Source organism: Bradyrhizobium amphicarpaeae, from assembly GCF_002266435.3.
GTDB classification, from domain to species: Bacteria; Pseudomonadota; Alphaproteobacteria; order Rhizobiales; family Xanthobacteraceae; genus Bradyrhizobium; species Bradyrhizobium amphicarpaeae.
The window spans coordinates 1807706-1922140 of the sequence record NZ_CP029426.2; the positions used below are offsets into that span (position 1 = coordinate 1807706).

Consider the following 114435-nt stretch of genomic DNA (forward strand, 5'->3'; position numbering starts at 1 on the left):
TAATTCATGTCGCACTTCTATTCGTTGTGAGCATGATCTCGCCGGCAAACCGGCTTCCACTTTTCCGGATCATGCTCATTGCCCCAGCCGTTCGATCAGCGCCGGAGCATGCACCTGGTCGGCCTTGTAATTGCCGGTCAGCGTGTACATCACGATGTTGGCGCCGGCGCGGTAGGCGAATTCGCGCTGGCGGGTGTCGCCGCCGGTCACCGGCAGCATGGCCTGGCCGTCGGGCCGCACCGCCCAGGCGCCGGCGAGGTCGTTCGAGGTGATGATGATCGGCGAGACGCCGTCGCCGCCGCGGGCCGGCCGCTGCGCGCTGTCCTCGTCGTCGTCGCGGGGCAGGGTCTCGACCCAGGTCTGGCCGGTGACGAAGCGGCCCGGGAAGTCGCGCAGCAAATAGAAGGTCTTGGTCAGCACGTGCTCGCGCGGCACCGGCTCGAGCTCGGGCACGTCGAGCGACGACAGGATCTCGCGCAGCGTCTGCATGCCCGGGGTCTGCGCGGCGCCGTTGGCGCCGGGCGGCGCTTCGATCGCGTCGCGGGTGTCGAACAGCACGGTACCGCCTTGCTTCATGTAGGCGTCGATCTTGTTGATGGCGTCCTGCGGCGGCTTGGGCGCGCCCGGCACGATCGGCCAGTAGATCAGCGGGAAGAACGCCAGCTCGTCGCGCGCGGGATCGATGCCGACGGGATCGCCGGCCTCGAGCGCGGTGCGCTGCGCCAGGAACAGCGTCAGTCCCGACAGCCCGGCCTTGACGATGGAGTCGACGTCGGCATTGCCCGTCACGACATAGGCGAGGCGGGTCTGCGACGTCGCCTTCATCGCGAAATCGTCCGTCGCGCTGTCGGCGCGTGACGGCGCGGGCGAGAGCGCGGCGAACAGCAGGCCAAGCACGATCATCGCGGGCGCCGCACGGCGCCGCAGCAGCGCGGCGATTCCGCCGCCGAGCACCGCGACGATGATGGCGTCGACCAGGAACAGCGCCAGCGCCGTCGACAGCAGCCAGCCGCGCAAATCCCGTGGCTCGGCATTGGTGTAGGTGGCATGCCGTGCGCGCAGGCTCGCGGTGTTCAGCGCGGCGATGCGGTCGGCGCTGGCAAGCGTGTTCACGGCGAGCGGTCCTTCGGCCGGGCCATAGAAGCCCGGGGGATGATCTGATGTGGCGCGGTCACGATAATCCGCGGGCAGCGGCTTTGCGGTGGCCGGCGGCGGTCCGAAGGCGCCGAAGCCGTCGAGGATGTGCAGCGGCGCCACCGTCTCGGCGGTCGCTTCGCCTGCAACGCCTGCGCCGGGCTTGGTGGTGTAGCCGGACATGTCGACCACCCGCCGCAGCATTTCGACGAAGGTGCCCGACATCGGCAGATCCGACCAGCGCATGTCAGCGCTGACGTGGAACAGGCTGACCAATCCCTTGCCGCGATGCTCGCCGGTCACCAGCGGCGTGCCGTCTTCCAGCGAGGCCCAGCTCTTGGTGGCGAGCACCGCATCGGGCTCGGCCAGCACCTGGCGGTTGATGGTGACGTCCCTGGGCACAGCAACGCCGGCGAACGGACCGTCGGCCGCGAATGAAGCGAGGTGCTGCGGCTTCTCCCAGGTCAGGCTGCCGCCGAGCGTGCGGCCGCCCTTGCGCAGCTTGACCGGCACCAGATCGTCCTCGGCCTGCGCCAGCCGGGGGCCGGCGAACCGCACCAGCACGCCGCCCTGGTCGATCCAGGCATTGAGGCGCTCGCGCAGCTCCGGCGCGACGGTGCCGACATCGGCGAGGATGATCATCGGCAGCTTCTGGTCCAGAAATTGTGTGATGCCCTGCTGCGGCGAGCCCTTGTCGGCGAGCCTGACGTCGGCGAACGGCGCCAGCGCGCGGGTGAGGTAGAAGGTCGGCGCCAGCAGCGGCTGCGCGGTCTCGCTGGTCGATCCGGAGACGATGCCGATGGCGCGGCGGCGCCAGCGCTTGTCAAGCAGCTGCACCGCGCCGGCGGAGCGCTCGCCCGATATCTCGAGACGCGTGATATCGTTGCGCAGCTCGACCGGCAAATCGAACGCGGCGTCGGTCTCCTTGTCCTGGGGACCGAACGAGAAGCGCGCCTCTCCGATCGGCGAGGCCTTCTGGTCCAGCGCGCGCACGGTGCCGACGGCGATGCCGCTGTCGGTACGCAGCACCTTGACCGTCATCTTCGCCGCGGCGTTCTCGGCCGCGACCAGCGCCAGCGGCGAGGAGGTGCCGCCTTCGAAGATGGTCAGGCTGCGATCGCCGATGGTCTTGCCGAGGCCGGCGACGAAGTCCTCGCCGCGGCCGGTGTCGACGCCGTCGGACAGCCAGGCGATCTCGCAATCGCCGGTGGCTTTCAGGAAACGGTCGACCGCGGTCAGCGTCTCGACGCGGTCGATCGAATAGGGTTTCGGCGTGAGCTGCCGCAGCGCGACACGCGCCGCGCCCGCCGGCATCAGGGTGATGTCGCGGTTCGGCTCGGACAGCGGCACCAGCGCGATGGCGCGGCGATCGGTGTCGGCATTGGCGATCAGCTCGTCGGCGGCCCTGATCCTGACGTCCCAGTGCGAGGCGGCGCTCCAGCCGTCGTCGAGCATGATCATCAGAGGCGCCTTGCTGTCGGCTGCGCCCGTTTGCGGATTCCAGATCGGGCCGGCGGCCGCGAAGATGACGAGCGCCGCAGCCAGGAGACGCAATGCGGTCAGCCACCACGGCGTCCGCGACGGCGTCTCCTCCCGCGGGGCGATGTCGAACAGCAGGCGCGTCGGCGGAAACTCGATGCGGCGCGGCCGCGGCGGCATCACGCGCAGCAGCCACCACAGCACTGGCAGGCTGACGAGGCCGATCAGGAGCAGCGGTTCGGTGAAGGCGAGCGGCAGACCCATCATGCGGCCGGCCCCGCCTTGATCGTCGTGGTGCGGGCGCCCGTCTTGCTCACCTGCATGCCGGCATGCAGGAACAGCAGCAGCTCGGCGGCGGAGCGGTCGGTGGCGTGCGTGGTGAACAGCCAGTCCAGCTTGTTGGTCTCGGCGCGGATCTGGTCGCGGTGCAGCGCCAGCCGCGCGGAGTAATCCTGCGCCCAGCTCTCGGCGCGGCCGGCGGTGATCACGCCGAAGCCTTCGGGCTCGACGAACTCGACGCGGCCGGAATAAGGGAACGATTCCTCGGCGGGATCGACGATCTGCACCAGCGTACCATGCGCACCGGAGCCGGACAGGCCTGCGAGCGTCGTCCTGATCTCGGAGATTGGCGACCAGAAATCCGACAGCACGATCGTCTCGGCAAGCGCAGCAGGGACAAAAGAGGGCGGCAGGCTGAGGCGGTCGGCATCGTCATGCAGCATCGCCTGCGCCATCTTGTCGATCACGCTGCGGCTCGCGGTCGGCGCCATCAGGCCGGGAATGCCGACGCGCTCGCCACCCGACACCAGCAGCTCGGCCAGCGCGAAGGCGACGATCAGCGTGCGCTCGAGCTTGGATTCGCGCGCGGTCTTCGAGGCGAATGCCATCGAGGGCGAACGATCCGGCCAGATCCACACCGTGTGCGAGGCTTCCCATTCGAGCTCGCGGACATAGAGATGGTCGTCGCGCGCCGAGCGGCGCCAGTCGACGTTCTGCGCCGGCTCGCCGGAGACGAAGCGGCGGTATTGCCAGAAATTCTCGCCGGAGCCGGCGCGGCGGCGGCCGTGCAGGCCGTGGATGACGTTGGCGGCGATACGGCGGGCTTCTAACACCAGGCGGGGCAAGGAAGCGGCGAGCGTGCGGCTTTCGCCATCGGCGCGTCGGATCGCGATGATCTCCTTCGCCGGGTGCCCGTTCTCCGCTGCCATCAACCGATCCGCGTCTTGAGCTGCTTGATCACGTCCGGAATCGTGCGGCCTTCGGCGCGTGCCTGGAACGTCAGCGCCATGCGGTGCTTCAGCACGGGTTCGGCGAGGTCGAGCACGTCGTCGACCGAAGGCGCCAGCCGTCCGTCGATCAGCGCACGCGCGCGCACCGCCAGCATCAGCGATTGGCTGGCGCGCGGGCCGGGGCCCCAGGCGATGAACTTGCCGGCTTCGCCGGCGTCCGGACCCGGGCGGGCCGAGCGCACCAGCGACAGGATCGCCTCCACCACGGAATCGCCGACCGGCAGGCGCCGGATCAGCCGTTGCGCGGTGATCAGCGCGTCCGCCGTCATCGATCCCTTAGCCAGCGTCTCCTCGGCGCCGGTGGTCTCGAACAGGATGCGGCGCTCGGCGTCGCGATCGGGATAGTCGACGTCGATCTCCATCAGGAAACGGTCGAGCTGCGCTTCGGGCAGCGGATAGGTTCCCTCCTGCTCCAGCGGGTTCTGCGTCGCGAGCACGTGGAAGGGCTTCGGCAGATCGTGGCGCGCACCGGCCACCGTGATGTGCTGCTCCTGCATCGCCTGCAGCAGCGCCGATTGCGTGCGCGGGCTGGCGCGGTTGATCTCGTCGGCCATCAGAAGCTGCGCGAACACCGGACCCGAAATGAAGCGGAAAGCGCGCTTGCCCGTGGTGCTCTCATCCAGCACCTCGGCGCCGAGAATGTCCGACGGCATCAGGTCGGGCGTGAACTGGATGCGCTTGGCATCCAAACCGAGCGTGACGCCGAGCGTCTCGACCAGCTTGGTCTTGGCAAGGCCGGGCACCCCGATCAGCAGCGCATGGCCGCCGGAGAGAATGGTGACAAGCGTGTTCTCGATCACGCGATCCTGGCCGAAGATGACGGACGCGATCGCTTCCTTCGCCGCGCGAATCTGGCTCGACACCTGCTCGGCCGAACGAACGATCCCGTCCTCGAGCTTCTCGACACTCTCCGCCATCCGTTCGCTCCTTCAGCCCGCCATGCGGCTTGCCTGGGCCGTCATGTCATCGCATCGCGTTTGGTCATCACGTCAGGTCATGGCGCCTATGCTAGACTTGCAGGAAGGCCATGTATTCGTTGAATTAACCTATCCCCACCTTATCGGCTTCGGGTTATGTACGGCATCACGAAGTGGCGACCTTCCACACCGGACTAATCCGGGGGTGGAACCGTGCACCCGAGTACAACGTAGACCTGCACCAATCGTGCCAAAGGACAAAGTCAGGGCAAACCATGGCGAACCAAGGGCAGAGTGCCGATCATGGTCTCGAAGGACTGACCGCCGCCGCCAAAACTGCTGCCAATGCCGAAGGCGCCAGGAAGGGGCTGCCGCCGGTGCATCTGTGGAATCCGCCGTTTTGCGGCGATCTCGACATCCGAATCGCCTCCGATGGTACTTGGTTCTACTTGGGCACGCCAATCGGGCGTCCCGCGCTGGTACGGCTGTTCTCGACCATCCTGAAGCGCGAGGGCGACAAGCATTTCCTGGTCACGCCGGTGGAGAAGGTCGGCATCCGCGTCGACGACGCGCCCTTCATGGCGGTCGAGATGCAGAAGGACGGCGAGGGTAGCCATCGCGTGCTGCGCTTCCGCACCAATGTCGATGACTGGGTCACCTGCGATGCCGCGCACCGGCTGCGATTCGAGCAGGCCGGGAACGGCGGGCTGACGCCGTATCTGCATGTCCGCGCCGATCTCTGGGCCAAGGTCACACGAGCGCTCTATTACGATCTGGTTGACATGGGTGAGGAGCGGATGGTCGATGGCCAGCCGATGTTCGGCGTCGAATCATCAGGTGAATTCTTCGCCATGGCCGATGCGGAGCAGGTGAGGGCCGCGCTTTGAACAAGCCTATCCCCAGAAGCGATCCCGCCATCATGGGCGCGGCGGATTTTTTCGCGCGTTCCAGGGCGAAGCTCGGCTTCGACGTTCCGCTCGGCCTCTACGATCCGAACATCATTCCGGCCTCGGGCGATCCCGGCACCGACAAGATGCTCGAGATCGTCGCGCGCGAGCAGCCGGTGCGCCCCGCGGCGGTCCTGATCGCGGTGGTCGATCATCCCGAGCCGACCATCCTGCTGACACAGCGCTCGGCGCATCTCAACGACCATGCCGGCCAGATCGCGTTTCCCGGCGGCAAGATCGACGCGACCGATTCCTCGCCGCTGGACGCCGCGCTGCGAGAGGCCGAGGAAGAGGTCGGGCTGTCCAGGGACTTCGTCGAGCCGATCGGCTATCTCGATCTCTACGGCACCGCCTTCGGTTTCCGCATCCTGCCGACGGTCGCCAGGGTCAGGCCCGGCTTCGAGCTCACCATCAACCGTTCCGAGGTTGCTGACGCCTTCGAGGTGCCGCTATCCTTCCTGATGAATCCGGTGAACCATCAGGTGCACAGCAAGGAATTCCGCGGCATGGAGCGGTCCTATTACGCGATGCCGTTCGCGGAACGCTACATCTGGGGCGCGACGGCGGGCATGCTGCGTGTGCTGTATGAGCGGATCTATTCATCATGATCCGGCCGGTTCTGACCGAGATCGGAATCTTTCTCGTTCCTTTTGCCGTCTATGCGCTGTTCCTCGCCGCAACCCGCTCCGGCCTGTTCGTTCAAACGTCCTGGCCGGTCACCATCGTCGCGCGCCTTGTCCTGGTCGCGCTGGTGCTGGTGATCGCGGGGCTGATCGGCTTTGCGCATTTCTCCGGCGCCGCCCCGGATTCGACCTACGTTCCCGCCCATGTCGAGAACGGCCGGTTGGTGCCGGGCGTGGAAAAATAGGGGCCGCACGATGAGCGCGGAGCCGCACCTTGCGCCAATTCTTGCCGATGCGCCCTGGCTGACGGCAGGCGGGACCGCGCGCGTCCTGCAATTGCTGGGCGTCGACGGCGAGGAGGCGCGGGTGGTCGGCGGCGCCGTGCGCAACGCGCTGCTCGGCCTGACGCCCGGCGACATCGACATCGCGACCACGGCGCGGCCGGAGGAGGTGATCCGGCGCGCCAAGGCTGCCGGCATCAAGAGCGTGCCGACCGGCATCGACCACGGCACCGTCACGCTGGTCATCGACAGCCACCCCTACGAAGTCACGACGCTGCGCGAGGACACCGAGACCTTCGGCCGCAAGGCCAAGGTCGCATTCGGCCGCGACTGGGTGAAGGATGCCGAGCGGCGCGACTTCACCATGAACGGCCTGTCGGTCGATGCGAGCGGCGTCGTCTACGACCATGTCGGCGGCATCGCGGATGCCAAAGCCCGCCGCGTGCGCTTCATCGGCGATCCCGACCAGCGCATCGCGGAGGATTATCTGCGCATCCTGCGCTTCTTCCGCATCCACGCCGCCTTCGGTGCCGGCGATCCCGACCGCGACGGCTATCTCGCCTGCATCCGGGGGCGTGCGGGTCTGGCCAGCCTCTCGGCCGAGCGGGTGCGGATGGAGATGCTGAAGCTGCTGGTGGCCGGCGGCGCGTCCGCGGCCGTGCTGGCCATGGCCGAGGGCGGATTGCTGCAAGCGCTGACCGGCGGCGTCGCCTATACCGGGCCGCTGTCGGCGATGATCGCGATCGAGCGCGAGCTCGGCCTCGCTGCAAGCAGTACGCGGCGCCTCGCCGCCCTGACCGTCGCCGTGACCGAAGATGCCAAGCGCGTCGCCGCGCGGCTGCGGCTTTCTAATGCCGAGACCAAGGCACTGGATTCGATGGGCCATCGCTGGTGGCGCTTCGCCGTCAAGGACGAGGCGAATGCGCGGCGTCTGCTCTATCGGCTCGGCCCCGAGCGCTATCACGATCGTGTGTTGCTCGGCTGGGCGCGGGCAGGCGGCGACGTCACCTCGACGCGCTGGCGCGCTCTCGCAGAACTGCCGCAGCGCTGGGCTGCGCCGAAATTTCCGCTCAAGGCCGCCGACTTCATCGCGCGCGGTCTGGCGGAGGGGCCCGCGCTCGGACATGTGTTGACGCTCGCCGAGGACGCTTGGCTTGCGGCGGATTTTCCACTAGATGATGCCGCGCTCGCTACCATCGCCGATCAAGCTGCGGCCCGCGTCAGCCGCGACGAGAAAACGTGACCATCGTCTCAGCCTTCGCCGACATCTCGATTTTTCAGCTCCTGCTGGTCGCGTTGATGGCGTTGTTTGCTTCGATCATCGGTGGTCTCGCCGGCTACGGCACCGGCGCCCTGATGCCGCTGGTGCTGGTGCCGCTGGTCGGCGCCGAGCCGGTGGTGCCGATCATCGCGATCTCCGCCATCTTCACCAATTCCAGCCGCGCCGTCGCCTATCTGCGCTATGCCGACCGCCGCCGCGCGCTGATCGTGCTGGCCTGCGCGGCGCTGACGACCGCACTCGGCGCCTACGGCTATACGCGCCTCACCAACGCCGGCGCGGCACTGGTGATCGGCTCGATGCTGATCCTCAGCGTGCCGCTGCGCCGCGTGCTCCGCCGCCGACAGGTGCGGATCGGCGACGGCGGTCTTGCCGCCGGCTCGGTCGGCTACGGCGTGCTGGTCGGCGGCACCTCCGGGTCCGGCGTGATCCTGCTGTCGCTTCTGATGGCCGCAGGCCTCGAGGGCGCCGCCGTGATCGCAACCGACGCCATGATCTCGCTCGGCACCGGCCTGATCAAGATATCGGTGTTCGGCCTTGCCGGCGCCGTCACCGCGCAGGTGCTCGCCTTCGCGCTGCTGATCGGCGCGATCGCGATCCCCGGCGCGTTCCTCGCCAAGGCTTTCGTCGAGCGGATGCCGGTGCACATCCACACCGCGATCCTGGATGTCGCGGTCATCACCGGCGGGCTGGTCATGATTACCGCGGCCGCGCGGCAGCTGGTCGCGTAGGTGGGCCGGGACTGGTCTGGCTTCGCGGCCGACCAACGTCCACGCTCGCGGATCCCCACGTCGGGATTGCGACAACTGGCGGATGGTGTTGCCGGCAGTTGCAACCCGATACCCAAAGCTACAGCCTCCTTGTCGCCTCAGGGAGCTGTTGCGCGGAGCCCGCCATACGGCTATCTTGGGTTGTTGTAAGCGACACATTATGCCGCAGATCGAAGCGCTGAGGTGCTCGATGAATGCAATTTTAGCAACGATTGAACGAAGATCCTTATCAGACCATTTTCCGTCAGCGATTGAGGGATGTGTCGCCGAGGCTGAATATACGGATGCCTTGAATCACCTCCAGGACTACGCCGACAGTTTTTGGCCGCCAGCAAAAAGAGACATCCTCCTCCTCCGAGGCAGGTTCAATCGTTGGCGCTCTGCGCAGCGACAGGGGGTGACGAACACTGAAAACATAAATGACATCGGTTCTGCAATCCTGGATGCCGCGGAAGATATCCGCGCCAACTCGCAAAATCCCCAACGGTCAGGGAGCGGTGGCCTCCCGAAACATCACGCAGCCGCGAAACTGACCCAGCCCGACGACCTCGACCGGCGTGCGGATCAACCCACAGTCGCCGAAGCGCCGAATCTCGAGAAGGCCCAGAAGCTGCACTGGCGGCTCTATAACGAGACAAAGGGTACGCCGGTTTGCAGGCTCGACCTCACAACGAAGAGCTTCGGGCAAGGGGCGTTCGAGCTTCAGCCGGTATCCCTCCAACTTCATAAGGGGCAGATAACGGCTGTCGTGGGACGCAACGCCAGCGGCAAAACGACCTTCCTGCAGCTGTGCGCCGGCAGCCTGCATCCAGACTCGGGTCGCGTGACGTTTCCCGGATTGTCGGACGAGGGGGACGGATGGCGGCAACTGAGGTCGAAGATCGCGATCGTTCCTCAGCTGCCGACGAAATGGCACGGGCCCCTTCGACAAAACCTCAACTATATCGCGTCGGTTCATTGCTCTCGCAAAAGCAGCGCACAAGAAGATGTCGATTGGTATCTGAATCGATATGATCTGCAGGACTACGAAGCTTGCACGTGGGACCAGCTGTCGGGTGGATATCGGATGCGCTTCGAGCTCGTGCGAGCGCTGCTGTCAAAACCAAAATTGGTGCTGCTCGACGAACCCCTGGCCTATTTGGACATCGTAGCTCGCCGGCGCTTTCTGCAGGACTTGTCGTCAATTGCCAGATCTTTGGAAAAGCCTCTGGCGGTGCTCATCACGTCGCAACATCTTCTCGAAGTGGAAATCATCGCCGATCAAATCGTCGTATTCGATGACGGCGCTTGCAAGTATAACGGACCCGTGGAGGGACTAAAGTCCGTGATCAAGTATCGCGTGATCCATGTCACGATCGATGCTCAGCCGAACGAAGTCAAGCAAGCGACGGTCGGTCTGCCCGCAAAGTCGATCGAGCGAACGATCGAGGGCTATATTTTCACCTTTCCGCTCGAAACGCACGGCGCGTCGATCGCGATGCAGCTGTATCGGGAATTCGGAGACCGGCTCAAGGCCGTTCGCGATCTGACAGAATCGACCGAAGCTTACATCGGTTCTGAGAGCCGCGACATTTGGCAAGCACAAAGCACTGCTCATTAGGAGCGTCGCAATGTCTTACGACAAAGTGATGTTGCATCTGTCTCTTCGCTTTCCGCGGGCGTGGCGCGCGCGCGCCGATCTTATCTTGCTCCTTTGTATTTTACTGTACGCCTCCACGGGCTTTCTCTTGAAGATGCAGCAGATCGCTGCGCCCGACTCCAAGCAGGGACGCGCCCTCGTTGGTCTGGTCGCGAGCCTTGCAAGCCTGGGTGCGGCGGGCTTCTGGCTTTATTCGATCAGCAAGAGCCTGCGGCTTCGGGAAATAATCAGAGAGAGCAATCATCCGTTGTTCGCGACGATCTTTTTGGGTTCTGCGCTTTTGCTTGGGCCGATCATTTGGGTGCTCTACCCTGTTCTCAAAGCGGCTATGTTCCAAATCGCCATCAGCCAGCAACTCGGTAGGCAGCCTCAAATGGACAGAGATGTCTCAGTGGCGATCCTGGCGATATTCTATTGGTTTATCTTCCTGGTCGTCGGCACGACCTTCGTCAAATCACTGCTTCTCTCATCGTCGAAATGGGTTTTCGGTGCCTGGCTGCTCAGTGCTTTTTGGCTGTATTCTTGGCTTATCATCGTTGCCGTGCTCGCCAATTTGGCGAGCTCCATGCCGGGCTTGGTCTACATTGGCGAAGCGATGGGCAATCTCGTCGTTGCATTGCCGTTTCTGCTTTATTCGCTGCTTGCCTTCCCCGCACTGCGCGACCTGGCCACTGGTGTCCAGACGTCGGCCGGATTGCTGAGTGCGCTTTGTCTTCCCAACGTGATCCTCACGCTAGCGATTACTTTGCTCGCTTACGAAGTCGGCGCGCATGTCGAGATCCTGAACGCGGCCGCCGTCAAGCTCTTGCCGGTCGTCAGCCTGGAGGTCATGCTGTGGGGCGCGGTGGCTATCGTTCTTTGCCTCTTTGTCGTTCTTTCTGAACTCAGTTTCTATTTCGTGCATCGGTTGGCGCTCCTGCCGCGTGCATGAGCATCGACGCTCCATCTGCCCGTCAGGTCGGTCACCTCGGGGCCACGCCGGCGGCGATCAATTCGCCAAGACGTGGCAATCCCATGATGTCCCGCATGAGAACGCCCTCGTTCGCAAAGATCCTCTCGCCGTGCCGGTTCTTGATCAAATTTCCTCCGGCTCGATGAATCGCGATGACTTGCCAGTCGTCATTGAAGACCGGCGAGCCGCTCGAGCCCGGCAACGTGTCCGTCATGTAGTGAAGCCGGCTTTCGAAGATATTAACGATCTCGTTCGCCGTGAGCCCGATTTGCTTCAGTCCGCCGTTCGGATGCTGGATGATGGTGACGTGGTCACCTAGCTCCGGCAATTTTTTGACCTCGCCTGTCAGCTGCCCCCATGAGGAGATGCCGATCGGGGTATCGCCCTGAGCGATCTTGACGATGGTGCAATCCAGTTCTGGGTCCGTCGCAAATCGGCTGGAATCCAAGCGATACGGCGTGACCGGGCAAAGCCTCCCAGTCTCATCCTCCTGAAAGTTGAACTCGACCGTCGCGGCGTCCGCTTCTTCCGCGGACCGTAGGACGTGATTGTTCGTGACAAGCATGCCACATCCCATGACGAAGCCGCTTCCCAATCCTGCCGGAGAGACCACGCGGCAAACCGATCTCGCGCGATTGAGACCCTCATGTAACCAGGAAAGGCTCTTGAGTGTAGTTCTTCCCCAGACCTTCTCCGGAGAAGCAGGTTCGGGCGCGGGCAGATCGATGGGGGCCTGCTTCACCGGCAGCTTGCCACTGCTCAGAAGCAGCCGCTCTGCGTCTTCCAGCAGATCCAAGACGGCCGAGGAAATCTGTGCCATCGCCCGGTCGTGATATTGATCGTCGGTCGTGCCGCGCCGGCGATTTCTCCCGGCCAGTTTCAAACGTCCCAATTGGAGAATTGCTTCCTTGTCGAAGCTGCGAAATTTCGTGGCTGCGCCATCATGGCGGTATTGAGCGCTCAAAACATTCCGAAACTCTTCGAGGGCCTGGCCCACTTCTCCATTCGCCACATAGTCGCGAAGAGTGTCGAACAATGCGTCCGTCGGTCTGCTCATCGGCAAAACCTTCGTTTTTCACCGGAGCGCAAACGTACCACAAAGAAACCGTGGCGCGAGCCAATCGGCAAAAGAAAGATCTGTCCCGTTCGTCGACCGGATGGTCGCGAGAGAGATCGGAAAGGGCGGGGCCGACATTAAACCCGATGTCAGGAAAACCCAATGTCAGCGCGTCCGCAGCGTGCAGGCGATGCGGCCGCTGTCGAACTGCGATTGGCAGAGACAACGGACGCCAGGCGCGCTGGAGCACTGCGTTCCTCGATGTCGCGGTGGTCACCGGCGGGCTGGCGATGATCTCGGCGGCGGCGAGGCAGCTGATCGCGTAGACGACCCGGCTCAGCGCACAGGCGCATCGGGCGTTGCGTTCAACGGCGCTCCCCCGACCGATATCGGACCGGACGGGGCCGGTGCGCGCGGTGGCCTCTTTTGCTTCGGGGCGACGCGCGCTGTCGCTGCTGGCGAAACGGGAGGCACTGAAGCCGATGGCATCGCTACATTGGGCGCGGTCAGCGGAGCCGGCGCGACCGATGCCTGCGGGGCCGGGCTCTTCAGTGCGTCAATTTTCGAATTGAGGGTGGCAAGTTGACCGACGATCGCCTTGAGCTGCTCCTGCTGGTCGGCGATGGCCCTGTCGACAGCTGCCAGGTCGTCGGCCGTTTTTTGTTGCGCGGCGAGCAATTCGGTCATGATCGCCTTGTCACCGGATCTGCTGTCGGCATCCCCATCCTCGCGTCCGGAGGACTGACTGAACAATCCCGGATTCAGCCAGACGTAACCCACCCCTGCGCCTGCGAGCGCCAGGACAACGGCCACGAAGAGCGCAAACGGCCATCGGCGACGAGGCGCGGGCACAAAGGGCGGTGGGTCCACAACTGGCCAACTCGGAGGCGATTCGATGCTCATCCGAACGTCCTAGTCAGCCTTTTCGTCCAACGCAATTGGTGCGGCAGCGATCGGCAGCCGTGAGCAATGAACGCCCGCAGCTGGCACCCGATCAAGGCTTGTCCGCAGCGGCGCCTGCGTCAGCGCGGGCATTCGGCGCCGCTATCGATCCAGGCCTGCACCAGTTCGCCCGCCGCCTGCTGGCTGCCCGGAGCCGGCTTGCGGCCCTCGCCCGGATTCCAACCCCACGCGACGAGATCATCCTTGGCGATGTGTTCCTCCAGGGCGGCGAGGTCACGACCGCCGTTGAGCTGGACGTCCTTCAACTGGCGGCAAATCTCGCCCAACGACTTGCCTTCCCACGCCATGGACAGTGGCGCGAAGCCCCATCGCGGATGACCGGGAATGCTTCGGTAGGTGGCCGCTTCATGAAGCGAGAAGTTCTTCCCGCCATGGCAACCGGAGCAATTGACCTCGAAATGCCCGGTCTCGGCACGCCATATGGGCGGCACATGCTCGTGGCTATCGTCGCCCTGCAACGGATGATCTCCGGCCGGGTGGCAATTCATGCAACGCGGATTGGTGAGCACCTTGCCGATTTCCTCGAACAGCGCGCGCGAGCGATCGGCTGGATTTGAAATCGAGGAAAACTCCGCGGCATTCCGCAGCGTTGTGGAAGCGGATGACGGGTCGGCACCGCTCGGGCGAGAGCCAGCCATCGCTACGACGAAAGCGATTATCGCTAGGCTTCCGGCCCGAACGGCGAATTGAGGCGCGCGGATCATGACATCCTAATCGACGCCTCCGGGTTTGGTTCCCGCGCCGCCAGGATGAGATCCTGACCGCGCCTATTCCTCGTCTTCGTCGTCCTCGTCGTCTTCATCCTCGTCCAACTCTTCCAGTTGTTCGAGCACGGCGAGCGGCAGCGTCTCGCGAAACAAATCGCCTTCCACGCCCATCCAGAGACAGAGGACGTCGTCGCCCTTCACTTCGGCGACGGTGAGCGGCTGGCCGCCGGATTTCAGCATGACGATATCGCCGGCTTTCAGTTCCATGGATGGTCCTTTCAGGTTGGTTGATTTGAGAAGCTAGCAAGCCGGCATGACACGCCGATCACGGGATCGGGACCCGCGAATGCCCGGCTGGCGTCAACTTTCGAAGCTTCTGTGGCAGAGGTTCGAGTGGGGGATCGCTCGATGGTCACCAGGGGATGTTCCGTCCCGGGCGCGGCGATGATTGCATCATGCGCCCGTTTTGCCCGACGGGTCAAGCCATTTCGTAAAATCAGCATCCCGTTTTTGGCGCGCCGTAAGCCGTTGTTATTGCAGCAGCCGTCTACTGTGCATGGGGTTGTTTTTCGATATTTTGCTTTTGGTCAGGGCCGGTCCGGCACCAGTTCGGTCAGCGATCGGATGATCCGGTCGGGCCTGACGGGCGAGCCTTCGGGCAGGCCGTCGCCGTGCACGTCGATCCAGATCGAGTAGATGCCGAGGCGCTGCGGCGTCACCACTTCCCATTCCAGATTGTCGCCGATCATCCAGGTGTCCGCAGGCGTGACGCCGAGCGCTTGCATCGCGTGCAGATAGGCGCGCTCCTCGGGCTTGCCGAAACCGTGTTCGCCCTCGATCTGGATGTGGTCGAAGCGGTGCGCCAGCTCGAAGCGCTCGACCTTGGCGCGCTGGGTGTCGGCGGCGCCGTTGGTCACCAGCGCGAGCTTGATGCCGAGCGCCTTCAATTGGTCGATCGCCTCATGCGCGCCGGGGAAGACGAACATCTCCTCCTCGCGATAGGTGGTGAAGCGGTCGGCGAGACGGATGGCGAGGTCGTCGGGCAGGGCGCGGTGGCCGGCCGCTGCGAGCGCGGCAAAGCCTCCCTTGACCGTCAGGTGCCGCGCCTCGGCGAGCTTCATCCGCCACGCGGCTTCCGCGTTCGCCCAGAAGTTTCGCGCGAAAGCGAGGACCGTGGTTGCGACCAACTCGGGCGGCAGCGGCGCAAGCTCGTCCGCAAATTCCCTGGCGATCGTGTTCCAGGCGATCTCGGGCCGGCCATAGGCCGACAGGATGGTGTCGTCCATGTCGATCAGCATGGCGCGGGGCAGCGGCTTCGAGATGGATTTCATGGTCATGGCCACTTCACCTCCGGCGGCATCGACGACAGGATCGAATCGACATTGCCGCCGGTCTTGAGCCCGAAGATGGTGCCGCGATCATAGAGCAGGTTGAATTCGACATAGCGGCCGCGCCGGATCAGCTGCTCCTCGCGGTCGGCAGCGGTCCAGGCGTTCGCGAAATTGCGCCTGACGATCTCGGGGTAGACCTTCAGGAACGCGCGGCCGACGTCCTGGGTGAAGGCGAGATCGGCGTCCCAGTCGCCGCTGTCGTGCCAGTCGTAGAAGATGCCGCCGATGCCGCGCGCCTCTTTGCGGTGCGGCAGGTAGAAATATTCGTCGCACCACTTCTTGTACTTGTCGTAATCGGCAACGCGGTTCGGCTGTGCGCAGGCCTGCTTCATCGCGGCGTGGAAGGCGACGGTGTCGGCATCGTCCTGCGTCCGCCTTCGGTCCAGCACCGGCGTGAGGTCGGCGCCGCCGCCGAACCAGGCTTTGGTGGTGACGACGAAGCGGGTGTTCATGTGCACGGCGGGCACGTTCGGATTGCGCATATGCGCGATCAGCGAGATGCCCGAAGCCCAGAATCTCGGATCCTCCGCGGCGCCGGGAATCTGGGCGCGAAATTCGGGCGCGAACTCGCCATGCACGGTCGAGCAGTGCACGCCGACCTTCTCGAACAGGCGGCCATGCATCATCGACATCACGCCGCCACCGCCGGGCGCGCCGGTATGGTCGGTGCGCTGCCAGGGTGTGCGCTTGAAGCGGCCGGCCTCGCCCGGGTAGAGGCTTTGCGGAGCGTCGTCCTCGAGCCGTTCGAAGCTCGCGCAGATGTCGTCGCGCAAGGCTTCGAACCAGGCGCGGGCGCGGGTCTTGCGGTCTTCGATCGTCGCCATGTCCATCTGCATTCCCTGTCGCCCATCACGCGGAGTGTGCCGTAGTGCCGTAGGGTGGGCAAAGGCGCTCCTGCGCCGTGCCCACGTCCTTTATCGTCATCCTGAATGGTGGGCGCGCTTCGCTTTGCCCATCCTACGAGATCTGTCCTATCTGATGCCGAGCGATTTGTGCGTCTGCACGCTGAGCCGCCATTGCGGATGGCGCAGGCAGTAGTCGATCGCGCGCGCGGTGTTCTCGACGACCTCGGGGCCGTCCATCGGCTGCAGCGAGAAGCGCTCGAAGGCGAGGTCCTCGAAGGTTTCAGGGGCGGCGAGGGCCTGCGGATAGACCAGCTTCAGCTCATGGCCCTGGCGCAGCACCAGCTCGCTGCCGCCCTTGGGGCTGACGCAGATCCAGTCGAGCCCCTCGGGAGCTGCCATGGTGCCGTTGGTCTCGACGCCGATCTCGAAGCCGCGTGCGTGGAGCGCCTCGATCAGCGCGGCGTCGACCTGGAGCAGCGGCTCGCCGCCGGTCAGCACCACGTAGCGGTTGGCAACGGTGGCACGCCATTGCGCGGCGATGGTGTCGGCGAGTTCCGCGGCCGAGCCGTAGCGGCCGCCGAGGGTGCCGTCAGTCCCGACGAAATCCGTGTCGCAGAACTTGCAGGTGGCCTCAAAGCGGTCCGCCTCGCGGCCGCTCCAGAGGTTGCAGCCGGCAAAACGGCAGAACACGGACGCGCGCCCGGCATGGGCGCCTTCGCCTTGCAGGGTCAGGAAGATTTCCTTGACCGCGTAACTCACTCGTCTCTCCTCAATCCGTCAGGCTTGCGGGTTCCGGACCTGCCGCAGCGCCTCGCCGGCGGCCATGGCCGCGGTCATGGCGACATTGAGCGACCGCAGCCCCGCCTTGATCGGGATCACCAGCCGCGCATCGGCGGCCTCGACCACCGCGTCGGTGACGCCGGCGCTCTCGCGCCCGAATAGCAGGATGTCCGACGTCTGGTAACGGAAATCGCGGTAGTCGGTGGCAGCTTTGGTCGTGAACAGCAGCAGGCGGTAGCCATGCGCCGCGCGCCAATCCTCGAATTTCGACCAGGAGTCATGGCGGGTCAGGCTGACATGGTCGAGGTAGTCCATTCCCGCCCGGCGGAACAGGCGGTCGGAGACGGGGAAGCCCGCCGGTTCTATGATGTGGGCGGCGATGCCCAGGCAGGCGCAAAGCCTGAGAATCGTGCCGGTGTTCTGGGCGATGTCGGGTTGGAAAAGCGCGATCTGCATGGGCTGTTCGAGGGTTGTAGCGAGTGCGATGCGGGGCCGGAAATGTCTCAATAAAACATCGCCGGCCGCGGAATTCGTGCATGGCACGCTCCCGCGCCGATAGCGGGCTTGCGCTCGCCCGGCAAGGGTGCCAATAGAACGATTCTGGACTGCTGTTTCACCCGTTTAGAGGTGAATGAGCGAAGTTCTGCCGCCGCGGGGGGCCGCGGGCGCCGGCAGACTGTTCCGGGGACCTTGGGGGCTCCTGGAGCGGTTCCACCGGCTGCACAAGAAGAAAGGGTTGGAATCGTGACGACAGCGTCTTCGGCGGACCATCCGACACGCCGTGATTTCTTATTCGTTGCAACCGGGGCAGCTGCAGCAGTAGGGGGCGCAGCTGCGCTCTGGCCCTTCATCTCTCAAATGAATCCGGACGCTTCGACCATCGCCGCCGGTGCGCCGATCGAGGTCGATCTGACCCCGGTCGCCGAGGGGCAGGATATCAAGGTGTTCTGGCGCGGCAAGCCGATCTACATCAGCCACCGCACCAAGAAGCAGATCGACGAGGCGCGCGCCGTCAACGTGGCGAGCCTGCCTGATCCGCAGTCCGACGAGGCCCGGGTCAAGTCCGGCCACGAGCAATGGCTGGTCGTGATCGGCATCTGCACCCATCTCGGCTGCATCCCGATCGCCCATGAAGGCAATTACGACGGGTTCTTCTGCCCCTGCCATGGTTCGCAGTACGATTCGTCCGGCCGCATCCGCCAGGGGCCCGCGCCCGCGAACCTGCCGGTGCCGCCGTACACTTTCGTTTCCGACACCAAAATCCAGATCGGCTGAGCCTCGGACCCGCGTCCGAAGCTTCGCGCCGTCTCGTCGTTTTATTTCCTCAGGATCGCATCATGAGCGGACCATCCGACTTCCAGCCGAGTAACCCGGCCCTGCAATGGCTCGAGCGGCGCCTGCCGATCCTCGGCCTCATGCATTCTTCCTTCGTCGTCTATCCCACCCCGCGTAACCTGAACTATTGGTGGACCTTCGGCGCCATCCTCTCCTTCATGCTGGGGATGCAGATCCTGACCGGCGTGATCCTGGCGATGCACTATACGCCGCATGCCGATCTCGCCTTCAAGTCGGTCGAACTGCTTGTCCGCGACGTCAATTACGGCTGGCTGCTCCGAAACATGCACGCCTGCGGCGCGTCGATGTTCTTCTTCGCGGTCTACATCCACATGCTGCGCGGTCTGTACTACGGTTCCTACAAGGAGCCGCGCGAAGTGCTGTGGATCCTCGGCGTCATCATCTACCTGCTGATGATGGCGACCGGCTTCATGGGCTACGTGCTGCCGTGGGGCCAGATGAGCTTCTGGGGCGCCACCGTCATCACCAATCTGTTCTCCGCCATTCCCTATGTCGGCGAGAGCATCGTGACGCTGTTGTGGGGCGGCTATTCGGTCGGCAACCCGACGCTGAACCGCTTCTTCTCGCTGCATTACCTGCTGCCGTTCCTGATCGCGGGTGTCGTCGTCCTCCACGTCTGGGCGCTCCACGTCGCCGGCCAGAACAATCCTGACGGCGTCGAGCCGAAGACGGAAAAGGACACGGTGCCTTTCACGCCGCATGCGACCATCAAGGACGGCTTCGGCGTCGCCTGCTTCCTGCTGCTCTACGCCTGGTTCATCTTCTACATGCCGAACTATCTCGGCGACGCCGACAACTACATTCCGGCGAACCCGGGCGTGACCCCACCGCACATCGTGCCGGAATGGTATTACCTGCCGTTCTACGCGATCCTGCGCTCGATCCCGAACAAGCTCGCCGGCGTCATCGGGATGTTCTCGGCGATCATCATCCTGTGCTTTCTGCCCTGGCTGGACGCCGCGAAGACGAGGTCGTCGAAGTACCGTCCGCTGGCCAAGCAGTTCTTCTGGATCTTCGTCGCGGTCTGCATCCTGCTCGGCTATCTCGGCGCGCAGCCGCCGGAAGGCATCTATGTGATCGCCGGCCGGGTTCTGACGGTCTGCTACTTCGCCTACTTCCTGATCGTGCTGCCGCTGCTCGCACGTATCGAGAGGCCGCGGCCGGTGCCGAACTCGATCTCGGAGGCGATCCTGGCCAAGGGCGGCAAGGCTGTTGCTTCTGTCGCGGTCATGCTCGTCGCCGCCGGCGCGCTGTTCCTCGGCAGCATGCAGGATGCCCGCGCCTCCGAAGGCAGCGACAAGCCGCCGGGCAACAAATGGTCGTTCTCGGGCCCGTTCGGTAAATACGACCGCGGCGCGCTGCAGCGCGGCCTGAAGGTCTACAAGGAAGTCTGTTCCAGCTGCCACGGCCTGTCCTATATCGCCTTCCGCAACCTCGCCGAGGCCGGCGGACCCGGCTATTCCGTGGCGCAGGCGGCGGCGTTCGCGTCCGAGTACAAGGTCAAGGACGGCCCGAATGACGCGGGTGACATGTTCGAGCGCCCCGGCCGTCCGGCCGACTATTTCCCCTCGCCGTTCCCGAACGAGCAGGCCGCGCGTGCGGCGAACGGTGGCGCGGCGCCCCCCGATCTGTCGCTGATCACCAAGGCGCGCTCCTACGGCCGCGGCTTTCCGATGTTCATCGTCGACTTCTTCACCCAGTACCAGGAGCAGGGTCCGGACTACGTCGACGCGATTTTGCAGGGCTTCGAGGACAAGGTGCCGGAGGGCGTCACCATTCCAGAAGGCTCGTACTACAACAAATACTTCCCGGGCCACGCGATCAAGATGCCGAAGCCGCTCAGCGACGGCCAGGTGACCTATGACGACGGCTCCCCGGCCACGGTCGCGCAGTACGCCAAGGACGTCACGACCTTCCTGATGTGGACCGCCGAGCCGCACATGGAAGCGCGCAAGCGCCTCGGTTTCCAGGTGTTCATCTTCCTGATCCTGTTCGCTGGCCTGATGTACTTCACCAAGAAGAAGGTCTGGGCCAGCTCGCACTGAGCGAACGGCGAGACGAAATGAAAGAGCCCCCGCGAGGGGGCTTTTTTGTTGGGTCGACTCTCCCGGCATCCATCATCCACCGGCTCCGTGGCGAAATGGATTCCGGGCTCGCGCTATCGCGCGCCCCGGAATGACGACAGTGTGGATTGCTTCACGCGCCCGCACCGGCCAAAATAGCAACAACCGCTCCCCAGAAACTCATCGGAGGACACCATGGGAACCGCCATCACCTTCAAGCGTCCGGACGGCAAGGACGCCTCGGGCTATCTCGCCAATGCCGCGCGCGGCAACGCGCCGGGCGTGGTCGTGATCCAGGAATGGTGGGGCCTGTCCGACCAGATCAAGGGCCTGTGCGACCGCTTCGCGCTGGCCGGTTTCGACGCGCTGGCGCCCGATCTCTACAAGGGCAAGGTGGTGCCGTATCACGACACGGACAGCGCCAACAAGGAGATGAACTCGCTCGACTTCATGGACGCCACCACGCAGACCGTGCGCGGCGCCGCGCAATATCTGTCGCGGAACGGTGCCAAGGTCGGGCTGACCGGCTTCTGTCTCGGCGGCGCCGTCACCATCATCGGCTCGGTGCATGTGCCTGAGCTTGCGGCCGGCGTCGTGTTCTACGGCATCCCGCCGGAGCAGGCGGCCAAGCCCGCCGACGTCAAGATCCCGCTCCAGGCCCATTTCGCGAACAAGGACGATTGGTGCACGCCGGAGCTGGTCAACGGCTTCGAAAAGGCCATGAAGGCCGCCGGCAAGTCGCTGGAGTTGTTCCGCTATGACGCCGAGCACGCCTTCGTCAACGAACAGCGCCAGGCCGTGCACGACCGCGAAGCCGCCGAACTCGCCTGGGGCCGGGCGACGGAGTTTTTTCACAAGCATCTGGGGTAGTGTGTCGCCCTGAGCCGCCGGAGGCATCGGTGATCGTCAACGGCCGTTTGAGCACAGTCGTCGTCGCTCGCGACGCGTTGCATGCGGCGCGGGACGCCGAAGAAGCAGGCAGTCTGGTCGAGGCCGTTCTCTGCTATGTCGAGCAGATGCAATACGTCGGCTCCTTCTCGCGGCAAGAACTGCCCGAGGTAGCGATGCAACTCTATCATGCGTCCTACTATTACGCCCAGGTCCTCAACGGCGGACATAGTCAGTTCATTGTCAACTCCGATCGGTTGCTTCAAATCACTTGCATTGACGCGCTCGCCGGACTGAAGGCGATGGGAGACGTCGATAGAAGCCAAATCCTGCAAGAGATGATGGTTTGGATGGACGAGCATCCCGACGAGGCCGCCCGGCAAGATGGCGCCTTAACCAGCGCGGACGCGCTCGACGAACTCGATGACCGCTTTTATGAGCTAGACGCGTTTCGTCCAATGTATCCGCTGGGGGCGCGATGGATCGCGAGCTGGCCTGAACTGAAGCCGGTGGCAGACAACCAATATGCCGCCGAAATCGACAGACTCGCGCAGCTTCACCCCAACTTTCCTCGGCGGCGGCTTTGGCGGAGTGTCGAGCAGTTCAGGTATCAAATTGTCAACGACCTGCAGCTTGCCGTGGCTGTCTCATGTGGAGCGGTGAGGCCTGATCCTGAATTTAAGGTGGCTATTCTGGCAAGACACAACACGGAGGTGGGGCGTGAGCCATGTCGGGCGTTTGGAGTGAAGACCGACAAGGGCGCTCGACTTTGCGCCTTGCTGAAATCGGAGGCCAGGCTGTATGAGGCCGCGAGCGATTTTTCCCCCGGCGCGTTACTTTCGAGTGTCTCCGCCGATACAATCAGGAGCGTCGAAATCTTGGCTAAACAGCATCTGGCTGCTGAAGCGATCGACTTGATGCTGCGCAATTTGGGCCTGGACACCGCGGCGGCTCTTACGGTCCTCAGGTTGGGTGAGGACAGCGTGACATGGTGCGCCTTGATCGGGACCAAACTCGTTGAAATTGAAACTCGCAGCGATCGTGCCAGTGCCTTCGAAGCTGGAGGTAAGAGCAGGCTGACGATCCTGCGCCCTGAGATCGAACGGCATGTTGCGGACGTCGCGCTTGGCCGGCCAGCCATCTAGAGCCGTAACCTTGACGCTTCCGCTCGCGAAACCCCTGCCTCCCTTGACGCCGCCTTCCGGTCATGGTGATTATCCCGTCATGAACACCGTTGTCCGCCCGTTCCGTCGTTGGTGGCGCGCCTCCTAAAGAGGTGGCCGGTGCGATTTTTCCCATCCCAATCGTCCGAGGTCGCCCCACAGCGCGGCGGCCTTTTCGTTTGTCCTGTGGCGTTCCCTCCTCAAGTTTCGTAAGAGGACCACATGAACAGGACAGTCTTTGCCCTCCCGGCCAGTAGCGACTATGTGACCCGCGCAGGGCTCGCGGTCACGCGCGTCGCGGAGCAGTTTACCGGTGGGGCCTCGCGGCTCGACGATCTCGTCAGCCTGCTCGACCGCCGCCGTGGCGTGGTGCTGTCGTCGGGCACGACCGTGCCCGGGCGCTACGAGAGCTTTGACCTCGGCTTCTCCGATCCGCCGCTCAAGCTCGAGACCACGGGCGTCGATTTCAAGCTGGAAGCGCTGAACGCGCGCGGCGAGGTGCTGATCGCTTTCCTGGCAGACGTGCTGCGCGAGCCCTGCGTCGTCATCTCCGAGAAGACCGCGACGCGCCTTGCCGGCCATATCATCCGCGGCGATGCGCCGGTCGAGGAAGACCAGCGCACGCGGCGTGCCAGCGTGATGTCGCTGGTGCGCGACATCATCGCAGCCTTCTCCGCCAATGACGACGGGCTGCTCGGCCTGTTCGGCGCCTTCGCCTACGACCTCGTGTTCCAGATCGAGGACCTCGTGCAAAAGCGCGCACGAGAGAGCGACCAGCGCGACATCGTGCTCTATGTGCCCGACCGCCTGCTGGCCTATGACCGCGCCACCGGCCGCGGCGTGGTGCTCTCGTACGACTTTGCGTGGAAGGGCAAATCCACCGACGGCCTGCCGCGGGAGACCGCCGAGAGTCCGTATATGAAGACGCCGCGGCAGGGTTTTGCCGATCATGCGCCCGGCGAATATCAGGCCACGGTCGAGACCGCGCGCGCGGCCTTCGCCCGCGGCGATTTGTTCGAGGCGGTACCAGGACAGCTGTTTGCCGAGCCCTGCGACCGCTCGCCGGCCGAAGTCTTCCAGCGCCTCTGCGTCATCAACCCGTCGCCCTACGGCGCGCTGATGAATCTCGGTGAGGGCGAGTTTCTCGTCTCCGCCTCGCCGGAAATGTTCGTGCGCTCTGACGGACGCCGTGTCGAGACCTGCCCGATCTCGGGCACCATCGCGCGCGGCAGCGATGCGATCGGCGATGCCGAGCAGATCCGCCAGCTCCTGAACTCGGAGAAGGACGAGTTCGAGCTCAACATGTGCACCGACGTCGACCGCAACGACAAGGCGCGCGTCTGCGTCCCCGGCACGATCAAGGTGCTGGCGCGCCGGCAGATCGAGACCTACTCGAAGCTGTTCCACACCGTCGATCATGTCGAGGGCATGCTGCGCCCCGGCTTCGACGCGCTCGATGCCTTCCTCACCCATGCCTGGGCCGTCACCGTGACAGGCGCGCCGAAGCTGTGGGCGATGCAGTTCGTCGAGGATCACGAACGCTCGCCGCGACGCTGGTATGCCGGCGCGATCGGCGCGGTGAACTTCGACGGCAGCATCAACACCGGCCTGACCATCCGTACCATCCGCATGAAGGATGGTCTGGCCGAGGTTCGCGTCGGTGCCACCTGCCTGTTCGATTCAGATCCGGCCGCCGAAGACCGCGAGTGCCAGGTCAAGGCCGCCGCGTTGTTCCAGGCCCTGCGCGGCGATCCGCCGAAGCCGCTGTCGACCTTTGCGCCCGATGCGACCGGCTCGGGCAAGCGGGTGCTGCTGATCGACCACGACGACAGCTTCGTGCACATGCTCGCCGATTATTTCCGTCAGGTCGGCGCCGACGTCACCGTGGTCCGCCATGTCCACGCGCTCGACATGCTCAAGCAGAAGAGCTGGGACTTGCTGGTGCTGTCGCCCGGACCCGGCAGGCCTGAGGATTTCGGGATCAAGAAGACCATCGATGCGGCGCTGGAGAAGAAGCTGCCGGTGTTCGGCGTCTGCCTCGGCGTACAGGCGATCGGCGAATATTTCGGCGGCGAGCTCGGCCAGCTCACCCATCCGGCCCATGGCCGGCCCTCGCGGGTGCAGGTGCGCGGCGGGCGGCTGATGCACAATCTGCCGAACGAGATCGTCATCGGCCGCTATCACTCGCTGTTCGTCGAGCGCGACAGCATGCCGGAGGTTCTGTCCGTCACCGCCAGCACCGAGGACGGCGTCGCCATGGCGCTGGAGCACAAGACGCTGCCGGTCGCCGGCGTGCAATTCCACCCGGAATCGCTGATGTCGCTCAGCAACGAGGTGGGGCTACGTATTGTCGAGAATGCGTTCCGGCTTGATGCGCCGGTCAATTGAGAGGCACGAATGACCTTTGATCTGAAGGCGAGCGTCCGCACCATCGCCGACTACCCCAAGCCGGGGATCATGTTCCGCGACATCACGACCCTGCTTGCGGACGCGCGCGCCTTCCGCCGCGCGGTCGACGAGCTCGTCAATCCCTGGGCCGGCAACAAGATCGACAAGGTCGCCGGCATGGAGGCTAGGGGCTTCATCATCGGCGGCGCGGTGGCGCACCAGCTCTCGGCCGGTTTCGTGCCGATCCGCAAGAAAGGCAAGCTGCCGCACACCACCGTGCGGATCGCCTATTCGCTCGAATACGGCATCGACGAGATGGAGATGCATGTCGACGCCATCTCGCCCGGCGAGCGCGTCATCCTGGTCGACGACCTCATCGCCACCGGCGGCACCGCGGAAGGCGCGGTCAAGCTGCTGCGCCAGATCGGCGCCAACGTCGTTGCCGCCTGCTTCATCATCGACCTGCCCGATCTTGGTGGCGCCGCCAAGCTGCGCGCCATGGACGTGCCGGTGCGCACGCTGATGACGTTCGACGGGCACTGATAGGCCGCCGCGATCCTCAGATGGCTTCGGCCTTCAGCTTGTCCCGCCAATGCAACAGGCGCTCCTTCAGCAGCGCGTTCCTGACATAGGCGGTTTCCTCGTCCTCCAGACGCTCGCATTTGCCAAAGCTCAGGCCGGCCTCGCCATGCGCATTCCAGGCGGCCTGGAGGCTGCGGCAGCTGTGGCTGACCTGGCGCAGCGCGAACCAGATGCGGTTCTGGATCGTCTCCAGGTTCGGGGCCTGTCCGACCCAGGCCTCGCCTGAGGCCGCGCAGCGGACCACGTAGATGCCCGCGATGGTCTTCCGCTCCTTGTAGGCGGCGATCGCTGCTTTCCGGTCGATGCTCACGGTGACGGTCCTTGTTGCGGGGGATATCGATGCCCGCCTCAATAAGCCCGCTCCAACCCGCAGTCAATATTATCCGGGTAAAATTATCTAGGATCGCTGCAGGATCAGGCTGAGCTCGAGCTCGCGGAAGGCAAAGTAATTCCGCCGGATCCATTGGTGCAGCTCGGTCGAGGCGTCCTTCTCCTGGCGCAGATAGCCGGTGAAGGAGAAGTTCAGCCGGTCGACATAGGTCTTGAGGAAGCCGGGCAACGCGGGCAGACGGAACAGGCGGCCGCCGGCCATCGCTGCCGGCAGCTCGCCCCGAATGACGTATTCGTTGTCCACCGTGATCAGGTTCATCCGCGGGATCCGCTCGCGCAGCATCTCGTGAGCGCGGGCCGAGGCGCGGTCGGTGTCGGCGACAAACAGGATCTGTGGTGCGACATGGCGGCGGGCGGCCTCCTTCAAGAGGCCGATCTCGTCGGCCATCTTGAAGAACTCGTCGAATGCGTGATAGCCGAGATCGATGACCTTGGCGACGCCGTCATCGACGATGACGCGGTCCATCAGCTGCATCTTGCCGTAGGTGTCGATCACGTCCGCAGTTTCCGTGACCTTCGGCAGGTAGTCGAGCAGCGACGGCTCCTTCAGATTGACGTCGAAGGCCGCGACATTGCCGTTCTTGAGCAGCAGAAATTCGGCGAGCAACCGCGCCAGCAGGGTCTTGCCGACCTGCGGGCGGGGCGAGCAGATGATGTAGACGGGCGTTGCGGGCATTGCAGCTATTATTTGAGCGAACTCACCGCCCCAATCCAGCCGTATCAGCCCGGACCGCGCAACTATTTTTCGCTGTTGCGGGTAGCGGGCTTCGAGCCGACGATATCGGTCAGGCGGATCCGGTCGAACTCGCTCCAGACGTTCGCCAGCCAGTGCCGGACATAGCCGCGCAGCACGAACGAATAATTCGCGGCCTCGTCGTTGATGCCCTTGTTGGCAACGAACTTCAGGAACGGGACGGAGGAGACTTCGACCTGTTCATACGCCATTTCATTGAGCTTTGGGATGGTCAGCTCGGTCGCGTCCTTGATGCGGTTGAAATACGATTGGTAAGTCGCCTGGTCCCATTGGAAGAACTGGGTGTCGTTGATGAAGTTCTTCACCAGGAAATATTTCGCGCCGCCCATGAAGCCCGCAGTCTCGGCGATCTCGTCCAGCGAGGCGATCGAGGGGCCGAGGATGTGGAACACCGCGAAGGTGATCTGGCCGGCCTTGGCGGCGTCCAGGAAGCCGATGTCGCGGAGCGAGGCCAGCGCCGGCGAGAGCAGGCCGGCGCGGACGTCGATCACGGTGACCGACGGGCTTGTCGCGTTGAGCGTGTCGAAGATCTTCATCTGGTCGGCCGTCGTCGTCATGTCGACGATCTCGGTGATATCGGGGTGGAAGCGCTTCAGCGTTCCGCGTGGCGACTCGGTGTCGAACGCGCGCGTCGGCACGTTGTTGGCGGAAAAATAATCGAGCAGGGTGCGCGAAACCGTGGTCTTGCCGACCCCGCCCTTGTCCGCGCCCACCACAACCACTGCCGGCTTTGCCATTGCTGTCCCCTAACGCGCCCTCCGATCGCGAGGTCGCAATCGGCCGGGCCCCAAATCGATGTCCCGAGTCTGCTGTTGGGCGCGAACATGGCAGAAACAAGGGAGAATTCAATTCCTCGGCATGCCGATAAGGCAATTCCCGAAATTTTTCCCAGCCCTCGCAAAACCCGGCGCGTGCGGAGGTAAATCACGCACTCAATGGCGGCCCCAGGGACCCTTCGGATTGATTGGGCTTGCCACTGCGGTTCCGGCGGGGCCGGGTGCGGGCACGGGTGGCGGACCGGCCGAGCTACCAGCGTCGTCCCACGGTCCCTTCGACATCGGCGGCGGCGCGTCGGGCTGGTCGGTTTGCGCCTCCGGCTCGTCAGTCTCGTCCTTGGGCGGCGGCAGCGGGCCCGGATCGTGGCCGCCGGCAAACTTGACCAGCGCGTCGACCCGGGACTGCACGGACGGGTGGGTCGCGAACAGGTCGGCAAAGCCCTCGCGAGGATTGTCGACGCAGAGCTCCATCACGGCCGAGGTCGCGCCCGGCAGTTCGCCGCGGTTCTCGATCTTGCGCAGCGCTGAGATCATGGCATCGGGATCTTTGGTCAGCTCGACGGAGCCGGCGTCGGCGAGATATTCGCGCGACCGCGACAGCGCGAGCTTGACCACCTGGGACAGCAGCCAGGCCACCACGATCAGCACGATCGCGATGATGATCACGATCACCGCGCCGCCGCCGGAGTTCTTGTTGTCACTCGACGACGAGGACGACCGCGACGATGAGGAGCCAGAGGACCACGATCCGCCGCTCCAGCTGAAATTGGTGAACAGGCGGAAGAACAACTCGCCGAAGAAGCCGACCACGCCGGCGATGATGACGGCGACCACCATCAGCTGCACGTCGCCGTTCTTGATGTGGGTCAGCTCGTGGCCAAGCACCGCTTCGATCTCCTTGTCATCAAGCGCGCTGAGGAGACCCGTGGTAACCGTGATGGAATATTGCCTGGGATTGAGACCGGTCGCGAACGCGTTCAGCGCCGGGCTCTCCATGATCTTCAGCTTCGGCATGGTGATGCCGCGCGAGATGCAGAGGTTTTCCAGCAGATTGTAGAGCCGCGGCTCCTCCTGCCTCGTGACGTCGTGGCCGCCGGTCACCGCGTCGATCATCGACTGGTGGAAGAAATAGGCGATCACGACCCATGCCGCCGCCACGATCGTCGCAACCGGCGCGGCCACGATCAGATCGTGGAGGGCGCGCCTCAGATAATAGACGACGGTCTCATTGCCGTTGATGACGACTTCGGCGACCAGCGCGCCGGCATAGACCAGTACATAGACCAGCGCGAACAGGCCGGCGAGCAGCAGCATCGAACGAAACTTGTTCGAGGCGATGTGCGTGTAGAGACCATACGCGGCCATGACGCGGTTGCCCTGCGGCCTAGCGGCTTGAGATCAGAACTTTACCTGCGGCGCCGCCTCGACCTCGGTGCGGCTCGCCCCGAGATCGAAGAAGTCCTTTTTGGTGAAGCCGAACATGCCGGCGAACAAGGCGGCCGGCATCTGTTGGATGCCGGTGTTGTATTCCTGGACCGCGTTGTTGAAGAAGCGGCGGCTCGCCGCGATCTTGTTCTCGAGGTCGGACAGCTCGGATGCGAGCTGCTGGAAGTTGGCGTTGGCCTTGAGGTCCGGATAGGCCTCCGACAGCGCGATCAGCCGGCCGAGCGCGCCGGAGAGCTGGTTCTCGGCCGCGGACACCTGCGCCGGACCCTGCGCCGACATCGCCGAATTGCGCGCCTTGATGACGTCGTCGAGCGTGCCGCGCTCATGCGAGGCATAGCCCTTCACCGTCTCGACGAGGTTCGGGATCAGATCGTGGCGCTGCTTGAGCTGTACGTCGATATCGGCAAAGGCCTGGCTGACGCGCTGGCTCAGCGCCACCAGGCGGTTGTAGGCGGTGAACGCCAGGAACACGAGAACGACGATGACGCCGAGAACGATCCAGCCGGTCGACATGGAGAACTCCTGAAGGGGGAAGAAGACGGGTGCTAGCCTAGACCAAATTGGCGCGAAGCGAGAGCCCGGCGCAGAGGGGAGGTAAGACTTGGTCGAATGAGGAACCATCCGAGTTCAAGACGAACGCAGCGGGCGAGGTTAACTTTCGGACAGAACAGCGTCACCCCAGCGCCAGCGGCGCGCCCCAGCATAGGCAGCCTTGTCACGGCGAGGCACCCTCGTGATGGCGACGCCGCCCTCGGTACAGAGCTTCGCCGCGATCTCGGCCTTGCCGACATCCGGCGGCGCCAGCACGCGGCCGGCCCGGCTCGCGGGCGGCGTGCGGGTCAGGGCGACGTAGATGAAGCGTTCGTCCTCGAATGGCACGTCGGCGCCCTTGATCTGGCGATGGGCCTGCAAGCGCGGCAGGCGCTGGGAGAAGTGGCACCAGTCGGGTGCGGTGAGGGGGCAAGGCTTTTCGTATGGGCATGGGGCGGCGACGAAGGCACCCAGCGCAATCAGTTGCTGGCGCAGCGCGAGGATGCGCGCGTAGCCCGCGGGCGTGCCGGGCTCGATCACGACCAGCGCGTGACGCGCTTTCGTCCACATCGCTTCTGCTAGCTTGCGCTGATCTCCTTCGGTGAGCTCGCCGATGACGTAGCTGGCGACGACGAGATCGGCTTGCGACACTTCCGCGAGGTTCGCACCGGCATCGCCAGGCAGATAGCGGCATTCCGCGAGACGTGTGCTGTCGCGCGCCAGTTCGAGCGCGAGCCGGCTCAGTGTGGCGTTGGCATCGAGCAGGGTGAAATCCTGCAGCGAGGGGAAGGCCTCCGCGGCGGCCCAGCTCGCGGTGCCCGGGCCTGCGCCGACGTCGAGCAGCGTTTCCGGAGTGAAGTCAGGTGCGATCCCGGTGAGTGCATTCAGGCTCGCGGCCACCGCCGCGTAGGTGGCCGGCATGCGCGCGAGCGCGTAGGCGAGCGCATCGGCGTCCGACTTGATCGTGCCGGAGCCGCCGCCGGCGCGATATGTCGTCGAGATCTTTTGCGAGCGCTGCGCGGCGTCGGTGCGCGAAAAGCCCTGGAGCTTGCCGTCGAGGGCGGCTTTTAGTTCGGCGGGGAGAGTGGGCGATATCGTCATCGTCATGCCCCGCGCAGGCGGGGCATCCAGTATTCCGAGACGGTACCGTCAAACCGAGAGGCCGCGGCGTACTGGATCATCCGCCTTCGCGGATGATGACGTCGGTGGGTGTGGCGCGAGCGTGGCCTCACGCCACGTTCTGGTCGAGAATGTCCACCGCCTCGGACAGGCTCACCGACACCAGCTGCGAGACGCCGCGCTCGGCCATGGTGACGCCGAACAGCCGGTTCATCCGCGCCATGGTGATCGGGTTGTGCGTGATGATGATGAAGCGGGTGTCGGTCGAGCCGGTCATCTCGTGCAGCAGGTTGCAGTACCGTTCGACGTTGTGGTCGTCGAGCGGCGCGTCGACTTCGTCCAGCACACAGATCGGCGAGGGGTTGGTGAGGAATACCGCGAAGATCAGCGCCATCGCGGTCAGCGCCTGCTCGCCACCCGAAAGCAGCGACAGCGTCTGCGGCTTCTTGCCCGGTGGCTTTGCGATGATCTCAAGGCCGGCTTCCAGCGGGTCGTCGCTCTCGATCAGGTGCAGCGCGGCCTCGCCGCCGCCGAACAGCTCGACGAACAGGCGCTTGAAGTGGTTGTTGACGACCTCGAACGAGGTCAGGAGCCGCTCGCGCGCCTCCTTGTTGAGGCTCTGGATGCCCTGGCGCAGACGCTTGATGGCTTCGACCAGATCGTCGCGCTCGGTGACCAGACTGTTGTGCTGGGTCTCGACCTCGCGCAGCTCTTCCTCGGCGCGCAGATTGACTGCGCCGAGGCGCTCGCGGTCGCGGCGCATCTTTTCGAGGTCTTCCTCGATATCGTGCAGCGGCGGCAGCTCCGCGCCGGGCTCGATCTCGGCCAGACCTGCAACGGCCTGCGGCTCGACTTCCAGCATGTCGCGGATCTCGCGCTCGATGTCCTCGAGCCGGCGCCGCGCGCCTTCCATGCGCTCCTCCGCGCGGGCTGTCGCCTCGCGGGAACTGGAGAGCGCCTCGAGCGTCAGCTTCGCGGCACGGTCCGTTTCAGCCATCAGCGTTTCCGCGGTGGCAAGCGCGTCGGCGGCCATGCGGCGGTCGTTCTCGGCGTATTCGATCTCGGTGATCAGTGCGCTGCGCTTCTCGGCGAACACTTGCGGCGCGTTTTCGAGATCGCTGCGCTCGATCGTGAGCTCGGCGATGCGGGCCTGGATGGTGTCGATGTGGGAGGCCGCGCTCTCCTTGCGGTTCTGCCACTCGGTGCGTTCGGCCAGGATCGCCTGGACGCGGCGGTCGGCGAGCTCGGCTTCGCGCGCCAGCGCCTGCGCCTCGGCGCGGACCTGAGCCGCCATGCGGCGATGGCCTTCGATGTCGCTGCGGACCGCCGCGAGGCGGGTCTCGGTGTCCTCGCTCGACGGCAGCTCGGAGATGCCGGCTTCGGCATATTCGTAGGCGGCCTCGGCCTCGGCGCGGTCGGCGGCGAGACGGCTGTGCGCTTCCGACAGCGTTGCCTTGCGCGCTGCGTGGCGGCTGATCTCGCGCTCGGCGGTGGCGTGACGCTCGCGCGCGACATTGAGCTCGCGCTGCGCGGCGCGCCAGGCTTCGCGGCTGGCACCTTCGGTGCTGGCCGCCATCTGCAATTCGGACTCGGCGTTCTCCAGCGCCTGACGCTTGATCTGTGCGTCGATGCGGGCCTGCTCCAGCTCGTTCTCGATGTCGACGAGGCGGGCGCGCTCGGCCAGGCGCCGCGCGGCACCGGTCGGGGCATGGGCTGCGGCGACAAAGCCGTCCCAGCGCCAGACGTCGCCTTCGGGCGAGACCAGCCGCTGGCCGGTCTTGAGTTGCGACACCAGCTCGGCGCCGCGCTCGCGTGGCACCACGCCGATCTGGGCCAGACGGCGCGTCAGCTCGGCCGGCGCCTGCACATGATTGGCGAGCGGCACGGCGCCCGCGGGCAGCTCCGGATCGCCGTCGGTGTGGCCGACATTGGTCCAGCGCATCGGCGCCGACGGGTCGATCGGCGCATCGAGATCGTCGCCGAGCGCGGCGCCGATCGCCTTCTCAAAACCCTTGTCGACGGTGATGCCGTCGATGATCGGCGGCCACAGATTCTTGGTCTCGCCGTTGAGGATCTTGGAGATCGTGCGCGCCTCGGTTTCGAGCCGCTGCGCGCGCTTGTCGGCCTCGACCAGCGGCGAGCGCGACGATTCCAGCGTCTGGCGCGCCGCGACGTGCGCGGCTTCGCTGGCCTGCGCTGCGGCTTCGGAAGCCGCGAGCGTCTCTTCCGCGGTTTCGACCAGAGCGGTCAGCTCGTCGAGATCGCCGAAGCCGCCGGTCTCGGCGGCAAGCTTCTGCTCTTCGGCCGCGACGTTCGCGATCTCCTGGTCGAGCCGGGCCAGCTTGTCGCGATGGGTGCGGACGTTGGCTTCGAGCTGGTTGCGCTTGGCGGTGAGGTCGGCGAGCGCGGTGGTGAGCTCGGCGAATTGCTGCTCGGTTTCGGTCAGCACCGCCTCGGCTTCGCCGACGCGCTCGTCGACGCCGGAGCGCTTCTCGACGCGCGACTTGATCTCTTCCTTCAGCTCGGAATCTTCGGTGTCGAGCCGCTGCAGCGCGACGTCGGCGTCCATGGTCTGCTGCTGGGCGCGGGAGATGTCGCCTTCGAACTGGGCGAGGCGGCGCTCGAGCTCGGCGACGCGCTCTTTGGCGCGCTCCTCCTCGCGGTCGAGCAACTCCCGGGCATTGGTGAGACGCTGCAAGCCAGCAGCGGCGCGCGCTTCGGCATCGCGCAGCGCCGGCATCTCCGCGGCGCGGATCGCCTGGATGCGGGCGGCCTCGGCCTGGTGCTGGGTGCGCTCGGCCATCTCGCGCACCGCGAGATCATGGGTCTGGCCGGATTCGTTGACGTCGGCGTGGGCGCCGATCCAGCGCAGATGAAACAGGGTGGCTTCCGCCTTGCGGACCTTGGCCGCGACCTCGCGATAGCGCACGGCCTGGCGGGCCTGCTTCTTCAGGCCTTCCATTTGCCCTGCGAGCTGGCCGATCACGTCTTCGACACGGGTGAGGTTGGTTTCTGCCGCCTTCAGCCGCAGCTCGGCCTCGTGGCGGCGGGCGTGCAGACCGGCGACGCCTGCGGCGTCTTCCAGCACGCGGCGGCGCTGCTCGGGCTTGGCCTGGATGATCTCGCCGATCTTGCCCTGGTGGACGAGGGCGGGCGAGCGTGCGCCGGTAGCGGCGTCAGCGAACAGGATCTGCACGTCGCGCGCGCGCACGTCGCGGCCGTTAATACGATAGACCGAGCCGGCTTCGCGCTCGATGCGGCGGGAGATTTCGAGCAACTGGCTGTCGTTCATCGCCGCCGGCGCGGTGCGATCGGCATTGTCGATCGTCATCGTCACTTCGGCGTGGTTGCGTGCGGGACGGTTCCCGGAGCCCGCGAAGATCACCGCATCCATGTCGGCGGCGCGCAGCGACTTGTAGGAGGTTTCACCCATCGCCCAGCGCAGCGCTTCGACGAGATTCGACTTGCCGCAGCCGTTGGGACCGACCACGCCGGTCAGGCCGGGCTCGATGACGAAGTCCGTGGGCTCGACGAAGGACTTGAAACCGTGAAGGCGCAGGCGGGTGATTTTCATAAGCACGCATCTCTGTTGGCAGGCGCGAATCCCCCTGCCGGGACACTACCATGGAAGGCAATGTCGCTATCCGGGCGAGTCGCGCGAGGCGCCTCATGCGGCTGGACAATGGCCGCGGTGCGCCGCGAGGGCAACCGGCCAAAGCCGCTTTTCCCAAGGGATTTATGCCGGGAAAGATACGGCTTTCGAGATGCGAATCAGGGTCTTGACGAGCGAATCAGCTCTTCAGCAGCGGATTGATCTTCTTGGCGAACTCCTCGAACGAGGCCTCGCCCTTGATCTTCTCGCCGTTGATGAAGAAGGTCGGCGTCGAATCCACCTTCAGAACGTCGCTGGCATATTTCTGGTCGGCGGCGATCTTGTCGAGCAACGCCTGGTCCTTCAGGCAGGCCTCGACCTGCTGCTGGGTGAGGCCGGCCTGCTTGCCGATCCGCGTCAGGGTCTCGGTGGTGTTCTTCACCACCCAGTCGTTCTGCTGGCGGAACAGCATGTCGGTGACCGCGAAATATTTCGGCGCGTCGTCCTTGGCGATGCAGCGCGACAGCATCGAGCCGGCGGCGGCTTTGATGTCGAGCGGGAACTCGCGGAAGATGTAACGCACCTTGCCGGTGTCGATGTATTCCTTCTTGATCTTCGGGAACACCTGCTCGTTGAAGGCGGCGCAGTGCGGGCAGGTCATCGAGGCGTATTCGGTGATGGTGACGGCGGCGTCGTTGGGGCCGAGCGCCATGTCGGGCAGCGACACCGGCTTGGCGACGTCGGCGGCCGATTGAGCGAATGCCTCGGAGATGAACCGGAGCGGCGAGAGCCCGGCGACCGCGGCAAGCCCGGTCAGCGACAGCATCGTATTGAAGGCGCGGCGGGTGATGATCACGGTCGACTCCCGAATTGGCAAAATGGCGCCCCAGGGGTCTATCAAGGTCCGCCCGGGCGGCCTGTCGCTAGCTTGAAACGTGGTTTGAGGCAATGGCGAGCGGCAGGGACGGGTCCAAATTGGCCGCGAAATAAGGCTCAATTTCGCTTGATGGCGGCCCCGAGCTTCGCCAGCGCCGTCTTCAGTTGTTCATCTTCGATGTCGCCCAGGCTCTCCGCCACCTTGGCCACCGCTTTGGCGTCGGGCGGGGCAGGCCGCTTCCGGGCCTGGGGCCGCGACAGCGGAGCCTGGCGGAAGGCGAGCTTGCCGACCGCGCTCCAGCCGAAGAAGCGGTTGACGCGCTCCAGGATGATATCGGCGGAATGCTGGATTTCCAGCGCCATCGGCCCCTCGACCCGCAGCACCAGGGTCGCCGGCTCCTGCGGCTGGCCCTCCACCGGGCGCGGCCATTGCATCTTCAGCGGCTCGGCATGGGCCGCGATCTCCGGACCTGCAATCTGCGCCCACCGCGTCACCAACTCGCGCGCCGCGAAGCCCTGCTTGGCATAGGCCTCGGCAAAGACGTCGTTGAGCAGGATCCCGAGCGGCTTGGCGCTGATGGGGCCGGGTTTGTAGATGGGACCGGATTTGGACATGGGGCCTTATAGCATTTCGGCGCGCGGGCCACATGTGCTTCGCCGTCATGGCCGGGCCTGTCCCGGCCATCCATGTTCTCCCTGCGAAGAAAGACGTGGATGTCCGCGACGAGCGCGGGCATGACGTGGAGAGGCCGGCGTATTGCCGTTACAGTGTTGGGATGAGCTCGACAACCGCCCGCAAGCCGAGGCCGGAACCTTCCGTGTCCACGTCATCGGCTCGTCCCACCTTGCTGCTTGCCTGGTACGACCGCCACCGCCGCCGTCTGCCCTGGCGCGCCGCGCCCGGCGAGGCGTCGGACCCGTACCGCGTCTGGCTGTCGGAGATCATGCTCCAGCAGACAACGGTGAAGGCGGTCGGCCCCTATTTCGAAAAATTCGTCGCGCGCTGGCCTGATGTCGCGGCACTCGGCAACGCCTCGCAGGACGACGTGCTGCGAATGTGGGCCGGGCTCGGCTACTATTCGCGTGCGCGCAATCTCTACGCCTGCGCGGTCGCGGTGACGCGCGAGCATGGCGGCAGCTTTCCGGATACGGAGGAGGGGCTTCGCGCATTGCCGGGGATCGGCCCGTACACCGCGGCGGCGATCGCGGCGATCGCGTTCGATCGTCACACCATGCCGGTCGACGGCAATATCGAGCGCGTGGTGTCGCGCCTGTTTGCGGTCGAGCAGGAACTGCCGCAAGCCAAACCGCTGATCCAGCAACTTGCATCGACGCTGCTTGCCAACTCCCGCGCCGGCGACAGCGCGCAGGCGCTGATGGATCTGGGCGCCTCGATCTGCACGCCGAAAAAGCCGGCTTGCTCGTTGTGTCCGCTGAACGAGGATTGCACGGCGCGCCTGCAGGGCACGCAGGAGACCTTTCCACGCAAGGCGCCCAAGAAAAGTGGGACCTTGCGGCGTGGCGCCGCCTTCGTGGTCACGCGCGGCGACGAGTTGCTTGTCCGCTCGCGGCCGGAAAAGGGCCTGCTCGGCGGCATGACGGAAGTGCCGGGCTCGGACTGGCTCGCCGGACAAGAGGATGCCGCCGCCAAAAAGCAGGCGCCGGAGCTGAAGGGATTGTCGCGCTGGCAGCGCAAAGTGGGCGTCGTCACCCACGTCTTCACGCATTTTCCACTTGAGCTTGTGGTCTACACCGCCAAGGCCGAAATCCGCACGCGCGCGCCTGCCGGCATGCGCTGGGTGCCGGTCGCCACGCTTGCGGACGAGGCGCTGCCCAATGTCATGCGCAAGGTGATTGCGCACGCGCTGGGCTGATCATCGTCAGGCCGCGCGTGCGGCCCGCTGGTCCTCCGCGGGCATCAGGAAGGTGCGGTTGCGGCCGGTCTTCTTGGCGACATAGAGGCCCTGGTCAGCGCGCTCGATCACGTCCTGCACGTCGCGGTCGCTCTCGTCGAACAGTGCGAGCCCGACCGAGACGGTGAGCGTGATGACGACGTTGTCGTGGCTGACCCTTGCGCTCTCGATCGATGTCCGGATGCGATCGGCGAGCAGCACCGCCGTCTCCTGATCGATCTCTCGCAAGAGCACCACGAACTCCTCACCGCCGAAGCGGGCGGCCTTGTCGGTGGTCCGGATCGACTGGTTGACGACCTCGGCGACGCGCTTGATGGCGTCGTCGCCGGCGGCGTGGCCATGGGTGTCGTTGATCTTCTTGAAATGGTCTATGTCGATCATCAGCGTCGCCATGTTGCGCTTGTAGCGGCGGCAGAACGCCATCGCATCGTCGGCGACGGCGAGGAAGGAGCGGCGGTTCATCAGGCCGGTCATGAAATCGGTGTCGGCGAGCTGGCGCAACTTCAGCATGTCCTCCTGAAGCTGCATCGCGTTTTCGGTCGCGCGCAGCTCGGCCTCCTTGGTGCGCTCCTCGGCGATGCCGATGCGGCGGAGCAGCGAGCGCAGTGCGCGAGAGAGCTGGACGACCTCGGCGGAGCCGCTCTGCCGCGCCAGCATGGTCGGCCCATGGGCGCGTCCGATGCGGTCGGCCTCCCGCGTCAGGGCGACGATCGGGGCTGCGATCCTTCGCGAGACCACAACGGCCAGCGAAAGCGCGATCAGCGCTGTCGCTGCGCCGATCGCCAAAATCATCTGCGCCGACCAGATCGCGGCCTTGAGCGCCACGCTCGCCGGCTGAGTCGCGGTGACGATCCAGTTCAGGCCCTGATAGTCGCGATGTCCCTTGCCGACGTGGAAGGCCGTCAGCATTTGCTCGCCGTTGTCGGTTTCCCTGAATGTGCCGGCGCCGGTCTTCACGATGCGCGCGAGCTCGTCGCCGCCGTAGCGGATCGTCTCTTTCTGCGGCCCCAGCAAGACCATGCCGCCCTTGCTGAGGATCGACAGGGTCGCGTCGGCGTTGCCATCATTGGCTTCGACGTCTTTGATCAAGTTGCTCGCCCAGTCCCAATTCAGGTGACCGCCGAGGACGCCGAGCAGATCGCCATTGGTGTCACGTACGGGGACGGCGATGTCGACAAAGCGGTAGGGCTCGTTATTGGCGCGCTGCGTCAGCAGCGAGGCCAGCAGGATGGCCTCATGCACATCGCCGACAGCTACCCTTTCGAGCCCCTGCTTGAACCAGGGGCGCTCGGCCACGGATTTGCCCTGGAGGAGGCCGCCGGTGGCGGCGACGACGTCGCCATTTACGTCGGCATAGCCAATCCAGGCGAATTCAGAGAACGAGCGCTGGAGGTTCTCCAGCGAACTGCGCAAAGCGACCGGATCCCCCTGCCACTGCGTTTGCATCGGTTGCATCTCGGCGAACAGCTTCATCTCCTGCTGGCGCGTCGCCATAAACCGATCGAGCCGGCCAGAAGCCGTGGAAGCAGTCGCTGTCAGGCTGCTCTCGATGAGAGCGGCTGTGTTTCTGTAGCTGATGAGTGCGGCGCCGGCTGCGAGCGTGCCTACGAGCACGACGGACATGACAGCCACGGCCGCGGCTATCTGGGTCCTTACGGTTAAGTGGTCTTCAATCACGTGCAGGCGGTCTCGAACCTGCTGCAAGAGGGCTCGCATGGATAGGCTCCGGTTTCCCCGTCGCGTATGCCATGTGGTACCTGCCAACCGCTTACCGGCGGATTTCCCAATTGGATCGTGTTGAATCGGTCGTGAATCGGTTTGGTTGAAGCGAATTGAATTTCCGGGTTCCATGAGTTCCATCCCTCCGGGACCCGCTTGATGTGGCCTTCCGCTGCTGACAGAGGGTTGTCAGCAGCCTGCGCTATTCTTGACGGCAGTGGAGGTGGCGCATGGTCAAAACCGCGCTCGACAATTTTCCAAGGCCCCCCTGTGCCGAATTGCTGGGATGGCGCCTGCTCGATGCCCGCCCCGAGGAGGGCTGGATCAAGCTCGGCTTCGAGGGCAAGCCGGAGTTCTGCAATCCGGCCGGCTTCATCCAGGGCGGCATGCTCTCGGCCATGCTCGACGACACCATGGGCCCGGCGGTGCTGGTGATGAGCGAGGGCCGGCTCTTCACCACGACGATCAGCATGACCGTGAATTTCCTCAGCCCCGCGAAGCCTGGGCCGATCATTGGTGAAGCCAGAGTGACGCAGCTGGGCAAGACCATTGCCTTCGTCGAAGCCAGGCTGATGACCGAAGACGGCACCGTGCTGGCGACGGCGAGTGCCAGCGAGCGGCTGCTGGAGGCGGCGAGGGTGGTGCGCTGAGGCGGGCACCAGTCTCTCGCTCCCTCGCCCCGTTCATACGGGGGAGAGGAGAAAAGACCGTGCGGCCTGCTGAGGCGCCAGAGCTTAACCGGCCGCCCGCCTCGCATCCTTGCTCACGATCGGCGGTTTGGCGTTCAGCGCTTCGACCTGAAATCCCGCGACGCGCTTGTAGTTCGCTGCGATGTCTTCCAGCTCCTTTTGCGACAGCACATCGGTGACGATCTTGTAGCCGTCGGGCGCGCGCTCTTCGACCAGCTGCATCACCTGCTCGGGGCCGTTCTTGCGGTTGAGCAGCACGAGGTCGGTGGTCGCAGGCCGGCGCTCGGCCTCATAGGCGAGCAGCGCCGCGGTCGTCGGTCCATGCGCGAGAATCTCGCGGGTGATGGTGCGGGCATCTAGGATGGCCTGCGAGGCGCCGTTCGAGCCGATCGGGTACATCGGATGAGCGGCATCGCCCATCAGCGTGACCTTGCCGAAAGTCCATCGTGAAATCGGATCGCGGTCGACCAGCGGATATTCATAGGCGTGCGGGCAGTTCCTGATCAGGCTGGGCACGTCGAGCCAGTCGAATTGCCAGTTCTCGAACCAAGGCAGGAACTCTTCCAGCCGTGCGGTGCGGTTATAGTCCTCGCGCCGCCACTGATAGGTCGGCGGCATATGCCGTTCGGCAACCCAGTTGATCAGATGGTTGCCCGCCGCGTCCGGCGCCTTGCTGATCGGATAGCAGACGAATTTCAGGATCTCATGGCCGGCCATGATCATGGTGCGGCCGGTCAGGAAGGCCTTGGAAGGCGTGACGCCGCGCCAGAGGATGCGGCCGTTCCAGATCGGCGGACCTTCGCCCGGATAGAGCTTTTCGCGCACGGCGGAATGGATGCCGTCAGCGGCGATCAGGATCGCGCCGTCGTAGGTCCCGGCGGCGTTGCCCGTCGCCTTGTCGATGAAATCGGCGCGCACGCCGTCCGCGGTTTCGGTCCAACCTGTCAGATGATGGCTGGTCAGGATGTTGCCTCGCCCGAGCCGCTCGACCGCGGTGTCCAGCAGGATCTGCTGCAGCGTGCCGCGATGGATCGAGAATTGCGGCCATTTGTAGCCGGCCTCCAGTCCGCGCGGCTCGCTCCAGATCGGCTTGCCGTGCTTGGAGAAATAGGCGAGCTCGTGCGTCCGCACCCCGCTGGCATCGAGCTTGTCCAGCAGCCCGAGCTCGATCAGCTCTCGCACCGCATGCGGCAGCACGTTGATGCCGACGCCGAGCGGCTTCAGTTCGGCGACGCTCTCGAACACTTTCACGGGAACGCCGATTCCGTGCAGGCTGAGCGCAAGCGTCAAGCCGCCGATGCCGCCACCGGCGATGAGTACCGTCATGACATAATCCCCCCTCGATTGAAGGCGTCTTCGCACAGCCGGGCGGCGGTGGGCAACTGCGAAGAGGTGCCCTATGGACGGCGCGGCGGAGGGCCGTTAACCTCGGATTTTCCCCATGAGGTCCGACATGCTCAAGCTCTACTACGCCACCGGCACCTGCGCGCTCGCCACCTACATCGCCCTGGAGGAGGCCGGCGCTGACTACACGGCCGAACGGCTGAGCTTCAAGGACAACCAGCAGAACAGCCCGGATTATCTCAAGATCAACCCGAAGGGCCGCGTGCCGGCGCTGGTAACCGATCGGGGCGTCCTCACCGAGACGCCGGCGATGCTGGCTTACGTCGCCCAGACCTTCCCGAAGGCGAAGCTCGCGCCGCTCGACGATCCCTTCGACTTCGCTCAGGTGCAGTCCCTCAACTCGTATCTGTGCTCGACCGTGCACATCAACCATGCCCACAAGATGCGCGGTGCGCGCTGGGCGGCGCAGGAGAGCTCGTTCGCGGACATGAAGGCGATGGTGCCGAAGACCATGGCGGCCTGCTTTGCCCTGATGGAGCAGAAGATGTTCAGGGGACCCTGGGCGATGGGCGAGCAGTACACGATCTGCGATCCCTATCTCTACACGCTCTCCACCTGGCTCGAAGGTGACAGCGTCGACATCAACGCCACGCCGAAGATTGCCGAGCATTTCAAGCGCATGTCGGACCGGCCCGCGGTGGCGAAAGTGATGGCCGCGCAGAAGGCGTGAGGCTGTTGCAGGGTGGGTTAGCCTTGCGGACTGCGCGAAGCGCAGACCGCTTGGCGTAACCCACCATGCTTCCGCGATCGCAAGACGAAGTTGGTGGATTACGCCTTCGGCTAATCTTACTGCGTCACGGTCGTTCGTCGGGTTCTAGGTGGGGCGATGGCTCCGCAGCAGGGACACCGTGACAAGGTTTTGATGAGATCGTAAATCAGCCGCACGCGCACGGTTGCGATCGAGTTTGGGACGTGGCGTTCAGGCCGCGCGGGCAGAGCCTCTGGGTCGATAATCGTCGGGTAAGGCAGGGACCTGGAGCGGCGTGACGGAACGAGGTCCTGAGGGGGGAATCATCGCCTGCTCGGCGATCAAGAACCCATAAGCCGCGATGCACAGGGTCGCGTGGTGATGGAAGCCGCGCCAGCCGCGTCCCTCGTAGTGACCGAGTCCGACCTCCTGCTTCAGCTCCTGATAGTCGCGCTCGATGCGCCAACGCAGCTTGGCCATGTCGACGAGCTGCTGGATGTCGATAGTCTCGGGCAAGGTCGAGAGCCAGTATCTGGTGGGCTCTGCTTCGCCCTCCGGCCATTCGATCAACAGCCATTCGGGCGATGATGTCTCGGGGATCAGCTTGTTGTACCCGACGCGGACGCGCACATGCGCGAAGCGCGAGGACAACTTCTCAGCCGAGCCTTCGCGCCACGTCACCGTGCGCCAGGCCTGCTTCGGCAAACCGAGCGCCACCTTCTTGGCCGAGATCAGATCGGGCTCGTCGCGACGGCCCGTGTTGTTCATCGGCTTGTCCATCCGCCGTGGGCCGCTGCCTGGGGCCCACATCAATATGGTCGGCACGATGCTGACCACGTAAGGCACCCCCAACTCCGTCATGCCCGCGCGCAGTTGCGAGTCCCTGCCATAGGCCGCGTCCATCAGTCCAACGCCGCGCGGCAGGCCGGCCTTGCAGGCCCATCTGATCTGCTCCAGTGCAATTTGCGACTTTGTCTTGAACTTGACCTCCTTCGGAACGCCTGCCTTGTTCCGTCGGACACGGTCCTTGGCCCACTCCTGTGAAAGATAGAGCCGATAGGCGACCGGCAAGCTGGCAGAGCGGTTGGCGATCGACAGCGACACTGCCACCTGGCAATTGGCCTGCTTGCCGAGTTGCCCGCAATATTGGTGATGTACGCCGACCGAATGCTTGCCTTGCTTGGGGAACGAGGTGTCGTCGATGATCCACGCCTCGATCGGTCCGCTCCTCTCGATCGCAGGCAGCACAAGCTCTCGCACCTTGGCGAGCACATCCTCGTCCGACCAGGTCGCGTCGGCGACAAAATGCAACAGAGATTGGTGCTGGGCGGACGCTCGAGCCGGTGCCGTCCGCGCTGCCATCGGCTCCACGCTCTTGCGCTCACCCGGCAGTATCAGGCCGGTGCAGTAGTCACGCAGCTGCCTCGTCCGATCCGCGTGACCGATCACGCTCCCAAGACCCGCTACGTACTTCCCAAACCGCGCTTCGCAATCTCCGCCCTGATCGAGATCCATCTGGCCCTCCAAGTGCCAAATAACGAATCTCCCCAAATACTTGATTCTCAGTCTCAATAGACCGCGACAGGCTGACTCAGTAGTACTAATCCACCCTACGAAACCTTCTTCTCTAACTCCCGTCCCGTCTCTAGCATCAGCCGCCTGAGCCAGATCGAGCCCGGGTCCATCTGCGCGCGCGTCGGATGGAACATGAACTGCTCGTCGATGCCGGGATCGAGCGGCGGCGGCACCGCGACGAGGCCGAGCTGCTTCGACAGCGCCGCGATCAGCCGGCGCGGCACGAAGGCGACGAGGTCGGTGCGCGCGGCGACGTGCAGTGCCTCGAGATAGCCTGAAACCACCAGCGAGATGTGCCGCTCGATGCCTTTGGCGCGCAGCCAGGTGTCGATCAGATCCTCGGGCTGGCCGCGGATGATCACGCCGACATGGCGGGCCGCCAGGAACGTCTCGCGCCGCTTTAGTTTCGAAGCCATCGGGTGGCCGCGCCGCACCGCCAGCGCATCGCTGTCGGTGTAGAGCAATTGGCGGTGGAAGCCCTTGAAGGCATTGCCGATCGAGATCACGAGATCGATGGTGCGAGCGAATTCGGCGTGGAAGATCGCAGGTCCCCGCCACGGAACGACGTCGACGCGGACGTTGGGCGCGGCACGCGTCACCTTCGCCATCAACGGCGGCATGAGCAGCTCGACCGCAAGGTCCGGCATCATCAGCCGGAAGTGCCGCTCGCTGCGCGCGGCGTCGAACTCTTCGGGCACGAACAGCCCGCGCACCTGATCGAGCGCCTGCGCCAGCGGCGTGCGCAGGGCCTGCGCCCGCGGCGTCAGTTCCATCCGCGCGCCGGTGCGCACCAGCAGCGGATCGCCGAAGATGTCGCGCAGGCGCTGCAGCGCGTGACTCGTGGCCGGCTGCGACAGGCCGATGCGCATGGCGGCGCGGCTGACATTGGCCTCACGTAGCAGCGCGTCGAGCGCAGTCAGCAGGTTGAGATCAAGAGAATTCAAATTCATCGGGCGAATAAATATCATATTCTCTATCGATTTGAAGAATGTTGGCGCCGCGGCGATGATCTCCACGTTCTCACCAGACGGAGATGCCGCCATGAATGCGACCGCCAACAAGAAGCTGATGCAGGATATTTTTGCTTCCGCCGCCAATCCCGATCCGGCCGCACGCGATCGCGCCCTGTTTGCCGCAAGCCTGGCCGAGGATGCCAAATGGGTCGTGACCGGCCAGTATTCCTGGTCGCGCACGTTCTCGGGCAAAGATTCGATCCTGAACGATCTGCACGGCTATGTGCGCACGCGCCTGCGCGACCGCACGCGCACGGTCGCGCACCGCTTCATTGCCGACGGCGACGTGGTGGTCGTGGAGGCCAAGGGCGACAACGTCACCCCGGAAGGCGTGCGCTACGACAACGACTACTGTCTCGTGTTCCAGTTCGAGGACGGCAAGATCAAGGAGATCCGGGAATATTGCGACTCGATCCTGACTGAGAAGGCGCTCGGTCCCTTTCCGCAAGCCGCCGTGAGGACTGCGAGCTGAGCGAGGTGAGCCGCCACGGGTACGCGGGCCGACGCGGTCGGTTGCGGCCGATCTTTGTCGGACGGGTCTGGCAAGCGCTGGTGGAGATGGTCCGGACCCGGCATGAGCGCTCTAGGACGCGGTATCAGCTCGCGGCCATGACCGATCGGGAGCTTCAGGACTGCGGGATGTCCCGGTCGGAGATTGCGTACGAGCTACAGAAGCCGCGCCGGCGCGTATAGAGAAGACAGCTGGGGTCTTCATCATTCCGAACCCTGCGGGAACCATTTGGGCTCTCGCGACGTTTGGTCGGTTCCGGGGCAATATCGCCCCCGGCATTGCGCGCGTTTGGGAATTTCATGCTGGCTGGGGCTTCGGACGTATCGACATATCTGGGCCGCAGCTCTTTCGGACTTCGTGAACGCCTGAGAGACGCCACGTCAGCCGCGCATCGGGAACTCGATTCGCAGCTGTCCGCATTCGATCTCACCGATTTTTCCGGCTATCGCCGTTTCCTGCAGGCCAGCGCCGGCGCGCTGCTGCCGCTCGAGGCCGCACTCGCCGAGGCCGGCGTCGCCAGGATATTTCCGGACTGGCCGGAGCGCGCGCGCAGTGCTGCAATCGTGGCGGATCTCGGACGGCTCGGCAGCGCCGTGCTTGCCACCGTGTCGGTGCCGCCGATGACCCGCAGCAGCGTGCTCGGCACGATGTACGTGCTGGAAGGCTCGCGGCTCGGGGCCAAATTCCTGCTCAAGGCGGTCGCGGACGCGGCCGACCCACGCATCGGCGGAGCGACCGCCTATCTCCGCCATGGCACCGGCCAGCGGCTCTGGCACAGCTTTCTGTCAAAGCTTGAAGCCGAGGACACCTGCGACGAGGACGAGGCGATCCGCGCGGCCCGCGGCGCTTTCGCCGCGTTCGAGCGAGCGGCGGACCGGACATGAACGAGGCCGTCAATCTCAGCAATTGCGATCGTGAGCCGATCCACATTCCAGGCAACGTGCAGCCGTTCGGCTTCCTGCTGACGGTACTGTCGGATTTCACGATTTGCATGGCTTCCGACAATGTCGGCAGTTTTCTCGGGACCGAGGTCGCCGATCTGCTGCAGCAGCCGCTGTCCCGAGTCATATCGGAAGCTGCGGTTGCGACGATCCGCAGCCACGTCGATCAGCTCAGTGGTCCCGACGCGACCGAACGCATATTCGGCGTCGAACTCCAGGCCGGCAAGAAGCTCTACGATCTCGCGCTTCATTTCTCGGGTGCCTATCTCATCATCGAGGCCGAGCCCAGCGTCATCGAACCCGACGTCAATTCCGGCGAACTGGTGCGCCTGATGCTCGAGCGCATCCGCAAGACCCGCGGCATGAGCGAGCTCGTCCGCGAGGCTGCGCGCCAGCTCAAGGTGCTGACCGGTTTCGACCGCGTCATGGTCTACCAGTTTCACCCGGACGGGTCTGGCGAGGTGATCGCCGAAGCCGCGGAAGCCGGCCTCGAGCGGTTTCTCGGGCTGCACTATCCGGCCTCCGATATCCCCAAGCAGGCCCGCATCCTGTATCAGCGCAACTGGCTGCGCATCATCACCGACATCAACATGAAGCCGGCGGCGCTGCTGTCGACCGCCACGCATAATGCGGGGCTGCTTGATCTCTCGATGAGCGTGCTGCGCTCGGTGTCCCCGATTCACATCGAATATTTGCGCAACATGGGCGTCGCCGCCTCGATGTCGGTCTCGATCCTGCGGGACGGCAAGCTGTGGGGCCTGTTCGCATGCCATCACTACTCGCCGCACTACATCTCGTTCGAGAAGCGCACGGCCTCCGAGCTGTTCGGGCAGATGTTCTCCTGGATCGTGGAGGGACGGGAGCGCGAGGGCGACGTCGCCTACGAGGCCAGTGCCCAGAAGATCCAGGAGCGGTTGATCGAGACCGCGGCGACCCACGAGCACAGCCGGCGCGCGATCGTCGATTTCGTCGGCGATTATCGCAGGATGATCGCATGCGACGGCGTGGCGATCTGGTCCGACAACAAGATCACGCTGGATGGCGAGACGCCGACAGAGGACGAGGTCAAGGATCTCGTCGCCTTCATCAACCGAACCTCGCCGGGCCGCATCTGCGCCAGCGCCGAGATTGCCAAGCTCTATGCGGCCGGCGAGGTGTTTCGCGACCGCGCGGCCGGCTTCCTCGCCATTCCGATCTCGCGGACCCCGCGCGACTGCCTGATCTTCTTCCGGCGGGAAGTCTTGCGGTCGGTCAATTGGGCCGGTGCGCCCGACAAGGTCTACGAGGAAGGACCGAACGGGCCGCGCCTGACGCCGCGCAAGAGTTTCGAGCTCTGGCAGGAGACGGTCGCGGGGCAGTCGAAGCCGTGGTCGTCGGCCGACATCCGCATCGCCGAAAGCCTGCGCGTCACGCTGCTCGAGGTGATCCTGCAACTGTCCGACCTTGCCGCACGCGAGCGCCGTGGTGCGCAGGAGCGGCAGGAGCTGATGATTGCCGAGCTCAATCACCGCGTCCGCAACATCTTGAGCCTCGTCCGCGCGCTGGTGGCGCAGAGCAAGGACACGGCCAAGACCGTGGACGAGTTCGCCGGGGTGCTCGGCGGCCGCATCCAGGCGCTGGCACGTGCCCACGACCAGATCACCAACTTCAACTGGGCCCCCGTTGCCCTGCGCACGCTGGTCGAATCCGAGGCGGGCGCCTATCTTGGCGCGCGCGCGGGCCGGGTGAAGATGGGCGGACCCGACGTTGCGCTCGATCCCAAGGCGTTCGCAACGCTGGCGCTGGTCGTGCACGAGATGATGACGAACTCCGCAAAATACGGCGCACTCGCCGACTCCACCGGCAGCGTCGAGGTGGTTTGGCGTCTGGATCCGTCCGCCAGTCTCGTCATCGAATGGAAAGAGAGCGGCGGCCCGCCGGTGCAGCCGCCGACGCGCCGCGGCTTCGGCACCACCATCATCGAGCGGTCGGTGCCGTATGACCTCAAGGGCGATGCGGAGATCCGTTTCGACCTGCTCGGAGTCCAGGCGAAGTTCGTCATCCCCCCCAATTTCGTCGAGCTGGTGCCATCCATCGCAGGAGCTACAATGCGAGTCGAAGAACAGGAAGCCACCCGTCCCCGCATTTCCGACACGGCGCTGATCGTCGAGGACAATCTTATCATCGCCATGGCGGCGGAGGTCATTCTGCTGGATCTCGGCGCCCGCCATGTCGACACCGCCGCGAGCGTCGACCAGGCGCTGCGCTCGATCGAACGTGCCCGCCCTAGCTTTGCGCTGCTCGACCTCAACCTCGGCAGCGAGAGCAGCATCAAGGTGGCGCAGAGGCTGAAAGAGATCGGCGTGCCCTTCATCTTCGCCACCGGCTATGGCGAGCGCGCGCCGATTCCGGAACAGCTCGCCGACGCGCCGGTCGTTCAGAAGCCTTATACGCTCGAGGTGGTCGAGCACGCGCTCGGCAAATTGCAGCAGGCCGGTGCCGATTGAAGGTCGCCTGTCACGCTATGCATGCCGTTGCGGATCCCCTGCATGACGTCGCATAGCTGCCGATAAAATCAGCAGCATTTGCGCCGGCCGATTCGACTCGCGCGAAAAATTTGAAGGTTCAATTAAGGAGTGTCCTCCATGGTGCCGCAGTGCAGCGTGGGTCGCAAGGAGGCGACGCGCGGCTGCCGGGGTGGCTGGTGACGTGACCGGCCGCTCGAAGTGGAATGCATCTTGGTGGACGGTGGGAATGCCGAAGTTTCGTTTGCGGATCAGGGGACGCCTGTACGCAGGCTTCATGGCCCTGGTGGTGGTCGGTCTCGTGATGGCAGTGGTTGCCGTCTGGAATTTGCGGGCGGTGCAGGAGCAGGTCGCACGACAATCCGCGCTCTCGGACAGCACGGCGCGGGTGTTGGAGATTTCGACCCATCTTCAAGCAATCCAGCGCGCCAATCTGCGCTACGTCTACGACGCCGACGAATCCGCGATGAAAGAGGCGCTGGAGAGGGAAACCGCGGCAACCGAGCTGTTGCGGGTCGGTGCGAAGGGAACGGCCTCCGAGGATCGGCGGGCGCTCTATAACGGCCTGATCGACGACATCGCCAAGATGCGACGCCTGCGTGACAATCTCGGAGACGCGGTCAACGAGGCGCGAACGGGCAAGGCCACGTTGCTGCCGAGCGGTGAGGAACTGGCCGTCAAGATGGGCAAGCTCGTCGATGCGGCGCGCGCAGCCGTCGATGAAGACACCGCGGCCCTCGTCGCCGACCTCGAATCCAGAATCCTCCTCGTTCGGGTTGCAAACTGGCGGTTCCTGGCGCTGCGCGACGCGCAGGGGCCGGCCAACTTCCGGGCGAGTGTGGACAGGGCGGCGCAACGGCTCGTGGCGCTCGAAAAGAGCCCGCAGGCGACGGAATTGCGATCCACGCTCGCGCCGGTGAAGACCTCGCTCGGCATCTACAAATCGGCGTTCGAAACCACTTCCGCCGCGATGCTCCAGGCCGAAGAGATCTACCACAAGAGCCTCGCGCCCCTCATCGTCGGCAGCATCGGCAGGCTCAAGGCTGCGGAAACGACCCTGAAGCAGGACTATCAGGGCTCCCGCAGTGAGGCCGACGCCGTGATCGCAGGCACGACGACCATTCAGGAGGTCGCCGGCGGCCTCGCCATCCTGTTCGGCGGCATCGTGGCCTTCCTGATCGCCCGCAGCATCGTCGGTCCTCTGACCTCGATGACGCGTGCGATGGGGCTGATTGCCGGCGGCAATCTCGCGGTCGAGGTCCCCGGCCGCGGCAAGGCTGACGAGATCGGCGACATGGCCAAGGCGATCCAGGTGTTCAAGGACAACATGATCGACACCGAACGCATGCGCGCCGAGCAGTCCGAGCTCGAGGCGCGGCAGGCCGAGAGCCGCAAGAAGGACATGGTCAGGCTGGCCGACCAGTTCGAGCAGGCGGTCGGCGAGATCGTGAACACGGTGTCGTCGGCCTCGAACGAGCTCGAAGCTTCCGCCGGCACCTTGACCACGACCGCCTCGCGGGCGCAGGATTTGTCAACTGAGGTCGCCAGCGCCTCGCAGGAGGCTTCGGCCAATGTGCAGGCGGTCGCCTCGGCGACCGAGGAGCTCTCCTCCTCGGTGTCGGAAATCGCCCGCCAGGTGCAGGAATCCGCCCGTATCGCGGTTGAGGCCGTCGGTCAGGCGAGCAGGACCAATGACCGCGTCGGCGCGCTCTCCAAGGCCGCGGCGCGGATTGGCGACGTGGTCGAGCTGATCAGCACGATCGCCGGCCAGACCAACCTGCTGGCCCTGAACGCCACCATCGAGGCGGCGCGCGCGGGCGATGCAGGCCGCGGCTTTGCCGTGGTCGCCTCCGAGGTCAAGGCGCTGGCCGAGCAGACCGCGAAGGCCACCGGCGAGATCGCCCAGCAGGTTTCCGGCATCCAGGCCGCGACGGCAGAATCGGTCGGGTCCATCAGGGAGATCAGCGGCACCATCGAGCGGCTATCGGAGATCTCGTCGACGGTCGCGGCCGCCGTGGAGCAGCAGGGCGCGGCGACGCAGGAGATTTCCCGCAACGTCCAGCAAGCGGCCCATGGCACGCAGAGGGTGTCGTCCAACATCGGCGACGTCCAGCGCGGCGCCTCCGAAACCGGATCGGCCTCGTCGCAGGTGTTGTCGGCAGCGCGCTCGCTGTCGGCCGACAGCAACCGGCTGAAGCAGGAAGTGGCCAAGTTCCTGAACTCGGTCCACGCCGCCTGAGTCTCAACGCAAAAGGCCACGCGCATGCGCGTGGCCTCGAAGAGCGGTGCGGTGCGATCAGGCGACCTTGGTCGCCAGGTGCTTGAACATGTTGGCGCGCGCCTCGTCGTCCATTTCCGCCTTGAAGCTGAACTTGTCCTTCAGCGCGATCGCGCGCGCTGCCGCCGGCCGCGCCGAGATCTCGTCCATCAGCCGCTTCACGTTCGGGTAGCGCGCGAAGGCGTCGTCGCCGAGCTTGAACGGCACCATCCGCGCCCAGCCCCACAGCGCCATGTCGACGATCGAATAGCTGTCGCCGACCATGTAGCTGCGGCCTTCGAGATGAGCGTCGAGAATCCTGTAGTGGCGGTCGGTCTCGTACTGATAGCGGTTATGGGCGTAGTCGTGGTTCTGGTCCTTCGGGGCAAAGTGCTTGAAGTGCACCGCCTGACCCGAATACGGCCCGACGCCGGTGGCCACGAACATCAGCCAGGACAGGAGTTCGGCGCGGTTGGCGGGCAGGAACTTGCCGGTCTTCTCGGCGAGATAGAGCAAGATGGCGTTCGAGTCGAACACGATGGTGCCGTTGTCGTCGATCGCCGGCACCTTGCCGTTCGGATTGACCTTGAGATAGTCCGGCGCGAACTGCTCGCCCTTGCGGGTGTCGACCTTCACGGGCTCGAAGGGCAGACCGGCCTCTTCCAGGAAGAGTGCGACCTTGGTCGGGTTCGGCGAGCCGTTGAAATAGAATTTGAGCATATGGTGTCTCCCCAGTGTTGGTGGCCGAGCGCGGCCGCGGCTTTGCCGCCGCTGGCCGGCTACTCTAGCCTGAACCTGATCGGGGAGGGCAACCGGCGAGTTTGCCGGGCGGCACCTGCGCGCCGCGCAGGCCAGTCAGCGTAACAAACGCTGGCCGTCGTCGTAAGGGCTACGCCGGGCCGACCGCTTTCAGCAGCTCAAGGTCAAAGCATTTGAGCAGGCCGTCATTCCGGGGCGCGCGAAGCGCGAGCCCGGAATCCGTGGGACGACTGGGGACGAGGGGTGAATGGATTCCGGGTTCTCGCTTCGCGAGCCCCGGAATGACGACGGAGGGGGGAGCTACCCCGCGGCCATGCCGGCGCGGATCTCGGCGCGGAGCTCGTCGATCAGCTTGAGACCTTTCTTGGTCTCGACATGCCAGAAGGTCCAGCCGTTGCAGGCCTGTGCGCCCTGCGCCACCGCGCCGATGCGGTGGATCGAGCCGACTTTGTCGCCGAACATGATGGCGCCGTCGGCGCGGACCAGCGCGCCGAGCTTCTTCTTGGCGTCGAACAGCTTGGTGCCGGGCATGATCATGCCGCGCTCGATCAGTTCGGAGAACGCCACGCGCGGCGCTTCGCGCGCGGTCATGAACGGGGCGAGGCTCGCCTCCGGCAGCGGCTCGACCGCGGCGATGCGCGCTTCGGCCGCTTTCGCATAGGTCTTGTCGCGCTCGAAGCCGATATAGGAGCGACCGAGGCGCTTGGCGACGGCGCCGGTGGTGCCGGTGCCGTTGAAGGGATCGATCACGAGATCGCCGGGCTTGGACGAGGACAGCAGCACGCGCGCGAGAAGCCCTTCCGGCTTCTGCGTCGGATGCACCTTCTTGCCGTCGGCGCCCTTGAGGCGCTCCTCGCCGGTGCAGAGCGGGATCAGCCAGTCGGATCGGGCCTGCACGTCCTCGTTGGCAGCCTTCAGCGCTTCGTAGTTGAAGGTGTAGCCCTTGGCTTTTTCGTCGCGCGCTGCCCAGATCATGGTCTCGTGCGCGTTGGTGAAGCGGCGGCCGCGGAAATTCGGCATCGGGTTCGACTTGCGCCAGACGATGTCGTTCAACAGCCAGAAGCCGAGATCCTGCATCATCGCGCCGACGCGGAAGATATTGTGATAGGAGCCGATCACCCAGATCGTCGCCGAAGGCTTCATCGCGCGGCGCGCGGCAAGCAGCCAGGCGCGGGTGAAATCGTCATAGGCGGAGAATGAATCGAACTTGTCCCAGTCGTCGTCGACGGCATCGACATGCGATTCGTCGGGGCGCTTGAGATCGCCCTTGAGCTGGAGATTGTAGGGCGGATCGGCGAACACGAGGTCGACCGAACCAGCCTGAAGCTTCGACATCTCGGCAACGCAATCGCCGAGAATGATGCGATGCGAAGCGGACTCAAAATTTGTGCGGGGCGCCCTTGCAGACGCCCCGCGACGCGACTCTACCATGACTCAAGAACTCTGACTCAGGCGACGCTGTCGGCGACGCGGGACCAAACAACCGACTGACCGTTACATTGAAGCGGCAAAGTAAAAATCGACTTAACCCGCTGCTTTCATGAGCAGGTCTCGCGTCGCGTTCTGCGTGCATGCGGTCGTGCGCAATCGCTGTATTTTACGGGGATTTTGCGTTTGCCCGGGTTGCTGAAGCAATCATGGCTTCAAAAAGGCCGGAAATTTCTCTCGGAAAAAATTGCTGGATGCCAGGAAAATATTGCTGGCATCGACAGGCTGCCGCACTAGGCAATTTTTGCCGGCCACGATATTGATAAAGGCAACGGAAATTTTACCTGTGTGGCGCGTTGAGCTTTCGCGCTCTTGCGCCCGACGAATTTGACCAGGACCCCGAGGGGAAGGCCGCCATGCGTTACGATGACTTCCGCCGCAGCGACGACATCGAGGATCGTCGCGACGAAGGTGGCGGCGGCGGAGGCGGCGGGTTCGGCCTGCCCATGGGCGGCGGCGGGCTCGGCATCGGCACCATCATCGTGCTTGGCCTGGTCGGCTATGCCTTCGGCATCGATCCGCGCATCCTGATCGGCGGCGCCGAGATTCTCACCGGCGGGGGCCAGGCGCCGAGCTACCAGACCGACCGCCAGTCGTCCTCGACCGCGAAACGCGGCGCGCCGACGGACGAGATGGGCAGCATGATCTCGGGCATTCTCGGCGAGATCGACGACCGCTGGAGCGAAATCTTCCAGGCCTCGGGCCAGTCCTACACCGGCCCGAAGGTCGTGCTGTTCCGCAACGTCACCAATGGCGGCCGCTGCGGCCGGGCAGAGTCGGCGATGGGGCCGTTTTATTGTCCGCCGGATCGCACCATCTTCCTCGACACGTCGTTCTTCCGCGAGGTCGAGACGCGCTTCCGCGGCTGCTCCGGCAAGTCCGCCTGCAATTTCACCACCGCCTACATCATCGCGCATGAAGCCGGCCATCACATCCAGAACCTGCTCGGCATCATTCCGCGCGTGACACGGCTGCAGCAGCAGGCGGGCTCGAAGGCGGAGGCCAACGCGCTCCAGGTCAAGGTCGAATTGCAGGCCGATTGCCTGTCCGGCGTCTGGGTCAATCGCGAGTCGAAGAAGCGTCCGAACTTCCTCGAGGCCGGCGACATCGACGCCGCGCTGACCACGGCGAGCGCGATCGGCGACGATACGCTGCAGCGCCAGGCGACGGGACGTGTCGTGCCTGACTCCTTCACCCACGGCTCGGCCGCGCAACGCAAGCAGTGGTTCATGACCGGCTATCAGCAGGGCACGGTTCAGGCCTGCAATACGTTTGGTGGCGGGTCGTAGGAGTCATCCGTCATCCTGAGGTGCTCGCCTCTTGGCGAGCCTCGAAGGATGACGAGCCCGTAACCCATCCTTCGAGGCGCGCTTGCGCGCGCACCTCAGGATGACGGCGGTGGGTTGAGAAAGAAGGCGTGACGCAATGGTCTCGATCGACGAAACCAAACAGTTCATCCCGCTCGATATCGCGGTGCTCACCGTGTCCGACACACGTGCGCTCGCGGATGACAAGTCCGGCCAGACGCTCGCCGACCGCCTCACCGCGGCCGGTCATCATCTTGCCGCGCGCGAGATCGTCACCGACGATGTCGAGGCGATCCGGGCCATCGTTCGCCGCTGGATCGCGGATGCCGGTATCGACGTCGTCATCACCACGGGCGGCACTGGTTTTACGGGACGCGACGTCACGCCCGAGGCGATCGAGCCGCTGTTCGAAAAGCGCATGGACGGTTTCTCGATCGTCTTCCACATGCTGAGCCACGCCAAGATCGGCACCTCGACGATCCAGAGCCGTGCCACCGCCGGCGTTGCGGGCGCGACCTACATCTTCTGCCTGCCGGGTTCGCCCGGCGCCTGCCGCGACGGCTGGGACGGCATCCTGGCCGCCCAGCTCGACTACCGCACGCGCCCCTGCAATTTCGTCGAGATCATGCCGCGGCTCGACGAGCATCTGCGAAGGCCGAAGGCGCAAGGCGCGACGGTGTAGGCGCGGATAGATCTCGGACGTCTCTCCACGGCAGCAGTATCGTAGGGTGGGCAAAGCGGAGCGTGCCCACGATCTCTGTCCGCAACGCATGGTCCGTGGGCACGGCGCTCATGCGCCTTTGCCCACCCTACGATTCCTGGCTTGTGGCGGTAGCGCTACAGATCCCGCTCCCACGTCTCGCCCACCAGATCCTGCCCGAAGCTGTGATGCGGCTTGGTCGAGACCAGCTCGAAGCCTGCGCTCTTGTAGATGCCGCGCGCGGCCACCAGGATGCTCTGCGTCCACAGCGTCATCCTCTTATAGCCGCGCTCGCGCGCGCCCTGCATGCATTGCTCGACCAGCGCGCGGCCGACGCCGAGGCCGCGCGCTCTCTTCTCCACCTGCAACAGGCGGAGCTTGGCGATCTCGTCGGTGGCCTTGACCAGGAAGACCGAGCCGACCGGCTCGCCACCCACTTCCGCGATCCAGCAGTGCTCGCGTGCGGCATCGTAATTCTTGATGAACTGAGCGCAAATCTCGGCGACCAGCGCCTCGTAGCTGATGTCCCAATTGTAGGCCGCGGCATAGGCGGCGGCCTGCTTGGAGATGACCCAGCCCATGTCGCCGACGCGATGGCTGCGCAGCATGACAGCCGCGGGCTGGGTTCGACGTCGCTCCAGCACGGTCTCGATGGTCGCCATCGCCTGCGTCAGCCGCGTTGCATCCTCGGCCGAAAGCTGCGCCAGCATCGCGGCGACCTCGTTTTGCGAGCTCAGGTTCAGCTTGGCGTAGGTCTGGCGGCCCTTGGCAGTGAGGCTGAGCTGGTATTGCCTGCGATCTGCGGGCAGGGGCTTTCGCGTGATCAGCCCCTTTTCCTCGAAACTTTGCACGATGCGGCTGAGATAACCGGGGTCGAGGCCAAGTTCGAGTCCGATCTCCTTTGCCGCAAGCTCGTCGCGATGCGCTAGTTCATAAAGCACGCGCGCCTCGCTGAGCGAAAATGGGCTCTTTCCCAGATGCTGGTCGAGCACACCGAGCTTGCGGGTATAGAAGCGGTTGAAGGCGCGGACCGCTGCAATGCGATCGTCGGCAACCTGTTCGGTCGCGATGGCTGATGGAGAAGGGCTTGATGGCATGAGGCACCTCGATATTTGCCATTGTCAATTAATTGTTTGACTTTGGCAAGTACGAGATGACTTCAGGCGACCATCACGATCCGACTGCGCAGCATGGTCCGGGAAGAGCGGCCGAGCCGCCGGAGCAGCCGTGCCTCGGCGCGGCGGGCCTGCGGCGGGTAGCCGCCGATGCGATCGTAATGATCACGCGCAATCAAAAGGCCTTGGTCGCCGAAAGGCCCGACCAGCCTGCGCACCACGGCCCGGAGGATGTCGCGCAATCCGGTATCGGCGTAAGGCGAGCGCGCATAGCGGAACACCGCAGCACGGTCCCGTCCGCTGGTCGCGACGGCCTGGATGAACTGGGTGGTTTCCTCGATCCAGCCGGTTTCGAGCACGGCGCCTGCGGGCAGGAACATCAGCCACGGCGAGCGGGCCTGGAGCGCGCCGGCCGCGAGCGCGGCGCCCTGTGAGGATCCTTCGAAGCCGACGAAACGGCAGCCTGCGACGTCGGCAACCCGCTCGATGACGCCGTTGCGGGTGCCGTCCACCAGAAGCACTTCCCGGATGACGCCGGCGGCGGCCCCGGGGACCAGCGCGGCCAATGTCGCCACCGCGGTCTGCTCGACGCCTTCGGTCGGAATGATGACGCTCAGCATGATTGAGGCTTCAATGTCCGCACTTCGGGAGAAGCGTAGCTTGTTGTGATGTTGTCATAAACACGTGGCGTTGCCGAGTGCAACTTTCCGGCGGCGCTTCGGCGTGCGATGGTAAACCGCAGCCCGTCATCGCAGCCAAATATGTCACGCGTGGGTTGGCGATGTTGCCGAATGTTTCGGCACAAGCTCGTTCCGAGAGTATTTACCCCGCGTCTCACGGCGACATTGCGCGGCGCGGGTTGGCTCCTGCAGGAGGGCGCGCCCTGTAAGAAGGGTTCGAACGGGACATGTGTGACCTTGGTGCTGGCGGAGGCTTCCCATGAACGCCGATCAACTCGCTGTCGGCACGGCGTCGACGTCGCCGAAGCAGGAGGCGGCACCGACCTTGCGGATCCGCGCGCTGATGCTGGGCGAGCGCATCAACGCGTCCGGGCTTGAACTCGGCCCGCTGGTGTCCTCGACGCCGGCCGCATTCCGCGTCCATGCCGGCCTTGCCGTGATCTTCCGCTACGGCGTCGTGGTGCTGATCGGCCTGTTGCCCTCGGAGGAGAAGGTGCTGATCGACAGCCTGAAGTCCCGGGTGACCAGCGAGCTCAGCCCGTATGAAGAGGAGATCGCGCAGGCGCAGCTCTGCAAGGACGAGAGCGCTGAGGCGATCCAGCCGGGCGGTCCGATCTGCCTCGCCAAATTCTCCGACGAGCGACTGCTGCTGATTGCGGACGCGCTGGCCAAGAGCACGTCCTTGGCGCGCGACGAGCGGCGCGTCGCGGCGGTGTTCGACGTGATCGAGCCGTTCGCCCGCAGGCTCGCCGAGCAGGGCCGCACGCCGCCGCGGCGCAAGGGTATCTTGCAACTGATCGGCAATGCGCTTCTGGTGCAGCAGCGCGTTGCCGGCCGCGTCGCCGTGGCCGAGAAGCCCGACGTGCTCTGGGAGAAGCCCGAGCTCGACCGGCTCTATGGCCGGCTCGAAGACGAGTACGAATTGAAGGAACGTCTCGACACGCTGGAGCGCAAGCTCGCTGCCGTGTCGGAGACCGCCAACGCGCTGACCGATATCATCGACACCCAGCGCTCGCTGCGTCTCGAGATCGCCGTCGTCGTGCTGATTGTGATCGAGGTCGCGATCGGTTGCTTCCAGATCCTGTCAGGCACTCACTGAGACGCCGCGGCGCATGCCGGCCTGCGATTGCCATGCCGCAATTTCGGCGAGCTCGGCCTCCGGCCGCCGCTCCGTCGTCTCGCAACGCCCGAGATGGATCTGCCCGGCATCACCCTCGATCGTGATCCAGTCGCCCTCCGCCAATGCGGCAGCACCAAGCCGGGCCTGCCGTGCGCCCGGTTCGATCTTCAGCTCGCCGCAGCCGACCACGCATGGCTTGCCCATCTGCCGCGCCACCAGCGCCGCATGCGAGGTTCGCGCCCCGACCGAGGTGACGATGCCGGCGGCCACCGCGAAGCCCGCGACGTCTGCCGTGCTGGTGTCGGGACGCAGCAGGATGACCGGCTCGCCTGTGGCCGCAAGGCGTTGGGCGCCCTCGGAATCGAACGCGGCGCGACCGACGCCGATGCCGCCGGAGGCGCCGATGCCGGACGCCGCCGCCGCGCCGGCAGACACCAGCGAGATCTCGACCAGCGCGCCGAGGTCGATGCCGGAGAGCCGCGCCAGCGCCTCGTCGGTCGAAATCAATCCTTCATGCACGAGGTCGATCGCGATCCGCACCGCGGCGCGCGGCGTCCGCTTGGCCGCGCGGGTCTGGAGCATCCAGAGCTTGCCGTTCTCGACCGTGAACTCGACGTCCTGCACGTCGCCGAATTCACGTTCGAGCCGCTTCAGCACAATGCCGAGCTCGGTCCGGATCGCCGGCAGCGCGCGGGCAATCGCGTCGTCCGTATCGGGCGTGCGGCGGCCGGACACGACATCCTCGCCCTGAGCGTCCAGCACGAGATCGATCATCGCGCGGGGCGCGCCGGTCGATGGATCGCGCGAGAATGCCACGCCGGCGCCGGAGGCGAGGCCGCCATTGCCGAACACCATCGCCTGCACGGTGACGGCGGTGCCTTCGAGGTCGTCGAGTTGCTGGAGCTTGCGGTAGGTCTGAGCCCGTTCGCTCATCCAGGATTGGTAGACCGCCCGCGCCGCCGCTTCGAGCTGGGCGACCGCATCGTCGAGCCAGCTGTCGGCGCGGTCCTCGACCAGCGCCTGCTCCGCGGCGGCAAGCCGTTCCAGTGCCTCGCCGTCCAGCTCCCGGTCGCTGGTGGCGCCTTCGGCGTCGACCAGCTCGGTGATGCGCGCAGCGAACGGCGCCGGATCGAGCCCGAGCACGGTCTCGCCGAAACTCTCCAGGAAGCGCCGCCGGCAATCCCATGCGAGCCGGGGCCGGCCGGTGGCGCGGATCAGGCCGTGCACGGCGTCCGGCGTGCAGCCGACGTCGAGCACGGTGTCGAGCATGCCCGGCATCGACCGCGCCGCGCCGGACCGCACCGACACCAGAAGCGGCTGCCTGCGGTCACCGTAGCGCTTTCCGGTCGCGCTCTCCAGGAACGCCAGCCCCTCCTTCAGGCCATTGCGCAGATGCTGCGTGGAATGGGCATGGCCGGCAATGATGTCGGCGCAGAGCTTGACCGGCAGCACGAAGGCGGGCGGCACCGACAGGCCGAGTGCCGCCATTCGGGCGAGGTTGGCGGCCTTGGCGCCGATCTCTTCGGCAGGCCGCAGTTCGGTCGCATCAGCGCCGATACGCACGATATGCATGGTGGCTCCCCTCAAGCTGCCAGATCGATCATGATGTGACGGCGCAACAGATGGCCGAAGGCTGCGAAGCGGTCGGTGGCTCGTTCGATGGCGCGGGCGAGCTCGATCACCGACAGCGAAGTTGCGACGTCGAAGCCGCCGCGGAAGACCAGAGTGGTCGTGGCCCGTTCCTTTGTGTCGGCGGCATGTTCGGCGTCGATCAGGCGGGTCACTGCGGCCAGCGCATCCTCGGAATCGATCCGTCGTCCTTCCGGCACGTCCATCGCGGCGGCGACGCCGCTGGCGGCGACCTCGGCTGCGGTCACGGCCACCACGCAGAGCTCGGCGAGCGCTGCCAGCAGGGCAGGGTCGGTCCGCTCGGGCAGCAGCGAGGCGACGAAGGCCGCCTGCTCCAGTTCGTCGATGGCCTCCTCGACGCGGTCGATCAATTGTCCGATCACGGGCCGGGCGTCGAGGCGGTCGACCTCCTTGCGGCTTTCGAGCGCGATGCGGTCGGCCTTCCGTTCGATGGCGGCGCAACGCTGCGCCAGCGGCTTGCCGTCAGCGGGCTGGCCGGCGCTCAGCGCGGCGATATGGCGGGTGATCGCGGTGACGAGATCGTGGGCCAATCCGGTCTGGCGCAGCACGGAGGCGAGCAGGGCCCCATCGACGCGCTCGAGATGCCGAACCAGATCGGCCTCGATCTGGTCGCGGACTGTCCTGACCGAGCGGCCCGAAAGCAGCGCCTCGGTGGAGGCGCGCAACGCCGCCTTGAGGAAGTCGATCGCGGCGCTGCGGCCCAGCGCCTGGTCGAGGCGTTCGCCGAAACCGATCCGCGCGGGCGCGGCGTTCCTGACCGCGGACCCCAGCAACTCGTTGCCGCCGAGCTCGAGGAAGCCGCGATGGCCGATCCGGTGGCGGGCCGCCCATTCCAGGATGCGCGCCGCATCGTCCTTGGCGACCCAGGTCCGCAGCAGCTTGCGAGCCTTGTTCCAGTCGATCAGGAAAACCAGCGCGGCCCCGACCGCCGCGAGGAATTCGTTGCGATCGGCGGCGTGATCGGTCTGGTACTGGCCGGTGACGAGATAGAACGAATTGTCCTCGCCAAGACCCGCGGCGGTGTGACGATCGAGCCCGCTCCATGTCGCCTCGAACTTGTCGAACAGCGAGATGAAGAATTTTGCCCGCGCCAGGTGCACGTCGGTGTAGGTCACGGTGATCGCGTTCTTCTTCACCGCGATCACGACGACATGGGCGTCGGTGGTGCCGATGTCGTTCTGGATCAGGAGCCGTCCGCCGGCGCGTGTCGCCATGGTGTCGAGGCCGGGATGGTTGAACTTGAGACCGCGCGTCGCGTTCAGCCCCTTCATGAAGGCCGCAACGGCGGCGCGGTCCTCGGCATGCAGGCCGAAGACGTGGGCGCCGTCGAGTGCTTCTTCGGAACAGCTGGCCGCCAACCCGTTGAGCTGCTTGTGCAGGTCCATCACCAGGCGGTGCAGGCTGTCGCCGGCCGTCTCCGCCACGCCGGTCAGGCGCGCGATTCGCGAGATATCGATCTCGCTTACGGCGTCGAGCAGGCCGGCCCCGCGGATCGCGTCGAGCCGTGCATTCGCCTTTTTGCCGTCGTCAGGCGCGCCGGCATCGACGGCGCGGATCATGGTCGCGGCGTCGTCCTGAATCTCCTTCATCAGCTTGGCGAGGTTCGGAGCGGCGAGCCGGTCCTGGCCGATCATGTGAGCGCCGCCGATCAGCGTCGCGATTGCGGCAGGGGCAATGCTCGCGGCCTGGCTCTCGATGCCGAGGTCGCTCGCGGGCCGGTCCGGCACCCGCGCATGGTGGGCGGCGGCCTGCAACGCGCTCATCCGCACCTTGATGCGGTCGTTGGCGGCAAGCCCTTCCGCCACCAGCGCCGGCAACAGGATGTCGCCTTGTCCGAGCTCTTCGATGATCTGGGTTTTCATGGTCTGTCCGCGCAACGTTCGAGACCGGCACTATGCCGCGAAGTTGCGACACGGCCGTTGCGCCAGATCATTCATGTATCTGTCATAAATCTCCGCGCTCGCGCAGCAAGTCGGCGCAGTGGCGCGCGATGGTGATCTCCTCGTTGGTGCGGATGACGAAGACGTTCACCGTGCTGTTCGCAGCGCCGATGCGCTCGCGCGTCGCGTTGTTCGCGACGGCGTCGATGCGCACGCCGAGCCAGCCGAGACGTTCGCCGATCTCGCTGCGGATCTCCTTCGCATGCTCGCCGATGCCGCCGGTGAAGACCAGGCAATCCAGCCCACCGAGCGTGTTCGCCATCATCGCAACCTGCTGTGCCGCACGGAAGGTGAAGAGATCGACCGCGTCCTGCGCCGCCACCTCGCCGCTCGCAAGCAGCGTGCGCATATCCGAAGAGAGGCCGGAAACGCCGAGCAGGCCGGATTGGTGATAGAGCAGATGCTGGACGTCCTCGACGGACATCTTCTCCTGTTGCTGCAGATAGAGCAGCACGCCGGGATCGATCGTGCCGCTCCGCGTGCCCATCACCAGACCGTCGAGCGGCGTCAGCCCCATCGTGGTGTCGACGCTGCGACCGTTGCGGAGTGCGCAGAGGCTGGCGCCGTTGCCGAGATGCGCGACGACGGTGCGCTTCTCGACGAGCTGCGGCGAGATCTCGGCGAGGCGCCCGGCGACATATTCGAACGACAGGCCGTGAAAGCCGTAGCGCCGGATGCCGCGCTCCTCGAAACGTCGCGGGATGGCGAAGCGGCTCGCGGGCGGCGTCATGCCGTGATGGAAGGCGGTGTCGAAACAGGCGATCTGCGTCAGCTCCGGGCGGATCGCCGAGATGGTGTGCACCGGCGCCAGGCAGCGCGGCTGGTGCAGCGGCGCCAGCGGCGTCAGCCGCTCCAGCTTGGCACCAACCTCGTCTGTCAGTTCGACCGGGCCGGAATGATCCGGGCCGCCATGGACGATGCGATGGCCAGCGGCGCGCAGGCGATGATTGCCGAACTGGTCCTCGATGAAGGCGAGCACGTCGGCGAACAGATGACCGCCGTCCGTGTCCGATGCCGCCCGCTGCTTCTCGAACAGGCTTTCGCCCGCGGGGCTCTTCACCACGAGGCGGGGCCTCGTCTCGTGCTCGTCGAGCAGGCCGTTGCAAAGCAGGGCCGGCACGGCGGCCGAGATGTCGAACAGGCCGAACTTGATGCTCGACGAGCCGCTGTTGAGAACGAGGACCGCCTCCGGCTTTGGCATGAGGTCAACCGGTCCTGCCTGGCCAGGCCCAGTCCCGCACCGCCGGCATGTCCTCGCCGTGTTCGCGCACGTAGCGCGAATGCTCGCTCAGCGTATCGCGGAACTGCTGCTTCACATGCGCGGCCCTGGTGGCAAGCCCCGGCACGCGCTCGATCGCCTCGATCGCGAGGTGGTAGCGGTCGAGCTCGTTGAGCACGACCATGTCGAACGGCGTCGTCGTGGTGCCTTCTTCGATGAAGCCGCGCACATGCATGCCGGCGTGGTTGGTGCGGTTGTAGGTCAGCCGGTGGATCAGATGGGGATAGCCGTGGTAGGCGAAGATCACCGGCTTGTCGCGCGTGAACAGGCCGTCGAAGTCGCGGTCGGAAAGCCCGTGAGGATGCTGGTCCTGCGGTTGCAGCGTCATCAGGTCGACGACGTTGACGACGCGGATCCTGAGATCGGGCAGGGCTCTGCGCAGCAGGTCCACGGCGGCAAGCGTTTCCAGCGTGGGCACGTCGCCGGCGCAGGCCATCACCACGTCCGGCTCGAGACCTCCGTCTTCCGTGCCCGCCCACGTCCAGATGCCGATGCCGGCATCGCAATGCGTGGCTGCGTCCTGCATCGACAGCCATTGCGGCGCCGGCTGCTTGCCGGCGACGATAACGTTGATGCGGTTGTAGGTGCGCAGGCAGTGATCGGCGATCCACAGCAGCGTGTTGGCATCCGGGGGAAAGTAGATGCGGACGATGTCGGCCTTCTTGTTGGCGACGAGATCGACGAAGCCGGGGTCCTGATGGCTGAAGCCGTTGTGGTCCTGGCGCCAGACATGCGAGCTCAGCAGATAGTTGAGCGAGGCGATCGGCCGCCGCCACGGCAGGTGCCGCGTCACCTTCAGCCATTTGGCGTGCTGGTTGAACATGGAATCGACGATGTGGATGAAGGCCTCGTAGCAGGAGAAGAAGCCGTGCCGTCCGGTGAGCAGGTAGCCCTCGAGCCAGCCCTGGCAAAGATGCTCGCTGAGGACTTCCATGACGCGGCCGTCTTGCGCCAGATGCACGTCGTAAGGCTCGATCGGCTCCATCCAGACCCGCTCGGTCGCCTCGAACACCGCATCCAGCCGGTTTGACGCGGTTTCGTCCGGGCCCACGATGCGGAAATTGCGTTCCTTTGCGTTGAGGCGGATGACGTCGCGCAGGAATTTGCCGAGCTCGCGCGTCGCTTCGCCGGTCACGGCGCCGGGCTGCGGCACCTCGACGGCGAAGCTGCGGAAGTCCGGCAGGTTCAACTCCTTCTTCAAGAGGCCGCCATTGGCATGCGGATTGGCGCCCATGCGCCTGATACCGTCGGGCGCCAGGGCCTGCAGCTCGGGGATGAGCGCGCCGCTTTCATCGAACAGCTTTTCGGGCTCGTAGCTGCGCATCCAGTCTTCGAGCACCTTGAGGTGCGCCGGATTCTCGCGACAGCCCGCCACCGGGACTTGATGCGCCCGCCAAAAACCCTCGACCTTTTTGCCGTCGACTTCCTTCGGGCCGGTCCAACCCTTCGGGCTGCGCAGCACGATCATCGGCCAGCGCGGCCGCGCGACGATTTTGCGTCCGTCGCGGGCGTGCTGCTGGATCGAGCGGATGCTGGCGAACGCGACGTCGAGCGCGTCCGCCATGGCCTGGTGCATCAATTTGGGATCGTCGCCCTCGACGAACAGCGGCTCGTGGCCGAGCCCGCGGAACAGATCGCGGATTTCGCCGTCGGGCATCCGTCCGAGCACGGTCGGGTTGGCGATCTTGTAGCCGTTCAGGTGCAGGATCGGCAGCACCGCGCCGTCATGAGCGGGGTTGAGGAACTTGTTGGAATGCCAGGACGCAGCCAGCGGGCCGGTCTCGGCCTCGCCATCGCCGACCACGCAGGCGACGATCAGATCAGGATTGTCCAGCGCCGCGCCATAAGCATGCACCAGCGCGTAGCCGAGTTCGCCGCCCTCGTGGATCGAGCCCGGCGTTTCCGGCGCCGCGTGACTCGGAATGCCGCCGGGGAAGGAGAATTGCCGGAACAGCTTGCGCAATCCGTCCGCGTCGCGCCCGATGTCGGGATAGATCTCGCTGTAACTGCCTTCCAGATAGGTGTTGGCGACCATGCCCGGCCCGCCATGGCCGGGGCCGCAGACATAGAGCACGCTGAGATCGAGCGCGCGGATGACGCGGTTGAGATGGGCGTAGATGAAGTTCAGGCCGGGCGTCGTGCCCCAATGGCCGAGCAGACGCGGCTTGATGTGCTCGGGGCGCAAGGGCTCGCGCAGCAGCGGATTGTCGAGCAAATAGATTTGCCCGACGGAGAGGTAGTTCGCGGCGCGCCAGTAGCGATCGAGGAGGTCGAGGTTGCTGCTTGCCGCGGCCGATTGTTGTTGATTTGTCATATTCATGCTGACCTTCACCCGGCGATCGTCACCAACATTGTTCCGCGACGATCGATCCCTGGCCGGCATCAAACGAGATCATTGCGACGGGCATGTTGCGTGAGGTCAAGCGGCCCCGCCCGAAATTTGGGCGGCTACTGTGCATGGGGTTGTTTTCCCATTTTTCGTTTATGTTCTTGATTTGTTCCGCTGTGGTGCTATCTTGGCTTCATGAGTCCAGCAGCATCCTCTCATGCGCTCAAGCACCCGCCGGTCAAGGCGCCCTCCGAGCCGGCGGGTGTGGACTCTGACTTTCCAGAGCTTGGTGTCGCCATCGACCGCGCGCGCAGGCGAGGGCGGGGTGCGCAGTCCAACACCAGCGGCCGCTATGAGGCCGAGGCCCGAATTGCCTTCGACGATGGCTGGCAGAGCCTCGAAGAGCTGCCGCCGTTCAAGACCAGCGTCGGCGTCGACACCTCGCGCAAGGTGATCACGCGCAACGACAGCCCCGATATCGGCTTCGACCGCTCGATCAATCCCTATCGCGGCTGCGAGCACGGCTGTGTTTATTGTTTTGCGCGGCCGACTCATGCCTATCTCGGCCTCTCTCCGGGGCTCGACTTCGAGTCGAAACTGTTCGTGAAGCCCGAGGCGCCGGCGCAGCTCGAGGCGGAGCTTGCGGCTCCAGGCTACGAGCCGCGGATGATCGCGATCGGCACCAACACCGATCCCTATCAGCCGATCGAGCGCGAGCGGAAGATCATGCGCGGCATCCTCGAAGTGCTGGAGCGCGCCGGCCATCCCGTCGGCATTGTCACCAAATCGGCTCTGGTGGTGCGCGACATCGACATTTTGTCGCGCATGGCCAAGCGCAATCTCGCCAAGGTCGCTATATCAGTGACCTCACTCGATCCGAAACTGGCGCGCACCATGGAGCCGCGTGCGGCGACGCCGTCGAAGCGGCTGGAGGCGCTGAAGCAACTGTCGGAGGCCGGCATTCCCACCACCGTGATGGTTGCGCCCGTGATCCCCGCACTGAACGATTCCGAGATCGAGCGCATTCTCGATGCGGCCGCGCATGCCGGCGTCAAGGAAGCCTCCTATGTCCTGCTGCGGCTGCCGCTGGAGGTGCGCGATCTCTTCCGCGAATGGCTGATGGCGAACTATCCGGACCGCTATCGCCACGTCTTCACCCTGATCCGCGAAATGCGCGGCGGGCGCGATTACGACGCGAAATGGGGCGAGCGGATGAAGGGCACCGGCCCGATGGCCTGGACCATCGGCCGCCGGTTCGAGATCGCCTGCGACAGGCTCGGTCTCAACAAGCGGCGCTCCAAGCTGACCACGGATCATTTCGCCCGGCCGAAGCGGAACGGCGATCAGCTCAGCCTGTTCTGAGCGAGAAAAGAGAAGCGTAGTATGAGTAAGGAAGTTCCGGCTCCAGTGCCCCGGCTGACCGTCATCACGCTGGGCGTGAGCGACATCCGCGCCAGCATTGCGTTTTATGATGCCCTCGGTTTTTCACGCCGGCTGAAAGCGACCGTCGAGGCGGTGGCGTTCTACGACACCGGTGGTCCGGTGCTCGCGCTGTACCCCTGGGATCAGCTCGCGGCCGACGCCAAGCTGCCGGACGATCCAAGGCCTACCGCCTTCCGGGGCATGACACTCGCCTGGAACTGCGCCACGCGTGGAGAGGTGGATGCCGTGCTGGCCTTCGCCCTCAGCAAGGGGGCGAAACTGGTGAAGGCCGCGCACGAGACCGATTACGGCGGTTATTCCGGTTATTTCACGGACCCCGACGGCCATCCCTGGGAGGTCGTCGTTGCACCCGGTATCGAGGTCGGCGACGACCGGCGGGTGCATCTGGCAGAGTAGGGCAGGCTGAATAGCGGGTATTTTGAGCGGTTCCGGGTTGCACCGGCCGGGCCGCTTGCGCACGATCCCGGCCATGATTCGGGACAAGTCCGCCAAGACACCGGCCAAAGACGCGCCAAACAAGGACGCTGCGAAGAAGGCAGCGCCCGCCAAGGCCGGCAAAGCACCTGCGACCAAGGTTTCGGCCGGCAGGAGCGCGGGCAAGAAGGGCATCATCGCGGTCGCTTCCCCAAGCTTTCGCCGCGAGCGCGCGCTGATCAAGCGCGGCGTCTGGCCGGTCGCCGGCTGCGACGAGGCGGGCCGAGGGCCGCTCGCCGGGCCCGTGGTGGCTGCGGCCGTAATTCTCGACCCTGACCGGATCCCGCGCGGCATCGACGATTCCAAGCGCCTGACGGCGGAGGAGCGCGAAAGACTGTTCGACAAAATCTGCGCCACCGCCCAGGTCTCGGTCGCCGTCGCGTCGCCCGCGCGAATCGACCGCGACAACATATTGCGGGCCTCACTATGGGCGCTGAAGCGCGCGGTGGTGGCTCTGCCGGAGGCGCCGAGGCACGTCTTCGTCGACGGCCGCGACCGGCTCGACACGCCTTGCGATTGCGAAGCCGTGATCGGCGGCGACGGTATCGTGCTGTCGATCGCCGCGGCCTCCATCGTCGCCAAGGTGACGCGCGACCGCCTGATGTGCGCGCTGGCGCAGGACTGCCCCGGCTACGGCTTCGAGCAGCACAAGGGCTACGGCGTCCCCGAGCACCTCGATGCGCTGAACCGCCTTGGCCCCACCGTCTACCACCGCCGCTTCTTCGCCCCGGTCGCGGCGGCGCGTGCCAAGCACATGCCGTGGACCGCTGAGCCGGTGCAGGATTTGTTCGCGGTCACCGAGGTCCAGGTGGAAGCCAGTGTCGAGGTCGACGTCTCGGTTGGGCTCTAATCTTTCCCACGCGGGGCGGCCGTCCGCTCGCCCCGCGTGCGGGGAGCAGAGCGAGAAGCGACCGGGGAGAGGAAGCAAACCGTCGTTGCCACGACGCGTGACGCCCCTTATCAAAGAACGCGTGAGCGAATAGGGCCGGCTGGACGGGTTGGCTGCATCTTTCGGGCGTTGCATGCGGTTTACCTCCCTGGTCATCGAGCTCATTCGCGCCCGGCCGCGGCTGATCGTCTGGATCGCCGTGCTGCTGCAGGCCGCGATGTGGCTGTTCGTCGCGCTGGTGTTCTATCGCAGCCCACCCGGCACCCTCGCGACGCTGCTGGCTTTCGGACGCGAATACCAGGTCGGCACGGATCTCGGCCCACCCTTGCCGGTCTGGCTCGCCGACATCGCCTATCGCGCCGCCGGCGGCCACATGTTCGGCGTCTATGTGCTGGCCGAGCTCTGCGAGATCGCGACCTTCATCACGCTCTACTACCTGTCCCGCGCCGTGGTCGGCTCGCAGCAGGCGGTGCTCGCGGTGCTCTTGACCATGACGGTGCTCGCCTTCTCCTCGTCGGCGCTCGACTTCGGCCCCCTCGTCCTGGCCCGTCCGCTCTGGGCGCTGCTGCTGCTGCACTCCTGGCAGATCATCGGCCAGCGTCGCGGCAATGCCTGGTTCGCCTGGTCGATCGAGGCCGGTCTGTTGCTGCTGACGACGCCTTCAGCGATTTTCCTGCTGCTCCTGCTCGTCGTCTTCGCGCTCTCGACTGTCGGCGGCCGCCGCACGCTGCTCGCGCTCGATCCGCTGTTCGCGTTGATCGTCGTCGCGGTGCTGGCGTTGCCCTACGCGGCCTGGCTGATGCGGGCGGAGACGCTGGTTTTACCGACCTTGCCTGCAGTCACTGATCTGAACGCGCGCGCGGTCCATGCGGCCTGGCTGCTCGGCGGCCTCGTGCTCGGAGCGGCCGCGATTCCCGCGCTGACTTTCCTCAACACCGGCCTGTTCGCAGGGAAGGGCGAGGAGCCGCCGATCATCTATCGGCCGCCGGTCGAGCCGCTCGCGCGCAACTTCGTCTATTTCTTCGCGCTGGCGCCTGCGCTGGGCGCGGTGCTGATTTCCGGCCTGCTCGGGCTCGACTCCGTCGTCGGCGGCGCCGGCGTCGTGCTGGTGATGTCCGGACTCGCCGTGGTGGTCGCGGCCGGCGATCTCATCGCGATGCGCCGCGCGCGGATGTTGCGCATGGTGTGGGCCGCGGCCGTCGTGGCGCCGGCCGTGGGCGTCGTGCTCGCCGTCCTGCTGCTGCCCTGGACCGGCACCGGAGAAATTGCGACCTCGATGCCCGCGCGTGCGATCTCGGACTTCTTCGACGAGAGCTTTGCCCGCCGCACCAACCATCGCCTGCGCGCGGTTGCCGGCGAGACGCAGCTGGCGAGCCTGATTGCGCTGCATTCGGGCCGGCCGCATCTCTTCGTCGACGCCGACCCCGCCCGGACGCCGTGGATGAACCAGACGAAATTCGCCGAGACCGGCGGCGTCGTGGTCTGGCGCGCCTCCGATACCGCCGGCACGCCGCCGCCCGACATCCTCAAGCGCTTTCCCGGCATCGTCCCCGAAGTGCCGCGCGCCTTCGAATGGCTGGTGACAGGCCGCCAGCAATTGTTGCGCATCGGCTGGGCCATCGTGCGGCCGAAGGGGACGTAGCCACGGTCGTCATTCCGGGGCGCGGCAAAGCCGCGAGCCCGGAATCCATTCACCCACCAACTCTGTCGTCCGATGGATTCCGGGCTCTCGCTTCGCGAGCCCCGGAATGACACGGCATGTGTAGCTACGTCGCGCCTTGCTCCAGCACCTTCGCGATCGCCCGCAGATCCTGCCAGGCCAGCCGCTTGTAGGATGGCGAGCGCAACAGATAGGCCGGATGGAACGTCGGCAGCGCGCGGATGGTCCGTCCGCCGGCGTCGTAGTCGAACCAGCGTCCGCGCGTGCGCATGATGCCCTCGCGCGTCGACAGCAGCGTCTGCGTCGAGGGATTGCCGAGCGTCACCAGCACGTCGGGATTCACCAGCTCGATCTGGCGCTGGATGAACGGCAGGCAGATCTGCGTCTCCTGCGGCGTCGGCGTGCGGTTGCCGGGCGGCCGCCACGGAATCACGTTGGCGATGTAGGCCGTGCTGCGGTTGAGGCCGATGGCTGCCATCATCAGATCGAGCAGCTTGCCGCTGCGCCCGACGAAGGGCAGTCCCTCGATGTCCTCGTCGCGGCCCGGCGCCTCGCCGACGAACATGATGCGCGCCTGCGGATTGCCGTCGGCAAACACCAGCCGCGTCGCGGTGTGCTTCAGCGCGCAGCCCTCGAAGCTTTGCATCAGCTCGCGCAGCGCCTCCAGCGTCGGCGCGGTGCGCGCGGCCTCGCGTGCGGAGGCAATCGCGATGTCGGGCGCCGGTGCGGCCTCGCCGCGCATGGTCGCGGGGGCGGCGACAGGACGAGGTGCCTCGACCGGAGGCGCCGCGCGCGGGGTCGGCGGCGGGGCGTCCAATTCCGCCAGGCGGTCGATCGGTTCCTCCGCGAGCGCGCAATCGACCCCGGCCTCCAGATAGAAGGCGAGAAGCTCTCGGACGGTGGGTGCGGGCTCGGGGATCATTTGGAAAGTCAGACTATTAGTTCATCTTAGGCCGCCTTGCATCCCAGCGGAACGCATTTCCGCTGTTGTCCTACCCGGAAAAATCGGAAACAAGGGGGCGCAAACGACCAAGGAACCGTCTCAAGGGCTGAGATCAGATGAGCACCGAAGAACTTCCCCCGCGCGAATCCATGGAATTCGACGTCGTCATCGTCGGCGCCGGCCCCTCGGGCTTGTCGGCCGCGATCCGGCTGAAGCAGCTCAATGCCGATCTCAACGTCGTCGTGGTGGAGAAGGGCTCCGAGGTCGGTGCGCACATTCTCTCCGGCGCGGTGATCGATCCGGTCGGGCTCGACAAGCTCGTGCCGGACTGGCGCGAGGATTCCGACTGCCCGCTGAAGACCCAGGTGAAGGACGATCGCTTCTACTGGATGACGGCCGGTGGCGCGATCAAGCTGCCGGGCTTCATGATGCCGCCGCTGATGGACAACCATCATTGCTACATCGGCTCGCTCGGCAATGTCTGCCGTTGGCTCGCGCGCAAGGCCGAAGCGCTCGGCGTCGAGATCTATCCGGGCTTCGCTGCGGCCGAGGTGCTCTATGACGAGGCGGGCAACGTCAAGGGCATTGCCACCGGCGACATGGGCATCGGCCGGGACGGCAAGCCGAAGGACTCCTTCACGCGTGGCATGGAGTTGCTCGGCAAGTACACGCTGTTCGCCGAAGGCGCACGCGGCAGCCTGACCAAGCAGCTCATCGCCAAATTCGCGCTCGACTCCAAGAGCGAGCCGGCGAAGTTCGGCATCGGCCTCAAGGAAGTCTGGCAGATCGATCCCGCCAAGCACCAGAAGGGCATGATCCAGCATTCCTTCGGCTGGCCGCTCGATCTGAAGACCGGCGGCGGTTCGTTCCTTTATCACTACGACGACAATCTCGTCGCCGTCGGCTTCGTCGTGCATCTGAACTATGACGATCCCTATTTGTCGCCGTTCGATGAATTCCAGCGTTTCAAGACCCATCCTTCGATCCGCGGCACCTTTGAAGGCGCCAAGCGCCTCGCCTATGGCGCGCGCGCAATCACCGAGGGCGGCTACCAGTCGGTGCCGAAGCTGAGCTTCCCCGGCGGCGCGCTGATCGGCTGCGCGGCCGGCTTCGTCAACGTGCCGCGCATCAAGGGCGTGCACAATGCGATGGGCACCGGCATGCTCGCGGCTGAACATACCGCGGCGGCGCTGGCAGCTGATCGCGCCAATGACGAACTGGTCGACTACGAGAATGCGTGGCGATCGTCATCGGTCGGCAAGGATCTGTTCCTGGTCCGCAACGTCAAGCCGCTGTGGTCGAAGTTCGGCACGGTGCTTGGCGTCGCGCTCGGCGGCATCGACATGTGGTGCAACACGCTGTTCGGCGGCTCGCTGTTCGGCACCCAGGCGCACGCCAAGCCCGATCGCGCCACGCTCGATCCGGCCAAGAGCCACGCGCCGAAGAACTACCCGAAGCCGGACGGCAAGATCTCGTTCGACAAGCTGTCCTCGGTATTCCTGTCCAACACCAATCATGAGGAGGATCAGCCGGTCCACCTAAAGGTCACCGACATGAACCTTCAAAAGACCTCCGAGCATGACGTGTTCGCCGGTCCCTCGAATCGCTATTGTCCGGCCGGCGTCTACGAATGGGTCGAGGAGGGCACGGGCCCACGCTTCCAGATCAACGCCCAGAACTGCGTCCACTGCAAAACCTGCGACGTAAAGGATCCCAACGGCAACATCACCTGGGTTCCCCCCGAGGGCGGCGGCGGTCCGAACTACGAGGCGATGTAAAGAGCGGGCCGGCTCGCGGATTGGTCACGACGTGATCCGGCGCACGTTCGCGTGAGGAGGGGGCCGCGGCCACCGGTCGCGGCCACGATAAGGCCATACTGGCAGCGTCTTGGGACTGCTCCTGGCCGATTTAGGGCTTGCGGAGGGGGGCGTCCGGCCCGAATCCTTGCGGCGGAGCGCCAAAAGCGGCATTGTCGGCCCGACGGTTCCGGGTCCCGATGCCACCGGCCGCGTTCGCATGCGATACGGCCCTCTGCTGCAAACCCAGGCACTACCAACTCAAGGCGAGCCCTGATGTTTTCAAATCGTTTCAACCGCTGGACTGTTGCCGCCATCGCCCTCATGGGCACAGCGATCGCGACCGTCCCGGGCAGGGTCCTGGCGCAGACGCCGGATCACCCGGAGAACACGGCAGCGCAGTTTCCGACCCGAAACGATCTGAAGTCGCTCACCGGTGCCGGCAGCTATCTCGCCGCCCGCCATGCCAGCGTCGAGCGCGACGCGGCCTCTGCTGCAGCGTTCTATCGTTCGGCCCTGCGCACCGATCCCAAGAACAACGAGCTGCTCGACCGCGCCTTCATCTCGTCGGTCGCCGACGGCGACATCGAGGAGGCGGTCAAGCTCGCCGAGCGCGTCCTCACCATCGACAAGACCAACCGCGTCGCGCGCCTGGTCGTCGGCGTGCATGATCTCAAGGTGAAGAAGTACGCGGCGGCGCAGACCAACATCAACCAGTCGATCCGTGGGCCGATCACCGATCTTGTCGCCACGCTGCTGTCGGGCTGGGCCGCCTACGGCGCCGGCGATGCCAAGGGCGGCGTCGCCACCATCGACAAGCTGGCAGGTCCCGAATGGTACCCGCTGTTCAAGGACCTCCACGCCGGCATGATCCTCGAGCTCGCGGGCAAGGAGAAGGACGCCGGCACCCGCTTCGAGCGCGCCTACAAGCTCGACGATTCCATGTTGCGCGTGACCGAGGCCTACGCACGCTGGCTGTCCCGCAACAAGGATTCCGCCGCCGCGACCACCGTCTACCAGGCCTTCGACAAGAAGCTCGCGCGCCATCCGCTGATCCAGGAAGGCCTGCGCGAGACCAAGGCCGGCAAGAAAATGCCGCCGCTGGTCGATTCCGCCCAGGCCGGCGCCGCCGAAGCGCTCTACGGCATCGGCGCCACGCTGACCCGCCGCGGCGGCGAGGACCTGGCGCTGGTCTATCTCCAGCTCGCGCTCTACCTCCAGCCGACCCATCCGCTGGCGCTGCTCTCGCTCGCCGATCTCTACGAGTCGGTGAAGCGGCCGCAGATGGCGATCAAGGTCTATGAGCGCGTGCCGGCGAACTCGCCGCTCAAGCGCAACGCGCAGATCCAGCTTGCCATCGATCTGGATTCCGCCGACCGCACCGACGAGGCGATCAAGATCCTCAAGGGCGTCACATCGGAGGATGCCAAGGACCTCGAAGCGATCATGGCGCTCGGCAACATCGAGCGCGGCCGCAAGAAATTCGGCGACTGCGGCGCGACCTATTCGCAAGGCATCGACGCGCTGACACCGGGAAACGATAAGGCCAACAGCGTCTGGTACTATTACCGCGGTATCTGCGAGGAGCGCTCCAAGCAGTGGGCCAAGGCCGAGGCCGACATGAAGAAGGCGCTCGAGCTCCAGCCCGACCAGCCGCACGTCCTCAACTATCTCGGCTATTCCTGGATCGACCAGGGGATCAACCTCGATGACGGCATGAAGATGATCAAGCGCGCCGTCGAGCAGCGTCCCGACGACGGCTACATCGTCGACTCCCTCGGCTGGGCCTATTATCGCATCGGCAACTACGAAGAAGCGGTGAAGAACCTCGAGCGCGCCATCGACCTCAAGCCCGAGGATCCGACCATCAACGACCATCTCGGCGACGCCTATTGGCGGGTCGGCCGCACGCTGGAAGCCAAATTCCAGTGGGCGCACGCGCGCGATCTCAAGCCGGAGCCGGAAGAGCTGCCGAAGATCGAGGCCAAGATCGCCAATGGTCTGGCCGACGACAATTCGAACTCCTCTGCAGCGCAGGCCGAGAAGAAAAAGGATGACGGCAAGGGCGGCTAGTCTGAGTGAAGTTGGGGGCGTGTCGCCGATGCCGGCGTTGATTGAAGAAGGACGGGCGAAGGTCAATCTCAGCCTTCGCGTCGTCGGCCGTCGTGCCGACGGCTATCATGATCTCGAAAGTGTGGTCGCGTTTGCAGACTGCGCCGATCGGCTCACCTTGGAGCCGGGCGGCGAGCTGAAGCTCACCACCACCGGACCGCTTGCCGCGGCTTGCGGCGATACCGCGGACAATCTCGTTTTCAAGGCGGCCAAGCTTCTGACTGACGCGGTGCCGAACCTGAAGCTCGGCGCCTTCGCGCTCGACAAGGTGCTGCCGGTTGCCGCCGGCATCGGCGGCGGCTCGGCCGATGCCGCGGCGGCGCTGCGGCTCCTGGCGCGTCTCAACAATCTGGCGCTCGACGATCCGCGCCTGCAGAAGGTCGCGCTCGCGACCGGCGCCGACGTGCCGGTGTGCCTGTTCTCGCGCGCCTGCGACATGACCGGCGTCGGCGAGCAGCTACTGCCGCTCGCCCTGCCGAGCATGCCATGCGTGATGGTCAATCCGCGCGTGCCTGTGGCCACCAAGGATGTTTTCCAGGAGCTGGGCCTGCGCAACGGCGAGCTCCTGGTCGGCGCCACCTCGGTCCTCCGAGCTCCGGCCTGGCCGGAGGAGGGCGGGTCGATCGCCGATTGGGTCGAGGTTCTCGAAACCGTCGCCAACGATCTCGAAGAGCCCGCGCTGCGCATCGAGCCCGTGATCGGCGAGGTGCTGGAGGCCTTGCGTGGTTCCGCCGGCGTCAAGCTCGCCCGCATGTCCGGCTCGGGCGCGACGTGCTTTGCGATCTACGGCTCGCCCGCCGATACGCATGCCGCGGCCGAAAAGATCCGGCGCGACCATCCCGGCTGGTGGGTGCATGCGGCGACGTTGAGCTAGCCAGGCATTTCACCAAAGATGCTGCCGTAGGGTGAGCAAAGGTGCGAAGCGCCGTGCCCACGATCTTTCCGATACGGCGACAGGTGCGTTGGCACGCTTCGCTTTGCCCACCCTACGGCAGCGCCGTAGCCCGGATGAGCGAAGCGATATCCGGGATTCTTGCTTGTGGCGTCCCGCATGTCGCTGTGCTCATGCGGGCTACTGCAGCGAGGCTAGCAGCTTTCTTCGTCGAGCCCCAAGAACCGCCGGATCTCACCCAGTACCTCCTGCGGCTTGTCGTGCTGCAGCCAGTGCCCCGCGCCTGAGATGGTCTCGATGCGCGCGTTCTGGAAATAACGCTCAAGCCCCGCTGCTCTGGCACCGGCGAGAAAGCTTTCGCCGGCGTTGAGCAGCAGCGTCGGGCAGGTGATGCGCGACCACAGCGCGACGTGATCGTCCGGCCAGAGCCGGTGCGGCGCCGAGACGCGCTGATAGGGATCGAACTTCCAGCTATAGGTGCCGTCCTCGTTCTGCCGCGCGCCGTGCGTGGCGAGATGCAGCGCGAGGTCGCGGGACAGGCGCTTGTTGTGCAGCATCATCTGTGCAGCCGCCTCATCGAGGGTCGCATAGCGGCGCGGCGTGCGGTCGTGCAGCTTGTCGAGCTGGGTCACCCATTTGCCCATGCGCTCATGCGCCAGCGGCTTCGGCGTGTCCGGCAGCATGGTCACGCCGTCGAGCACGACCAGCTTCGAGACCTGCTCGGGGAATGCGCCCGAGAAGATCAGGCTCACCATGCCGCCCATGGAATGGCCGATCAGCGTGACCTCGGGCGCTGCGATGGTGCGGAGGAGCTGGGTGAGATCGTAGACATATTCGGTCAAGGCATAGCTGCCGCCGCGAGTCCATTCGGAATCGCCGTGGCCGCGCAAATCGGGCGCGACCACGTGAAAATGCGGCTGCAGCGATTGGGCGATGACGTCCCAGCTCCGGCAGTGGTCGCGGCCGCCATGGACCAGGATCAGAGGCGGCGCGCTTTCATTGCCCCAATCGGCGTAATGCAGCCGCAGTCCGTGCGACTCGTAAAACCGGCTTTGCGGAGCGCTATCCATTCGCGGGCCGCCGCACCAGTGCCAGCGACAGGCCGAGGCCCGCGATGAAGACGCCGGAGCCCTGCGTGAGACGCCGCATCAGGTGCGGCCGCCCAATCAGCTGCGCGCGTGTTGCGGACGCCATCAGCACCACGACGATATCGGCGAGCGTGTTCAATGCCACCGAGATCGCACCCAACATGATGAATTGCAGCGTGGGGTTCGATCCCGCGGGATCGAGGAATTGCGGAATGAAGGCGAGGAAGAACGCGGCGGTCTTCGGGTTCAGCGCCTCGACCAGCACGCCGTCGCGGAACGCGCGCGTGTCACCGGCCGGCTCGCTTTCCAGCGACAGTTCGCGGCCAGCCCCACGAAAAGTCTTGATGCCGAGCCAGACCAGATAGAGCGCGCCGACGAATTTGACGGCGCCGAACAATTCGGCGCTGGCGAGGATGATTGCGGAGATGCCGAGGCTGCCGGCGGTGACATGAACCAGCCCGCCCAACGCCGTGCCCGCGGTCGATGCGAAACCGCTGACGCGTCCTTCCGACAAGGTCCGTGCCGCGACGTAGAAGATGCCGGGGCCCGGAACGGCGGCGATGAGACAGGCCGCGGCGAGGAATAGCCAGAAATTGGTTTCGATCATCCTTTTCTCGTAGCGCAGCGCGCCGCGATTGCAAGTCTTCTGGCGCGAGGGGCCCGTCGTTCAATCCATGCGGCGGAAGATCACGCTGGCATTTACCCCGCCGAAGCCGAAACCGTTGGAGATCGCGTGTTGCATCGGCATCGGCCGCGCACTGCCGGCGATGATGTCGATGCCTTCAGCGCCCGCATCGGGGTTTTCGAGGTTGAGCGTCGGCGGCGCGATCTGGTCGCGCAAAGCGAGCACGGTGAAGATCGCCTCGAGGCCGCCGGCGGCGCCGAGCAGATGGCCGGTGGCCGATTTGGTCGCGCTGACGGCGATGCCGCGGTTGCGGCCGAACAGCGCGGCGATGGCGCCGAGTTCGCTCTCGTCGCCGGCCGGCGTCGAAGTCGCATGGGCGTTCAGGTGTTGCAAATCCGCGGGCGCCAGGCTCGCCTGCCGGAGCGCGATCTCCATCGCGCGGCGCGCGCCGTCGCCGTCGGGCGGACCTGATGTCATGTGGTAGGCGTCGGCCGTCGTGCCGTATCCGATCACTTCCGCGATCGGCGTGGCGCCGCGCGCGAGTGTATGTTCGAGCTCCTCGATCACGAGAATGCCGGCGCCTTCGCCCATCACGAAGCCGTCGCGGTCCCGATCGAACGGGCGCGAGGCCCGTGCGGGCTCTTCGTTGAAACCGCTCGACAATGCGCGCGCCGCCGCAAAGCCGCCGAGGCTGACGATGTCGATGCAGGCCTCCGCACCGCCGCAGATCGCGATGTCGACTTCGCCCGCACGGATCATGCGCGCGGCATCGCCGATCGCCTGGACGCCGGCGGCGCACGCCGTGACCGGCGTTCCCAGTGCGCCCTTGTAGCCGTATTTGATCGAGACGTGGCCGGCGGCGAGGTTGGCGAGAAACGAGGGTATCGTGAACGGCGAGAGCCGGCGCACGCCGCGCTGCTCGGTAATGCGCACCGCCTCCGCCATCGCCGGGAAACCGCCGACGCCGGAGGCGATGATCGTCGCGGTGCGCTCCAGCGCGGCGGCGTCCTGCGGCGTCCATTTGGCCTGTGCGATCGCCTCGGCGGCCGCAAGCAGCGCGAACAGGATGAAGCGATCCATCTTGCGCTGGTCTTTTGTTGGAGCTGCCTGTGCAGGGTCGAAGCCGCCCTCTGCATCGTCGGTCTTGTCGGGCACGAGTCCGGCAATGCGCGCCGGAAGAACTTGCGCCCATTCGGGCAGGGGGCGCAGTCCGCTGTGGCCGGCGAGCAGCCGGAGCCAGGAGGTTTCGACACCGCAGCCGAGCGGCGACACCGCTCCCATGCCTGTTACGACGATACGACGCATGTCAGTCTCCAGCCGGCGCGACGGCCGGGTTCATGGCCTTGAGCGAAGCGAGCCGCTTGCGCATGCCGCTGCTGGCGCGGGGGCCGGGAATGGCGACCGTGTTCGCGAGCGTGATCGGTTGCATGTCGGCGGCATCGACCACGACGGGATGACACGGTCGAGCGCTGCTCCGCTTCGCCAGCACGATGGATTCACCCTTGGGCGCGAGATGCTTGTTGCCCCAGGCGAGCAGCGTAGCGATCACCGGGAAGAAATCGCGCGCCTTGTCGGTCAGAACATATTCGTAACGCGGCGGCCGCTCCTGATAGCGGCGGCGCACGAACATGCCTGATGCGGTGAGATGGGCGAGCCGACGCGACAGGATGTTGGGTGCGATCCCGAGGCTTTGCGAGAACTCGTCGAACTTCGTCGCACCCTGAAACGCATCCCGCAGGATCAGGATGCTCCACCATTCGCCGACCGTTTCCACCGCGCGGCCGACCGGGCATTCCAGGATCGAAGGGGATTTCGGCTGCATGACGGGAAAGTAAACTAGTGACTTGCAAAAAGCAAGTAACCCAAGCTGTGACCGGAGCGAGTGGAGGATGCGATAAGAATACGCCGGCTGGGCGAATGGGGAGGACGGTATGGCGCCGGATAGCACTCTCGTGCCCCGGACGCGCAGCAGCGTTTCACGCTGCAGCGTGTCCGGGACATGAGAGGGACTGGCGCTGTTGTATCTTGCTCCGTCATTGCGAGCGGAGCGAAGCAATCCAGGCTGTTTCCGCGGAGGGAGTCTGGATTGCGTCGTTACGCCCGCAATGACGAGCTGGAGACAGTCGGGACCAAAATCACGGCTGTCGTCCCGGCGTTCGCCGGGACGATACCGATGGTGTCGCGAGTACTTGTGCCTAGACGCAGGGCCTAATGCGACCGCGCCAGACAGAACGCCACCACCTGCTCCAGCGCGCTCTTCATCGGCGAGGAGGGGAACAGCGCCAGCGCATCCACCGCCATGGCGCCGTAGTGCTGGGCGCGGCTCAGCGTATCCTCAAGCGCGCGGTGCTTGTTCATCAGGCCGATGGCGTGGTCGAGGTCGCTATCGCCGATCTCGCCGCGCTCCAGCGCCTTGATCCAGAACGCGCGCTCGGTATCGTTGCCGCGGCGGAAGGCGAGCACCACGGGCAGCGTGATCTTGCCCTCGCGGAAATCGTCGCCGGTGTTCTTGCCGAGCTTGGCGCTCTTGCCGCCATAGTCCAGCACGTCGTCGACGAGCTGAAAGGCGATGCCGAGATTCATGCCGACCGAGCGGCAGGCGGTCTGCTCGGCCTTCGGGCGGTTGGCGATGACGGGACCGACCTCGCAGGCGGCTGCGAACAGCTCGGCGGTCTTGCCGCGGATCACGGCGAGATATTCGTCCTCGGTGGTCGCGGTGTTCTTGGCGGCGGCGAGTTGCATCACCTCGCCCTCGGCGATGGTGGCGGCGGCCGCGGAGAGGATGTCGAGCGCACGGAGCGAGCCGACCTCGACCATCATGCGGAAGGCCTGGCCGAGCAGGAAGTCGCCGACCAGCACGCTCGCCTCGTTGCCCCAGAGCATCCGGGCCGACAGCTTGCCGCGCCGCAGCTCGCTCTCGTCGACGACGTCGTCGTGCAGCAGCGTGGCGGTATGCATGAACTCGACGGACGCGGCGAGCTTGATATGGCCGTCGCCGCTGTAGCCGGCGAGGTTGGCCATGGCGAGCGTCAGCATCGGCCGGAGCCGCTTGCCGCCGGAGGAGATGAGGTGGTTGGCGACTTCCGGGATCATGGTCACGTCCGAACCGGTCCGCGACAGGATCGTGGCGTTGACGCGCTCCATGTCAGGGGCGACAAGGGCAACCAGCTCTTCGATCGACGCGCCGGGAGTTTCGAAAGGTACGATGACGGCCACGCCGGTCTCCAATATTTGCCCCGGAGGGGCTATTCTGACGGAAAGACAATAGAAACTGGCGGCGGATGCGGCAAGGCCCGCGGAATCATTGACATTTGCCGCTTTTGCCCCCTTTCAGGCAAGGAAACCTGCGTTTTGCGTGAACTGGTTCGGACCAACGATATAGTGCTGGTGTCGGCGATCGGCGCGCTGCTCGACGGCGCCAATATCCATCATCTGGTGCTGGACCAGAACATGAGCATCATCGAGGGCTCGCTGGGCATTTTGCCGCGGCGGATCCTGGTTCATGAGGAGGACGCCCAGGAGGCGCGGGCGCTCCTCATCGAAGCCGGCCTCAGTCATGAACTGCGCTGCGATGAGTGAGGCCGCGCATATTACCGAGGACGCCTTTCTCGGCGGGCAGTTGCGCCTGAGGCAGAAGCGCAGCGGCCACAGAGCCGGGCACGACGCCATCCTGCTTGCGGCGGCGACCGAGGCCCGCCCCGGGGACCGCGTGGTCGATTTCGGCGCCGGCATCGGCACGGCCGGGCTGGCGCTGGCACGGCGCGTCCCTCGTATCGGGCTGAGCCTGGTCGAGATCGATCCGGAGCTGGCCGAGCTCGCGCGCGCCAATGCCGCCGCGAATGCGCTTGCCGCCGAGATCATCGTGCTCGATGTCACGGCCGAGGCCCCGGCATTTGCGGCAAACGGGCTGTCGCCCGATAGCGTCGACGTCGTGCTGATGAATCCGCCGTTCAACGACCCCGCCCGGCATCGCGGCTCGCCGGACCAGGGGCGTCACACCGCGCATGTGGCGAAGGAGGAGACTCTACATGCCTGGGTGCATGCAGCGCGGCGCATCCTCCGATCGAATGGTGTGCTGACCCTGATCTGGCGCGCAGATGGAATCGCCGAGGTCCTGGCGGCGCTGTCACGCGGCTTCGGCGGCCTCGCGATCCTGCCGGTTCACGGCGAGGCGGGGCGGCCCGCGATCCGCGTGCTGGTGCGTGCGGTCAAAGGCAGCCGGGCTCCGACGCGACTGCTGCCGGGCCTCATGCTCAACGACGAGCAAGGCGTATCCAAAAAAGAGGTGATTGAGATTCTGGAGGGGAGAGCGGCCCTGCCGCTGGTGGAACCGTGACGGCTTACTGCGGAAGCGATTCCGGCCGCTGCTCTTGCGGAGACGTCAGGCGGATCGCCATGAACAGCGCACCGATCAGCAGCATCAGCAGATAGATTTTCATGGTGTTCTCCGCTGGCTCATTGCAGCCTCCCAACGGGAAATCTGCAAAACACGTTCCAGGCACTTCCAATGACAGTCGCGTGATAAAAAATGGTTAATCAGAGGTAACGGCATGGCCGAACAATTGAACGATCGTGAGAGTTCCGGCCTGGCCGACAAGCTCATGCAATATCTGCCGGCGCGTTTCCGGCCCGGCTCGGCCGTCGTGCCGGTGGTGCGGCTCTCCGGGGTGATCGGCGCGGTGACGCCGCTGCGCCCGGGCATGACGCTCGCTGGCGTCGCCAAGGTGCTGGAGCGCGCGTTCTCGTATCGGCACGCCAAGGCGGTGGCGCTGGTGATCAACTCGCCCGGTGGCTCGCCGGTGCAGTCGCGCCAGATCTACCTGCGCATCAAGCAGCTCGCGGCGGAGAAGAAGTTGCCTGTGCTGGTGTTCGTCGAGGACGTCGCGGCCTCCGGCGGCTACATGATCGCCTGCGCCGGCGACGAGATCATCTGCGATCCCTCCTCGATCCTCGGCTCGATCGGCGTGGTCGGCGGCAGCTTTGGTTTTCAGGAGGCGATCAAGCGGCTCGGCATCGAGCGGCGGCTCTATACCGCTGGAGAGCATAAGGCGATGCTGGATCCTTTCCTGCCGGAGAATCCGGAGGACGTCGCCAAGCTCAAGGCGATCCAGCGCGAGATCCACCAGATCTTCATTTCGCTGGTGAAGGAAAGCCGCGGTTCACGATTGAAGGCGGCCGACGACACCCTGTTCACCGGCGAGTACTGGGCCGGCGATACGTCGGTCGCACTCGGGCTTGCCGACAGCATCGGCGATCTCCGCTCAACTCTTCGTGCCCGCTATGGCGAGAAGGTTCTCACCCCCGTGATCGCGCAGCCGAGCGGGCTGTTGTCCGGCCTTTTGGGACGCAAACCGGCCGGTGCCGGCCAGCTTTCGGCCATGGAATCAATGGCCGGCCTGCCGGATGAGCTGATCTCGGCGGTCGAGACACGGGCGATCTGGGCGAAATTCGGGTTTTAGGCCGAGCCCTGCCGCGCCATTTGGTCCAGCCCGAGCCAATTGCGGCGCAGCCCCGGTTGCGCAACAATGTGCACGGGGGCTGAGCACTCAACGAGGATCGACCGATGCCGCCGTTCGTTGCATTTGCGGGCGTGCTGGGTGGGCTTGCCGTGGTCCGCTGGGCCTACAAGACCGCTGTGAGGATCAACCAGGAGCTGGACGAGATGCGCCTGTCGCGCGTCGCCGAGGCCGCTCATATGGGGGACATCCAGACGCTGAAGCGTGACCCCGTGACCGGAGCGTATCGGCCCGGTTAGGCGCTCCGCACACCGCTGCCGTAGGGTGGGCAAAGGCGCTCCTGCGCCGTGCCCACCATCTCCTCGACAGCAACAGACGTGGGCACGCTTCGCTTTGCCCACCCTAAGGCACCGTTCAAGGCGTGCGGTTGAGCCCGAATCCGCCCCTTTGCCTTGATTCCCACCCCCGCCGTCGATACGGTCCCGCGCGATTCAAAACCCCCGCGAGAGCCTGATCTGACGATGGACGCCTCCTTGCCCGCCCATATGCGCCCGGAACGCTCGTTCCAGGGCTTCATCCTCGCGCTCCAGCGGTTCTGGGCCGAGCAGGGCTGCGTGATCCTGCAGCCCTACGACATGGAGATGGGCGCGGGCACCTTCCATCCGGCGACCACGCTGCGCGCGCTCGGGCCCAAGCCTTGGAACGCTGCCTATGTCCAACCCTCGCGTAGGCCCAAGGACGGCCGCTACGGCGAGAACCCGAACCGGATGCAGCACTACTACCAGTTCCAGGTGATCATGAAGCCGTCGCCGCCGAACCTTCAGGAACTGTACCTGAAGTCGCTCGCCGCGATCGGCATCGATTCCGCCCTGCACGACATCCGCTTCGTCGAGGACGATTGGGAGAGCCCGACGCTGGGCGCTTGGGGCTTGGGGTGGGAGTGCTGGTGCGACGGCATGGAGGTCAGCCAGTTCACTTACTTCCAGCAGGTCGCCGGCTTCGAATGCGCGCCGGTCGCGGGCGAGCTCACCTACGGGCTCGAGCGCCTCGCGATGTATGTGCAGGGCGTCGATCGCGTCTACGACCTCAACTTCAACGGCCGCGACGGCGAAGCCAAGGTCACCTATGGCGACGTCTTCCTGCAGGCCGAGCGGGAGTACTCGAAGCACAACTTCGAAGTCGCGGACACCGCGATGCTGTTCGAGCAGTTCAAGATGGCCGAAGCGGCCTGCCGGAAATATCTCGACGCCGGCTGGAAGGACGACAAGCGCGAGGCGCATCTGATGGCGCTGCCGGCTTACGACCAGTGCATCAAGGCCAGCCATGTCTTCAACCTGCTTGACGCGCGCGGCGTGATCTCGGTGACGGAGCGGCAGAGCTACATTCTGCGCGTGCGCGAATTGGCAAAAGCCTGTGGCGAGGCCTGGATCCACACTGAAGCGGGCGGAGCGGCTTGATGCCCGATCTTTTGCTTGAACTGTTCTCGGAAGAAATTCCTGCGCGCATGCAGGCCAAGGCGGCCGACGATCTGCGCCGCCTGGTCACCGACAAGCTCGTTGCCGAAGGCCTGGTCTATGAGGGTGCGAAGGCGTTCGCGACACCGCGCCGCCTCGCGCTCACCGTGCACGGCATCCCCGCGCGCCAGCCTGATCTCAAGACCGAACGCCGCGGACCGAAAGTCGGCGGGCCCGATGCGGCCGTGCAGGGTTTTCTGAGGGCGACGGGTCTGAAGTCGCTGGATGAGGCCAAAATCCAGCGCGATCCCAAGGGCGATTTCTACATCGCGCTGATCGAAAAGCCCGGCCGCGACGCGATCGACGTGCTTGCGGAAATCCTGCCCGTCATCATCCGCACCTTCCCCTGGCCGAAATCGATGCGCTGGGGCGCACGCTCCGGCAAGCCGGGCTCGCTCAACTGGGTGCGTCCGCTGCACGCGATCACCGCGACGTTCGGGCTCGAGACCGAAGAGCCCGATGTCGTGAAATTCGAGGTCGACGGCATCGCGACCGGCCAGACCACCTATGGCCATCGCTTCATGGCGCCGGATGCGATTTCCGTGCGCCGCTTCGAGGATTACGAAGCGAAGCTGAAAGCCGCAAAAGTCATCCTCGATCCGCAGGCGCGCAAGGACATCATCTTCGCCGACGCCAAGGAATTGACGTTTGCGCAAGGGTTCGAACTGGTCGAGGATCAGGTACTGTTGGACGAGGTCTCCGGCCTGGTCGAATGGCCGGTCGTCATGATGGGATCGTTCGAGGCGGAATATCTCGCGATCCCTGACGAGGTGATCCGCGCCACCATCCGCAACAACCAGAAGTGCTTCGTGGTCAAGGACCCCAAGACCGGGAAGCTGACCAACAAGTTCGTCCTCACCGCCAACATCGAGGCGACCGACGGCGGCAAGGTCATCGTATCAGGCAACGAGCGCGTGATCCGTCCGCGTCTGTCGGATGCGAAGTTCTTCTACGAGACGGACCTGAAGACCAAGCTCGAGGACCGGCTGCCGAAATTCGAGCAGATCGTGTTCCACGAGAAGCTCGGCACTCAGGCGGAGCGCATCAAGCGCATCGAACGTCTGGCTGCAGAGATCGCGCCGCTAGTCGGCGCCGATGTCGCCAAGGCGACGCGCGCAGCCCATTTGGCAAAGGCGGATTTGCTCACGGAAGTCGTCGGCGAATTTCCGGAAGTCCAGGGCCTGATGGGCAAGTACTACGCGCTGGCACAGGGCGAGGACGCGTCTGTCGCCGCCGCCTGCGAGGAGCACTACAAGCCCCAAGGCCCGGCCGATCGCGTGCCGACCGATCCGGTCAGCGTCGCGGTCGCGCTCGCCGACAAGCTCGACACGCTCGTTGGCTTCTGGGCCATCAACGAGAAGCCGACGGGATCGAAGGATCCGTATGCGCTGCGTCGGGCGGCGCTCGGCGTGATCAGGCTGATCGCCGAGAACGCGCTTCGGCTGTCGTTGACGAAGGTCGCTGCATCGGCGCTCGCCGGCTTGTCCGTGCAGCCGGCCGATGCGCAGAAGCTCCCGAGCGATCTCCTCGCCTTCTTTGCCGATCGCCTGAAAGTCCAGCTCCGTGAACAGGGCGCACGTCACGATCTCGTCGATGCCGTGTTCGCGCTCGGCGGTCAGGACGATTTGCTGATGATCGTCCGCCGCGTCGAGGCGCTCGGCAAATTCCTCGAGTCCGATGACGGCAAGAATCTGCTCGCCGGCATCAAGCGCGCCAGCAATATTCTCTCGATCGAGGAGAAGAAGGACAAGCGCAGCTTCGACGGTGCGCCGGATGCTGCGCTCTACAGCCTCGATGAGGAGAAGGCGCTAGCCAAGGCAATCGGCGAAGTGACGGCGGAAGCGAGTGCCGCCGTCGCGAAGGAAGACTTTGCCGCTGCGATGACCGCGATGGCGAAGTTGCGTCCGCCGGTCGACGCGTTCTTCGAAAAAGTCCGCGTCAACGACGACGATCCGAAAGTGCGCGAGAACCGCCTGAAGCTGCTCAACGAAATCCGCAGCGCCACGCGTGCCGTGGCGGATTTCTCGAAGATCCAGGATTAAGGCCGCAGTTGTTGCGGCTCGTGCGCAGCGCAGTGCGGCGCGTCTTCGCGGCGCAATGCGCTGCAGAGCCGGGGCCCATGCCCGCCGCGTGCTCGCAGTTTCTGTGTCCCGGGTCGCGCTTCGCTTGCCCGGGACACGAGACGTAAAAAAAGCCCCGCCCGGCGGGGGGAAGACCGGGCGGGGCCTGATGTCCGCTTATGTGCTCGCGCCAGCCTGATGTGACGCGCCGGACATTCAGTCGATGTCAGTGGGACGACGTCAGTTCAGCACCTCGACAATGCGGCGCGAGCGGGGCTCGACCAGCACGGTCTCGCCGTTCACGACGGTGTAGCGATAGGTGGTGGCGCCGAAGCGTTGCGGCACGTCATAATAAGTGACGCCCGCTTCGGGTAAGGTGGTGCCGACCACGATACGATCGGGAATGCTGAAGGCCGGCACACGTTGTTCGACGACATAGTCGCGGAAGGCCGGCCGCTGCTCGACCGCAATCGTCGGGCCGCTGTCCACCACAACGGGTGCGCGTCCGACGGTGACACCGCTTTGCGCCTGCGCCGCAAGCGGCGAGCCGATCGCGGCCGCGAGCGCGGCAAGGGCAAGAATCCTGTTCCGCATGGGCAACTCCTTCGACGTGATGGTTCGGACGCGCCGAGGACGCGACCGGTTGGCCAATGCATGCACCCTCGGCAATGTTCCGGGAAAAGGCTCGCCGTATCGGCGGCAATTTCGGGCAGATTTCGTGGGAGCCGGAACCCGCACCGCGCCTTGCGCGTCTCTACTCGCGGAACCGGGAGGGCTATGATCCGCCCGCGATTCGCCCCACCTCCACAGAAAGATAGTTCATGCACATCACCGTCGCCCACATTTCGCCGATCCTGTCGTTGATTGCGGGTGTGCTCATCCTGATCATGCCGCGACTCCTCAATCTGATCGTCGCGATCTTCCTCATTGTGAACGGTGCGATCGGGCTCGGGCTCCTGAAATGGCTCCACCTCTAGGGTTCATTATCCGGAACTGACTTGCGCGGGCCCGTCCAAAATGGTGTAAGGCCCGCGAAATCCCATTCCTCTCGCAGGTTGTGTGCAAGCTATGGCCAAAGCCGCCTCGAAGCCCAATAAAACTGCAGCGAAATCAAAGCCCTCCGCCAAGGCGAAAGCCACGCCGGCGGCCCGCAAGGCGCTTGCCAAGAGCGCCCCCAAACCGGTCGCCAAGGCTGCTGCCAGGCCGACCGCAAAGGCTGCTGCCAAGCCGGCTGCGAAGGCTGTGACCAAGGCGGCTCTGCCGAAGGTTGCTGCGAAGCCTGCACCGAAGAAGGCCGCTACCGTCAAGGCGTCGCCGGTCGCGGGCAAGGCCGGTAAATGGGTCTACACGTTCGGTGACGGCAAGGCCGAGGGCCGCACGGAGATGCGCGACCTGCTCGGTGGCAAGGGCGCGAACCTCGCCGAGATGGCCAATCTCGGTCTGCCGGTGCCTCCCGGCTTCACCATCCCGACATCGGTCTGCACCTACTTCTACGCTCACGGCAAATCCTATCCGAAGGAATTGCAGGCGCAGGTCGAGAAGGCGCTCGTCCATGTCGGCAAGATCACCGGCAAGGTGTTCGGCGACACCAAGAACCCGCTGCTCGTTTCCGTCCGCTCCGGCGCGCGCGCCTCGATGCCGGGCATGATGGACACCGTGCTGAACCTCGGCCTCAACGACCAGACCGTGGAAGCGCTGTCGGAATTGTCGGGCGATCGCCGCTTCGCCTATGACAGCTATCGCCGCTTCATCACGATGTATTCCGACGTGGTGCTCGGCTTCGAGCATCATCACTTCGAGGAAATCCTCGACACCTTCAAGGACGGCCAGGGCTACACCCTCGACACCGACCTCACCGCCGACGACTGGGTCGATCTGGTCGGCAAGTACAAGGATGCGGTCGCGCGCGAGACCGGCAAGGACTTCCCGCAGGATCCGCACGACCAGCTCTGGGGCGCGATCGGCGCGGTGTTTTCATCCTGGATGAACGCGCGCGCGGTGACCTACCGCAAGCTGCACGACATTCCGGAATCCTGGGGCACCGCGGTCAACGTGCAGGCCATGGTGTTCGGCAACATGGGCGAGACCTCGGCGACCGGCGTTGCCTTCACCCGCAATCCCTCGACCGGCGAGAGCAAGCTTTACGGCGAGTTCCTGATCAACGCGCAGGGTGAGGACGTGGTGGCTGGCATCCGCACGCCGCAGGACATCACCGAGGAAGCGCGTCAGGAATCGGGCTCGGACAAGGCGTCGATGGAAGCGGCGATGCCGGAGGCCTTCAAGGAGCTGACGCGGATCTACACGCTGCTCGAGAAGCACTACCGCGACATGCAGGACATGGAGTTCACGGTCGAGCAGGGCAAGCTGTGGATGCTCCAGACCCGCGGCGGCAAGCGTACCGCCAAGGCGGCGCTGCGCATCGCGGTCGAACTCGCCAATGAAGGCCTGATCACCAAGAAGGAAGCGGTGATGCGGATAGATCCCGCTTCGCTCGACCAGCTGCTGCATCCGGCCATCGATCCCGGCGCCAAGCGCGACGTCATCGCGACCGGCCTGCCGGCTTCGCCAGGTGCGGCCTCCGGCGAGATCGTGTTCTCCTCGGACGAGGCGGCGAAGCTTCAGGCCGATGGACGCAAGGTCATCCTGGTCCGCATCGAGACCAGCCCGGAAGACATCCACGGCATGCACGCCGCCGAAGGCATCCTGACCACCCGCGGCGGCATGACCTCGCACGCGGCGGTCGTCGCGCGCGGCATGGGCAAGCCCTGCGTCTCCGGCTGCGGCACCATCCGCGTCGATTACGGCCGCGGCACCATGAGCATCGGCTCGCGCACCTTCAAGACCGGCGACGTCATCACCATCGACGGCTCGCTCGGCCAGGTGCTCGCCGGCCGCATGCCGATGATCGAGCCGGAGCTGTCCGGCGAGTTCGGCACGCTGATGGCATGGGCCGACCAGGTCCGCAAGATCGGCGTGCGCGTCAATGGAGATACGCCGGACGACGCGCGCACCGCGATCAAGTTCGGTGCGGAAGGCATCGGCCTTTGCCGCACGGAGCACATGTTCTTCGAGGAGACCCGCATCCGCACGGTGCGCGAGATGATCCTCTCCGAGGACGAGCAGTCGCGCCGCGCCGCGCTCGCAAAGCTCCTGCCGATGCAGCGCGCCGATTTCGTCGAGCTGTTCGAGATCATGAAGGGCCTGCCCGTCACGATCCGCCTGCTGGACCCGCCGCTGCACGAATTCCTGCCGCACACCCATGCCGAGGTCGAGGAAGTGGCGCGCGCCATGAACACCGACCCGCGGCGCCTCGCCGACCGCGCGCGCGAGCTCTCGGAGTTCAATCCGATGCTCGGCTTCCGCGGCTGCCGCATCGCGATCGCCTATCCGGAGATCGCCGAGATGCAGGCCCGCGCGATCTTCGAGGCCGCGGTCGAGGCCGAGAAGCGCACCGGCAAGGCCGTCGGCCTCGAGGTGATGGTGCCGCTGATCGCCACCAAGATGGAGCTTGATCTCGTCAAGGCGCGGATCGACGCGACCGCACAGGCGGTGATGCGCGACACCAACACCAAGCTGGCCTATCAGGTCGGCACAATGATCGAGCTGCCGCGCGCCTGTCTGCTCGCGGCCGAGATCGCGGAGAGCGCCGAGTTCTTCTCGTTCGGCACCAACGATCTGACGCAGACCACTTACGGCATCAGCCGCGACGATGCCGCGAGCTTCCTCGGCACCTACGTGTCCAAGGGCATTCTCCCGATCGATCCCTTCGTCGCGCTCGACCAGGAAGGCGTCGGTGAGCTCGTCAAGATCGGCGTCGCGCGCGGCCGCAAGACGCGCCCGAAGCTCAAGGTCGGCATCTGCGGCGAGCACGGCGGCGATCCCGCTTCCGTCGCCTTCTGTCACAACATCGGCCTCGACTACGTCTCATGCTCGCCCTACCGCGTTCCGATCGCCCGGCTCGCCGCGGCGCAAGCCGCGCTCGGCAAGTCCGTCGCCAGCCAGGCGTAAGACGATTTGAAATGTTGAATGCGAAGAGGCGGGGCCAAACCCCGCCTTTTTTGTTTTGGGTGATACTCTCCCTCGTCATTGCGAGGAGCCCTTGCGACGGAGCAACCCAGACTGCCTCCGTGGAAAGACTCTGGATTGCTTCGCGGCGCTCGCAATGACGAGATCGTCGAAGCACGTCGCTTATCTGGAACTCACGCGTGTCCCGCAATGATACGCACGCGCAAGAGTTCCTTCACCATTCGCGTTGACCGGTTGTTTACCGCTTCACGTGACCACGCATTTACCACCCTGCGCGATCGCCCCGTGAAAACACCTGTGTTCGCTTGAGTGTGCCGCGCGCGCAACGCGGATTAACGCCCCAGCAACCTAAATTGGATACTTACGATAAAGATCGAATTGCACGGATGTACTGCGTTTCGATTTTTCTGGCGTAAGCGTAGCGTGAGCGTATCGATGTCTGTGTTGCGTAACCATCCGAAGGGCGCGCGGTTCGCGTCCTTCGGCATCGGTCTCTGCATCTTCGCATTGATGCCGAGAGAGACCGGCTATCAGGATATTGCCTCTCTGCTGGCGCGCCAACCCGGCGTCGCCGAGCGTTGGCAGAAGCAGGTGTTCTCCGCGGCGTCCTCCATCCAGCTCGCCACCTACAGTTTTTCCCGCCCCATCGGCACTTCGGTTCCGCAGAGCGCGATGGTTCGCCTGGCGAGCCTCGATGGCCGCGACGTCACCGGCGCGATCGGCCGCAATCCGGCGTTGCAGGCTGCGCCGCGCTACCAGGCATCCGACTTTCCCAAGGTCGATCGCTCGATGAAGGGTGATCGCCTCGTGACCATTGCGCCGACCGAAGCTCCCGAGACGGCCGCGCCGGCTGCGGCACCGGCACAGCAAGATCCCGCGACGTCGAACAGCTCGGTGTTCGGCGCCAAGACCGCCGCGCTGCCGCAGGCGATGTCGCCGGAATCCGCGGCCGCGCTCGATCCCGAGCTTCAGGAAGCGCTTCGCGCGCCACCGCTGCCGCAATATTCCAGTCCACCGCGGGCCAGCGACGCCGCGCGCGCGCTCGCGACCGCGCCGCTCGAGGCTCTCAAGCGGACCACCGCGCCGACGACGCCCGTGCGCGATCCCTTCAGCGTCAAGACCTCCAACCTGTTCTTCGGCAGCTCCTCGCTCGGCGGTAATCTGGAGAGCATCGAGAGCTGGCAGCCCGGTGCCGAACCGCTGATCGTGATGGCGGATCCCGACATGAAGGTAACGGCCTCGCTGTCACCGCCGACGGTGGAGATCGGCAGGGATATCGAGAGCGGCGAGAGCGTCGCGCCAAAGGGCGAGGTCAACGCCGACAACCAGCGGGCCAAATCGCCGGCGGAGCGTCTCGCGCTCGACGACAAGTCGCGCGCAAAGTCCGAGAAGTGTCTCGCCGAAGCCGTCTATTTCGAATCGCGCGGCGAGGCCGTGCGCGGCCAGATGGCGGTGGCGCAAGTCGTGATGAACCGTGTGTTCTCGGGCAAATATCCGGACACCGTGTGCGGAGCGGTCTATCAGAACAAGCACCGGCATCTCGCCTGCCAGTTCACCTTTGCCTGCGACAACAATCCTGATGTGATCCGCGAGCCCGAGATGTGGGAGCGCGCCAGGAAGATCGCCAAGGCCATGCTCGACGGCCAGATCTGGCTGCCCGAGGTCGGCAAGTCCACGCACTATCATGCCTATTGGGTGCGCCCGTCCTGGGTCGCCGAGATGAAGAAGATGTACAAGACCGGCGTGCACACCTTCTATCGGCCACGCGCCTGGGGCGACGGCAGCGAGGAACCGAGTTGGGGTACCCCGGCCCAGACCGCCGCGCTGTCAGCCGAGCTCGCGCAGGAAGCGAAGAGTTCTGCCGAGATGGGCGTGAGCGAGCGAAGGTAGCGCTTTCACGAAAGACCATCATGCCCGGGCTTGTCCCGGGCATCCACGTTCTTCGCGCTTTCCGGCAAAGACGTGGATGGCCGGGACAGTCCCGGCCATGACGTTATGGAGGCGTTGGTGTTCCGATCACGCCTCGATGTCCAGCGCACAGTCGAAATTCGGCGCAGAATGCGTCAATGCGCCCGCCGAAGCGTAGTCAACGCCGGTCGCGGCGATGGCCGCGATTGAGTCCTGCGTGACGCCGCCGGACGCCTCCAGCTTGAGGCGGCCCTCGTTGATCCGAACGGCTTCACGCAGCGTGGCAAGGTCCATGTTGTCGAGCAGCACGGCGTCGGCCATTCCGGTGGCCAGCACCTCGCGCAGTTGCGCCAGCGTATCGACCTCGATCTCGATCTTGACGAGATGGCCGGCGTGGCTGCGGGCGCGCTCCAGCACCGCGCCAACGCCGCCGGCGACCGCGATGTGGTTGTCCTTGATCAGGATCGCATCGTCGAGGCCGAAGCGGTGGTTGAAGCCGCCGCCGCAGCGCACCGCGTATTTCTCCAGCGCCCTCAGTCCGGGCGTGGTCTTGCGCGTGCAGCAGATGCGCATTCTTGTGCCTTCGGTACGAGCGACATAATCGGCCGTGAGCGTTGCGACGCCCGACAGGCGGCCGACGAAATTCAGCGCGGTTCGCTCCGCAGTGAGAATGGCGCGCGCGGGGCCCGAGATCGTCAGCACCTGCTGTCCGCGGGCAACGCGTGCGGCATCGCGGACATGCGCGCGGACCTCGATGTCGGACGAGAGTCTTTGCAATGTTGCCAGCGCCAGCGGCAATCCGGCGATCACGCCGGACTGGCGCGCGACCAGGATCGCCTGTGCCCTGGTCGCTTCCGGGATCGTCGCAAGCGAGGTGATGTCGCCGGCGCAGCCGAGGTCCTCGTCGAGGGCGCGCTGCACGGCCGCGTCGATGGCAAGTGGTGAGAGAAAGGCGTCGGGGTTGAGCAATGAGGTCGGGGTGATCATGGAGGTCTCCATCAGGCGATCATGGGTTGGTCAACGCGCGGCAGGGAGCTCAGGCTTTCCGCGATCTCGCGCGCCGCCGTGAGCGTCGTCATCGTTCGCTGCGCCAGCGCGGGGATTTCAGCGCGATGGTCGGAGCGGAAATGCGCGCCGCGGCTCTCGCGCCGGCTCCACGCCGAGGCGGCCACGAGCAAGGCCGAAACCGCCATGTTGCGCAGCGCGATGCTCGTCGCCTCGCGCTCGAGCGCGGCGAAGTGGCGCACGGCATCCGCGAGACCCTCGCCCTCGCGGATCACGCCGACATCGCCGGCCATCATAGCGCGCAGCCGCTTCACGGCCGCGGCGTCCGGCGCGCCGCCGCCCGGTACCACCAATGCGTCGGGGAGGCGGGCAGGCGAGGGGATCGCACGGCCGGCGATGTCGTCGGCGATGCGCGCGGCGTAGACCACGGCCTCCAGCAGCGAATTCGAGGCGAGCCGGTTGGCGCCGTGCGCGCCGGTCGACGACACCTCGCCGCCGGCCCAGAGCCCGTCGATCGAGCTGCGTCCGTGCGCATCCACCGCGATGCCGCCCATGTGGTAGTGCGCGGCGGGTGCAATCGGGATGATCTGCGTGGCCGGATCGATGCCGGCGGCGACGCAGCTCGCATGCACGGTCGGAAATCTGTCGGCGAAGCGCGCGCCCAGCGCCAGCCGCGCATCGAGGAAGGCGCCGCGCCCGGCCGCGATCTCGGCGAACACGCCGCGCGCCACGATGTCGCGTGGCGCGAGCTCTGCGAGCGGGTGAAGTGCGACCATGAAACGCTCGCCGGCGCCGTTGACCAGCGTCGCCCCTTCGCCGCGCAACGCTTCGGTCGCGAGCGGTGCCGGATCGCGGCCGACCATGATGGCGGTTGGATGGAACTGCACGAATTCCGGATCGGCGATCACGGCACCGGCACGCGCGGCGATGGCAAGGCCGGAGCCGCTGGCTTCCACTGGATTGGTCGTGACTGCGTAAAGATGTCCGATACCGCCGGTCGCAAGCACCACCGCGCGCGAGGCGAGCAGGAACGGCTTTGCCCGGGAGTTGCCGGCCTCGCGCAATTGAAGTCCGGCGACGGCGCCATCCTCGATCAACAGCGCCTCGGCGACGAAACCCTCGACCAGGCGAATCGAGGGCGTCCGGCGCACAGCTTCACCGAGTGCCGCGATGATCGCGGCACCGGCGCCATCGCCTCGTACATGCACGATGCGCCGGGCCGAATGTGCCGCTTCGCGTCCGACGGCGAGCCTGCCTTCGAGATCGCGATCGAACGGGACGCCATAGTGCAGGAGATCGTGGATGCGCGGCGCGGCCTCGCGGGCGATCCCAAGTGCGACCGCCTCGTCGACGAGGCCGCCGCCGACCGCGATCGTGTCGGCGGCATGCGCTTCCGGCGTATCGCCCTCGGCCACCGCCGCGGCGATCCCGCCTTGCGCCCATGCGGAGGATGCGCCCTGTCCGAGCGGCGCGGCCGAGATCAAGGTCACCGGCCGAGGCGCCAGCTTCAGCGCGCAGAACAGCCCGGCAAGGCCGCCGCCGACGATGACGATGTCGTCGGTGCGGGTGAGGTTGTGGATGTTGTTTGTCATGGTCCAGTCTCAATTCTTCAGATTGATCATCCGCTCGACCGAACGTCGCGCACGTTCCGTAAGCGCGGGATCGATCGTGACCTCCTCGCGGAGCGTCAGCAGGCTGTCCAGAATGTTCGCGAGCGTGATGCGCTTCATGTGCGGGCAGAGATTGCAGGGCCGCAGCATCTCGACGTCGGGCAGCTCGGCCCGTACATTGTCGGCCATCGAGCATTCCGTGATCATCACCAGCCGTCGTGGTCGCTTCTCGCGCACCCAGTTGATCATGTGCGCGGTCGAGCCGGTGAAGTCGGCCTCCGCCAGCACGTCCGGCGGACATTCGGGATGCGCGATGATTTGGACGGACGGATCGGCCTCGCGAAAGGCGCGCAGCTCTTCGCCCTTGAAACGCTCGTGCACCTCGCAGGCGCCTTTCCAGGCGATGATCTTCACGTCGGTCTTCGAGGCCACGTAAGTGGCGAGATAGCGATCGGGCAGGAAGATCACGCTGGGCGCGTTCAGGCTCTCGACCACTTGCACCGCGTTCGAGGAGGTGCAGCAGATGTCGACCTCGGCCTTCACCTCCGCGGACGTATTGACATAGGCGACGACGGGCACGCCGGGAAATTTTTCGCGGAGCAGGCGCACGTCGGCGCCGGTGATGCTGGCGGCAAGCGAGCAGCCGGCGCGCGAGTCCGGAATCAGCACCGTCTTGTCCGGGTTGAGCAGTTTTGAGGTCTCCGCCATGAAGTGCACGCCGCACTGGACGATGATGTTGGCCTCCACCTTGGTGGCTTCGAGCGCGAGCTGGAGCGAGTCGCCGCCGATGTCGGCGACGCAGTGGAAGATCTCCGGCGCCTGGTAGTTATGCGCGAGGATCACCGCGCCTCGCCTGCGCTTCAGCTCGTTGATCGCCTTGATCGTCGGCGCCATCAGCGGCCACTCGATCGGCGGGATCACATGTTTCACAAGCTCGTAGAGCGGCGCGGTGGCGCGCTCGACCTCCGGCGTCCATTCCAGTGACGGAGCCGGCAGGGTCGGGCCCGTTCGCGCGGGTGCTGCGCGGGAGGAGGCCGTGACCGGGGTGATGATTGCGCCCTGCGGCCGGTTGGCAAAGTCGTCGGGGCCGTAAATTCCAGCGATCGGCATTGAAGCCTCCCTTGCATGTCGAATATGCTCAGTGCGAGTATATCTGGGGCCCAAATCATCCGGCCGAGGGGCCAGCGCGGACTTCATCGGGGTGTAAATATACTCATATTGAGCAAATCGAAGATAACACGCTCTGCCGGGGATCGCCAGATGCTGCCGCACACAATTCCGTTAAGCCCTGGGTCCGTTAAGCCTTGGGCGCCTCCGGCGAGGCCAGATCGAAATGCAATGCTCTCGCGTCAGCCCCCCGCGGAACGCAATCGTTTTTGATTTGGGATTTTCATGCAAATGCATTAATTGACGCGTTCGCGGTCGCTTCTTGGCGCGTCCGCAATGACAGACGGGGAATACCATGTCGACATCAGTGGGCGAACTCGCTCCGGCCTCACGTTCCTCCAACTGGCGTACCCCTGCCGTCATCATTCTCTGCGGCTGCGCGATCGGCATGCTCGGCTTCGGTCCGCGCTCGGCGCTCGGCTTCTTCGTGCAGCCGATGAGCCACGAATTCTCCTGGGGCCGTGACGTGTTCGGCCTCGCCATTGCCTTTCAGAATTTGCTGTGGGGACTGGGCCAACCGGTCGCCGGCGCGGTCGCCGATCGCTTCGGCCTGTTCCGTGTGATGTGCGTCGGCGCTCTGCTCTATGCCGGCGGCCTGCTGTTGATGCGCTACTCCACGACGCCGTTGTCGCTCGACATCGGTGCGGGCGTCATGGTCGGTTTTGGTCTTGCCGGCTGCTCGTTCAACCTGGTGCTGTCGGCATTCACCAAGCTGCTGCCGGCCGAGAAGCGCGGCCTTGCGCTTGGAGCCGGCACGGCGGCTGGCTCATTCGGCCAATTCCTGTTCGCACCGATCGGCGTCGCGTTGATCGACAATTTCGGCTGGCAGCAGGCACTCTCCGTGTTCGGATTCCTGATGCTGCTGATCATCCCGTTGTCGCTTGCGCTCGCGACGCCCCCGGCCGCAAATCCGGCCAATGCGACGCCGGCCGATGAGCAGACCTTCACCAGGGCGCTCGCCGAAGCCTTCGGTCACCGATCCTATGTGCTGCTGGTGATCGGCTTCTTCACCTGCGGATTCCAGCTCGCCTTCATCACCGTGCATCTGCCGGCCTTCCTGGTCGATCGCGGCATCTCCACGCAGACCGGCGGCTGGGTGATTGCGGCGATCGGCCTGTTCAACATCATCGGCTCGCTCAGCGTCGGCTATCTCCAGAACTCGCTGCCCAAGCGCTACATCCTCTCGACCATCTACTTCACGCGCGCACTCGCGACCCTCGCCTTCATCTCGTTCCCGATCACGCCGTTCTCGGCGATCGCGTTCGGTGCGGTCTCCGGCCTGACCTGGCTGTCGACGGTGCCGCCGACCTCGGCGCTGGTGGCATTGATGTTCGGCACGCGCTGGCTTGCCACGCTCTATGGCTTCGCGTTCGTCAGCCATCAGGTCGGCGGCTTTCTCGGCGTCTGGCTCGGGGGCATCGTCTTCGAAAAGTACGGTTCCTACACGCCGATCTGGTGGCTCTCGATTGTGTTCGGCGTGCTCTCGGCGCTGATCAATCTTCCGATCGTGGAGAAACCTGTGGTCAGGGCGGTTGCGCAGCCTGCCTGATCGGCTAAACATCCCCGGCAAACAAGTCAGGGAGTTCAGTCGTGGCCACATTCAAGGCGATCCGGATCGACAAGGCGGACAAGGGCACCACCGCCGCGCTGACGCAGTTCGACGAAGCCGAGCTGATGGACGGCGACGTCACCGTCCGCGTGGAATGGTCGACGCTGAACTACAAGGACGGCCTCGCCCTCACCGGCAAGGCGCCGGTGGTGCGCCGCTTCCCGATGATCGCCGGCATCGACTTCGCCGGCACCGTCGAAGCGTCGTCGCATCCGCAGTGGAAGGCGGGCGACAAGGTCGTCTGCACCGGCTGGGGTATGGGCGAGACCCATCTCGGCGCCTATGCCGAGATGGCACGGGTGAAGGGCGAGTGGCTGGTGGCCTTGCCGCAAGGTCTGTCGGCGCGCGATGCCATGGCGATCGGCACAGCCGGCTTCACTGCGATGCTCTCGGTGCTGGCACTGGAAAAGCATGGTCTCTCCCCGAAGAGCGGCCCTGTGGTGGTGACGGGTGCCGCCGGCGGCGTCGGCTCGGTTGCGATCGCCGTGCTCTCCAAGCTCGGCTACCACGTCATCGCTTCGACCGGCCGCGCCACGGAGGCCGACTATCTGAAGCAGTTGGGAGCAGCCGAAATCATCGACCGCAACGAATTGTCGGCGCCGGCCAAGCCGATCGCAAAGGAGCGCTGGGCAGGGGGCGTCGACAGCGTCGGCTCGACCACACTGGCGAATCTGCTGTCGATGACGAAATACGGCGGTGCGATCGCGGCCTGCGGCCTGGCCGCCGGCATGGACCTGCCGTCGTCTGTCGCACCCTTCATTTTGCGCGGAGTGTGCCTTCTCGGCATCGATTCCGTGATGTGCCCGATCGAGCCGCGGAAAGCCGCTTGGCAGCGCCTGGCGTCAGATCTGGATCGGACGAAACTGTCTGAAATCACTCATGAAATCTCCCTCGATCAGGTTTCGGAGTGGGGCGCGAAAATCCTGGCCGGACAGGTCCGCGGCCGCATCGTGGTAAAAATTGTCTAACGGTGTTCAGACTTTACCAACCAAGCTGCTTCAATGTCGCCATGGTTAGTATGGTAAGCAGCGGGTAAAGAGATAAGGCATCGCCCGCGCTGGGGTTGGTTCGGAGTTGAGCATGCTTGCGCGTATTGTGTTGGGGGTTGTCACGGCGGCAGCAACGTTTGCGCCGGCCCTTGCCGGAAGCATGAACGCCGACGAGGCGCGCCGCTTCGTGGCGGGCAAGGTGTTTGCCTTCACCTGTTTCGACGGTACCCGCGGCGCAGGCCGTATCCTGGAAGATCTCGGTGCCGCCGGCGCGGTGCAGTTCTCCGGCGCGGGGCCGGTCAAACATCTCCGCCTACCCGGCAATACGCTCCAGATCCGCGGCCAGAACGTCTGCGCCTCCATCAAGGGCATCCCGTTCGAGCCCTGTTTCAACCTGGAAAAGACCGACGATCGCAGCTTCCGCGGCTCGGTGTCGGGGATGGGCTTCGCGTATTGCGACTTCCATCACCAGGGCGGCAACCAGATGCTGATGGCGCGCGCTGCGGCGCGACCGCGCTCGCTGCACAGGGCAGAGCACACAGGTTCGGTCGGCCCGGCCAACACCGAAGTGGCCGCGCGCGTCGAGACGCCGCGCGTCGAGAGCAGCCGGCTCGAGCCGGTGAAGTCGGAGATCAAGTCGGAGCCCGCCACGAACGAAGCCCCGCTGGAGCTGCGCCGCTCCACCCAGTGAGTCAGCTGCGCTGGACGGTTCGCGCACTTTGTCGTTGAAGACGTCCATCGAACACCAAGCCGCCGTGCCGTAGTCATACGGACGGCGGCTTTTATGCGTTGGTAGCTGTTCGCGCTCCAGTTTGCGTACGGCCGGGGGGCGCGGCCCGAAAAAAGGGTTCAACGATGTCGCTGTACTTTTTCCGCATCAGCACCGGTCGCTATTCCGGCGCCGCCGACCAGCCGTACGAGTTCGAGGATCGCGCAGCCGCCTGGACCGAGATGACCGAGGTCTGCGCCAACCTGCTCGGTGGCATCGTGCGCAGCCTGAAGCCGAACTCCGAGTGGTGCATGGAGTTGCTCGACGAGAACAAGAAACCGGTCTTTCGCGTCAGCCTCGTCGGCGAGAGCGCGCGTTGACGAATACCGAGCGTGCGACCGGCGTTCACGTATGCCGATGCGTTCAAATCCGCGAAGCCCAGCTTCATCGCACGTGAAAGGTGCGAGAAGTCGGAGGGTTGAGCGGCTCTTCCGGTATTTCTACTGAGGTCGCCGAGGTTCTGCTTAACGTTAATGACCGAACCTCGTTGTTACCCTCCCGGCGTTGTTCACGCGCTTCGCCGCGGCAAATGCGTACCCCTGGGGATACTTTGATGATGTTCATTCAGAACCTGCGAATCGGCACCAAGCTCGCCGTCACTTCGGTGCTGACCATCGGGCTCGTCGCGCTCATGATCTTCCTCCAGATGAGCGGAGATGCCGCTGTCCAGAAGCTCGGCAATGCCGCGTCAGGCCAGCAGGCGATCGCGCAGAACGCCGCTGAAGCGAAGGCGTCGGTCCGGGGCATGCAGATCGGCATTCGCGACATCCTGACGTCTTCCTCGCCGTCCGAGATGCAGAAGGCGGTGTCCTACTTCAACGACCGCCAGGCCGCCGCCACGAAGTTTTCGAACGAAATGGCGAAGCTTTCGCGCTCGCCGGAAAATCGCAAGCGGATCGATCGCCTGACCCTCCTGATTGGCGAATTCGGCAAGGGCCAGCAGCAGATCGAGGCCATCCGGACGCAGGAGCTCGCGCTGGAGGGGAAGAAGGACGGCGAAGCGGGGGCGCAGCTCGCCAAGCTCGTGGCCGACGTCGATCAATTTCGCAAGGGAACGCTCGCGCCGATCAACGCAGAGATTTCCGAGTTGACCAACCAGATCACCGATTTCGCCAAGCAGAGGAGCGTCGAAACGCGCGCGGAGGCGGAAGCCGAGGCGACCTCAGTTGCACGGACGTCACTCGTCACCGGCGTTCTGGCCGCGCTCGTCTTGATCGGTGCGTGCATCTTCTCCGTCTTCAGCATCGCGCGGCCCATGCGGGCGCTGACGGCGGCGATGGAAAAGCTTGCCGGCGGAGACTTCTCCGTGGTGCTGCCCGGCCTTGGCCGCAAGGACGAAGTGGGCGAGGTCGCTGGCGCCGTCGAAAAATTCAAGCTCGTGTCCGAGCAGAAGGCGCGCGAGGAGGCGGAAGCCAAGGTGCGGCAGGATCAGATCGCGGCCGAGCAGCGCAAACTCGAGATGCGCAAGCTCGCGGACAATTTCGAGTCGGCGGTCGGCGAGATCGTCGGCACGGTGTCTTCGGCCTCGACCGAGCTCGAGGCATCCGCGACCACCCTGACCTCGACCGCCGTGCGCACGCAGGAGCTCACCGCCATGGTGGCTGCCGCGTCCGAAGAAGCTTCCACCAACGTGCAGTCGGTGGCCTCGGCGACCGAGGAGCTGTCGTCCTCGATCACCGAGATCAGCCGCCAGGTGCAGGAATCTGCCCGCGTCGCCAGCGAGGCCGTGAGCCAGGCCCGCACCACGACCGACCGTGTCGGCGAGCTTTCCGCTGCGGCGGCGCGGATCGGCGACGTGGTCGAACTGATCAACACGATCGCCGGCCAGACCAATCTACTGGCGCTCAATGCGACCATCGAGGCCGCGCGCGCCGGCGAGGCTGGCCGCGGCTTCGCCGTGGTCGCCTCCGAGGTCAAGGCGCTCGCCGAGCAGACTGCGAAGGCGACCGGTGAGATCGGCCAGCAGATCGCCAGCATCCAGACCGCGACCGAGCATTCGGTGGGCGCAATCAAGGACATCAGCCACACCATAGAGAGGCTGTCGGAAATCTCCTCGACGATCGCGGCTGCCGTCGAAGAGCAGGGCGCGGCGACGCAGGAGATTTCCCGCAACGTGCAGCAAGCGGCGGAGGGTACCCATCAGGTGTCGTCCAACATCACAGACGTGCAGCAGGGCGCGAGCGAGACCGGTTCCGCCTCCTCGCAGGTGCTGTCCGCCGCGCAGATGCTGTCCGGCGACAGCAATCGCCTCAAGCTCGAGGTCGGTAAGTTTCTCGGCACCGTGCGCGCCGCCTGACGGCGGCGCCTCTCAACAGATCATCGGCAACCGTCGCGAGACTGCGCAGCGGTTGCGCGCGTTCGTAGTCCATCGCTGCGATTCCGTGCGTGCGGGGTTAACCTTCCGGAAAAGCGATGCGGTCATGATTGCCGTAATTTCCCGGGCGCCGAGTCGCCCATTGCGTATTGCGTCTCAAGATATTGGAGCAGGTTGATGAGCGGCATTTCCATTCGCCTCACTCACAAGGTCATGGCGATCGGACTGTTCGGTCTCATCGGGCTCGCCGCCTTTGGCTCGATCTACCAAATTGGCAGCCTCTCCCAGGACACGTCGCGCGATGCCGCTGACAGCGCGCGCAAGATGTCCGATCTGAACCAGCGGGTTTCGCAGCAAATGCTCGAAGCGCGCCGGGCCGAGAAGGACTTCCAGCTCCGTCGCGATCAGTCGTACGCGAAACGACACGCCGAACTTGCGTCTGACATCGTCGGGAACCTCGATCGCCTCGGGAGTGCGACGCGTACAGCAGGATTCGCGACGATTGGCGAGAAGGTGTCGCAGGCCCGCGCGGGGTTCGAAAGGTACGTGAACGAGTTTGCGGCCGTCGAGAAGGGCGAGGTCAAGCTCGGATTGAACGAAACGCTCGGCTTGTCAGGTTCGCTGCGCGCGGCAGTCCACGACATCGAGACCAAGCTCAAGGAGGTCGACGATCCCAGGCTCACCAGCGGCATGCTGATGATGCGTCGTCACGAGAAGGACTTCATGCTGCGTCGCGACCAGAAATATGTCGAGGCTCTCAAGAAGACCGCTGCGGAGTTCTCCAAGCTGGTGGACGCATCGACAATTTCCCCGGCGATCAAGGCCGATATCGGCAAGAAGCTCGGCAAGTATGAGGGGGACTTCTCGGCCTGGGCAGCAGGCGCGCAGGACCTCGCCGCGCACGGCTCGGCCATGTCCAAGGAATTCCGGGTGATCGAGCCCGTCCTCGAAGACATCGAAAAGAGCGTTGCTCAGCGTTACGACGCGGCGCAGGCCGACGAAGCGTCGACGCGAGCCTCGATCAAGCTGTGGATGTGGGTCGCGCTCGGATGCGCCATCCTGATGGTGGGAGGCGTGGCCTTTTTCATCGGCCGCTCGATCTCGACCGCACTGATCTCCATGGTGCGGTCGATGACCGGCCTGGCAAACGGGGACACCTCCGTGGTGATCCCCGGCGTCGGCCGCAAGGACGAGATCGGCGAGATGGCCGGAGCGGTCGCGGTCTTCAAGGCCAACATGGCGGAGGCCGAGCGGCTGCGGGCCGAGCAGGCGGAAGCCGAGGCGCGTGGTCGCGCGCAGCGCAAGGCCGACATGCAGCGGCTCGCCGACGGTTTTGAAGGCGCAGTCGGCGAGATCATCGAGACCGTGTCGTCGGCAGCGACCGAGCTCGAGGCGTCATCCAGCACGCTGACGCGGACCGCCGAGCGCGGCAACAGCCTCGCCACCGCCGTGGCGGCGGCCTCGGAGGAGGCGTCCGCGAACGTGCAGTCGGTGTCGTCCGCGAGCGAGGAGTTGAGCTCCTCTGTCTCCGAGATCAGCCGCCAGGTACAGGAATCTGCGCGCGTCGCCGACATCGCGGTCGGGCAGGCCCAGCGCACCAATACGCGCGTCGCCGAGTTGACCAAGGCCGCTTCCCGCATCGGCGACGTGGTCGAGCTGATCAGCACCATCGCCGCTCAGACCAACCTGCTGGCGCTCAACGCGACGATCGAGGCGGCGCGGGCGGGCGAGGCCGGCAAGGGTTTTGCGGTGGTCGCGACCGAAGTGAAGGCGCTTGCCGAGCAGACCGCGAAAGCCACCGGCGAGATCGGTCAGCAAATCGGCGCTATCCAGACCGCGACGGAAGAGTCCGTCGGAGCGATCAAGGAGATCGGCGAAACCATCGCGCGGATGTCGGAGATTTCGTCGACCATCGCTGCTGCGGTGGAGGAGCAGGGTGCCGCCACGCAGGAAATCTCCCGCAACATCCAGCACGCCGCGCAGGGCACTTCCGACGTCTCGGCGAATATCGGCGACGTCCAGCGGGGCGCGGGCGAGACCGGGGCTGCCTCGGCACAGGTGCACTCGGCCGCGCAGTCATTGTCTCAGGAGAGCCACCGCTTGAAGAGCGAGGTCACGCGCTTCCTGGAGACGGTACGGGCGGCCTGAATCGTCGACCGCCCCGTTCGGCGCGGCGCGGTGCGCTGGTGTGGCGCTGCGCGACGTCGGCCGTGGCGCAACAGATGGTTGCGGACGATATAACGGGGGCGGTGCCGAATTCCGTAATTCAACGTAGCTTCCTGTTAACGCCTGTTTGCAATTATGGGCGCAATCTTACGAGATAAAAACCAGCCAGCATTGTTGGAATGACCCACGCCCTGTCGTCCGTTGTGACGATTGCGGCGCAGGTGACCTGTGCGTCGTATGTTTATCGGGATTTTTGTGATGTCGAAATTGTCGATCGTCTTCAAGCTGCTGACCGTTCTGTCGGTCCTCGTTCTCTCGCTCGCCGGAGTCGGCGTGATGGCGATCGGCACCATGCACAACATCAACTCCCACACCGTCGAGATTGCGGAAAGCTGGCTGCCCAGCGTGCGTGCGCTGGGCTCCATGCGGGCCGACATCAACGAGCTGCGCGTCGCGCTCCGTCTTCACCTGATGCAGGATACTGCCGAGGGCAAGGAAGCCGCCGAGAAGCGCCTCGCCAACTTGCGCGAGCGCATCGAGAAGACCCGTAAGGTCTACGAGCCGCTGATCACGGCCGCCGAAGAGCGCTCGCTGTACGAGCAATGGACCAAGGCGTGGGCCGAATATCTGAACGGCGTGCAGGAGACGATGGCGCTGTCGCGCAAGAGCATCGGCCGTTTCCCGACCGACGCCAACGAGATGCTGCAGACCAAGGTCGCCAAGATGGCGCAGGCGGCCGATCCGCTGCTCCAGAAGGGCATCGAACTTAACAACAACGGCGCCGAGCTGGAGACGAGACAGGCGGCCGACAGCTACGCGTTGATCTTCCGCGTGCTGGTCGGCATCATCGTCGCCGCCGTCTTGATCGCGATCGCCGCCGCTTATTATCTGGTGCGCGACGTGTCGCGCGGCATCGCCTCGATCATCAGGCCGATGCAATCGCTCGGCGAGGGCGATCTGTCGGCCGAGGTACCGCATCGCGGCGAGAAGACCGAGATCGGCTCGATGGCGGATGCGCTGCAGATCTTCAAGGAGGCTCTGGTCGCCAAGAAGGCCGCCGATGAGGCTGCCGCGCGCGACGCCGAAGCCAAGATCGAACGCGGCCGCCGGGTCGATGCCATCACGCGCAATTTCGAGACCATGATCGGCGAGGTCGTCGAGACCGTGTCGTCGGCCTCGACCGAGCTCGAAGCCTCCGCGGCCACGCTGAGCGGCACGGCGCAGCGCGGCCAGGAGCTCGCAACCGTCGTTGCGGCTGCCTCCGAGGAAGCCTCCACCAACGTCCAGGCGGTCGCGTCCGCCTCGGAAGAGCTGTCGTCCTCGATCACCGAGATCAGCCGACGCGTGCAGGATTCGGCGCGGATGGCTGCGGAAGCCGTCGAGCAGGCGGCGCGGACCAACGACCGCGTCAACGCGCTGTCGCAGGCGGCCTCCCGCATCGGCGACGTCGTCGAGCTCATCAACACCATCGCCGGCCAGACCAACCTGCTGGCGCTGAATGCGACCATCGAAGCGGCCCGCGCCGGCGAAGCCGGCCGCGGCTTTGCCGTCGTTGCTTCCGAGGTCAAGGCATTGGCGGAGCAGACCGCGAAGGCGACCGGCGAGATCGGGGCGCAGGTCTCGGGCATCCAGGCCGCCACACAGGAATCCGTCAGCGCCATCCAGGAAATCGGCGGCACCATCGAGCGATTGTCCGAGGTGTCCGCGGCGATTGCCGCCGCCGTCGAGGAGCAGGGCGCCGCGACGCAGGAGATCTCGCGCAACGTCCAGCAGGCCTCGGTCGGCACGCAGGAAGTGTCGTCCAACATCACCAACGTGCAGCGCGGTGCGATCGAGACCGGTGAAGCCTCGGGCGAGGTGCTCTCGGCCGCGAAATCGCTGGCGACCGACAGCACCCGTCTGAAGGTCGAGGTCGCGCAATTCCTGGAATCGGTCCGCGCGGCCTGATCTCTACGCGCCCGTCTGCGGAGCCGGCGGCGGTGCGACCTGCCGCCGGAACAGGATGCGCTGGTACAGCCAGCCGATCGCGACCAGCACGATGCCGAGGCACATGAACGACAGCGCGCGATAGACGCCGGTCAGCGTCGACATGTCGATAACGAAGGCCTTGAGGATCGTCAGCGCGATGACGGCGGCCGAGGCCAGCCGCGCGCGCTCGGAGTTGACGAGGATGCCGACGCCCAGCAACACCACGCCGAAGGCAAGCCAGCCGATCGAATAGGTGTACTGCTCGGCGCCCGTCGTCGGGCCGGTCGAGAGAATCGGGCCGTGATAGAAGCGGCGGATCTTCAGCGTGACATAGGCAAGCGCGAATAGCAGCGCGCCGCCCGCAATCGTGTTGGCGTAGACCTTGCCGCGTTGGCCGACCACCGCATAGGACAGCAGCAGCATCAGCACCGCCGGCAGCGCATAGCCGAGCAGCAGCAGGTTGAAGACGGCGCCGCCGACGTCGATACGCCAGATCAGCGGGTTCTCCAGGATCAGCAGGCCGAACACGCTGATGAGACCGCCGATCGCCGTCAGCACGACCGCGCCGACATTGTGCACGATGCTGCCGCTGCGCAGCCGCAAGCGCTCCAGCCCGATCGCCATCGCGAGCGAGACGCAGACCTGCAGCGCGCATTCGAGCAGCGATGGCGGCGAGATCATGTCGCCACCGGTCGCAAAGTGACGGACCTCCATGAAGGCGAGCAGTGCGGTGAACAGGATCGCCGCGGTCTCGACCATGCGCAGCGGCGGATCGTCTGCGCGGCGGCGCAGGAAGAGGCTCGCACCCCAGAACGAGGCCGCCGGCAGGCCGTAGCCCCACAGCAGCCAGTTGAAGATCGGCGTGGTGCCGACGGCATCGCCGACGACGCGCGGGTCATAGCCAATGCGCGCAGTGACGATCGCGGCGAAGACCGCGGCGAGCCGGCGCAGCACCGGTATCGGCCGTTGCAGCGAGATCCAGGCGGTGCCGAGCGACATCAGCGCCAGGGCAATCGTGAGCCAGCCCTTCTCCAGCGCGAACGTCAGTGCCAACGCCAGCGCGCCGAGCGTACCGGTCGCGAAAAGTGCGGTCGAGGTCGCGGCGCCCGGTCGATCTTCGCGGCGCGTCAGCGCCTCGGTCGCGGCGCCGAAGGCAGCTGCCAGCAGCACCGCCAGGATCGCGAACGGGATCGAGCGGTCGAGATGGGCGATGCGGGCATAGAGCGCGACGAGGATCGCGATCGGCGTGGCGACAGCCGCTGCCGACCACACCACGGGAATGATTGCGGAGTTGGAGCGGCCCTGCGCGAGGAAGCCGGCCACGCCGAAGCCGATGGCGAAGATCGCGGCCATCACCAGATGCAGCGTCACGGAGCTTTCGATTGCGGTCGGCCCGATGCCGGACATCGCGCCGCCGGGCAGCACCAGCATATCAGGGTTGGCGCGTACCGCCCATTCGGCGAACACGATGAAGACGGTCGCTGCCGCCGCGCCGAGCGCGCCGGTGGCCGCCGGCGCACGCCAGGCGACGAGAAGTGTCGCGCCGACGAGAAGCGCGAAGGCGATCAGCGCCAGATCCGCATGTGCGCTCGACAGCACGATCAGCATTGCGCCGAACAGATAGGCGCCGAGCGAGCTCGACGAGACCGGCTCGATCTCCCCGTCCTCGATGCTGGGGCCAAACATGAAGCCGCAGACGACGAGCAGTGCGGCGAGCACGAAGCCTGCGATGGCATGGAAGGCGTGCGGCGCGACCTGCACTTCGTTGGTATCGAGGCCCGGGAAGATCCAGAGTACGGCAAAGGCGATCGTCGTGACCGCGAGCCAGCGCCACAGCCGGATGCGGGCGAGGCCGAAGCTCGCAGCGGTGACGACGGCAAGATAGATGTAGAGCGCCCAATAATCCGGCTTGCCGCTGGAGACGAGCAGCGGCGTCACGAAGGCGCCGACCACGCCGAGGCCGGCGAGCGCGGGCCCGTGCAGCAGTGCGGCTGCGAGCGTGCACATGGCCACGATGCCGAGCAGCACGAAGGCGGTCGCGGGCACCAGGAAGCCGTAGAGCGCGTAAGCCGCATAGATGGTCGCGAACGCCACTGCGGTACCGGCGGCGGTGAGGATCGCCGGGATGTTGGCGATCGGCAGCGCCTGGATGTTCGAAATGCTTTCCTTGCGCCGCGACCACTCGCCGGCCCCGAGCAGCGCAGCGGCGAACAGGCCGCCCAGGAACACGCGCACGCCGGGGCCGAGCAGGCCGGCCTCGATCGAATAGCGCACCATGAAGAAGCCCCCGAGCGCCAGCGCAAGGCCGCCGATCCACACCACCCAGCGGGTGCCGAGCCGCTCCTCGAAGCCGGGCGCAGCGGCCGGCACCGGAGGAGGTGCGGCAGCCGCGGCGCTCGCTTCGAGCGGCGGCGGTGAAAGCTCTTCGGTGACCAGCGGAGGCGGCGCCGCTTCGGCCTCGGGTGCAAGCGGCGGCGGCTCGGTGGCCGCTGTTGCGGGTGCTTCAACCTGCGCCTGTGCGGGGAGCGGCGGCGGCGGCCGCACCGGCCGCTGCTGCGCGTAAAACATCTGTTCGAGCGCGTTGAATCGCCGGCGCAGCTCGGCCGCCTGGCTGGAGGCCTTGATGGCGATCAGGATGGCGATGATCGCGATGATCAGCGCAAAGACGTCAAACGGGCCGTCGAACATGAAGCCTCCAGGTAACCGGCGCGCAGGGGCCGGTCCCGCATATCCTTGAAGTTTAGCGCCGGGAGCGCACGCGCAAGCCCGGCGCGGGCCGCTCCTGGAGCACGTCGCGCCGGAAGCGATAGAGCGCCGCCGGGCGTCCGCCCGTCTGTGTCGACATCACCCCGGTCGGTTCGACCAGGGCTTCCATTTCGACCAGGCGGCGGAAATTCTGTTTGTGCAGGTGTCGGCCGGAGATCGCCTCGACCGTATGCTGCAGTTCGGTAAGTGTGAATTCGGGCGGCAAAAGTTCAAACACGACGGGACGATACTTCAGTTTTGCCCGCAGCCGCGCGATCGCGGTCGCGAGAATCCGGCGGTGATCGAACCGCATCGAGGTCCCGAGCGGGGGCAGCGTCTTGCGCGCTGATGCCGCAGGGCGACCATCGCGCCGGGCTTCCTCGACCAGCCCGGCCTCGTACAGGAGCTCGTAGCGGTCGAGCACGCGCTCCTCGTCCCAGGCCGCCCCGTCGAGGCCGAAATAGAACCGCACGCGATCCTTGCGCGGCAGCGCGCGCGTCGTCTCCGGCGTCTCCTCCGCGGCCCATTCGGTCAGCGCCGGAATGATGTCGCGGGCGATGATCGCAGGCGGCTCCACGCGCCGGTCTTCCCAGGGGAAGAAGCGATACCATGGCGCGAAGCTCGCCGCGTTTGCCGCAAGCTCGCCGTCCACCGCGCGCGTCAATGCGAGATAGCCGATCGACACCATATGGGCGCCGGTGTCGCCCGCCTCGGCATGGCGGCCGCGATCGCCGAATGTGTAGAGCTGTTCGACATAGCCGAGCCGCAAGCCGGTCTGTTCCTCGACCCAGGCGCGCAGGCCGATGTCGAAGGTGCGGTGAGCGAGCGCATCGAACGGGCCGAACGGCAGGCCGGCAAGCCCGTCACTGCCGCGCGCGGTGAGGATCAACGGCTCATGCCCCTCGATCGCGACGATCGCCGCAGTCAGGCCGATCTCGATCGGCGTCAGCAGCGTCCCGCTCATGCGATGTGACGCGCAGCTGTCGAGAGAAAGACATGCGGGTTGATGGAGGCGGCCTCGCCACGGGCTCGCTGTAACCTCTCCCGCTTGCGGGAGAGGTCGGCGCGTAGCGCCGGGTGAGGGCCTTCTCCGCTAGGGGGGTGTCCCGTTGTAGAGACACCCTCTCCCCAACCCTCTTCCGCAAGCGGGAGAGGGGGCATAGTCCCGTCGGGGCTGCTATTCGACTCTCGCCTCATTCGAGCTCGATCACGAAGGGGCGGCCCTCGACCATCATCGCGCCGGGGCCGATCTCGTCGAGCGCGCGCAGCATGCGGCCGTTGCGTCCCAGGGCACGGTCGGCCAGGCCGACGATGCGCCGGTTCGGCGAGGCGATCGGCGAGGCCGTGCGGATCTTCTGCGCGATCTCGAGCTCGTCGCGGTTTGGATTGAGCGCGCAGGCCGCCGCGAACGCGCTCGCGGTGGAGCGGCTGATGCCGGCATAGCAATGCACCACCAGCGGCGCGCCGCGGTCCCAGCCGCGCACGAAGTTCAGCACCTGATCGATATGGTTCTCGGACGGAGCGACGAAACCGTCCATTTCCTCGGTGATGTCGTCCATCGACACCTTGAGATGGTTGGCGGGCAGCACGGACACCGGCCGCGCCACCTGCTCGACATTGGCCATCACGGTCAGCACGTGGCTGGCCCCGGTGAGGCGGACGGTTTCGGGAAGCGCGGCGAGGGAACAGACGTGGATCATGGCGGACCTTTTTCTTGATTATAGCCGCAGCCCGTAGGGTGGGCAAAGGCGCGTAGCGCCGTGCCCACGACCTTTCTGAATTGCAACGGGTGGTGGGCACGCTTCGCTTTGCCCGCCCTACGAAGGGATAATGCCTACGCGAACACCGCGCCGAACCGCTCCAGAAACTGCTTCTCGGCCCGCGCCGCGGTCCAGGGCGTGAGGTAGTCGCGCCGGACGCTGTCGGAGAGGCCGGGATCCTTGCCGAACAGGCGCCGTGCCTCGCTCTCGCTGAAGCCGGCAAGCTCGGTCGCCTCGAGGTAAGCCGCGCCGCGATCGGCGGCCTTGATCGCCAGCGTAATCTCCTCCGGCAAGACCGGCGGCAGGCCGAAGCGGATGTGGATGGCGCCGAGCAGACGCTTCTCGACCGCCTTGTAGTTGCCGGCGAGCACGGCCTTGAACGGCGAGATCATGTCGCCGATGACATATTCGGGCGCATCATGCAGCAGCGCTGCGAGCCGCATGCGCTGGTCGGCGCGCGGCATCTCATGCCGCAGCACGGTCTCCACCAGCAGCGTGTGCTGCGCGACCGAGAAGATGTGCGCGCCTGTCGTCTGCCCGTTCCAGCGGGCGACGCGCGCCAGCCCATGCGCGATGTCGGCGATCTCGACGTCGAGCGGGGAGGGATCGAGCAGATCGAGCCGCCGCCCCGACAGCATGCGCTGCCAGGCGCGGGTGTCCACGCCGCCTGCCGTTTTCTTCGCGCTCATTTGACCTTGAGACGCGGCTTGCGCTGCGTCTTGCCGCAGCTGGCGTGGCAATGGCAATCGACCAGATGGTCGTTGACCATGCCGGTCGCCTCCATGAAGGCGTAGACGATGGTCGGGCCGACGAACTTGAAGCCGCGCGAGGACAGGTCCTTGGAGATCTGTGCTGACAAGGGTGTCGAGGCCGGAACACTCGCCGTGGTCTTGAAATGGTTGACCTTGGGCTTGCCGTCCATGAAGTCCCACAGCAGCTTCGAGAAGCCCGGGCCTTTCTCCATGATATCAAGATAGGACTTCGCGCTCAGGATCGCGCCGTCGATCTTGGCCTTGTTGCGCACGATGCCGGCGTCGTTCATCAGCGCGTGCACCTTCTTGTCGGTGTAGCGCGCGATCTTCTCCGGCTGGAAATCGTCGAAGGCCTTGCGGAAATTGTCGCGCTTGCGCAGGATCGTGATCCAGGACAGGCCGGCCTGGAAGCCGTCGAGGATCAGCTTTTCGTACAGCGCGCGGTCGTCATACTCCGGCACGCCCCATTCGGTGTCGTGATAGGCGACGTAGACCGGGTCATCGCCCGGCCATGGGCAGCGGGTCTTTCCGTCGGGATGCAGACGAGGGGCTCGGCTCATGCGATGGGCTGCTTCGCAGGAATACGGACGACTTCAGGTTCTGCCAGCTTCAACGCGAGACCGCCGGCGGTGAGCGGCTGGCCGGCATCGAGCGCCTCTGCGACTCGGTCGATGCGTACCAGGGCAATGCCCTTGCCGCGGGATGTCGAGCCGATGGTGCCGACCGGCTTTTCGCCGGCGAGAATGGTCGTGCCCGCTTCGGGGGAGGAGCCGTCGAGCAGTACCTTCACGCTGCGGGTGCGCGCGGTGCCGCGGTGCTGCATGCGCGAGACGACCTCCTGGCCGACATAGCAACCCTTGTCGAAATCGACGCCGGCAAGCCGGTCCATGTTGGTCTCGTGTGGAAACGCATCGCTGTACATGAAATCGAGCCCGCCGCGCGGCACGCCGAGCGCGATGCGGTGCGCTTCGTAGTCGGTCGCATCGACCAGCTCGGCGCCGATGAGGTCGGACAGCTTTTGCTTGAGATCCTCGGGGATCAGGATGCGAAAGCCGAGCGCATCATTGCGCGGGTCGGTGAAGGCAAGATCGGGCTGCGCCGCGGGCTGGCCGTCCCAGGCGGCGAGCACGCCGAGATCGTCGGAGAGGTTCTCCACCGTGACCTTGGCGCGCAGCTTGTAGAATTTCAGCTTGGTGGCGAGACTTTCGGCGAGCGCCTTCGGGCAGTCGATCAGGAACCCGCCGCCGTGCCCCGCGGGCGCTTCGGTGATCAGGAAATCCACCATGATCTTGCCCTGCGGCGTCAGCAGCGCGCCGAATCGCCCCAGACCCGGTTTCAGCCTGTCGAGGTCGGTCGTGACCAGGCCGTTGAGGAAGTTGCGCGCATCCTCGCCCGCGATCTTGACAACGCCCCGGTCGGGAAGAAACGCTGATTTCATGCGAAAATCTCTTGCGACATGTTGCTCCGGAACGTAAGCCCGCAAGGCATAAACGACAAGACCTCGAGCCCTGCGCTTGGGGATGAAAGAGGCCTTCAGCCATGACCCAGCGCTTTGATGTGATCCTCAAGGGCGGCACCGTCGTCAACCAGGACGGCGAGAATGTTCGCGATATCGGCATCGCCGGAGGCCGCATCGCCGAGCTGGGCCCGCTGTCGCAGACCTCGGCCGCGGAGGTCATCGACTGCAAGGGCCTGCATATCCTGCCCGGCGTGATGGACACGCAGGTGCATTTCCGCGAGCCCGGGCTGGAGCAGAAGGAAGATCTCGAAACCGGTTCGCGCAGCGCCGTGATGGGCGGCGTCACCGCGGTGTTCGAGATGCCGAACACCTCGCCGCTCACAGTGACGGAGGCCACCTTCACCGACAAGGTGAAGCGCGCCCATCACCGCATGCATTGCGATTTCGCCTTCTTCATCGGCGGCACCCGCGAGAACGTGCAGGATCTGCCGGTGCTCGAGCGCGCGCCGGGCTGTGCGGGCGTGAAGGTGTTCATCGGCTCCTCGACCGGTGCGCTGCTTGTGGAGGACGACGAAAGCCTGCGCCGCATCTTCCAGGTGATCCGCCGCCGCGCCGCATTCCATGCCGAGGACGAATACCGCCTCAACGACCGCAAATCGCTGCGCATCGAGGGCGACCCGCGCTCGCATCCGGTGTGGCGCGACGAGACCGCGGCGCTGATGGCGACGCAGCGCCTCGTCAAGCTCGCGCACGAGACCGGCAAGCGCATCCACGTGCTGCACATCTCGACCAAGGAAGAGATCGAGTTTCTGCGCGACCACAAGGACGTCGCCTCCTGCGAGGCGACGCCGCATCATCTCACGCTGGTGGCGCCCGAATGCTACGAACGGCTCGGCACGCTGGCGCAGATGAATCCGCCGGTGCGCGGCGCCGATCACCGCGCCGGCATCTGGCGCGGCATCGAGCAGGGCATCATCGACGTGCTCGGCTCCGACCACGCCCCGCATACGCTGGAGGAGAAGCAGAAGACCTATCCGGCGTCGCCCTCCGGCATGACCGGCGTGCAGACGCTGGTGCCGCTGATGCTCGATCACGTCAATGCGGGCCGGCTGTCGCTGGCGCGTTTCGTCGATCTCACCAGCGCCGGCCCGGCACGGCTTTACAACATGGCCTGCAAGGGCCGTATCGCTGCCGGCTATGATGCCGACTTCACGGTGGTCGATCTCAAGCGCAGCGAGACCATCACCAACAAATGGGTGGCGTCGAAAGCCGGCTGGACACCCTATGACGGCGTCCGCGTCACCGGTTGGCCCGTCGGCACGTTTGTGCGCGGCCGCCGCGTGATGTGGCAGGGCGAGCTGGTCACAGCCTCGCAGGGCGAGCCGGTGCGATTCCTGGAGACGTTGAAGCCGTAGCGGGCTTCTGTCGGGGAACGAACGCACCATCCCCGTCATTGCGAGGAGCCCTTGCGACGAAGCAATCCAGAATCCCTCATCGGAAAGACTTTGGATTGCTTCGCTGCTCTGCAATGACGGGGAGGGGCCGACGCTTCCTCTCGAATGGGCGTCCGTAGCCCGCATGAGCGAAGCGACATGCGGGTTTCGCTTGAGCCATTCCCGGGTTTCGCTACGCTCAACCGGGCTACGGCTCCGCAACGCGAGGCGAGAATGTCCCAACAATCACATCTCATCACCACCGAGCAGCTCGCCGTCATGCTCGGCGATGCCAACCTCCGCCTCTACGACTGCACGACCTACAACGAACCCGTCCCGCCGGGCAGCGACGTGCCGTATCGCGCGGTCCCCGGCGACAAGACGTTCGCAGCCGGCCACATTCCGGGGGCCGATTTTCTCGATCTGCAGGGCGAATTCTCCGATACCACATCGCAACAGTTCTACATGATGCCTGATGTCGGGCAGCTGGAAGCCGCCTTCGGCCGCCACGGCGCCGATACGGGCAAGACGATCGTGCTCTACAGCATCGGCACCATGATGTGGGCGACGCGGTTCTGGTGGATGCTGCGCGCGCTCGGCGTCGATGCCCATGTGCTCGACGGCGGTTTCGACAAATGGAAGGAGGAGGGGCGGCCGGTTGAAACAGGCGCACCGAAGGGATATCCCGCCACGACATTCAAGGCCGCGCCGCGCGCGGGCTTCTTCGTCGACAGGACCATTGTGAAGGCGCGGATCGGCGATCCCGCGACGGTCATCGTCAACGCGCTCGGTCCGCAATTTCATCGCGGCCTCGAGCCGAGCCGCTACGGCCGGCCCGGCCGTGTTCCCGGCAGCGTCAACGTACCGGCTGCAACGCTCGTCAACGCCGACAAGACGCTGACCAGCCTGGCGGATGCGGAAGCAAAATTCGCCGCCGAGGGCGTCACGCGTGACAAGAGCGTGATTCTCTATTGCGGCGGCGGCATCTCGGCGACGATCGACCTGTTCCTGCTGGCGCAGCTCGGTTACGACAAACTGATGCTCTACGACGCCTCGATGGGCGAATGGGCGAGGGATCCGACCCTGCCGATCGAGACGGATGGGTAGGCACGTTCCCGAGCGCAGCGGGAACATCTCCCGGCTGCCCCGAGATTAATGCTTGTCCGTCGAAGGCGGCTTCCGTGCGATAAACGCAGCAGACTTCGCGAAGAATTTCGCAAAGTCATTCATCCGTCGACTGGCCCC

General features: G+C 65.4%; 98 protein-coding genes (1 of these 98 running past the window's edge). 49 read left to right on the top strand and 49 right to left on the bottom strand.

All coding sequences use genetic code 11. The features are described from left to right. The 4 genes from CIT40_RS08585 to CIT40_RS08600 all read right to left on the bottom strand — a co-directional run. Positions 1-8 carry the start of a hypothetical protein gene (locus CIT40_RS08585; RefSeq protein ID WP_094892700.1) on the bottom strand. 2056 nt of this gene lie to the left of the window's left edge, so only the first 8 of its 2064 coding nucleotides appear in the window; the start codon lies at positions 6-8; the stop codon falls past the left edge of the window. Positions 9-75: 67 nt separating this feature from the next. Further along, on the bottom strand, positions 76-2880 hold the full coding sequence (locus CIT40_RS08590; RefSeq protein ID WP_094892699.1) for a DUF4159 domain-containing protein: 2805 nt from the start codon (positions 2878-2880) through the stop codon (positions 76-78). Then, positions 2877-3821, bottom strand: a complete 945-nt coding sequence (locus CIT40_RS08595; RefSeq protein WP_094892698.1) for a DUF58 domain-containing protein — start codon at positions 3819-3821, stop codon at positions 2877-2879. Before CIT40_RS08595 ends, CIT40_RS08590 begins: the two co-directional genes overlap by 4 nt. Next, entirely contained in the window at positions 3821-4819 is a 999-nt protein-coding gene (locus tag CIT40_RS08600; RefSeq protein ID WP_094892697.1) for an AAA family ATPase, read from the bottom strand. The genes CIT40_RS08595 and CIT40_RS08600 overlap by 1 nt, the downstream gene beginning before the upstream one ends. Before the next feature lie 275 nt (positions 4820-5094). On the opposite strand from CIT40_RS08600, the gene CIT40_RS08605 reads away from it, so the two are divergent. The 7 genes from CIT40_RS08605 to CIT40_RS08635 all read left to right on the top strand — a co-directional run bounded on the left by CIT40_RS08605 (position 5095) and on the right by CIT40_RS08635 (position 11289). Continuing rightward, the gene (locus CIT40_RS08605) at positions 5095-5706 is read left to right on the top strand and encodes a DUF1285 domain-containing protein (protein ID WP_094892696.1); all 612 of its coding nucleotides are present in this window, start codon (positions 5095-5097) and stop codon (positions 5704-5706) included. Continuing rightward, positions 5703-6374 carry a CoA pyrophosphatase gene (locus tag CIT40_RS08610; RefSeq protein ID WP_094892695.1) on the top strand — a complete coding sequence of 224 codons (672 nt, stop codon included), beginning with the start codon at positions 5703-5705 and terminating at the stop codon, positions 6372-6374. The genes CIT40_RS08605 and CIT40_RS08610 overlap by 4 nt, the downstream gene beginning before the upstream one ends. Beyond that, entirely contained in the window at positions 6371-6634 is a 264-nt protein-coding gene (locus CIT40_RS08615; RefSeq protein WP_094892694.1) for a DUF6111 family protein, read from the top strand. The genes CIT40_RS08610 and CIT40_RS08615 overlap by 4 nt, the downstream gene beginning before the upstream one ends. A gap of 10 nt (positions 6635-6644) precedes the next feature. After that, positions 6645-7913, top strand: a complete 1269-nt coding sequence (locus tag CIT40_RS08620) for a CCA tRNA nucleotidyltransferase (RefSeq protein WP_094892693.1) — start codon at positions 6645-6647, stop codon at positions 7911-7913. Continuing rightward, complete coding sequence (locus CIT40_RS08625) at positions 7910-8680, top strand: sulfite exporter TauE/SafE family protein (protein WP_094892692.1); 771 nt, start codon at positions 7910-7912, stop codon at positions 8678-8680. The genes CIT40_RS08620 and CIT40_RS08625 overlap by 4 nt, the downstream gene beginning before the upstream one ends. Before the next feature lie 199 nt (positions 8681-8879). Next, a complete protein-coding gene (locus tag CIT40_RS08630) occupies positions 8880-10319 on the top strand; it encodes an ATP-binding cassette domain-containing protein (RefSeq protein ID WP_162307410.1) in 1440 nt (479 codons plus the stop codon). Positions 10320-10329: 10 nt separating this feature from the next. Then, positions 10330-11289, top strand: a complete 960-nt coding sequence (locus CIT40_RS08635; RefSeq protein ID WP_094892690.1) for a hypothetical protein — start codon at positions 10330-10332, stop codon at positions 11287-11289. 31 nt (positions 11290-11320) lie between these two features. On the opposite strand, the gene CIT40_RS08640 is transcribed toward CIT40_RS08635, so the two are convergent. The 8 genes from CIT40_RS08640 to CIT40_RS08675 form a co-directional block, all read right to left on the bottom strand. Then, positions 11321-12367: a trypsin-like peptidase domain-containing protein gene (locus CIT40_RS08640; RefSeq protein ID WP_094892689.1), complete on the bottom strand. Its 1047-nt coding sequence runs from the start codon at positions 12365-12367 to the stop codon at positions 11321-11323. Between the two features lie 336 nt (positions 12368-12703). Continuing rightward, entirely contained in the window at positions 12704-13270 is a 567-nt protein-coding gene (locus tag CIT40_RS08645; protein ID WP_148667186.1) for a hypothetical protein, read from the bottom strand. Between the two features lie 119 nt (positions 13271-13389). After that, positions 13390-14034: an Isoquinoline 1-oxidoreductase subunit gene (locus CIT40_RS08650; RefSeq protein WP_094892687.1), complete on the bottom strand. Its 645-nt coding sequence runs from the start codon at positions 14032-14034 to the stop codon at positions 13390-13392. Between the two features lie 63 nt (positions 14035-14097). Next, entirely contained in the window at positions 14098-14304 is a 207-nt protein-coding gene (locus CIT40_RS08655) for a DUF2158 domain-containing protein (protein WP_094892686.1), read from the bottom strand. A gap of 320 nt (positions 14305-14624) precedes the next feature. Further along, positions 14625-15374, bottom strand: coding sequence for an HAD family hydrolase (locus tag CIT40_RS08660; RefSeq protein WP_162307411.1), 750 nt, complete (start codon positions 15372-15374; stop codon positions 14625-14627). Further along, the gene (hemF, locus tag CIT40_RS08665) at positions 15371-16258 is read right to left on the bottom strand and encodes an oxygen-dependent coproporphyrinogen oxidase (protein ID WP_094892684.1); all 888 of its coding nucleotides are present in this window, start codon (positions 16256-16258) and stop codon (positions 15371-15373) included. Before hemF ends, CIT40_RS08660 begins: the two co-directional genes overlap by 4 nt. Positions 16259-16399: 141 nt before the next feature. Beyond that, the gene (gene queE, locus CIT40_RS08670) at positions 16400-17032 is read right to left on the bottom strand and encodes a 7-carboxy-7-deazaguanine synthase (protein ID WP_094892683.1); all 633 of its coding nucleotides are present in this window, start codon (positions 17030-17032) and stop codon (positions 16400-16402) included. Between the two features lie 18 nt (positions 17033-17050). Then, positions 17051-17509: a tRNA (cytidine(34)-2'-O)-methyltransferase gene (locus CIT40_RS08675; RefSeq protein ID WP_094892682.1), complete on the bottom strand. Its 459-nt coding sequence runs from the start codon at positions 17507-17509 to the stop codon at positions 17051-17053. A 288-nt stretch (positions 17510-17797) separates the two neighbouring features. Between CIT40_RS08675 and petA the strand changes: the two genes are divergently transcribed. The 6 genes from petA (at position 17798) to CIT40_RS08705 (ending at position 25454) form a co-directional block, all read left to right on the top strand. After that, positions 17798-18328, top strand: a complete 531-nt coding sequence (gene petA / locus CIT40_RS08680; RefSeq protein WP_094892681.1) for a ubiquinol-cytochrome c reductase iron-sulfur subunit — start codon at positions 17798-17800, stop codon at positions 18326-18328. A 62-nt stretch (positions 18329-18390) separates the two neighbouring features. After that, a complete protein-coding gene (gene fbcH, locus CIT40_RS08685) occupies positions 18391-20454 on the top strand; it encodes a cytochrome b/c1 (RefSeq protein WP_094892680.1) in 2064 nt (687 codons plus the stop codon). Positions 20455-20667: 213 nt separating this feature from the next. Next, positions 20668-21342, top strand: a complete 675-nt coding sequence (locus tag CIT40_RS08690) for a dienelactone hydrolase family protein (protein WP_094892679.1) — start codon at positions 20668-20670, stop codon at positions 21340-21342. A gap of 29 nt (positions 21343-21371) precedes the next feature. After that, entirely contained in the window at positions 21372-22505 is a 1134-nt protein-coding gene (locus tag CIT40_RS08695; protein WP_244611944.1) for a DMP19 family protein, read from the top strand. A 240-nt stretch (positions 22506-22745) separates the two neighbouring features. Then, complete coding sequence (locus tag CIT40_RS08700) at positions 22746-24911, top strand: anthranilate synthase component I (RefSeq protein WP_094892677.1); 2166 nt, start codon at positions 22746-22748, stop codon at positions 24909-24911. Between the two features lie 9 nt (positions 24912-24920). Further along, complete coding sequence (locus CIT40_RS08705) at positions 24921-25454, top strand: adenine phosphoribosyltransferase (RefSeq protein WP_094892676.1); 534 nt, start codon at positions 24921-24923, stop codon at positions 25452-25454. A 16-nt stretch (positions 25455-25470) separates the two neighbouring features. On the opposite strand, the gene CIT40_RS08710 is transcribed toward CIT40_RS08705, so the two are convergent. The 9 genes from CIT40_RS08710 to CIT40_RS08750 form a co-directional block, all read right to left on the bottom strand. Further along, positions 25471-25803: a GIY-YIG nuclease family protein gene (locus CIT40_RS08710; protein ID WP_094892675.1), complete on the bottom strand. Its 333-nt coding sequence runs from the start codon at positions 25801-25803 to the stop codon at positions 25471-25473. Between the two features lie 87 nt (positions 25804-25890). Beyond that, positions 25891-26559 carry a P-loop NTPase family protein gene (locus tag CIT40_RS08715; protein WP_094892674.1) on the bottom strand — a complete coding sequence of 223 codons (669 nt, stop codon included), beginning with the start codon at positions 26557-26559 and terminating at the stop codon, positions 25891-25893. A gap of 62 nt (positions 26560-26621) precedes the next feature. Further along, positions 26622-27374: a P-loop NTPase family protein gene (locus tag CIT40_RS08720; protein WP_094892673.1), complete on the bottom strand. Its 753-nt coding sequence runs from the start codon at positions 27372-27374 to the stop codon at positions 26622-26624. Positions 27375-27569: 195 nt separating this feature from the next. Continuing rightward, on the bottom strand, positions 27570-28778 hold the full coding sequence (locus CIT40_RS08725) for a M48 family metallopeptidase (protein ID WP_094892672.1): 1209 nt from the start codon (positions 28776-28778) through the stop codon (positions 27570-27572). Between the two features lie 33 nt (positions 28779-28811). After that, positions 28812-29372 carry a LemA family protein gene (locus CIT40_RS08730; protein ID WP_094892671.1) on the bottom strand — a complete coding sequence of 187 codons (561 nt, stop codon included), beginning with the start codon at positions 29370-29372 and terminating at the stop codon, positions 28812-28814. A 138-nt stretch (positions 29373-29510) separates the two neighbouring features. Continuing rightward, positions 29511-30491, bottom strand: a complete 981-nt coding sequence (locus CIT40_RS08735; protein ID WP_162307836.1) for a small ribosomal subunit Rsm22 family protein — start codon at positions 30489-30491, stop codon at positions 29511-29513. 127 nt (positions 30492-30618) lie between these two features. Continuing rightward, positions 30619-34083, bottom strand: coding sequence for a chromosome segregation protein SMC (smc, locus tag CIT40_RS08740; RefSeq protein WP_094892669.1), 3465 nt, complete (start codon positions 34081-34083; stop codon positions 30619-30621). Between the two features lie 217 nt (positions 34084-34300). Further along, on the bottom strand, positions 34301-34957 hold the full coding sequence (locus tag CIT40_RS08745) for a DsbA family protein (RefSeq protein ID WP_094892668.1): 657 nt from the start codon (positions 34955-34957) through the stop codon (positions 34301-34303). A gap of 137 nt (positions 34958-35094) precedes the next feature. Next, on the bottom strand, positions 35095-35592 hold the full coding sequence (locus tag CIT40_RS08750; protein ID WP_094892667.1) for a DUF721 domain-containing protein: 498 nt from the start codon (positions 35590-35592) through the stop codon (positions 35095-35097). Between the two features lie 161 nt (positions 35593-35753). Here CIT40_RS08750 and mutY point away from each other — a divergent pair, with 161 nt between their 5' ends. Next, positions 35754-36851, top strand: coding sequence for an A/G-specific adenine glycosylase (mutY, locus tag CIT40_RS08755; RefSeq protein WP_162307412.1), 1098 nt, complete (start codon positions 35754-35756; stop codon positions 36849-36851). A 6-nt stretch (positions 36852-36857) separates the two neighbouring features. On the opposite strand, the gene CIT40_RS08760 is transcribed toward mutY, so the two are convergent. Beyond that, positions 36858-38606: a sensor domain-containing diguanylate cyclase gene (locus CIT40_RS08760; protein ID WP_094892665.1), complete on the bottom strand. Its 1749-nt coding sequence runs from the start codon at positions 38604-38606 to the stop codon at positions 36858-36860. Between the two features lie 233 nt (positions 38607-38839). Here CIT40_RS08760 and CIT40_RS08765 point away from each other — a divergent pair, with 233 nt between their 5' ends. After that, positions 38840-39259 (top strand): PaaI family thioesterase, encoded by a 420-nt coding sequence (locus tag CIT40_RS08765; protein WP_094892664.1) that lies wholly within the window; start codon positions 38840-38842, stop codon positions 39257-39259. 84 nt (positions 39260-39343) lie between these two features. On the opposite strand, the gene CIT40_RS08770 is transcribed toward CIT40_RS08765, so the two are convergent. Beyond that, positions 39344-40624 (bottom strand): flavin-dependent oxidoreductase, encoded by a 1281-nt coding sequence (locus CIT40_RS08770; protein WP_094892663.1) that lies wholly within the window; start codon positions 40622-40624, stop codon positions 39344-39346. A 127-nt stretch (positions 40625-40751) separates the two neighbouring features. Between CIT40_RS08770 and CIT40_RS08775 the strand changes: the two genes are divergently transcribed. Continuing rightward, entirely contained in the window at positions 40752-41372 is a 621-nt protein-coding gene (locus CIT40_RS08775) for a glutathione S-transferase family protein (RefSeq protein WP_094892799.1), read from the top strand. A 249-nt stretch (positions 41373-41621) separates the two neighbouring features. On the opposite strand, the gene CIT40_RS08780 is transcribed toward CIT40_RS08775, so the two are convergent. Together CIT40_RS08780 and CIT40_RS08785 are read right to left on the bottom strand one after the other, a co-directional pair. Continuing rightward, positions 41622-42905 carry an IS701 family transposase gene (locus CIT40_RS08780; protein WP_094890650.1) on the bottom strand — a complete coding sequence of 428 codons (1284 nt, stop codon included), beginning with the start codon at positions 42903-42905 and terminating at the stop codon, positions 41622-41624. 95 nt (positions 42906-43000) lie between these two features. Then, positions 43001-43915, bottom strand: coding sequence for a LysR family transcriptional regulator (locus CIT40_RS08785; RefSeq protein WP_094892073.1), 915 nt, complete (start codon positions 43913-43915; stop codon positions 43001-43003). A 91-nt stretch (positions 43916-44006) separates the two neighbouring features. Between CIT40_RS08785 and CIT40_RS08790 the strand changes: the two genes are divergently transcribed. From CIT40_RS08790 to CIT40_RS08810, 5 genes are all read left to right on the top strand, one after another. Further along, the gene (locus CIT40_RS08790) at positions 44007-44450 is read left to right on the top strand and encodes a nuclear transport factor 2 family protein (RefSeq protein ID WP_162307413.1); all 444 of its coding nucleotides are present in this window, start codon (positions 44007-44009) and stop codon (positions 44448-44450) included. Between the two features lie 86 nt (positions 44451-44536). Further along, positions 44537-44671 carry a YjiS-like domain-containing protein gene (locus tag CIT40_RS08795; RefSeq protein ID WP_094892074.1) on the top strand — a complete coding sequence of 45 codons (135 nt, stop codon included), beginning with the start codon at positions 44537-44539 and terminating at the stop codon, positions 44669-44671. Positions 44672-44788: 117 nt separating this feature from the next. Next, positions 44789-45373: a biliverdin-producing heme oxygenase gene (locus CIT40_RS08800; protein WP_094892075.1), complete on the top strand. Its 585-nt coding sequence runs from the start codon at positions 44789-44791 to the stop codon at positions 45371-45373. Next, on the top strand, positions 45370-47916 hold the full coding sequence (locus CIT40_RS08805) for an HWE histidine kinase domain-containing protein (RefSeq protein ID WP_094892076.1): 2547 nt from the start codon (positions 45370-45372) through the stop codon (positions 47914-47916). The genes CIT40_RS08800 and CIT40_RS08805 overlap by 4 nt, the downstream gene beginning before the upstream one ends. 247 nt (positions 47917-48163) lie before the next feature. Further along, positions 48164-50173 (top strand): methyl-accepting chemotaxis protein, encoded by a 2010-nt coding sequence (locus CIT40_RS08810; RefSeq protein WP_162307414.1) that lies wholly within the window; start codon positions 48164-48166, stop codon positions 50171-50173. 57 nt (positions 50174-50230) lie between these two features. On the opposite strand, the gene CIT40_RS08815 is transcribed toward CIT40_RS08810, so the two are convergent. Both CIT40_RS08815 and CIT40_RS08820 read right to left on the bottom strand, forming a co-directional pair. After that, positions 50231-50911 carry a glutathione S-transferase family protein gene (locus CIT40_RS08815; protein WP_094892078.1) on the bottom strand — a complete coding sequence of 227 codons (681 nt, stop codon included), beginning with the start codon at positions 50909-50911 and terminating at the stop codon, positions 50231-50233. 339 nt (positions 50912-51250) lie between these two features. Beyond that, positions 51251-52381: a site-specific DNA-methyltransferase gene (locus CIT40_RS08820; RefSeq protein WP_094892079.1), complete on the bottom strand. Its 1131-nt coding sequence runs from the start codon at positions 52379-52381 to the stop codon at positions 51251-51253. 413 nt (positions 52382-52794) lie between these two features. On the opposite strand from CIT40_RS08820, the gene ypfJ reads away from it, so the two are divergent. Both ypfJ and moaB read left to right on the top strand, forming a co-directional pair. Beyond that, positions 52795-53727: a KPN_02809 family neutral zinc metallopeptidase gene (gene ypfJ / locus CIT40_RS08825; RefSeq protein ID WP_094892380.1), complete on the top strand. Its 933-nt coding sequence runs from the start codon at positions 52795-52797 to the stop codon at positions 53725-53727. A gap of 136 nt (positions 53728-53863) precedes the next feature. Then, positions 53864-54427, top strand: coding sequence for a molybdenum cofactor biosynthesis protein B (gene moaB / locus CIT40_RS08830; protein ID WP_094892080.1), 564 nt, complete (start codon positions 53864-53866; stop codon positions 54425-54427). Between the two features lie 155 nt (positions 54428-54582). Here the strand turns inward: moaB and CIT40_RS08835 are convergent, their stop codons facing one another. Together CIT40_RS08835 and CIT40_RS08840 are read right to left on the bottom strand one after the other, a co-directional pair. Continuing rightward, positions 54583-55542, bottom strand: coding sequence for a bifunctional helix-turn-helix transcriptional regulator/GNAT family N-acetyltransferase (locus tag CIT40_RS08835; protein WP_094892081.1), 960 nt, complete (start codon positions 55540-55542; stop codon positions 54583-54585). Between the two features lie 62 nt (positions 55543-55604). Further along, positions 55605-56180, bottom strand: a complete 576-nt coding sequence (locus CIT40_RS08840; protein WP_094892082.1) for a glycosyltransferase family protein — start codon at positions 56178-56180, stop codon at positions 55605-55607. A gap of 319 nt (positions 56181-56499) precedes the next feature. Here CIT40_RS08840 and CIT40_RS08845 point away from each other — a divergent pair, with 319 nt between their 5' ends. Further along, complete coding sequence (locus CIT40_RS08845; protein ID WP_094892083.1) at positions 56500-57339, top strand: RMD1 family protein; 840 nt, start codon at positions 56500-56502, stop codon at positions 57337-57339. Here the strand turns inward: CIT40_RS08845 and CIT40_RS08850 are convergent. The 4 genes from CIT40_RS08850 to CIT40_RS08865 all read right to left on the bottom strand — a co-directional run bounded on the left by CIT40_RS08850 (position 57325) and on the right by CIT40_RS08865 (position 64543). Further along, positions 57325-58932, bottom strand: coding sequence for a PEP/pyruvate-binding domain-containing protein (locus tag CIT40_RS08850; protein ID WP_094892084.1), 1608 nt, complete (start codon positions 58930-58932; stop codon positions 57325-57327). The two genes, CIT40_RS08845 and CIT40_RS08850, sit on opposite strands and share 15 nt — an antisense overlap. 11 nt (positions 58933-58943) lie before the next feature. After that, on the bottom strand, positions 58944-60872 hold the full coding sequence (locus CIT40_RS08855; protein WP_094892085.1) for a hypothetical protein: 1929 nt from the start codon (positions 60870-60872) through the stop codon (positions 58944-58946). 82 nt (positions 60873-60954) lie between these two features. Further along, positions 60955-62151, bottom strand: coding sequence for an acetate/propionate family kinase (locus CIT40_RS08860; protein WP_094892086.1), 1197 nt, complete (start codon positions 62149-62151; stop codon positions 60955-60957). A gap of 4 nt (positions 62152-62155) precedes the next feature. After that, positions 62156-64543: a phosphoketolase family protein gene (locus CIT40_RS08865; RefSeq protein WP_162307837.1), complete on the bottom strand. Its 2388-nt coding sequence runs from the start codon at positions 64541-64543 to the stop codon at positions 62156-62158. Between the two features lie 210 nt (positions 64544-64753). Between CIT40_RS08865 and CIT40_RS08870 the strand changes: the two genes are divergently transcribed. The 4 genes from CIT40_RS08870 to CIT40_RS08885 all read left to right on the top strand — a co-directional run bounded on the left by CIT40_RS08870 (position 64754) and on the right by CIT40_RS08885 (position 69006). After that, a complete protein-coding gene (locus CIT40_RS08870; protein ID WP_094892088.1) occupies positions 64754-65920 on the top strand; it encodes a PA0069 family radical SAM protein in 1167 nt (388 codons plus the stop codon). Positions 65921-65941: 21 nt separating this feature from the next. Beyond that, positions 65942-66397 (top strand): VOC family protein, encoded by a 456-nt coding sequence (locus tag CIT40_RS08875; RefSeq protein WP_094892089.1) that lies wholly within the window; start codon positions 65942-65944, stop codon positions 66395-66397. 73 nt (positions 66398-66470) lie between these two features. Continuing rightward, a complete protein-coding gene (locus CIT40_RS08880; RefSeq protein ID WP_094892381.1) occupies positions 66471-67325 on the top strand; it encodes a ribonuclease HII in 855 nt (284 codons plus the stop codon). Positions 67326-67497: 172 nt separating this feature from the next. Further along, positions 67498-69006: a glycosyltransferase family 39 protein gene (locus tag CIT40_RS08885; RefSeq protein ID WP_094892090.1), complete on the top strand. Its 1509-nt coding sequence runs from the start codon at positions 67498-67500 to the stop codon at positions 69004-69006. A 124-nt stretch (positions 69007-69130) separates the two neighbouring features. Here the strand turns inward: CIT40_RS08885 and CIT40_RS08890 are convergent, their stop codons facing one another. Beyond that, a complete protein-coding gene (locus tag CIT40_RS08890) occupies positions 69131-69946 on the bottom strand; it encodes a uracil-DNA glycosylase (RefSeq protein WP_094892091.1) in 816 nt (271 codons plus the stop codon). Positions 69947-70083: 137 nt separating this feature from the next. On the opposite strand from CIT40_RS08890, the gene CIT40_RS08895 reads away from it, so the two are divergent. The 3 genes from CIT40_RS08895 to CIT40_RS08905 all read left to right on the top strand — a co-directional run bounded on the left by CIT40_RS08895 (position 70084) and on the right by CIT40_RS08905 (position 74749). After that, entirely contained in the window at positions 70084-71745 is a 1662-nt protein-coding gene (locus CIT40_RS08895) for an electron transfer flavoprotein-ubiquinone oxidoreductase (protein WP_094892092.1), read from the top strand. A gap of 294 nt (positions 71746-72039) precedes the next feature. Next, a complete protein-coding gene (locus tag CIT40_RS08900) occupies positions 72040-73836 on the top strand; it encodes a tetratricopeptide repeat protein (protein WP_094892093.1) in 1797 nt (598 codons plus the stop codon). A gap of 28 nt (positions 73837-73864) precedes the next feature. Next, positions 73865-74749 (top strand): 4-(cytidine 5'-diphospho)-2-C-methyl-D-erythritol kinase, encoded by an 885-nt coding sequence (locus CIT40_RS08905; RefSeq protein WP_162307415.1) that lies wholly within the window; start codon positions 73865-73867, stop codon positions 74747-74749. A 212-nt stretch (positions 74750-74961) separates the two neighbouring features. Here CIT40_RS08905 and CIT40_RS08910 read toward each other — a convergent pair whose 3' ends face one another. The 5 genes from CIT40_RS08910 to CIT40_RS08930 form a co-directional block, all read right to left on the bottom strand. Further along, complete coding sequence (locus CIT40_RS08910) at positions 74962-75837, bottom strand: alpha/beta fold hydrolase (RefSeq protein WP_094892095.1); 876 nt, start codon at positions 75835-75837, stop codon at positions 74962-74964. Beyond that, on the bottom strand, positions 75830-76462 hold the full coding sequence (locus tag CIT40_RS08915; RefSeq protein ID WP_094892096.1) for a LysE family translocator: 633 nt from the start codon (positions 76460-76462) through the stop codon (positions 75830-75832). The genes CIT40_RS08910 and CIT40_RS08915 overlap by 8 nt, the downstream gene beginning before the upstream one ends. Positions 76463-76522: 60 nt before the next feature. Next, positions 76523-77785, bottom strand: coding sequence for a beta-ketoacyl-ACP synthase II (gene fabF / locus CIT40_RS08920; protein ID WP_094892097.1), 1263 nt, complete (start codon positions 77783-77785; stop codon positions 76523-76525). 1 nt (position 77786) lies between these two features. After that, positions 77787-78302: a winged helix-turn-helix transcriptional regulator gene (locus tag CIT40_RS08925; RefSeq protein ID WP_094892098.1), complete on the bottom strand. Its 516-nt coding sequence runs from the start codon at positions 78300-78302 to the stop codon at positions 77787-77789. A gap of 386 nt (positions 78303-78688) precedes the next feature. Further along, entirely contained in the window at positions 78689-79696 is a 1008-nt protein-coding gene (locus CIT40_RS08930) for a polyprenyl synthetase family protein (protein ID WP_094892382.1), read from the bottom strand. 135 nt (positions 79697-79831) lie between these two features. Here CIT40_RS08930 and CIT40_RS08935 point away from each other — a divergent pair, with 135 nt between their 5' ends. From CIT40_RS08935 to glyS, 6 genes are all read left to right on the top strand, one after another. Next, on the top strand, positions 79832-80059 hold the full coding sequence (locus CIT40_RS08935; protein WP_094892099.1) for a putative signal transducing protein: 228 nt from the start codon (positions 79832-79834) through the stop codon (positions 80057-80059). Beyond that, positions 80052-80816, top strand: coding sequence for a tRNA1(Val) (adenine(37)-N6)-methyltransferase (locus tag CIT40_RS08940; RefSeq protein ID WP_094892100.1), 765 nt, complete (start codon positions 80052-80054; stop codon positions 80814-80816). Before CIT40_RS08935 ends, CIT40_RS08940 begins: the two co-directional genes overlap by 8 nt. A 214-nt stretch (positions 80817-81030) precedes the next feature. Beyond that, complete coding sequence (locus tag CIT40_RS08945; protein WP_094892101.1) at positions 81031-81939, top strand: S49 family peptidase; 909 nt, start codon at positions 81031-81033, stop codon at positions 81937-81939. Between the two features lie 104 nt (positions 81940-82043). Next, a complete protein-coding gene (locus CIT40_RS08950; RefSeq protein WP_094892102.1) occupies positions 82044-82235 on the top strand; it encodes a hypothetical protein in 192 nt (63 codons plus the stop codon). A gap of 222 nt (positions 82236-82457) precedes the next feature. After that, complete coding sequence (locus tag CIT40_RS08955; RefSeq protein WP_094892103.1) at positions 82458-83393, top strand: glycine--tRNA ligase subunit alpha; 936 nt, start codon at positions 82458-82460, stop codon at positions 83391-83393. Continuing rightward, positions 83393-85492, top strand: a complete 2100-nt coding sequence (glyS, locus tag CIT40_RS08960; RefSeq protein WP_094892104.1) for a glycine--tRNA ligase subunit beta — start codon at positions 83393-83395, stop codon at positions 85490-85492. The genes CIT40_RS08955 and glyS overlap by 1 nt, the downstream gene beginning before the upstream one ends. 258 nt (positions 85493-85750) lie before the next feature. On the opposite strand, the gene CIT40_RS08965 is transcribed toward glyS, so the two are convergent. Next, entirely contained in the window at positions 85751-86104 is a 354-nt protein-coding gene (locus CIT40_RS08965) for a DUF1236 domain-containing protein (RefSeq protein WP_094892105.1), read from the bottom strand. A 227-nt stretch (positions 86105-86331) separates the two neighbouring features. On the opposite strand from CIT40_RS08965, the gene CIT40_RS08970 reads away from it, so the two are divergent. The 3 genes from CIT40_RS08970 (at position 86332) to CIT40_RS08980 (ending at position 91426) form a co-directional block, all read left to right on the top strand. Then, on the top strand, positions 86332-86487 hold the full coding sequence (locus tag CIT40_RS08970; protein WP_018648785.1) for a DUF3096 domain-containing protein: 156 nt from the start codon (positions 86332-86334) through the stop codon (positions 86485-86487). 91 nt (positions 86488-86578) lie between these two features. Next, positions 86579-89518 carry a pyruvate, phosphate dikinase gene (gene ppdK / locus CIT40_RS08975; protein ID WP_162307416.1) on the top strand — a complete coding sequence of 980 codons (2940 nt, stop codon included), beginning with the start codon at positions 86579-86581 and terminating at the stop codon, positions 89516-89518. 453 nt (positions 89519-89971) lie between these two features. Then, a complete protein-coding gene (locus CIT40_RS08980) occupies positions 89972-91426 on the top strand; it encodes a cell wall hydrolase (RefSeq protein WP_162307417.1) in 1455 nt (484 codons plus the stop codon). 126 nt (positions 91427-91552) lie between these two features. Here CIT40_RS08980 and nadC read toward each other — a convergent pair whose 3' ends face one another. From nadC to nadA, 3 genes are read right to left on the bottom strand one after another with little or no spacing between them, the layout of a single operon-like run. Next, positions 91553-92431 carry a carboxylating nicotinate-nucleotide diphosphorylase gene (nadC, locus tag CIT40_RS08985; protein WP_094892383.1) on the bottom strand — a complete coding sequence of 293 codons (879 nt, stop codon included), beginning with the start codon at positions 92429-92431 and terminating at the stop codon, positions 91553-91555. Between the two features lie 11 nt (positions 92432-92442). Then, positions 92443-94041: an L-aspartate oxidase gene (locus tag CIT40_RS08990; RefSeq protein WP_094892108.1), complete on the bottom strand. Its 1599-nt coding sequence runs from the start codon at positions 94039-94041 to the stop codon at positions 92443-92445. A 9-nt stretch (positions 94042-94050) separates the two neighbouring features. Further along, on the bottom strand, positions 94051-95169 hold the full coding sequence (nadA, locus tag CIT40_RS08995) for a quinolinate synthase NadA (RefSeq protein WP_094892109.1): 1119 nt from the start codon (positions 95167-95169) through the stop codon (positions 94051-94053). A gap of 352 nt (positions 95170-95521) precedes the next feature. On the opposite strand from nadA, the gene CIT40_RS09000 reads away from it, so the two are divergent. The 7 genes from CIT40_RS09000 (at position 95522) to CIT40_RS09030 (ending at position 105020) form a co-directional block, all read left to right on the top strand. After that, on the top strand, positions 95522-96775 hold the full coding sequence (locus CIT40_RS09000; RefSeq protein WP_094892110.1) for an MFS transporter: 1254 nt from the start codon (positions 95522-95524) through the stop codon (positions 96773-96775). 41 nt (positions 96776-96816) lie between these two features. Continuing rightward, positions 96817-97803: an acrylyl-CoA reductase (NADPH) gene (gene acuI / locus CIT40_RS09005; protein WP_094892111.1), complete on the top strand. Its 987-nt coding sequence runs from the start codon at positions 96817-96819 to the stop codon at positions 97801-97803. Positions 97804-97915: 112 nt separating this feature from the next. Further along, positions 97916-98515: a hypothetical protein gene (locus CIT40_RS09010; RefSeq protein WP_094892112.1), complete on the top strand. Its 600-nt coding sequence runs from the start codon at positions 97916-97918 to the stop codon at positions 98513-98515. A 164-nt stretch (positions 98516-98679) separates the two neighbouring features. Next, positions 98680-98913 carry a DUF6894 family protein gene (locus CIT40_RS09015; RefSeq protein ID WP_094892113.1) on the top strand — a complete coding sequence of 78 codons (234 nt, stop codon included), beginning with the start codon at positions 98680-98682 and terminating at the stop codon, positions 98911-98913. Positions 98914-99146: 233 nt separating this feature from the next. Beyond that, on the top strand, positions 99147-100889 hold the full coding sequence (locus CIT40_RS09020; RefSeq protein WP_162307418.1) for a methyl-accepting chemotaxis protein: 1743 nt from the start codon (positions 99147-99149) through the stop codon (positions 100887-100889). A gap of 195 nt (positions 100890-101084) precedes the next feature. Next, the gene (locus tag CIT40_RS09025; RefSeq protein ID WP_094892115.1) at positions 101085-103055 is read left to right on the top strand and encodes a methyl-accepting chemotaxis protein; all 1971 of its coding nucleotides are present in this window, start codon (positions 101085-101087) and stop codon (positions 103053-103055) included. 276 nt (positions 103056-103331) lie between these two features. Then, positions 103332-105020: a methyl-accepting chemotaxis protein gene (locus CIT40_RS09030; RefSeq protein ID WP_162307419.1), complete on the top strand. Its 1689-nt coding sequence runs from the start codon at positions 103332-103334 to the stop codon at positions 105018-105020. A 3-nt stretch (positions 105021-105023) separates the two neighbouring features. Here CIT40_RS09030 and CIT40_RS09035 read toward each other — a convergent pair whose 3' ends face one another. The 6 genes from CIT40_RS09035 to ygfZ form a co-directional block, all read right to left on the bottom strand. Continuing rightward, positions 105024-107729, bottom strand: coding sequence for a DUF2339 domain-containing protein (locus CIT40_RS09035; RefSeq protein ID WP_094892116.1), 2706 nt, complete (start codon positions 107727-107729; stop codon positions 105024-105026). Positions 107730-107781: 52 nt separating this feature from the next. Further along, on the bottom strand, positions 107782-108750 hold the full coding sequence (locus CIT40_RS09040; protein ID WP_094892117.1) for an NUDIX hydrolase: 969 nt from the start codon (positions 108748-108750) through the stop codon (positions 107782-107784). Between the two features lie 229 nt (positions 108751-108979). Next, complete coding sequence (locus CIT40_RS09045; protein WP_094892118.1) at positions 108980-109486, bottom strand: tyrosine phosphatase family protein; 507 nt, start codon at positions 109484-109486, stop codon at positions 108980-108982. A 134-nt stretch (positions 109487-109620) separates the two neighbouring features. Continuing rightward, positions 109621-110235 (bottom strand): YfbR-like 5'-deoxynucleotidase, encoded by a 615-nt coding sequence (locus CIT40_RS09050; RefSeq protein ID WP_094892119.1) that lies wholly within the window; start codon positions 110233-110235, stop codon positions 109621-109623. Next, on the bottom strand, positions 110232-110858 hold the full coding sequence (locus CIT40_RS09055) for a DNA-3-methyladenine glycosylase I (RefSeq protein WP_094892120.1): 627 nt from the start codon (positions 110856-110858) through the stop codon (positions 110232-110234). Before CIT40_RS09055 ends, CIT40_RS09050 begins: the two co-directional genes overlap by 4 nt. Next, the gene (gene ygfZ / locus CIT40_RS09060; protein ID WP_094892121.1) at positions 110855-111736 is read right to left on the bottom strand and encodes a CAF17-like 4Fe-4S cluster assembly/insertion protein YgfZ; all 882 of its coding nucleotides are present in this window, start codon (positions 111734-111736) and stop codon (positions 110855-110857) included. Before ygfZ ends, CIT40_RS09055 begins: the two co-directional genes overlap by 4 nt. Positions 111737-111837: 101 nt before the next feature. Between ygfZ and CIT40_RS09065 the strand changes: the two genes are divergently transcribed. Next, positions 111838-113172 carry a dihydroorotase gene (locus CIT40_RS09065; protein WP_094892122.1) on the top strand — a complete coding sequence of 445 codons (1335 nt, stop codon included), beginning with the start codon at positions 111838-111840 and terminating at the stop codon, positions 113170-113172. Positions 113173-113424: 252 nt separating this feature from the next. Next, the gene (locus CIT40_RS09070) at positions 113425-114297 is read left to right on the top strand and encodes a sulfurtransferase (protein WP_094892123.1); all 873 of its coding nucleotides are present in this window, start codon (positions 113425-113427) and stop codon (positions 114295-114297) included. Positions 114298-114435 lie beyond the last annotated feature (138 nt).

What these genes read in the sequence shown, in the direction of transcription:
- CIT40_RS08890 (WP_094892091.1), bottom strand. Translation starts at nt 69,946, where the DNA reads ATGATCCCCGAGCCCGCACCCACCGTCCGAGAGCTTCTCGCCTTCTAT.
- fabF (WP_094892097.1), bottom strand. Translation starts at nt 77,785, where the DNA reads ATGCGTCGTATCGTCGTAACAGGCATGGGAGCGGTGTCGCCGCTCGGC.
- moaB (WP_094892080.1), top strand. Translation starts at nt 53,864, where the DNA reads ATGGTCTCGATCGACGAAACCAAACAGTTCATCCCGCTCGATATCGCG.
- CIT40_RS09050 (WP_094892119.1), bottom strand. Translation starts at nt 110,235, where the DNA reads ATGAGCGCGAAGAAAACGGCAGGCGGCGTGGACACCCGCGCCTGGCAG.
- CIT40_RS08900 (WP_094892093.1), top strand. Translation starts at nt 72,040, where the DNA reads ATGTTTTCAAATCGTTTCAACCGCTGGACTGTTGCCGCCATCGCCCTC.
- CIT40_RS08810 (WP_162307414.1), top strand. Translation starts at nt 48,164, where the DNA reads ATGCCGAAGTTTCGTTTGCGGATCAGGGGACGCCTGTACGCAGGCTTC.
- CIT40_RS08925 (WP_094892098.1), bottom strand. Translation starts at nt 78,302, where the DNA reads ATGCAGCCGAAATCCCCTTCGATCCTGGAATGCCCGGTCGGCCGCGCG.
- CIT40_RS08600 (WP_094892697.1), bottom strand. Translation starts at nt 4,819, where the DNA reads ATGGCGGAGAGTGTCGAGAAGCTCGAGGACGGGATCGTTCGTTCGGCC.
- CIT40_RS08835 (WP_094892081.1), bottom strand. Translation starts at nt 55,542, where the DNA reads ATGCCATCAAGCCCTTCTCCATCAGCCATCGCGACCGAACAGGTTGCC.
- CIT40_RS08915 (WP_094892096.1), bottom strand. Translation starts at nt 76,462, where the DNA reads ATGATCGAAACCAATTTCTGGCTATTCCTCGCCGCGGCCTGTCTCATC.
- CIT40_RS08980 (WP_162307417.1), top strand. Translation starts at nt 89,972, where the DNA reads ATGTCTGTGTTGCGTAACCATCCGAAGGGCGCGCGGTTCGCGTCCTTC.
- CIT40_RS08870 (WP_094892088.1), top strand. Translation starts at nt 64,754, where the DNA reads ATGAGTCCAGCAGCATCCTCTCATGCGCTCAAGCACCCGCCGGTCAAG.
- smc (WP_094892669.1), bottom strand. Translation starts at nt 34,083, where the DNA reads ATGAAAATCACCCGCCTGCGCCTTCACGGTTTCAAGTCCTTCGTCGAG.
- CIT40_RS08675 (WP_094892682.1), bottom strand. Translation starts at nt 17,509, where the DNA reads ATGCAGATCGCGCTTTTCCAACCCGACATCGCCCAGAACACCGGCACG.
- CIT40_RS08655 (WP_094892686.1), bottom strand. Translation starts at nt 14,304, where the DNA reads ATGGAACTGAAAGCCGGCGATATCGTCATGCTGAAATCCGGCGGCCAG.
- CIT40_RS08630 (WP_162307410.1), top strand. Translation starts at nt 8,880, where the DNA reads ATGCCGCAGATCGAAGCGCTGAGGTGCTCGATGAATGCAATTTTAGCA.
- CIT40_RS08650 (WP_094892687.1), bottom strand. Translation starts at nt 14,034, where the DNA reads ATGATCCGCGCGCCTCAATTCGCCGTTCGGGCCGGAAGCCTAGCGATA.
- ypfJ (WP_094892380.1), top strand. Translation starts at nt 52,795, where the DNA reads ATGCGTTACGATGACTTCCGCCGCAGCGACGACATCGAGGATCGTCGC.
- CIT40_RS08885 (WP_094892090.1), top strand. Translation starts at nt 67,498, where the DNA reads ATGCGGTTTACCTCCCTGGTCATCGAGCTCATTCGCGCCCGGCCGCGG.
- CIT40_RS08615 (WP_094892694.1), top strand. Translation starts at nt 6,371, where the DNA reads ATGATCCGGCCGGTTCTGACCGAGATCGGAATCTTTCTCGTTCCTTTT.
- CIT40_RS08690 (WP_094892679.1), top strand. Translation starts at nt 20,668, where the DNA reads ATGGGAACCGCCATCACCTTCAAGCGTCCGGACGGCAAGGACGCCTCG.
- CIT40_RS08605 (WP_094892696.1), top strand. Translation starts at nt 5,095, where the DNA reads ATGGCGAACCAAGGGCAGAGTGCCGATCATGGTCTCGAAGGACTGACC.
- CIT40_RS08785 (WP_094892073.1), bottom strand. Translation starts at nt 43,915, where the DNA reads ATGAATTTGAATTCTCTTGATCTCAACCTGCTGACTGCGCTCGACGCG.
- CIT40_RS08645 (WP_148667186.1), bottom strand. Translation starts at nt 13,270, where the DNA reads ATGAGCATCGAATCGCCTCCGAGTTGGCCAGTTGTGGACCCACCGCCC.
- mutY (WP_162307412.1), top strand. Translation starts at nt 35,754, where the DNA reads ATGAGCTCGACAACCGCCCGCAAGCCGAGGCCGGAACCTTCCGTGTCC.
- CIT40_RS08805 (WP_094892076.1), top strand. Translation starts at nt 45,370, where the DNA reads ATGAACGAGGCCGTCAATCTCAGCAATTGCGATCGTGAGCCGATCCAC.
- CIT40_RS08860 (WP_094892086.1), bottom strand. Translation starts at nt 62,151, where the DNA reads ATGCCAAAGCCGGAGGCGGTCCTCGTTCTCAACAGCGGCTCGTCGAGC.
- CIT40_RS08725 (WP_094892672.1), bottom strand. Translation starts at nt 28,778, where the DNA reads ATGGCCGCGTATGGTCTCTACACGCACATCGCCTCGAACAAGTTTCGT.
- nadC (WP_094892383.1), bottom strand. Translation starts at nt 92,431, where the DNA reads ATGATCACCCCGACCTCATTGCTCAACCCCGACGCCTTTCTCTCACCA.
- CIT40_RS08940 (WP_094892100.1), top strand. Translation starts at nt 80,052, where the DNA reads ATGAGTGAGGCCGCGCATATTACCGAGGACGCCTTTCTCGGCGGGCAG.
- CIT40_RS08590 (WP_094892699.1), bottom strand. Translation starts at nt 2,880, where the DNA reads ATGATGGGTCTGCCGCTCGCCTTCACCGAACCGCTGCTCCTGATCGGC.
- CIT40_RS08705 (WP_094892676.1), top strand. Translation starts at nt 24,921, where the DNA reads ATGACCTTTGATCTGAAGGCGAGCGTCCGCACCATCGCCGACTACCCC.
- ygfZ (WP_094892121.1), bottom strand. Translation starts at nt 111,736, where the DNA reads ATGAAATCAGCGTTTCTTCCCGACCGGGGCGTTGTCAAGATCGCGGGC.
- CIT40_RS08865 (WP_162307837.1), bottom strand. Translation starts at nt 64,543, where the DNA reads ATGACAAATCAACAACAATCGGCCGCGGCAAGCAGCAACCTCGACCTC.
- CIT40_RS08880 (WP_094892381.1), top strand. Translation starts at nt 66,471, where the DNA reads ATGATTCGGGACAAGTCCGCCAAGACACCGGCCAAAGACGCGCCAAAC.
- CIT40_RS09070 (WP_094892123.1), top strand. Translation starts at nt 113,425, where the DNA reads ATGTCCCAACAATCACATCTCATCACCACCGAGCAGCTCGCCGTCATG.
- CIT40_RS09055 (WP_094892120.1), bottom strand. Translation starts at nt 110,858, where the DNA reads ATGAGCCGAGCCCCTCGTCTGCATCCCGACGGAAAGACCCGCTGCCCA.
- ppdK (WP_162307416.1), top strand. Translation starts at nt 86,579, where the DNA reads ATGGCCAAAGCCGCCTCGAAGCCCAATAAAACTGCAGCGAAATCAAAG.
- CIT40_RS08955 (WP_094892103.1), top strand. Translation starts at nt 82,458, where the DNA reads ATGGACGCCTCCTTGCCCGCCCATATGCGCCCGGAACGCTCGTTCCAG.
- nadA (WP_094892109.1), bottom strand. Translation starts at nt 95,169, where the DNA reads ATGCCGATCGCTGGAATTTACGGCCCCGACGACTTTGCCAACCGGCCG.
- CIT40_RS08905 (WP_162307415.1), top strand. Translation starts at nt 73,865, where the DNA reads ATGCCGGCGTTGATTGAAGAAGGACGGGCGAAGGTCAATCTCAGCCTT.
- CIT40_RS08660 (WP_162307411.1), bottom strand. Translation starts at nt 15,374, where the DNA reads ATGACCATGAAATCCATCTCGAAGCCGCTGCCCCGCGCCATGCTGATC.
- CIT40_RS08720 (WP_094892673.1), bottom strand. Translation starts at nt 27,374, where the DNA reads ATGGCAAAGCCGGCAGTGGTTGTGGTGGGCGCGGACAAGGGCGGGGTC.
- CIT40_RS08760 (WP_094892665.1), bottom strand. Translation starts at nt 38,606, where the DNA reads ATGCGAGCCCTCTTGCAGCAGGTTCGAGACCGCCTGCACGTGATTGAA.
- CIT40_RS08765 (WP_094892664.1), top strand. Translation starts at nt 38,840, where the DNA reads ATGGTCAAAACCGCGCTCGACAATTTTCCAAGGCCCCCCTGTGCCGAA.
- CIT40_RS08775 (WP_094892799.1), top strand. Translation starts at nt 40,752, where the DNA reads ATGCTCAAGCTCTACTACGCCACCGGCACCTGCGCGCTCGCCACCTAC.
- CIT40_RS08780 (WP_094890650.1), bottom strand. Translation starts at nt 42,905, where the DNA reads ATGGATCTCGATCAGGGCGGAGATTGCGAAGCGCGGTTTGGGAAGTAC.
- CIT40_RS08970 (WP_018648785.1), top strand. Translation starts at nt 86,332, where the DNA reads ATGCACATCACCGTCGCCCACATTTCGCCGATCCTGTCGTTGATTGCG.
- CIT40_RS08965 (WP_094892105.1), bottom strand. Translation starts at nt 86,104, where the DNA reads ATGCGGAACAGGATTCTTGCCCTTGCCGCGCTCGCGGCCGCGATCGGC.
- CIT40_RS08855 (WP_094892085.1), bottom strand. Translation starts at nt 60,872, where the DNA reads ATGAAAACCCAGATCATCGAAGAGCTCGGACAAGGCGACATCCTGTTG.
- CIT40_RS09025 (WP_094892115.1), top strand. Translation starts at nt 101,085, where the DNA reads ATGAGCGGCATTTCCATTCGCCTCACTCACAAGGTCATGGCGATCGGA.
- CIT40_RS09035 (WP_094892116.1), bottom strand. Translation starts at nt 107,729, where the DNA reads ATGTTCGACGGCCCGTTTGACGTCTTTGCGCTGATCATCGCGATCATC.
- CIT40_RS08990 (WP_094892108.1), bottom strand. Translation starts at nt 94,041, where the DNA reads ATGACAAACAACATCCACAACCTCACCCGCACCGACGACATCGTCATC.
- CIT40_RS08750 (WP_094892667.1), bottom strand. Translation starts at nt 35,592, where the DNA reads ATGTCCAAATCCGGTCCCATCTACAAACCCGGCCCCATCAGCGCCAAG.
- CIT40_RS09000 (WP_094892110.1), top strand. Translation starts at nt 95,522, where the DNA reads ATGTCGACATCAGTGGGCGAACTCGCTCCGGCCTCACGTTCCTCCAAC.
- CIT40_RS08840 (WP_094892082.1), bottom strand. Translation starts at nt 56,180, where the DNA reads ATGCTGAGCGTCATCATTCCGACCGAAGGCGTCGAGCAGACCGCGGTG.
- CIT40_RS08875 (WP_094892089.1), top strand. Translation starts at nt 65,942, where the DNA reads ATGAGTAAGGAAGTTCCGGCTCCAGTGCCCCGGCTGACCGTCATCACG.
- CIT40_RS08595 (WP_094892698.1), bottom strand. Translation starts at nt 3,821, where the DNA reads ATGGCAGCGGAGAACGGGCACCCGGCGAAGGAGATCATCGCGATCCGA.
- CIT40_RS08795 (WP_094892074.1), top strand. Translation starts at nt 44,537, where the DNA reads ATGGTCCGGACCCGGCATGAGCGCTCTAGGACGCGGTATCAGCTCGCG.
- CIT40_RS09065 (WP_094892122.1), top strand. Translation starts at nt 111,838, where the DNA reads ATGACCCAGCGCTTTGATGTGATCCTCAAGGGCGGCACCGTCGTCAAC.
- CIT40_RS08770 (WP_094892663.1), bottom strand. Translation starts at nt 40,624, where the DNA reads ATGACGGTACTCATCGCCGGTGGCGGCATCGGCGGCTTGACGCTTGCG.
- CIT40_RS09015 (WP_094892113.1), top strand. Translation starts at nt 98,680, where the DNA reads ATGTCGCTGTACTTTTTCCGCATCAGCACCGGTCGCTATTCCGGCGCC.
- CIT40_RS08910 (WP_094892095.1), bottom strand. Translation starts at nt 75,837, where the DNA reads ATGGATAGCGCTCCGCAAAGCCGGTTTTACGAGTCGCACGGACTGCGG.
- CIT40_RS08800 (WP_094892075.1), top strand. Translation starts at nt 44,789, where the DNA reads ATGCTGGCTGGGGCTTCGGACGTATCGACATATCTGGGCCGCAGCTCT.
- glyS (WP_094892104.1), top strand. Translation starts at nt 83,393, where the DNA reads ATGCCCGATCTTTTGCTTGAACTGTTCTCGGAAGAAATTCCTGCGCGC.
- CIT40_RS09030 (WP_162307419.1), top strand. Translation starts at nt 103,332, where the DNA reads ATGTCGAAATTGTCGATCGTCTTCAAGCTGCTGACCGTTCTGTCGGTC.
- CIT40_RS09010 (WP_094892112.1), top strand. Translation starts at nt 97,916, where the DNA reads ATGCTTGCGCGTATTGTGTTGGGGGTTGTCACGGCGGCAGCAACGTTT.
- CIT40_RS08820 (WP_094892079.1), bottom strand. Translation starts at nt 52,381, where the DNA reads ATGGTAGAGTCGCGTCGCGGGGCGTCTGCAAGGGCGCCCCGCACAAAT.
- CIT40_RS08945 (WP_094892101.1), top strand. Translation starts at nt 81,031, where the DNA reads ATGGCCGAACAATTGAACGATCGTGAGAGTTCCGGCCTGGCCGACAAG.
- CIT40_RS08730 (WP_094892671.1), bottom strand. Translation starts at nt 29,372, where the DNA reads ATGTCGACCGGCTGGATCGTTCTCGGCGTCATCGTCGTTCTCGTGTTC.
- CIT40_RS08950 (WP_094892102.1), top strand. Translation starts at nt 82,044, where the DNA reads ATGCCGCCGTTCGTTGCATTTGCGGGCGTGCTGGGTGGGCTTGCCGTG.
- CIT40_RS08850 (WP_094892084.1), bottom strand. Translation starts at nt 58,932, where the DNA reads ATGCATATCGTGCGTATCGGCGCTGATGCGACCGAACTGCGGCCTGCC.
- CIT40_RS08815 (WP_094892078.1), bottom strand. Translation starts at nt 50,911, where the DNA reads ATGCTCAAATTCTATTTCAACGGCTCGCCGAACCCGACCAAGGTCGCA.
- CIT40_RS09020 (WP_162307418.1), top strand. Translation starts at nt 99,147, where the DNA reads ATGATGTTCATTCAGAACCTGCGAATCGGCACCAAGCTCGCCGTCACT.
- hemF (WP_094892684.1), bottom strand. Translation starts at nt 16,258, where the DNA reads ATGGACATGGCGACGATCGAAGACCGCAAGACCCGCGCCCGCGCCTGG.
- CIT40_RS08735 (WP_162307836.1), bottom strand. Translation starts at nt 30,491, where the DNA reads ATGACGATATCGCCCACTCTCCCCGCCGAACTAAAAGCCGCCCTCGAC.
- CIT40_RS08845 (WP_094892083.1), top strand. Translation starts at nt 56,500, where the DNA reads ATGAACGCCGATCAACTCGCTGTCGGCACGGCGTCGACGTCGCCGAAG.
- CIT40_RS08700 (WP_094892677.1), top strand. Translation starts at nt 22,746, where the DNA reads ATGAACAGGACAGTCTTTGCCCTCCCGGCCAGTAGCGACTATGTGACC.
- CIT40_RS08635 (WP_094892690.1), top strand. Translation starts at nt 10,330, where the DNA reads ATGTCTTACGACAAAGTGATGTTGCATCTGTCTCTTCGCTTTCCGCGG.
- fbcH (WP_094892680.1), top strand. Translation starts at nt 18,391, where the DNA reads ATGAGCGGACCATCCGACTTCCAGCCGAGTAACCCGGCCCTGCAATGG.
- CIT40_RS08895 (WP_094892092.1), top strand. Translation starts at nt 70,084, where the DNA reads ATGAGCACCGAAGAACTTCCCCCGCGCGAATCCATGGAATTCGACGTC.
- CIT40_RS09045 (WP_094892118.1), bottom strand. Translation starts at nt 109,486, where the DNA reads ATGATCCACGTCTGTTCCCTCGCCGCGCTTCCCGAAACCGTCCGCCTC.
- CIT40_RS08620 (WP_094892693.1), top strand. Translation starts at nt 6,645, where the DNA reads ATGAGCGCGGAGCCGCACCTTGCGCCAATTCTTGCCGATGCGCCCTGG.
- CIT40_RS08790 (WP_162307413.1), top strand. Translation starts at nt 44,007, where the DNA reads ATGAATGCGACCGCCAACAAGAAGCTGATGCAGGATATTTTTGCTTCC.
- CIT40_RS08715 (WP_094892674.1), bottom strand. Translation starts at nt 26,559, where the DNA reads ATGCCCGCAACGCCCGTCTACATCATCTGCTCGCCCCGCCCGCAGGTC.
- CIT40_RS08640 (WP_094892689.1), bottom strand. Translation starts at nt 12,367, where the DNA reads ATGAGCAGACCGACGGACGCATTGTTCGACACTCTTCGCGACTATGTG.
- CIT40_RS09040 (WP_094892117.1), bottom strand. Translation starts at nt 108,750, where the DNA reads ATGAGCGGGACGCTGCTGACGCCGATCGAGATCGGCCTGACTGCGGCG.